The sequence below is a fragment of the Stenotrophomonas sp. JAG2 genome (assembly GCF_041080745.1).
GTDB lineage: Bacteria > Pseudomonadota > Gammaproteobacteria > Xanthomonadales > Xanthomonadaceae > Stenotrophomonas > Stenotrophomonas maltophilia_AA.
In genome coordinates this window covers 1-110901 of sequence record NZ_JBEUMH010000012.1, presented here as the reverse complement: position 1 = coordinate 110901, position 110901 = coordinate 1, and the positions used below count along the sequence as shown (strand labels likewise).

The following is a 110901-nucleotide window of genomic DNA, read 5'->3' as shown; positions in this document are numbered from 1 at the left end:
GTCGCTGCCGAGATTCGGTACGTTGGGGGGGGGGGCAGCAGGGCGCAAGCTGCTGGTTCGATCTCGGCCACGCCCACGCACTGCCAGCCGAGGGGTGCCCAGGCAAGGTGCGCGGCCTCCATGCCGGAGAAGAGCGAGATCTCAATGCACCGCTCCAGAGCGGCCGAGCGGTCTATTGCAGTTTTGCTGGCTGTGAACCAATATCGGGCCTGCAAAATTACGACTTAGTACCCAATGCCACTCTCCTTCTTCTGCCCCCAAGCTGCTCAATGGGGCGTTGTTGCAGACTACATTAACGGCGCAATTGCTTTGGGCGTCGGCGTGGCCGTATATAGGCTCGGCACTAAGACTCAAGACACCAGTGATCAGGTTGCCTCTATGGAGCGGAAAGCACGCGGTCGAGAAGATGCCTTGCATCAAAGAGAAGGGGAAGGAATTCTTCTCTACACCTATCCTGACATCTTGCTCGCCGAACGCTCTTTGCAGGACATTCGAAACAAGCTGACCGGCGTGATCTTCGAGGCAGTATACAAAGGGGATAGAGCATTCCGCGAGCGAATCGCTAAGCAAGCAGATGAAATCGAGGTTCCCCTTCTTGCTGAGGTGATACATCGAGTCCATGTTTTGGATGATGACGCTGCGGGAAATGCATTGATGCTCTTGGGCGGTCTGCGTGGACTCAAGTACACGTCGCATCTTGCTGGGCAGATAAGCGATGGCGATTTGCGCATCGATGAGTGCTTTAAAACTATTGTCGAAACGCTGGATCAGCTCATTAATTGCGGCAACATGCTTCAATCGCTTGGAGATGCTGTAATGGAAAGGCTTAGCGCGAGCAAGTCTCTCGCATAGGTTTGAGTTTCCAGTTGCAAAGTTTTTGATGCCATTGCGGCGGTTGGTGTTGGCTTCAAGAGTGGAGGGCGGTCGAGTATTTAGACCGTCGGCTGAGAGATGAATGTTCTCAACCATTGCTGCATTCCTTGATTTCGGCGACGGGTCGCACGGTAGTGCGCTGGTTGCGCAGGGGCTGGACGTTGGCCAAGGTTACTTGCGCACGGGCCGCCGACAGCAGATCCGCATAGACGCCTTGCTTGTCGACGCGGTCGCCGATCATTTCGTAATCTGGCCAGCCGGCATCGAGCATCCGCTCCGTCGATATATTCGGCAGACCGTGCTCAGCGGCAACTTCTTCGAAATGGTGGTCTCCGCCGGATTCTCGGCTACCTCGACTACGCGCGGTTCGATACACCGATCACCGGATGAGCAACAGATTCAGGCCACTTGGTCGAGCAGGTTGGCGTGGTTGCACTTTGGGGCATTTTACTGTGCAGCTAGCGCGGCGGTTTTTCAATGGCTGGGGCCTCAATGGCGGCGGGCGAGCTGCAATTACAGCTCTTAGCCAGATGGCAGTGAGCCGGGTGCCTGTTCGCACCCGGCTATTCTCCGGCACCACCTAGAATCAGTGGCACTAATACCCATCAACTCGAACGTCTGTTATGCAGCCGTGCAGGCTTTAAACCATTTGTGATCAAGTGCCTGAAGCGTATCGTCATCAAAAATACTATCTCTGCGTGCTTGTTGAATCCAGTCATTCCAATCATCTTTCAGGTTCCGCTCGCCCTCTGGAACCAATCTGGATATGGGTAGAAATTGCTCCGCATAAGTAAAGAAGGCAGTGAAAGGATGAGCTACAAGCTCCGTTCTGCGGGCAATCGCTCTCGCGTGCAGTAATGCAGCCTTGCCCTCTTGAAAACGTTCTATTGCATTTCGGGGTTGACTAACTCCCAAGGACACCGCTTGCGCCATGCATACCCGTCCAAGTGTAGTATATGGGAAAGCATGATTTTCCCTGGACACTGCCTCTTTAGCATAGGAGTAAGCCTTGGGGTGGTCGTTGGCCTGACTCTCCAACAGCGCTCTTTGCTCCCAGAATCTAGAGTTGTGTCCGAATGCTGTCTCAACATCGCTGTAAACCTGGCGGGCGCTATGCACATCTCCGACAGCGTCAAGAACTGCGCCGCGTCGCGTTATTGCTCGACAAACGAGATGAGTGTAAGTTTTGGCTCGAATTGCTGAAGTTGTAACAAGGGGGGCAAGTGATGAAATAAGTTCAACTAACACACTTTGCCGTAACGAATAGTCTTTTCTTTGATCGAAAAAGTGAGATGCCAGAACTCGGTGTCTGAATGCCAAGCCCTTTGGATTTATGGTGAATATATCCGAAAGCTCACCGCTGTCACTGCAGAGTTCGCCTAACGTGACGGGGTCAATTCTTGAGGCGATACTCGCATTTCTAACGGGCAAAGGGTATCCCCACCTGTGGGAAAGGCTCACTGCGTGTGCAAGCAGTAGTATATTCTCAGAATTTATAGAGTTATTGACAAATTCATTTAGTCTTTGCTCGAATCCTCGTCCAGTCCCACCCTCTAGTGCTGCCATCGCTGAGAAAACGTTGCCATCATGCATATTGACAACAAATTTTCTGAATGCGCTCTCGGTGGATTCGGTGAACGAGCCAAGGCGGTGCTTCGCCTTCCTTCTCTGATAGAGCGATCCTGCGTCGTTGCTTGAGAATCTGGAGGCATCTGTCGTGTGAGGAATTGTTCTTCGCAGATCATTTCTCATCGCTCTGCTACGAGTTGAGCGATCAACTGCAACTATTGCAAATTTTGACTCTCTCTTTATCAGTTCTGTTGCAAGCTCCCCGATTTCAAAGGAATAGTCTGCCGCCATATCAAAGCCGAGCACAATCTTTGAGGTGGTAGGCATGCATCTGGCAATAGCCCCAACATCAATGCCCTCATCATTTCTAAAAATATACGTTAAATCAGAAAAGGAAGAGCACTCCCGCAGCACTCGCAGTAGGCTGGTTGACTTTCCGCATCCTGCGGCACCGGTAATTATCACTACCGGGATTTGACCATCAGACCAGCATCGTTCGATGTAGCTTACAGTCCTCTTGGAATTTTGAGTATATGCATCCAAGTTGTTTTGGATGTCTTCCCATTTTGGCTCGTCCCCGGCATAAAAGTCGTGGCGTTGCATCCTTGATTTGGGTGGTGAGCGCTGATTCGTGAGAAGCTGAAATTGCGCACCCAGTATTCTGGCATCGTTGAGTGACGCGCCTGGCGCAATCGAAGGTGGATTCTTCTCGAGGTACTCGTCTACATCGACCTTTAAAGCGGCGAAGAACGTTTCGCCCGGACAGTCTATAGGGATGAGGCCAAGCCTATCTCTGAAACGCTCCTTCGCAGCTTCGTCCGCTCTATATACGACGGCCAAGGAAGGCATGTCTCTTGAGATTCGGGATTGATTGCCAGAGCGGATCGCTCTTGACAGATCGACTTCTCCGACCGCCGACGCGCCGCAAAGGATGAATGGTTGATCGCTAAATTCCGCGAAAAATGCTTCGTGCCAAGATCCTGGGCTGCGAGTTGCCTCCACGTACTCCGGCAGCGAAAAAACTAGCTGCTCATTGGAGGGCTTGCCGCCATGGGTTAGTCGGCCGTGAAGGTAAACTACGTGGATTTCGTTTTCTAGGTGGGGTACTGGCTGATACCCATCCTTGAAGTGGAAGCTCTTGAGCTTTTTCGACGCATCCCGCCAAATGGACTGAGGCAAGTCGTCGATATTGAGTGTCCATAATCTTCTCCACGCGAATGCGGCGACACTCTGATGCCAGGTGGGCTGAAGGCCTGTAAGCACACTTCTTAGGTATGCATAGACTTTGGTTGCGTCTTTTACTTTGAAAACGGCATCCTCATAGGCGCTTGGTAGGTCCGCTGCGGACTGCGGTATCATCGTTAATGAGAATTGCTTTGCCAGCAGCTTTGCCAGTTCCAGGGATGTCGGTGCGGTTTCCTGTCCGGGATGGCTACACTGCGAACCTAGAGAGAAGCCGGCTCCGGTCAGCAAGGAATACTTGCCTTCCGCCACGCCCCTAACGATTTTCGCCGCATCTTCAACCGACACGCCCAGCTTGCAAATTTCCATTTTTTAAGCATCCTCAAGTTAGGCTGCCTAGGCGGGTGGCCATGGCAGTCAGTAGGCGATAGTGCAACGTGATACATGTCGGCGCAATGGCGACAGAACTGACAGGAGCTTGGCTTGTGAAGGGCGGCGGAATGGTCAGCATCTCGCTAGACGTATCTCGTGCACGGATGTCGTGTAGTTGGCGGAGCGCATGTGCTGCCGCATTCCCCATTCGGCCTTTTCCTTCCACCCAGAAGCCCCCAGCACGGCGACGCCGCGGCCGAACTTGCGGTTGATCTGGTCGAGAGTGTCCATGAGCCTCTGGTCGCCGGCGACCGCTGGCGCAAACAGTTCCTGCTGAACGTCCTCCGGTCGCGCTGGATCAAGCAGGGCCACGCCCGTCTTCTTGTAACCGATGCCCTCCTGCAGCAGGCCGCGCAGGAGGCGACGAACGACGCCCGGCACCAGCATGGTATCGCTGGTCGCCGCCGGCAGTGCCATCGTCCGGTTGGCGGCGTGCTGTGGCAGCTCCGGGCTTAAGGAGTCGGAGTGCGCGAAGATCCACAGGCCGGAGGCGACCAAGGCGCGAGCGCGCAGCTTTTCGCAGGTACGCACGGCGAAGGTCGCCAGCGCCTGGGCCACGGCCTCGTGGTCGTGCACCCGGTCAGCGAAGGAGCGGCTCACCATGATCTGCTGCCGATCCGGCTCTGCTTCCTCCAGGGACATGCACGGATGGCCTTGGAGCTCGCGCTGGGTGCGCGCCAAGGTCACCGCGAACTTGGCGAGGATGTCGTCCGCTGGCGCACCACGTAGGTCCGCGGCGGTGCGGACGCCCATTGCCACCAGCTTCGGCGCCAGGCGCCGGCCGACACCCCACAGGTCCTCCACTGGGAACTGGCCAGCAGCACATCACGGGCCGCCCGGTTTCCGAGATCCACTACGCCCGTGCCGGTCTTCGCCGCTTTGTTGGCGAGCTTGGCCAGCGTCTTTGTCGGCCCGATGCCGATGCAGTTTGGTCTGGCCGTCCAGCGCCGGGCGCGCAGTTCCTGCGCGAAGGCCTCATGGCGGCGCACCCCTGTCAGGTCGATGAAGTTCTCATCGATGCTGTACACCTCCACGCGCGGAGCTGCCTCCCGCAGGATGGAAACGACCCTGGCGCTCATGTCGCCGTAGAGGCCAAAGTTCGCCGATCGCATCTAGAGGCCGTGTCGCCGAACCAGATGCTTCAGCTCGTGCGCCGGCTGGCCCATCTTGATGCCCAGCGCCTTTGCTTCGGCCGAGCGAGCGATCGCGCACCCGTCGTTGTTGCTCAGCACTACCAGGTACGCCGCGCCGCGCTGGCTGGAAGACGCGTTCGCAGCTGGCGTAGAAATTGTTGCCGTCAGCGAGGCCGAACATGGCCGCGCCTCCGCTGAATCTGGCGCACCACGCCCACCACCGCGAAGACCTCCACCTCCGTGCCCTGGCCCAGGTCGTCGGGGCCGTTGCGATCTTGGCGGCAGTGGCCGGAATGAATTTTGGGTGGACTCTTTTTCGGCGGGAACGCAGGAGCGCATAGCCTCCTACTCGAACCGGCCGAAAGCAACGCCCGTGGGAGAATCTCCACTCTCCAACGCGGTGGCGACTCGCGGGTGATGGCGAGTCGACGCACTACCGCAGATCACCTTCGAAGAGAGGCTGCGCGCTTCAATGCGATCGCCAACCGACTGCAGCCCGTTGACTACGCTCAGGCGGCTTGAGCAACTGACCCCAAAAAAACGTCCCCCCTATGGCGAGGCCAGGGGACGCCCCCGCCGAGTCGCACCAGGCGAGCACCCCATCACGCGCTTGTAGGCCCGACTGAAAGCAGCCTGCGACGCGTACCCAAGACGCTCTGCCACTACCTCTATCGATAGGTTTTGGTGGCTCAGCCATTCGCTGGCCAACTGCATTCGCAGCTCAGTCACGTACCGCAGGGGCGCGGTTCCAATGATGGTCTGGAACCGGTCTGCGAAGACAGACCGTGATATGTTGGATTCCGCAGCCAGTGCTTCGACGGTCCAGTCACGCCCAGGGTCTCTGTGCAGGGCAAGCAACGACAGCGATAGACGAGGGTCGCGCATCGCAACGACTAGGCCTGATGCGCCGTCGCAACCGCGCTCGACCCAGTCACGAACGATCATCGCGGCGACTGCATCCGCCAGCCGGGCGAGTATGCCTGCATAGCCAATGCGTCCGGAGCACACCTCGCGCTTCATCGCGTCGACCATCGGCAACAGCCCAGTGAACGGAGTGGCGTTGCCATCGGCCAACATCACCGCCGGCATCACCTTGCTCAACCCTTGCATGCCACCCAGATCGAACACCATGCATCCGTGGAAAAGCACAGCGCTTGGCACGGCATGTGTGCTGGGGCATGTGTCTATCCCGCTCACCGCGTCGCCCAGTGGGGCGGCGTCTATCGTTTCCAGACACTGGACGGGATGGTCCTCGCCCGACAGCAACGCGTGGCCGTCTCCGCGGGGAAGCAGCACGACATCCCCGGCGGAGAGAAGGTGTTGGCTGCCGTCCGCGCCACGAAGAATCGCATTGCCCACTGCCAGATAATGGAAGTAGGCATGGCCTGGCTTCGGCGGAAATCCAAGCCCAAAGGTCGGCCCGGTCTGGATGCGTCGGTATTGAACGCCATGCAGCCGCATCCCGGTCAACAGCTCGCTGATCAGGTCGGAGGACTGGGACGGGTATGGAGCATGGCTCACTGAGGCGGCCCGGGGTTTCGATCAAAAATACAGGTTGGACAATCATAGATCATCCGGGCCTGGCTCCCTAGACTCTCGGCTGCACGAATGCACTGGGATCTGTGATGAGCAATAACGTAGTTGATGCCGCGAACGCGCCTGATGCTGTGGACAGCGGTCGGGAAGAGCCGTCTTCATCGGCATGGGTGGCCGTGTTTTCGCTGGCCATGGGTGTCTTTGGGCTGCTCACGGCGGAGTATCTGCCTGCCAGCCTGTTGACGCCGATGGCGGCGGACCTGGGGGTGTCGGAGGCGCTGGCCGGTCAAGCAGTGACGGTCACGGCTGTTGTGGCCCTCTTCGCTGGCCTGCTTGTCCCTCGGCTGACCCGTTCGATGGACAGGCGCGTGGTTCTGTTGAGTTTCACGGCGCTGATGATTCTCTCCAACGCTTTGGTGGCGTTGTCGTCGAGCATGGGCGTGCTGCTGGTGATGCGCGTCCTTCTGGGCATCGCGCTGGGCGGTTTCTGGAGCATGGCGGCGGCCGTGGCCATGCGGTTGGTGCCGCCCCAACGCGTGCCCCGCGCGCTGTCCATCATCTTCAGCGGGATTGCAGTCGGCACGGTGGTGTCCGTTCCGTTGGGGAGCTACCTCGGCGGGCTGCTGGGCTGGCGCAGTGCGTTCTGGGCGGCGACGGCGGTGGGTGGACTCACGTTTGCGTTCCAGTGGTTCACGCTGCCCCGAATGGCCCCGCGCAGGGCGGCGCTCCCGGAGTCGGTGGTGGGTCTCTTGCGCCGGCCGGGGGTTGCGGTCGGAATGCTCGGCTGCGTTCTGGCGCACACCGGTCAGTACTCGCTCTTCACTTACATCCGCCCCACGTTGGAGAGCCTGGGGCAGATGAGCGCTGATGGCCTGGCGCTGATCCTGCTTGGATTCGGCGTGGCGAACTTTGTCGGCACACTCCTGGCCGGCTGGCTCATGGAGCGCAGTTTGAAAGTCACGTTGGTGCTCATGCCTGCCTTGGTGGGGGTGGCGGCGCTCGGCATGGTTCTGTTGCCGGTGGGCGTTGGCGGGCTGTCGATCCTGGTCGCGCTGTGGGGTCTGGCCTTCGGTGGCGTGCCCGTTGCCTGGTCGAGCTGGGTCGCGCGTGCGGTGCCGGACCAGGCCGAGAGTGCCGGCGGGATGGTGGTCGCTGCCGTCCAGTCCTCCATCGCAGCGGGGGCCGCCTTGGGCGGTCTGGTGTTCGGGCTGGGGGGCATCGTTGCCGTCCTCACCGTGGCTGCGGTGGTGATGCTCCTCGCCAGCCTGCTCATCGCGTTCCGGGTCAGGGTGAGCCCGCCGACGTTCTCGGCAGGTCCGGCGTTGCATATTTAGGCGGCCACACCAGGAATGCACATCGGGAGTGAAGGACTGTCGATCTAGTCGGCGTCCTGTCTCCGCTTCCGCTAAAGTGCTCGGCCCTGTTTTAACTGGCGCTCGCTCCCGGGCGTGCACGTGAAGGACGTTGTTGTTGATGGTGGTGAAAGGTCTGGTGGTATTGCTTTTGGTTTCTGCGTCGGTTCCTGGTGTGGCAGCAGAGCTGGTCGGCCGCGCGACGGTCACGGACGGAGACACCCTCACCGTGGCGAAGCAGCGCATCCGCCTCTGGGGCATCGACGCTCCGGAAAGCGCGCAGCAATGCACCGCCCAAGATGGGCGCACTTGGCCCTGTGGGCGTCGGTCAGCCGCCGCGCTGGACGGCTATCTGCTGGAAAAAACCGTTCGTTGCCAGCCCAAGGACACCGACCGCTACGGCCGGGTGGTGGCGGAGTGCTTTGTTAAAGGTACGTCGGTCAATCGGTGGATGGTGCGCTCCGGTTGGGCGGTCGCGTATCGCCAGTACGCCACGGCATTCATCGCAGACGAGGCCGACGCGCGGCAGCACCAGCTGAACCTCTGGCAGGGGCCGTTTCAGATGCCAGCTGACTACCGTCGCAGCAAGCGTGAGCAGACGGCACGACACGCCCCGGTAGCCGCGCAGACGGCGCCGGGCGGATGCCGCATCAAGGGCAACATCTCCCGCCAAGGCAAGAAGATCTATCACGTGCCCGGCCAGCGGGATTACGAGCGCACGAGCATCGACACGAACCACGGCGAGCGTATGTTCTGCAGCCCTGCGGATGCACTGCGAGCAGGGTGGCAGCCGGCGAAGCGCTGAGGTTCTCAAGGCCTCCCATGCAGGCGGCGGCGGCGCAGCGCCCCGGCTGCCGCCGCGATGGCCATCGCAGGCACCGACAGCACCAGTGCGTATACCAGTCCGGCCAGCAACAACGGGCCAACGCCCGACATCACGGCCACCACCGGCACCTGCAGCGCCATGAGCAACAGTCCCCATAGCCACGCCTTGCGGGGAAAGCAGGCGCCTAGAACGGCGGCGATACCCAGTGCGATGGGATAGACGACGGTCCAGAACGCAGGCGCGTCCCAGGGCTCGCCGCCTGGTGTCCGCCAGGCCACCAGCACCCAGAACACCACGCCGATCTTCAGCGTGACAGCGCTGGCTGCAAGAAGATTTCCCGTCATCCGCATCGTTGCTCTCCTGCACGAAGATCCAGCATGCCATCGTTCGACGGGTGAGCGCTTCTACTTCATTGCTTCCATCGGCACCAGCGACGCCCACACCAGCAGCAGTGCCAGCCACAGCCAGCGCCAGCGACCCATGCCGTACCACGCCGCGCGCCAGGGGCCGGGCAGTTTGTCCTGACTCATGTCTGCCGCCTTTTAGCTGCTGATCGCAGCGAATCCACTGTGCGAAGTCCGTAGAGATACACGCCGGTGAAGCACAGCCCTGTCACCAGCGTGCCGGCCAGCAACCACAGCAGCCGGAAGGGCCACCCACCGAAGCTGCCGAAGTGCAGGGGATCGGCCATTTCGGCGATGCGCTGATGGACCCCCAGCGTACGGCCGTCATGCATGCCGATTACGTGCCCGGTGCGCAGGTCCACGGCAATGTTGTTCGCCCGCTCCCGCACCAGCCAGGCGTCGGCCTCGCCCATGAACAGGATGCTGCCGCCGTCGCGTGCGGGGATGGCGCCAAGAATCCGAAGACTGGGCCATTGCTGGCGGACGGTCCGAACGGCAGCGTCGACGGCGACCGGGTCTACGGCGGCAACGCGTTCATCGCCCTTGGCCAATTGCATGGTTGGCGCGGCCGGTGCATCGCCGCCGAGGGATTCGATCAGATACCACGCCCCGGTCAACCCGATCAGCAGCAGAAACCAGAGTGACCACACCCCGGCCAACCGATGCACATCCCCCCACAGGCGGCGCGGTCGCGAGGCGTCAGGACGTTTGAAGAAACCGCGCCACCACTTCTTGTAGATGTACAGGCTGCTCAACAGCGACAACAGCAACGGGATGGACAGCGCCGCCACCAGTGGCACGCCCCAGGCCACCGGCAGCATCAGGTGGCGATGGGTGTTGCGCAGCAGCCGTTGCGTATTGAACCAGCCCGTGTCGCCGGTCACCTGCGCGGTGTAAGCGTTGATCCAGACAAAGCGTCGCTTGCCGTCGGGTCGGCGCATCTGCGCACGCGCGGCGAACAGGCGCGTGTGGCCGGCGGAGATGCCCTCCAGCTCCCAGTCCGGATGCGCCGTCTGCGCGGCCTGGATGACCGCCCCCCAGCCGGCTTGTTCACCACCATCGGCGACGCGGATGGGGGAATGCAGCAGCCAGTCGATCTCCTGCGAGAATACCGCCAGCGTGCCGGTGAGGCAGACAAAGCCCATGAACAGGCAGAGTTTCAGGCCGAGCCAGCTGTGCAGGTCGAACCACAGCCGCCGTCCACTTCCGCCGCGCGCAGGACGGTTGGGGGGCGTTGGCGCAGGCGGGCGCATGGGCAGGCTCAGAAGGAGTACGCAGCTTGCACGTAGACGCGGCGTGGTTCACCCGGGAAGTGGCCGGTGCGCTCGGTGAAGCCACTGGCCGCATAGACCTTGTCGAACAGGTTTTTGACGTTGGCCTGGAACTGCCACTGCTGCCACTGCGTCTTCCAGCTCATGTCGAACACGGTGTACGGCTTTACCCGTTGGCCATCCAGGCTGACGCGCTCATCCACGTAATCGGCGCCGAAGCCGATGGCGGAATGGATCGCCGGCAGGTCGTAGCGCGTCCACAGGCCGAGCTTGTTCTGCGGCGCATTGGCGAAGCGGTCACCGGAGGCATTGGTGATGCCGTTGCTGCCGGCATCCTTCACCCGCGCATCGTTGTAGGCGTAGGTCAGGTTGAGTACCCAGCGTTCGGTGACATCGGCCAGCAGATCCAGCTCCATGCCGGTACTGCGCACCAGGCCCAGGGCGGCCAGTTGGTTGACGCCGTCCACGATCTCGCCGGTGGCCTGCACGATATTGCTGCGGTCGATCCGGTACGCGGCCAGGTTCAGGGTCACACGCTCGGCCAGCAGGGATTTCAACCCGACTTCCCATTGTCTGCTGCGTTCCGCATCGAACGGGCCGCCCGACTCGGCGCTCTGGTTGGCCGCGCTCTGGGGCATGAAGCCGCTGGCGATGTTGGCGTAGACATTGACGCCTTCCCGCACGGTATACGTGCTGCCCAGCCGCCAGCTGATGTCATTGCCGTCCACGCGGGTGCCGGCAGTGCGGTCATCGTCCTTGAACCCATCCCAGCGCAGTCCGGCCAGCACATGCCAGCGCGGGGTCAGCGTCAGTTCGTCCTGCAGGTAGCCGCCATAGCGCTTGCTGCGCGTGCTCGTGCTGCGCCAGGGCAGGGTGGCCAGGTTGTAGTCGCGCCACGAACTTGCGCCATATACCGGGTTGAACAGGTCAATGCCTGGCACCGGGCCGGCACCCCGTGCCAGGTCGGCGCTGTTGGCCGTCTGCGCGGTGAAGTCGGCATCCTGCTGGTACACATCGGCGCCGAACAGCACCTTGTGCTCGATGTTGCCGGTGCTGACGCGCCACACCGCGTTGCCGTTGGCGGTAAATGCATCGTTGTCGCGGATCTGGTTGCGCAGCTGGCGGGTCATCCATTCGGGCACGCCGTCGCGGTTGCGGTCGATCAGGCCCATCGGCTCGTGGTAGATCTGGTGTTCGTTGTTCTCGAACCAGCGTGCACCCACATCCACATCGAGGTTGCTGCTGGGCGAGAAGCGATACTGCGCCAACGCGACCTTGGCCCGCATGTCGAGAAAGTCGGTGGCTTCGTTGTGGTTCCAGCGACGGTCGGTCAGGAAACTGCCGTTGTCGTCCACCGGCACGCCGCGCAGTCGGTTTCCGCCCAGGTTCTGGGTGATGTCGGTGAACTGCAGGGTCAACTCGCCGGTGTCGCCCACGTCGAAGGTGAGCGACGCATCACCGATCACGCTTTCGCTGTCCGCGTTCCAGCGCACGCCCTGTTCGGTGTCGCCGTACAGCCCGGCGCGGTAGCGCACGCTGCCAGCGGTGTTCATCGGCCCAGTGGCCTCGATCGACGCAGCCCGGAAATCGTTGTTGCCGGCCTGCAGTTCAATGCGGTGCTCGGGGGTGGCTTTGGGCTTGCGCGTCACGTAGTTGATGACGCCTCCTGCATCGCCGCCGCCATACAGGGCACCGGCCGGACCCTTCAGGACTTCCACGCGCTCGATGTTGAACAGCTGCGGCACCGAAAAGCCGGCATAGGGGTCGCCGCGCAGGCCGTCATACAGGACGTTTTCCTGCCGGAAGCCGCGCAGGGTCACGCCCGCATAGCTGAAAAAACTGATGCCGCTGATGCTGCGGTACAGGTCAGTGATCTGGCGTGCCGCCTGGTCTTCAATCAGCTCACGCGGCACCACCTGGATGGACTGCGGCACCAGCGCCAACGGCGTGTCCGTACGCGTGCCCACCGTGGCGTCGTCCACGCGGTAGAGGGTCTGGGCCCGCCCGAGCACCTGCACGGCGTCCAGCTGGCGTACATCGGGCGAGGAGGGCGGGGCCGAATGGGCCGAAGCGCAGGCCAAGGTCAGGGCCAGGCCCAGGGCAGAGAGACGAAGCGATGGGCGGGTCATCGGGCGCGGGGAGGGGTCAGGTGCGAATGAGAAATATTAACATGTAGGGTGAGTGAGTGACGGTTGCTCGGCAGCGCCGCTGATCCTGCGGCAGCCTACTTGACCTGCTTTCCGTACATCTCCGCCAGCATCGCCTTGTACGCGTCCAACGGCTGCAACCCAACCGCCCGCCGCCGTGCATCCAAGGTTGTCAGATCCTCGGTAGGCCGAAGCTCCATGACCCCATGCCCGGCGTCCGCGAACTGGGTCCCGTAGCGCTGCGGCTTGCCCTGCGCCAGCAACACCCGATCGGTCAGCAGTGCCATGTCCGCAGGGTCGGCATCATCAGCCTCGCTGGCCTTCTGCATCAACGCCAACGCCTGCGCCTGGAACGCGGGGTCATGGTCGGCATGCTGCACGATCAGCCACGCCGCCTTGGCGCCATCGCGGCCGACGCGCGCCATGCCGGGCCAGCCCTTCTCGGCGATCACGGCTTTCAGCCACGTTGCATTGGCTTCGCTCACCGGAGTTGTTTGCCGCCATGCATCGCCGCCGCCTGCCGCGATGGCGGCATGTTGCGCCGCCTGATCCTTCGCCTCGCGTGCGAGCAACGCCTGTCGCAGTGGCGCATCGCGCAGCGCATCGTGTTTTTTCTCTTCGGCCATCACCCGCTTCAGCACCGCCGGCCACGCGGGATCGGCACGCAGCGCATCCAGGCCGGGGCGTTCTTTCGTGCGCAGATCGTCCAGCGGCAGGCGACCGCTGGCGAGCAGCACATCGATGTATGCGAAAGCCGCTGCATGATCGCCCGCTGCCGCCGTGCACTCGACCAACAACAGTTCGCCGCCCTCGGGGAACTGGATGCCCTGCCGGTGCAGGTCACTCAAGGTGCTGCTGCATGCGGCATAGTCGTTGTTTCCATACTGGTCAAGCGCCGTGAAGAAGCTGGGCGGCTCAGCTGCGACGGTGCCCGCTGCAAGGAGGGCGAAGGTGAGTGTTGCCGCACGGGCCACAGGGTGGGGGCGTATCAACCTTGAACGCATCGCAGTTCTTCCATGAAGGGCGTGCAGGAAACGTAGCTGCTACCTGCCAGGGAATTCAAGCCCTCGTCCCGCCGCTTGGGTCATGCGTCCGGTTGCATGAGGTCTGGGTCACGCGCGCCAAAGCGATTTGATCCCGGCGTAGGGGGAAGCAGCATCAGCGGGAAGAACACGAACACGCCCAACGGCACGAGGACGAGAAGCGCCAGCCAACCGGATTCGTCGATATCGTGAAGCCGCCGGATCGTGACGGCGATCAGGGGGATCACCAGGACGGGGGCCAGCAGCGCCGCCAGCACCATGCCCGTGATGACCCATCCGGCACTGTAGGTCCACATCATCAGGGCGTAGCAACCGCCAAGCACGCCGAAGGCAAGCAGCGCGAACGCCCAGAACTCCCTGCGGCTGGCGCGCCCGTAGAACGTGCTGTAGCGCCTCAGCGGGAGAAGTGCCAGTGCGATGCCGCGGGTCATGCCCGGCCGGCGGAGAGGTGCGGTGGAAAAGGTCGATGTCATGCGGGCTTCATCCAAATGGCCTGTCGGCGACACGGCATCGCGCAGATACGTGCTGCCGCTTGCCTTGGGGACGGGTTGTGCGACGCCCAAGGCGGTGCTTGCCCGGTTGTATAGCATGGTGAATTCCAGTGCCTGCTGAACTACCCAGCGGCGGTAGGGGCGCCTCGGTGTTCGGCTCGACGGCCCGCTGTGATGCATGGGCTCACACGCTGTACGCGCGGCGTTGATCCCGCCTCACGCACTCTGGCGCATTCGTCACTCTGCGAGATCGCAGGACAGCGCCATGGCCGATCTGGCTCCTGATCGTTTGGATGTGATCATCATCGGCGGCAGCTACGCCGGCATGTCCGCAGCGCTGCAGCTGGTCCGCGCCCGGCGCAAGGTGTTGATCATCGACGGGGGAAAACCGCGCAACCGGAATGCGCGCGTCGCCCATGGGTTCCTCGGCAGGGAAGGCCTGCCGCCGGCGGACATTGCCTCCCAGGCCCGCGACGAACTGCTGCGCTATCCCACCCTGACGTGGCTCACCGATACAGCGGTGTCGGCACAGGTGATCGATGACGGCGGGAGCTTCCAGGTCACGGTCGAAGAGGGCCAGACCTTCGTGGCGGATCGAGTGATCCTGGCCCACGGGGTGACCGACGACCTGCCCGACATCGACGGCATCGGCGAACGCTGGGGCCGGAGCGTTTTTCATTGCCCGTACTGCCACGGCTACGAGGTGTTCGAAGGGCGCATCGGTGTGATTGGCTGCGCGAAGGATGGTGGCGCGGCCCAGGCCCTGTTGCTCTGCGACTGGGGTCGGATCACGCTGTTCTGCAGCGAGGCATCCGCCAGGATCGATGCGGAGCAGCATGCACGGCTGGAGGAGTGCGGCGTCGTGATCGAATCGGCGCGGGTGACGCGCGTGGAAGACACCGCCACGGTGGTGCTCGCCGATGGGCGGCGGGTGGAGGTGGATGCGCTCTTCATCTCGCCGCATTCGCGGCTGTCCACGGATCTGGCCGGGCAGCTGGGCTGCGAATTGAAGGATGGCGGCTGCATCACCACCGATTCGGCCAAACAGACCACGGTGCCGGGCGTGTTTGCCTGCGGCGATGCAGCCCGGATGGCGGGCAGCATCGCGTTGGCAGTGGGCGAGGGCGCGCTGGCAGGTGTGGCGGTGCACCACTCGCTGATGGGGTTGCTGGAGTAGCCGGTGCTCGAACCCGCTCAGCTGGCGGGGGGAATCAGCTCGGCGGGGAGCAGGACCTGCACGGGGAGACGCTGCGTGTTTCCAGGTGCAGGCGTGTAGCGCTCCACGAAGAAGCCACGCGCAACGATCGGTGCTACGGGATCATTCTCCGCGCAATCCGTGCACTCCGCGCTGATGACGGTGCCCGTGCTGTCGATCCGGACAGCGTAGGTCTTGTTCCAGGGAACGGCCCGCCTGTTCATTTCAGGCGGCACGATGATGTCCATGCCGGCGGCTTCGGCGAGGGGAAGGGACGTCGCGTGGTCATAGATCCAGTAGTCGCGGAGCTCCTTCGTGCCCTTCAGAACGGGACCGTCGCTGGCCGCGGCGGCAGGTACGAGGGCGGCGCCCACGAGCAATAGCAGGATGTGTCGATTCATTTCAGGCGCTCCTTATCTGACTGCCGGTCCGCCGTGACGGCAATGACAGTGCCGTCCTGGCGGGCATTACTCGCTTCGAGTGTGTTGATCCTACTGAAGGCACACCGGTCCAAAATGTCAGAAAAGTCTGAAATCACGATTTGAATGTAACAGCGGATGTTACATTTAAGACCCCAAGGTCTGGTGGTCGCATGTCCTTCTCTGATCCCGATGCCGTCGCCCAATACGCCGACAATCTGGTTCGCCAGGTGCCCGGCGTTCACGCGCTGCACCAGATGACCCACGTCCTGCTGGCCGAACACGTGCCAGCGCAGGGTCGCGTATTGGTCCTGGGGGCGGGCGGTGGCATGGAGCTGAGGGCATTCGCAGAAGCGAGTCCCAGCTGGTGCTTCACCGGCGTGGATCCCTCCGCCGAGATGCTAGGGCTGGCGAAGCGCACGCTGGGAGTCGAGCTGTCCGCCCACGTGGACCTCATCGAAGGCTATATCGACAGCGCGCCGGATATCGCGTTCGATGGCGCCACCTGCTTGCTGACGCTGCATTTCCTGTCAGCGGAAGAGCGTCTGCAGACGCTGTGCGCACTGAAGCGTCGCCTCAAGCCAGGTGCACCGTTGATCATCGCGCACCACAGCGTGCCGAGCGATCCGTTGGAGAAACACAGGTGGTTCCAGCGCTGGGCTGCGTTCGTGGCGGCACGCGGCCTGGTGGGAGAGACAGCAGCTGCACGTGCCGACAGCATCGCCAATCGGCTGCCCACGTTGTCGCCGCAGCAGGAGGTAGCGATGCTGAAGGAGGCGGGATTCAAGCGGCCTGATCTGTTCTATGCCGCGCTGTCATTCCGAGGTTGGGTGGCGTACGCCGGCGGTGCACACGGCTAGCCTCCCACTGCTCTCTGCCCGGGTCGGGTCAGAGAGCGGTGGGGTCAAGACTCAGCGGCGAGCGTCGTCCCGCGCCTTGCCCACGTCGCTTTGGACTTCGCCAACACCTTTCTGGATCTTGCCTTCCACTTCCTTCGTCTTGTCGCCGGTGACCTTGCCCACGACTTCCTTTACGGTGCCCTTGACCTGGTTCTTGGCGCCTTCAGTGCGATTCTTGTCCATGGTTGACTCCACGATTGGTTAGAGAGAGGGCCCGTGTTGCTGGGCATCTCCACCCTGACGGGAAGGCGGTGGCGCGAAGGTGAAATCCGCCGCGCGCGCGGAATCTGTTCAAGCGCCGGAAAGGTTGATGCTCACGCGCGCTGCACGTCATTCATCCGCATCGTGCTCGTCCCCTCCATCGTCTTCCCACTCCTGCGCCTCGGCGGTTCCGGCTGCGGCATCGGGATCGACAGGTTCCAGCAGCGTGTAATCGTCACGCGCTGGATCGCGGAAGGCACGGCTCACCGGATACGCCTCCAAGGCCGGCCTGGACGCTCGGGCACTCAACGCCGCAGGCGTCTTGAAAGCACCGCTGAGCCAGTCAAGCGCCGTATCCGCATCGAGGAAGATCGGTCCATCCGGGGTCAGTGGCGCAGGGATCGCGGTGTTGGGACCGGTCAACACGGTGAAGCTGTCCAGCTGCTGGCCGTCGTCGCCTTCCCAGTGCTCCCAGAGACCTGCCGCCAGCAGGGCCAGGCCATCGCTGCGCTGCACGAACAGCGGCCACGGCGGTCGGCGCTGCCGGTCCCATTTGTAATAGCCGCTCAGGGGCAGCACGCACGGGCGCTGCGCCCACGCCTGCGCGTAGATGCGGCTGCGGGGCGCGCGATCCAGGCGGGCGGTGACGGTCGTGTAGGGCGTGGCCGGTTCCTTGGACCAGCGCGGCACCAGGCCCCACACCATGTCGGCCACCGCGATCGAACCATCGTGGTCACGCGCGAGCACGGTCGCGATGCCGCCCTTGCCGATGTTGTAGTGGTCCGGCGCGGTCGCCACCGCGCGTGCCAATGCGGCGGGAAGCCCGTCGGGCAGGGAGGCGGTATCGGCGATGGCTTGGGCGAATCGACGCATGCGTGGTGCAGTGTCCAGTGTGCTCAGCTGTCGGGATGCGGCTCCCCGAGCGCCGCACGTCGTGCCTGGAACACCTCCGGCGTCTGTGGCTTGACGAACAACGCCACCAGCTCGGGGTACTCGGCCTTCACCGCCTTCTCGATCCGCGTGATGCACGCCTCGATCTGCGGCGTGGTGCGATCATCTTCGAATTCCGCACTCAGCATCGCCACGACCTGGTCCGGGCCCATCTGCATCGTGGTCACGCCATTGGCGCGGCGCAGATCGGCATCGGAGCTGGCCACGGCGAGGATGCGCTTGGCGACGCTCGGGTGCGCCGGCTCACCCACCAGCAGGCCTTTGGTTTCGCGGGCGAGCAGGAAGGCGGTGACGGCGAGCACGCCTGCGATGCACAGCGACGCCACGCCATCCAGGATCGGCATCTCCAGCAGCTGCGCGGCGAGCAGGCCGACCAGCGCGAAGCCCAGGCCGAGCAGGGCGGCGCTGTCTTCCAGCAGCACGGTGAACGTGGAGGGATCCTTGCTGCGGCGGAAGGCTTCGAAGTAGCCCAGCGAACCCTTGGTGGCGCGGAACTCGCGCAGCGCGATCCACCACGAGGTGCCCTCGAACACGATCGAGACGCCGAGCACGATGTAGCTGATCAGATGGTTGGTGGCCGGCTCGGGATTGCGGATGTGCTGGATGCCTTCGTACGCCGATACACCGGCGCCGGCCGCGAACACCAGCAGCGCCACGATGAAGCTCCAGAAGTACAACTCGCGCCCGTAGCCGAAGGGATGCAGGGTGTCCGGCTTCTGCTCCGCGCGGCGCAGGCCATACAACAGCAGCAGCTCGTTGATGGTGTCCACCAGGGAGTGGACGCCCTCGCTGAGCATGGCCGAACTGCCGGAGATGCCGGCAGCGACGAACTTGGCGATGGCGATGGCGAGGTTGCCGGCGAGGGCGGCATAGATGACGAGACGGGAGCCAGTCGGCTTGGCCATGGCGGTCGGCGGGAGCGGGGAGGGTGCGCGCATCATCGCCAACGGCGCGTCCCGGGCGCGTGCACGACGCCAGGAGCAGCGGGCGACCGCGCCCGCTGCGCTCACAGCAGCGACCGCACCGAACTCACCAGCTGCTTGAGCGTGAAGGGCTTGCGCAGCAGTTTGATGTCGTCGCCGCGGAAATCGGGACGGGCACCCGCAGCCCCAGCGTAGCCGGTCACCAGCAGGATGGGCATGGCCGGGTGCAGCGTGGTGGCAATGGTGGCCAGGTCGCGGCCATCCATCCCCGGCAGGCCCACATCGGACACCAGCAGGTCGAACGGGCCGTCGCGCTTGAGGCACCCCAGCGCGGTCTCGGCGTCGGCGACGTCGAGGACATCGAAGCCGTCGTCGCTGAGGATGTCCTTGGTCATCTCCCGGATCGGTGCGTCGTCTTCAACCAGCAGGACGCGGCATCGCGGGTGGGTACGGGCAGCACTCATTGCGGGTGGAGATCCTCGTGGCGTGCAGCCACCTGTGCGGATCTCCACCTTAGCGCCCGTGCGTGTTAGCCGGCCGTGCATCGCACGCCTGCCCGGCGTCATGACGGCCGGGAGCGCCTGTCAGGGTTCCCGCCTGGCTCGGGGCCTCAGTTCAACGCGGCACCGCTGTGGGCGGCGCTTTCATCCTGCAGCGAGGTGCGGATGGAGCGCGCCAGGTCGCTGCGGGTGAACGGTTTGGCCAGCAGGGCGATGCTGCGGCCGACCGTGCCGCTGGCGTCGATATCGCGCGGATACCCCGAGGTGAACAGCACCCGCAGGCCGGGCTTGCGGGCCAGCGCTTCCTTGGCCAGCGCCCAGCCGGACATGCCCGGCATCACGATGTCGGAGAACAGCAGGTCCACGCGCACGTCGGTCCGGTCCAGCAAGCGCAGCGCGGACGGACCGTCATGGGCTTCGAGCACGCGATAGCCCAGCTGGCGCAGGGTATCCACGGTATAGGCACGGACATCATCGTTGTCCTCGGCGACCAGGACCGTCGTTTCCTCCTCGACCTCGAAGGCGTCCAGCGCCTGGGCGTCGGCCATGCGGGTACTGGGCAGGGCGGCCGCAGAACGCGGGAACAGCAGCGTGATCGTGGTACCGGTGCCCTCGGCGGAATCCAGCAGGACGTGCCCGCCCGATTGCTTGGCGAAGCCGTACACCATCGACAGGCCCAACCCGGTGCCGCGGCCGACTTCCTTGGTGGTGAAGAACGGCTCGAACACGCGCGCCATCACCTCCGGCGACATGCCCTGGCCGGTGTCGCGCACGCGGATCATCGCGTACTGGCCGGGGGGAACATCGGGATGCTGTGCCGCGTAATCCTTGTCCAGGTGGATGTTGTCGACCTCGATCGTCAGGCGACCGCCCTCGGGCATGGCATCGCGTGCGTTGACCGCGAGGTTGAGGATCGAGGCCTCGAGCTGGCTCGGATCGATCTCCACGCACCAGATGTCCGGGCTGTGCAGCATGTCGATCTGCACCAGTTCGCCCAGCGACCGCTTGAGCATGTCCTGCATGCCGCGCATCTCTTCGTTCAGATCCACCGGCATGTTCTTCAGCGGCTGGCGGCGCGAGAACGCGAGCAGGCGCTGGGTGACGTTGGCCGCGCGCATGACGCCCTTCATGGCGTTGTCGAGCGCGCGCGAGGAGTTGCCCGCCGTGTCGCCGAGCCGGTCGGTCAGCATCTTGGCGTATTCGATGTTGCCGGCGATCACGGTCAGGATGTTGTTGAAGTCATGCGCGATGCCGCCCGTCAGCTGGCCTACCGCCTCGATCTTCTGGCTGTGCCGGAGCGCTTCCTCGGCCTGACGGCGCGCGGTGGTTTCGACGGCCTCGGAGACGACGGCGGTGATCCGCGCCTGATGATCGAACAGGGGCCGGAACGAGAAGTCGAACGTACGTTTGCCGGTCGGCAGGCGCAGCTCCAGCTCATGGCGGGAGGCGGTGCCGGCCGCGGCCTCGAGGATGGCGGTGCAGACCACGCCCGGCACGCCGGGGGTATCGGCGAACCACGCCGATTCGCAGTACAGGTTGCCGCGCACATCCTGCTTGTCGGCCAGGATGGCGGCGAGCGAGGCGGAATTGGTGTCGATGATGTAGCCATCCAGCGTCAGCAGGTTCTGGTGCTGGAAGCTGGATTCGAACAGGGCCTGCAACCGGCTTTCGCTGCGGTGCAGGGCCGAGGTCCGCTCATCCACCTGGCGCTCCAGCGATTCGTTGCTGGCCTTCAACAAGGCCTGCGCCTGCTTGAGCTCGCTGATGTCGCGGGCCATGGCGTAGTAACCCACCACCGACCCGTCGGGGCCCAGCTCGGGCACGCAGTCCACCTGCGCATGACGGGGGGTGCCGTTGCTGCGCAGCGACAACATGTCGAAACTCACCTTCTCGCCAGCCAGTACGCGATCCAGGTGCTGCTGGATGCCGTTGAAGGCGTCCTCACCGATGACCTCGCGCGTATGCCGGCCGACCACGGTGTCCGGGGTCAGCCCGTGCCACTCGAAGTAGGCATTGTTGGCGAAGCGGTAGCGGTGGTCGTGGCCGAAGTAGGCGATCAGTGCCGGCAGCGAATCGGTGATCAGTTTCAGCCGCTGGTGGCTGTCACGCAGCTCGGCTTCCACGCGCAGCAGCCGGCGGCGCTCCTGCGCCTCCTGGATGGCCCGGACGACCGCATCGGGGAGCCGCTGCAGGCGCGACTTGACCACGTAATCGCGCGCGCCGCGCTTGAGCGCCTGCACCGCCAGCTCTTCGGTGAGCGTGCCGGAGACGAAGATGAAGGGCGTCTCGGGCGCGATCTCGCTGGCAAGCGTGAGGGCCGCGTCGCCATCGAAGCCCGGCAGCACGTGGTCGGCCAGGATCACATCGAAGGAGGCCGTGGCCAGGGCGTCGAGCATGCCCTGGTGCGACCAGGTGCGCTCGGCCGTGAACGGCAGGCCGGCGCGCCGCAGCTGCGCGCTGATCAGCTCTGCATCCAGTGCGCTGTCTTCGACCATCAGGATGCTGATGGTCCCTGTTGTGGCAGCCTCAGCCATCGTGTCTGCTCTTCCCGCCGAACAGCGTGCCGTTCGGCGGCGGCTGGTTGGTGATGCCCCAGAACATGCCCAGCCCCTGGATCGCCTCCAGGAATTCCTTGAAATCCACCGGTTTGACCACGAAGGCGTTGACGCCCAGTTCGTAGCTGCGGATCAGGTCCTGCTCTTCCCGCGAGGAGGTCAGCATCACCACCGGGGTGCTGCTCAGGGCGCGGTCGGTGCGGATTTCCTTCAGCACTTCCAGGCCGTTGAGCTTGGGCAGCTTGAGGTCCAGCAGCACGACCACGGGCCCGCCGTGCATGGCCCCTTCGTAACGTCCCTGGCAGCGCAGATACTCCAGCGCTTCCACGCCGTCGCGCACATGGGTCACGTCGTTGAGCAGCTGGCAGCGCGCAAGCGCCGCCATCGTCAGTTCGGCGTCTTTCGGGTTGTCTTCTACGAGCAGGATCGGTCGCAGATCTCTCATAGGTGGTCTCCAGCAGCAAAGGGAATGGTGAAAAAGAAGGTCGCGCCGGCGCCGACCTGGCCCTGGGCCCAGGTGCGGCCGCCATGGCGGGTGATGATGCGGTGGACGTTGGCCAGGCCGATGCCGGTGCCTTCGTACTCATCGACGTGGTGCAGCCGCTGGAACACGCCGAACAGCTTGTCCACGTAGCGCATGTCGAAACCGCAGCCGTTGTCCTTCACGAAGAAGACATCCTCGGTGTCCGTGCGTTCGTGTCCGATCTCGATGCGGGGCTCGGGCGTGTCGCGGGTGAACTTGATCGCGTTGGCCAGCAGGTTCTGCCAGACCAGCCGCAGCATGCCGGGGTCGGCCAGCACCTTGGGCAGGGGGGCGATCTGCCAGTCGATGGCGCGGCCGGTGTATTCCATGTCCAGCTTGTGGCGCACGTCATCCACCAGGGCCGTCATCTCCATCGCGATCTGGCCCATGGTCGAGCGGCCCATCTGCGAAAAGCTGAGCAGGTCATCCACCAGCGTTCCGGCCGATTTTGCCGACTCCACGATGGTCTCGAGGAATCTCTTTTCTGAATCGTTCAATCGCTCGCCGGCCGAGGACCACAGCAGTTCCGAGTAGCCCACGATGTGGCGGAACGGCGCGCGCAGGTCATGGCTGACCGAATAGGAGAACGCCTCGAGCTCCTTGTTGCTGCGCAGCAGCTGCTCGTTCAAGGCGGCCATTTCCTCGGCCTTGCGCAGCACGATGTCCACGATCGCGGCGCGCAGCTCCAGCGAGGCATCGCGGTCCACTTCGTTCCAGGGCAGCGACTGCTCGCGCACGGTCTGCTTCCAGCCCTCAAAGGAGGTCCGCGGCGACAGGGGCTGACCTGTCTCTTCCTTGCGCGGATCGCCGCCCCAGCGCACGGTGCGGACCACCTCCGGCCGGAACCAGATCACGAAACTGTCGTGGAGCTGCGAGATGGAGATGGCCAGCACGCCACTGGCGACGCCGGCGAAGGCCTCTGCCTCTTTCCATCGCTGCGGCAGCGTGTCGGTGCAGAAGATATCGCCCTCGATCTGCTGCGCCGTCAGCCACTGGACCAGCTGCATCACCTGGCGCTCGCTCGGGCAGTCGCCGTGCAGGATGCATTCCCCACGGTGCACGATCGCCGCGCCCGTGGATTGGGTCAGCGCGAGCAGGCTGTGCTGGTCGCGCCCGAGCGCGGCCATGAAGTCGGTATCGCCGGCCATCCGCCCGAGCAGCCGGACCTGGATCGCCCGGCGCGTGATCCGCTCTTCGATCAGCATCGCGCGCTGCTTCAGCGCTATCTGCAGCGACAGGATCTGGCCGATGAACTCGCAGGCCGTGCGCACGTGGTAGGGCACCCGGCGCGCGACCTGGTTGTGGCAGGAGATCAGGCCCCACAGCTCGCCCTCGCACAGCACCGAGACCGACATCGATGCACCGGTTCCCATGTTGCGCATGTACTGCAGGTGCACCGGCGAGACGCTGCGCAGCATCGCCGGGCCCAGGTCCGTGGGCGGCGCGTCGGCGCTGGCCGGCAGGCGCACCAGCGGCACGGGGGTGTAGTGGCTGTCGGCGATGAGCCGGACCCGGTTCTGCCGGTACAACTCGCGTGCCTGCGCGGGGATGTCCGATTCCGGGAAGCGCAGGTCGAGGTAGGAGGGCAGTACGGTATTGCGATCTTCGGCCACCACCGCGCCGTTCCAGTCCGGGTCGAACTGGTAGAGCATCGTGCGATCGAAACCGGTCAAGGCGCGGATGTGCTCGGCGGCGAGCTCGCACAGCGCCTGGGTGGTGGGCGCACGCTCGATGGCGGCCATGAAGCGGCGGATCGAGGGGTACAGGTCTTCCAGCGAGCCCGGCTCACCCGGTACCGGCGCTTCCAGTTCGATGATGATCTCATCGCCGATCCGGTGCGCCACGGTGTGGTGATGGCCCGCGGTGCCCACCGGGTGCGTTCCCAGGAAATGCGAAGCGCCTTGCTCCAGCGCTTCCAGCAGCGGCCTGCAGTGGGCCAGGGTACCGCCGAGCACCGTATCCAGAGAGTGGCCCAAGGGGTCGCCGAGCGCCTCGATCAGGTCCGGTTGCGCGACTGCGCGGGCGTTGACCGTCAATGTCAGGTGATCGAGGACCAGGATCAATCCGTAAGGCTGGATCGCGCCGGGGGTACGGATCGGCTCACGCGCGCAGCTGGACAGCTCCAAGGCACTTGCGCCGGAATTCCTCGAGGACATTCATTGACTCCTGCTCGTTGCCAGTGGTGACCACCGCCCGAATGGCACGGCGTCGCCTGGTCGTCAGGAGCTCACACCGTCCACTGCGACGCGGTGTGCCACAGTTCCCTTATTTTTGCATAGGCGTTGATCCCGATCTGTGAGGATGCGACGGCGTTCCTTGCCTTGTCGCGCGCTCAGTCCCAGCGGTAGCGCACGGTCGCCGACCACAGCCCGCCGGAGCCGTCGATCGGGCCGCCATTGGCGTAACGGTAGTACTCGTTCGCCGCCAGCAGCGGCGCCGGCACTTTCGTGACCTTGCGGTCGAACACGTTGTTGGCATTCAAGGCCACGTCCCAGCCGCCGGGGAGGGTGGCACCGAGCTGCAGATCGGTGATCCACAGCCCGCCGATGTCGTAGGCGATCTCGGCCTGGCCCGCATACGGACCGCTGGTGGCGACCGACGTGGGCGAGCCATAGCGCTGGATGTCGCCATACCGGCTCTGGCGCACGCCCACCCGGTAGCGGCTGAGGGACCAGTCCAGGCCAAGCACCTGGCGGGACTTCGGTGCCTTGTACAGCAGTTCGTTCTGCGAGCCGGTACTGAAGACGGGCACGTTGAAGGCCGCCAGCACCGCGGGCGTGGGCGCCAGACCGGTGATTTCCGCGCGGGTATGGCTGCTGGCCAGGGTCCAGCGCAGCGCACCGGCGCTGCCGAGATCCCAGCGGCCTTCCAGCGTTGCCTCGACGCCTTCGGTGCGGGTATCTGCGGCATTGATGAAGTAACGCACCCCATCCTGGGCACCGAGCCCGACCGAGGTGACCAGCGCGCCAGAGCCCGGGTACAGCCCTTCGCGGAACGTGGTGGACAGCGCGATGCGGTCGTCCACATCGATGCGATAGGCATCCACCGTGAGCGAGGCGCCTGCCCAGGGCTCGGCGACGATGCCCAGGCTCAGGCTGCGCGATGTTTCCGGGCGCAGCGGCTGCGCACCCAGGGCGATGGCCTGCGGCGAGCCCGCCTGCAGGATGTGGTCCGTGTAGAAATTGCCGTTGGAGGTGTTGCGGTAGGCCTGTGCGGCCAGTGACGGTGCCTGGAAGCCGTTGCTGATCGTCCCGCGCAGGGCGAATCGGGGGTGCAGCGCGAACCGGGTGGACAGGCGGCCGGTGGTCTCGCTGCCGAAATCCGAATAGCGTTCGTGGCGACCCGCCAGATCGACGCGCCAGCGCGACCCCAGGTCGGCGGCGACGCCGACGTACACCGCGCCGCTGTTGCGGCTGACATCGACCGCGTCCTCGGGCCGATAGCCCGGCAGGGCCTGCGATCCACCCAGGCCGATGCCCAGCACGGTACCCGCGTAAGGTCCGTCCAGGACACGTTGGCCCCCATGCGTGTAGGACTGCACATCGCCGGCGCCGATCCGGTAACGCTCGTCGCGGTACTCCGCGCCCGCGCTGAGCTCCAGGGGCGCACTCAGCCAGCCGGTCTGCAGCAGGCGGCGCACGTCCAGGTTGTGCGTCCAGGCGCTGTAGCGCAGGTCGCCGATGTAGAAATCGGTCTGGCTGTCCAGTCCGTAGGTCGGGTTGATGCTGTCATGCAGGTTGATGTCCATCGCATCGCGGCCGTAGCCACTGCTCAGGTCCCAGTCCCAGTCACCGAGCTGGCCGCGGACGCCAAGGGTCAGTGCGCCATCCTTCTCGTCGATGTGCTCGGTCGGTGCGAAGCCATCCGGATCGATGGCGCGCACCACTTCGTTGCGCAGCGGCTGGCGGAAGTTCTGCGGTGCCCATGCGTCGCGCTGGGCGAGGGTCAGCAGTCCGTAGGCGTCCACCGTCGCAGCCAGGGGAAGGCTGGCATTGGCGGTGGCGGCCTGGGTCCGGAAGGCGCGGATGCCGCGGTTGCGCCAGGCGTTGTTGTCGCGGGTGGCCTCGCGCGGATCCGGCGTGGCACCGGGCGGCAGGGTCGGGTTGCTGGCCTGGTTGCCGCCGGGCCGGATCGCGTTGCCGGCGGCATCGCGCGGGAAGTAGTACAGGAAGGTGTCGCGGGCCGGACTGGTGTAGTCGGTGGCTTCCTGGTCGTCCAGCTGCGCGGCCAGGTGCAGGAACCCGCCGTCACCGATGCCGAACCCGGCATCGGCCTGCACCACGCGCGAACGGCCATCCCCGGCGAAATAGGTGCCATCGCGGTAGGACACGTTGCCGCCGCGCGCGCCTTTGTGGGTCACGATGTTGATCACGCCGGCGATCGCGTCCGAGCCGTAGATCGCCGAGGCGCCGTCGCGCAGCACCTCGATGCGCTCGATCGCGCCGGTGGGGATCAGCGCGAGATCGGCGGGCGCGGCGCCACCGAAGCCCCCGGCGCCCAGCAGTGCGGTGGCATGGCGGCGCTTGCCGTCCACCAGTACCAGCACGTGGCTGGAGTTCAGTCCCCGCAGCTGCCCGGCGCGCACCATGCTGTTGAGGTCGCCGGTTTCCAGCGGCAGGTTGAAACTCGGCACGGTGGTGTTGAGCACGTCCAGCAGGCTGGTGGCGTTGGCGGCGCGGATGTCCTCGGCCGACAGCACATCGATCGGCGCGGCGCTTTCGCGCACGGTGCGGCCCTGTGCACGGGTGCCGGTCACCGTGACGGTATCCAGGGTGGCGGTGCTGGTACTGGCGGTGGCGTCCGCCTCGGGCGCGCCGCGCGCGGCGACAGGCAGGAAGAGCGCGGACAGGACGGCGACAACCAACGGCAGGCGATGGTGCGTGGACAGCATGGAGGATCCCCGGAGATAGGTGGGCCGATGCGGCAGGGCATGCGGCGGACAGGCAGGCGGCGGCCGCAGGGCCGCCTCAGCAGGTGCGTTGGCGCAACGGACCCGGACAACAGCGCTCCGCCGCGGCGGCCGTGCAGCGGGTGCGGATCACGGCGCTACACCCGCCGCAGCCGCCCAGCGGGTGAGATCGGCGGGGTGCAGGGGGCCGTTGTGGACCTGCAGCACCGTGCCGTGTGCATCGATCAACACGGAAAACGGCAGCGTGCCGATCCGGTTGCCGAAGCCGGCTGCGGTGCCGGGCGGGCCGTCACTCTCCACCAGCTGCGGGTAGGTGAGATCAAGCTGGTCGCGCAGGGCCCTGGCGGCCTCGATGTCGTCCAGCGCGACGCCGACCACGTGCACGCCGTTCGGCAGGACGGCCTGCGCCTGCGAGAAGCGCTGCAGGTCAGGCAGTTCCTTCAGGCACGGCCCGCACCAGCTGGCCCAGTAGTTGAGCAGGACGGGACGGCCGCGCCATTGCGCGAGGGTGGCCTGGCCGCCGTCGAGGTCGTTCCACTGCAGTGCGGGGGCGGGCTTGCCGGCGGGTGGCTCGATGGGCAGCGGCGCGGCGTTGCACGGGAGTGCCAGGGCAGCCAGCAGCGCGAAGGCGATCAAGGTGACGAACCGGAGGTGGGGAGAGGTCATGGCGGGGTAGCCGTCGAGGACGCCGTTCGGGACGCGAAGCGATCGTCGGTGAGGGAGTGCAGGAACTGCTCGATGTCGTCGATCTCCGCTTCGGTCAGGTGCAGCGGGTCGCGCAGCTGCGCGTCGCGGCCGATCGAGTCGGGGATCACCTTGGCGGGATCGTCGTAGTAGACGATCACCTCGCGCAGCGTCTTGAACATGCCGTTGTGCATGTAGGGGGCGGTCAGGGCCACGTTGCGCAGGCCAGGTACCTTGAATTCGCCTTTCTGCGCGGGATCGCCGGTGATGCCCCCGCGCCCCTCGTCGTTGAACGTACGGCCGTTGTAGATGCCGATGTTCTTGAAGCGGTCCGAGGTGAAGTCTTCGCCGGCGTGGCAGCTCACGCACTGGGCCTTGGTGATGAACAGCAGGCGGCCGCGCTTCGCCGCATCGCTGATCGCATCCTCCTGGCCGAGGGCATAGCGGTCATAAGGGCTGTCCACGGTGTTGAGGGTCTTCTGGTAGGCGCCCAGTGCCCGGCCCAGCGTGCGCGGGCTGGGGGGCGCGTTGTAGGCGTCCTGGAAGCGGGCGACCCAGGCCGGGTCGGCGAGCAGGCGGCTGATCGCCTCATCCACCGGCAGGTCCATCTCCAGCGGATTGGCGATCGGCGCGAGCGCCTGTTCTTCCAGGGTTTCGCTGCGCCCATCCCAGAAGAAACGCGTCCGCCCGGCGCTGTTCATGACGCTGGGGGTGTTGCGCGTGCCCAGCCGGCCCTCCACCCCGAGGCTGAGCGCGCGGTCATCGGCGAACGCGCGCGCCGGCTGGTGGCAGCTGGCGCACGACACCGTGCGGTCGCGCGACAGGATGGGATCGAAGAACAGCTGGCGGCCGAGCTGGGCGCGCGGGTTGTCGCTGAGATCACCGTCATAGGTCGGTGCATCGGCGGAAAACACCGGCGCCAGTGCGGCACTGCCGATCAGCGCGGCCAGCAGCGGGAGGGAGCGGACAGGGCGGGGCATGGCGATGCCGCGCTCAACGCGCGGCGATCTCCTGCTGGACCAGCTCGCACAGCCCGCTTTCCTCGAAGCACACCTGCGCGCGCAGGGTGCCGCTCACGGGGGTGCTGCCTGCGGCGATGGGCAGGCGCAGCTGCCCGCGCTGGCTGAAGTAGGTATACCGATAGTCGCCGGCGAAGCTGCGGCCGTGGCCTTCGCGGGCGTCGACCGAACGCAGTGCACCCTCCGCGTGTGTCCCATCCGCCAGCGTGATCCGCGCCACGCGCGGGCCGATCTGCGGCTGCTCGAAATCCGAGGCATACAGGATCCAGCCGGGCGCGATGCGTGCATCGATGACCAGCTCGCGGGTACCGTTGGCACGTGCTTCCAGCCGGGGATCGAGCACCACCTTCGGTGTGTCGGCGGCAACGGCGCTGACGCTGGTCAGCAGCAACGCCGTTGCGATGGCGAGGAGGCTGCGATTCACTCCTTGGCCCCCTGTGCCTCGGTGGTGATGCGCAGCTGCACTTCGTCGGCGATGTTGGGCAGGAAGGCGTCCAGGCCGAACTCGCTGCGGCGGATGACCGCGGTGGCATTGAAGCCGATCGTGGGCACCTTGCGGCTGGGATGCTCGCCGACCTTGTTGAGGGTGGCATCGAGCACGACCGGGCGGGTGACCCCGTGCAGGGTCAGCTCGCCGCTGATCTTCAGCCGACCGGTGCCCTGCGCGGCGACGGAGGTGCTCCGGAAGCTGGCCTGCGGGAACTTCGCGACGTCGAACAGCTTGTCACTCTTGACGATCTCGTCGAGCTTCGGGACGTGGGTGACCAGCTCGGCCAGGGGCAGTTCCACCTGCACCTGCGATGCCGTGGGCTTTGCCGCGTCGTAGATGAGGGTGCCGCTGCTGATTGCCGCGCGGCCGGTCGGGAAGGAGAAGCCGTTGTGGTTCCAGGTGAACAGCACATCGGTGTGGGTCGGGTCGAGCTGGTAGGTCACCGGCGCGGCAATCGCCACAGCGGGCGCGGTGGCGGCGGTGAGCAGGGTCAACAGCAGGGCAGTACGCATGGGCGGTTCTCTGGGAAGTGGCGCGCAGTCGCCCGCGGCGTCGCGAAGAGGCCGTGCGGGACGTGCATCGCAGGGAGGGGGGCGGCGACCCGGCGTGCTGGCCGCCGCCGGGAATTACGGGGCGACGGCCACTGACGCTGTCGTCGCCGGAGCAGCGGGTGCGGCCGCGCTGGCTGCATACGGATCCGGTTCGGCGATCAGCCCATCGAGCAGGCTGTTGAAGCGGGTCACGTAGTCCTGGTGATACTCGCCCGTGACCGTGCCGGTGTAGCCGGTATAGATTTCGCGGACCTTGCCGTCGCGGCCGATGATGATGGTGGTGGGGAAGGCGGCCATGTAGTTCAGGCCCTTCAGCTTCTCGGTCGCGACCTTCTTGTCGGCGATGCCGCCGAACACGATGTCGTAGCGGATGTCGAAGTAGTCCTTGAACGTGGTCAGGGTCTTCTTGAAGTAGTCGTAGTTGTCTTCCTGCTCGAAGGCCACTGCCACCGCCTCCACGCCGCGGTGCTGGTTCTGCTTGAACCACGGTGCCAGGAAGTAGGTCTGGTCGGTGCAGTTCGGGCACCAGGTGCCGATCACTTCGACGATCACCACCTTGCCGCGGTACTTGTCGTCCTGCAGCGAGACCTGTCTGCCCTGCAGATCAGGGAAGCTGAAATCAATGCGGTCCTGGCCATCCTTGAGGAAGGTGAGCTTGTACGGATCGGGCAGCTCCACCTTGTCGCTCTTCTCGGCCTCGAACTTGACCACGTTGTAGATGCCGCTGCCGAACGCGCCCTGGATATTGCCGTCTTCATCGATCGTGCCGCGGATCAGCAGCGGGCTGGGCCCACTGAAACCGGACAGGTAGAAGCGGTTGCCCTGCACGGTGCCTTCCAGCTCGCGGGTATCGCCGACCACGGTCATGAACACGCCGGAGAGGCGGTTGCCCTCCTGCTTGAGCAGCGCCACCTGATTGCGCTTGTCCTGGCGGGCGGCCTTGTCGATGGTCCGCACGGCCCACTTGCCGCTGAGGTCCGCCGCCGGTGCCTCGTCCTGGCCGGGTTTGACGAAGCGCCACGCCGCGCCCTGTTCGGCGGTGAAGGCGAGGTTGCGCGCACCGTTGCGGCTGGGCACCAGGTCCTTGTACTGACCGACGAGGTGCTTTCCATCCGCGGAGACCTTGCCTTCCAGCACGGCGTCGTAGGTATTCATCCGCACCGAGAACGTCCCGTCATCGCGCGGGGTGACCTTGAACCTGTCCGTGCGCGAGCCGTTGAGCAGGGTGAAGGTCGCGTCCTGCGCACGCTTGCCCTTTACTTCGAAGTTGAAGGGAATGGGATCGCCATCGATATTGAATTCGCCGCGCCACACGCCTTCGGCAGGAAACGGCCCCTTGGCCGCGGCAGGCGCGGAACCGGCGAAAGACAGGCTTGAGGCGAGGAACAGGGCCGCGACGACGCGACCGGATAATGCCAGTGTCATGAGTGTGCTTCCAGATAATCCCCTTGGTCGCGCCAAGTCGCCGGCGATGCAGCCCCCGTTCCACTGCATCCGCTGATGGCCATCCCTGGCCGGTCCTGAGCCATCCATGGCGTGACAGGATTATTGCCACGTGAATGTCGTAAAAGTTCAGCGCGGCTTGGAACACCTTCTCATCACCATATTCTGCGGCGCGACGATGGCAGGCTGATAACCGTTTTGATATCAGCGCCGGTTTGCCGCTGGCGCCGACATCGGAGACCATGGGGCAGGAAGCGCCCACTCACCGGGCGCATGGACGCGTGCACGCCGCTTATTGCTGGCGCTGAGCGCCGATGGAGGAGGGAACCCGATATGAAACCCCTGCAGGGAATCCAGGTCTCGGTCTATACCCGCTGGCATCAATTGGCTGTGCCATTGGCCTTCGCACTGGCCGCCGGCAGTTTCATGTTCATCGTGCTCAATCGGGGACCGGTCGGCGTCGCGATCGTGGTCGCCCTGCTGTGCCTGGTGATTCCGCCCTTGCTCGCCTTCCAGGGATTTCCCACCCGCAACGAGGTGATGGTGATGCCCGACGGCCTGATGTTCTCCCGGCGCGACGCCGTGCCCTTTGCCGAGTTGTCCCGCTGGGGAACCGACGACTACCTCACCCTGGTGCGGCCGGGCAGAGCGACACTGATGGTGAGCGCGGCGGACCTGCAGAGTCGCGACCGGCTGCTGCGCGAGTTCCAGTACGCACTGGACACCTGGCATCGACAGCAGCCAGCGCTGACGGAGCCGATCCGGCGCACCTGGTTTTATGGGTCCGTCCGTGCCCGCGCCATCGGTGGCTTGATCGTCGCGCTGGCAGCAATGTGCATTGTCATGGCGCTGCGATTGCGTGAGCCGTCCATCCCGCTGGCCATTGTCGGGGCCCTGGGCGGAGTGTTCGGGGTTTTCATGCTGTTGGGCCGTCGCGTCTGAGCAGCGGGTGGGTGCCGCGATGATGCCATCACGTCCACACCGTCTTGTTTTCAGCGTCTCGCGTATTTCACGACCGCAAGTGCAGCCTGCCGATGCGAGCTGCGTCCGCAGCGCATGAAAAGGAGTGCCATACGCTATGAATACCCGAGGCGATTACGCCCACCCGGAGCCCGTCGCTGCCGCGACCGTGGCCGTGGTCACCCCACCGCCGGTGGTGGATCTTCCGCGCGACAGCGCTGTGTCATGGGGTGCCATCCTGGCCGGTGCGATCGCCGCTGCGGCGCTCTCGCTGATTCTGGTGATACTCGGTGTAGGCCTGGGCCTTTCATCGGTGTCGCCGTGGTCGTTCGAGGGTGTGACGGCCGAGACGTTCGGCTGGTCCAGCATCGCCTGGTTGACCTTTACCGCCATCGCCGCCTCCGGTCTGGGTGGCTATCTGGCGGGCCGCCTGCGCACGAAGTGGAGCAACATCCACGGCGATGAGACGTACTTCCGCGACACCGCGCATGGTTTCGTCTCGTGGGCGGTGGCCACGCTGCTCACTGCCGCGCTGCTGACCTCGGCCATCGGCGGCATCCTCGGCGCGGGTGCCAAGGTTGCCGGTGCCACTGCTGGTGCCGCCGCCTCGACGGCAGGCGGTATCGCCGCAGCCGGTGCAGGTTCGGCGGCGATGGGCAACGACCAGGGGGATGTGCAGTACTGGGTGGATTCGCTGTTCCGTGCCAGCCCGACCGCTGCGCAGTCCGCGCCGCCGGCGGGTCCGGTCGATCCGGCGGCACCGCCCGCACCGCCCGCGAACGGCGCAGTGCCGCCGCCGCGCCCGATGCCCGGTGCAGACCGTCGCCCGGACAGCCGTGAGGTCCGCACCGAGGTCAACCGCATCATCGTCAACAGCCTGAAGTCCGACACCATGGATCCGGCCGACACGCAGTACCTGGGCCAACTGGTGGCGGCGCAGACCGGCATGAGCCAGGCCGAGGCACAGGCCCGCGTGACCGATGTCCAGACCCGCCTGCGCGCTGCGCTGGATAGCGCCAAGGAGCAGGCCAAGCAGGCCGCAGACGATGCCCGCAAGGCCACCGCCTACGCCGCGCTGTGGTTGTTCATCACGCTGCTGATCGGTGCCTTCATCGCCAGCCTGAGTGCCACCTGGGGCGGCCGTCGCCGCGACCTGTGATCCTGACCACCTCAAGGGAGGAAACACCATGAAGTACATTCTGCTGTGGATGCTCGGCATTCCGATTCCGCTGCTGCTCCTGTTCGCGCTGCTGCGCTGACCGCTTCACCATCAGGCCGCCTTCGGGCGGCCTGATGCGTTGTGGCGGCGTGCCGTTGCGAAGCTGCTGCGCGCGCGCCGAAAGGCCGTTATCTGAACGAGTCAGAGAGGTGCAGAGAACCTTCACGCTGCAGGCATCCGTCGTCATGCCCAATCTTCCTGAATTCATTTAAGCTTTGACGATTGCGACCCCCATTCATATCGGTGATGGGTCGCAGGCCCACCCGCGGGTTTTCCCCTTTTTCAGGACCTTTTCCATGGCGGCTTTGCAGCAGCGCACGATCGATCTCATCCGCAGCCACCAGGAGCCCCTGCTTGCCGCATGGGCCGGCAATCTGGCCGGTTCCAGCCAGGCACAGGACGGCCGCCTTTCCTCGCGCGAGCTGGACAGCCAGGTCCGCGAGTTCTGGCGCCTGTTCCTGGACGCACTGTCGGCCACGGACGTCAGCTCCGTCGCGCGGGTAGAGTGGCAGGACATCCGCCGTTTCCTGGAGGAGCTGTCGCGCGAGCGCGTGCTGAAGGGATTCAATTCCTCGGAAACCGCCAGCTTCATCTTCTCGCTGAAGCGCCCGCTGTTCGAGGTGATCCAGCAGGGGTACGCGAATGATCCGGCACTGCTGGGCGACCAGCTGTGGGCGATCTCCGAACTGATCGATCAGCTCGGGCTGCACACGGTCAGCGTGTTCCAGAAGACGCGCGAAGATGTGATCCAGCGCCAGCAGGAAGAAATGCTCGAGCTGTCCACGCCGGTGGTGAAGCTGTGGGAGGGCGTGCTGGCGCTGCCGATGATCGGCACGCTGGATTCCCAGCGCACCCAGGTGGTGATGGAATCGCTGCTGCAGCGCATCGTGGATACCGGGTCTGAAATCGCCATCATCGACATCACCGGCGTCCCCACCGTGGACACGCTGGTGGCCCAGCATCTGCTGAAGACCGTCACCGCCATCCGCCTGATGGGCGCCGATGCGATCATCAGCGGCGTGCGCCCGCAGATCGCCCAGACCATCGTGCATCTGGGCCTGGACCTCAATGGCATCGTGACCAAGGCCAATCTGGCCGACGCACTGGCGCTGGCGCTCAAGCGCACCGGCCAGACCGTCACCCGGACCGCCCGCTGAGATGGAGCGTATTCCGATCCTGCAGATGGGCGATCTGCTGCTGGTGACCATCCAGGTGGACATGCATGACCAGCTTGCGCTGACCCTGCAGGACGACCTCACCGAAAAGATCCGCAGCACCTCCGCGCGCGGTGTGCTGATCGACATTTCCGCACTGGATATCGTCGATTCGTTCATCGGTCGCATGATCGCCACCATTTCGTCGCTGGCCCGGATCATGGACGCCACCACGGTGGTGGTCGGCATGCAGCCGGCCGTGGCGATCACGCTGGTGGAGCTGGGGCTCACGCTCAGTGGCGTGCGCACCGCGCTCAATGTTGAGCGGGGCATGAAGCTGCTGCAGCGCACCGACGACGACGAAGCCAGCTCATGACGGCGTCCAGTGGTTCGCTGCCGATCCGCATCGAGCAGGATGTGGTGCTGGCCCGCCAGGCCGCACGTCAGATCTGCGTGGCGTGCAAGCTGCGCTTGATCGACCAGACCAAGCTGGTGACGGCCGCCAGTGAACTGGCCCGCAATGCCGTCATCTACGGTGGCGGCGGGACCATGGACTGGGACGTGGTCGAGAAGGGACTGCGCAAGGGCGTACGGCTGGTCTTCGCCGACAACGGCCCGGGCATTCCGGATGTCGCACAGGCCCTGACCGACGGCTGGTCGTCCGGCTCCGGCATGGGCCTGGGCCTGTCCGGTTCGCGCCGGCTGGTGGATGAGTTCGAACTGGAGAGTGCACCGGGGCAGGGCACCCGTATCACGATCACCAAATGGAGCTGAACTTCGGCGGCCGGGTGACGCGGATGGTGGTGGTCGAGGAAACCTCACAGGTCGGGCAGGCCCGGCGCGAAGCGCTGGCGCTGGCCGATCTGATCGGCCTGGATGAAATGGATGCCGGCCGCGCGGCGTTGGTGGCCACGGAGATGGCGACCAATGTGCTCAAGCATGGGCGCGGTGGACGCATGTACCTGTCCGAGGTCTGTGGCCGCGGCGGCAAGGGTGTGGAGCTGTGCACCGTGGACACCGGTCCGGGCTTTTCCCTGGCCGAGTGTCTGCCGGACGGCTACTCGACCGGCGGCACGCAAGGGCTGGGGCTGGGGGCGATCCAGCGCCAGGCCACCGTGCTGGATGCCTGGTCCGATGCCAAGGGCGCGGTGGTCGTGGCGCGGATCTACGCCAGCCGTGCGCCCCGCGATATCGACGTGGCCTACGGTGCGCTGCGCATTCCGATGCGGCACGAGCTGGCCTGCGGCGATGCGTGGCATATCCGTGCGGACGGACAGACCGTGGCGGTCACCGTGATCGATGGGCTGGGGCATGGATTGCCCGCCGCCGATGCAGCGCAGGCCGGTGTGAATGCCGTCGCAGAATCGTCTGCTGTTGGCGCGCCGGCGTTGATCGGCGTCCTGCATTCAAGCATGTCGGGCACCCGCGGCGGTGCGGCAGCGGTCGCCTGCGTGGACGTGGCGAGTGCCCAGGTGGAGTTCGCCGGCATCGGCAACATCGCCGCCAGTCTGTGCGAGCCCACTGGCTCACGCGGGTTGGCATCGCACCCGGGTATCGTCGGGGTGCAGTACCGCAAGGCACAACCATTCCATTTTCACGCGGCGGCAGGCACGCTGCTGGTCATGCACAGTGATGGACTGCAGGCGCGCTGGAGCCTGCGCGACTACCCCGGCCTGTTCCACCGCCACCCGGCCTTGATCGTGGCGGTGCTGCACCGTGATTTCGATCGTGGCCGGGATGACGCCGGCATCGTTGCCCTGCGTCTTGGAGACCTGCATTGAGCGCCCCCCCCCACGATCAGGAGCTGCAACGGCTGCGCCTGGAAGCCGATGCGCTGCGCGCTGAATTGGATGAAACCAACCAGGGTGTGCTGGCGCTCTATGCCGAGCTGGACGAGCAGGCCGAGCAGCTGCGCGAGGTGTCCGAGCTGAAGAGCCGGTTCCTGTCCTACATGAGCCATGAGTTCCGCACGCCGTTGGGCTCGATCCTGAGCATGACGCGGCTGTTGGAGGACGGCATGGACGGGCCGCTGACCGAGGAGCAGCGCCGGCAGGTGCGCTTCATCAGCACCTCGACCAGTGAACTGCGCGAGATGGTGGACGACCTGCTCGACCTGGCCAAGATCGAGGCGGGGCGGATCACCATTTCGCCGGCCTGGTTCGACCTGATGGACCTGTTCTCGGCGCTGCGCGGCATGTTCCGTCCCTTGGTGGAAGGCAACCAGGTGGACCTGCTGTTCGAGGATCCGCCGGTGATGCCGATGCTGTACACCGATGACAAGAAGCTGGCGCAGATCCTGCGCAACTTCATTTCGAATGCGCTGAAGTTCACGCCCAGCGGCCAGGTGATCGTATCGACACAGCTGGAGGGTGAGAACGCGGTGCGCTTCAGTGTCCGCGATACCGGCATCGGCATCCCGGCGGAGCTGCAGTCGACCCTGTTCGAGGATTTCGTGCAGGTCGATACCCCGCTGCAGAAGCGCCTGCGCGGGACCGGCCTCGGTCTGTCGCTGTGCAAACGCTTCGCCGAGCTGCTCGGTGGCCATGTCGGCGTCGAGAGCGAGATCGGGACAGGCTCGAATTTCTACGTGGTGCTGCCGCTGACCCTTGCCACGGAGGCCGTGAATGCCGATTCCTGATCGCATCCTTGTCGTGGATGACAACGTGGCGACCCGTTACGCGGTGCGCCGCGTGCTGGAGCACCACGGGTTCCATGTCGAGGAAGCCGGGACCGGCGGTGAGGGCCTGGCGCGGCTGGCCGAGCATGATTTCGGCGCGCTGGTGCTGGATGTGAACCTGCCGGACATGAGCGGCTTCGATGTGGTGCGGCAGCTGCGCGAAGACCCCCGGCTGCAGTTGCTGCCCGTAGTGCATGTCTCCGCGGCGTCGATCGCCACCGGCGACATGATCACCGGCCTCAACGCCGGTGCGGATGGCTATCTGATCCATCCGGTCGATCCGGATGTGCTGCTGGCGACGCTGCGCAGCCTGCTGCGCGCCCGCCGCGCTGAAGAGGCGTTGCGCGAGACCGAAGCGCGCTTCCGGGAGATCTACCGTCACATCAATGCCCCGATCGCGGTATTGGATGCGTCGCTCAACGCCCACGATGCCAACGATGCCTTCACCCGCCTGCTGGGCCAGCAGGCAGGACCTGGTCAACTCGAGCAGCTGCTGCAGGATCAGGTCGCTCCCCTCAGTGCGTTGAAAGTGGCGTTGGCCGAAGGTGAGCGCTGGCAGGGAACCTTCAGCCTTCGCGTCGGCGGTACGATCCGCATGACCGAATGGCGGGTGACGCCTTACCAGGCCGCCGGGCAGGGCCTCGTCCACATCGAGGACACCACCGAGCAGCATGCGCGTGCGAACGAGCAGCGGCAGGAACTGGAGAGTGCGACCTCCGAGCTCGCTTTCCAGATCGCCGAGCGCGAGCGCACCGAAATCGAATTGATGCAGGCGCAGAAAATGGATGCGCTGGGCCAGCTCACCGGCGGCATCGCGCACGATTTCAACAATCTGCTGACCACGATCATCTCCGGGCTGGACATGATCGAGATCGCCGCGTCCAGCGGCAAATGGGACAAGGCTTCCCGCTATGTCGAGATCGCCACGGGCTCGGCGCACCGTGCGGCCGCGCTGACCCAGCGCATGCTGGCGTTTGCCCGCAAGCAGCCGCTCGATCCGCAGACCTTCGATGTCGTGTCGCGGGTGCGTTCGCTGGAAGACATGCTGCAGCGATCGATCGGTGAGAACATCGAACTCGAGCTGGAGCTGGGTCTTGAGCCGCTGATCGCGGTTGCCGATCCGAACCAGTTCGAGAACGTGATCCTCAACCTGGTGATCAATGCCCGCGATGCGCTGGCCGGCCAAGGGCTGATCCGCATCCGCGCCGGGCGTGTCCAGATCGAGCGGGACCATGAGCTGGCGCCGGGTCACTACGTTACGGTGACCGTGCTCGACAACGGCGTGGGCATACCCGCAGAGCTGCTGACCAAGGTGTTCGAGCCGTTCTTCACCACCAAGCCGCAGGGCGAGGGAACCGGGCTGGGGCTGTCGATGACCTACGGGTTCGCACGCCAGTCCGGCGGCAGTGCGCGCATCGCCAGCGAGCGTGGCGAAGGGACCGAGATCGAACTCCTGCTGCCCGAGGGGCATCTCCAGCCTGCGGAGCAGGCACCTGTCACGCAGGGGCAGCTGCCCCGTGGCAGCGCCGAGCGCATCCTGCTGGTCGACGATACCGACTCGGTGCGCATGATGGTGCGCGAGATGCTGGTCGAGGCCGGGTATCAGGTCGTCGAAGCCATCAACGCACAGCAGGCCCTGTTGGAGCTGCATTCGGACCGCGAGCTGGACCTGCTGCTGTCCGATGTGGGCCTGCCGGGCATGAACGGCCGCGAGCTCGCCGATGCGGCACGCGTGCTGCGGCCCCATCTGCCGGTGCTGTTCGTGACCGGCTATACGGAGAGCGCAGCCGTCCGCAATGAGTTCCTGGGGCAGGGCATGTCATTGCTGCCCAAACCGTTCAGCGTGAACGAGCTGCTTCGGGGCGTGCGGCAGATGTTCAACCCGGCCTGAGCCGGCGGCCCGCCGGCATGGGTACAATCCCCCGACGCCTCCGGGGGAAACCGCCATGTCGCCACCCGCCATCGGCCCTGCCGCCCGCGCACTGGCAGACCGTGAGTGCCGGGCCATCGCCGATGCGCTGGCGCTCCAGGCGGATGTCCACGACGCCGTGCATCGTGCACGCAAGACGATACGCCGCCTTCGCGCGCTGCTCGCGGTGCTGGCGAGCAGCCAACTTGAGACCGCCCGGACTGACGCGGCCCTGCGCCGGCTGGGGCAGGGATTGTCGGCATTGCGCGATGCCCATGTGGTGGTGGAGACCTGCCAGCACCTCGCCGCGCAGCATCCCGCCCGGCCGTGGAAGGACGTGTGCAGTCGGCTGACGGCGCGGCGCGACGTACTTCTCGCCCGGGCGCTGGCGCGGGACCCGGCGTTCGCACGCCGTCAGGCGGCACTGGTGCGTATCGCGGGTGACCTCCAGGCGCAGCCCTGGGAGGCGCTGAGAGCGCGTGATCTCCGCAAGGGTCTGGCGCGCAGCGAACGTCGTACCGCCAAGGCGGAGAAGCGCGCCGCCCGTACCGGGGATCCGGAGGACCTGCATCGCTGGCGCCGCAGAGTGCGTCGCCTGCGGATGCAGTTGGAGGCGTTGCCCGCGCTGGACAATGGGCTTGCGGCCTCGATCAAACGGAAAGGACCGGGTCACCAGGCGCGCGCCCTGCATGCGCTGGGCGATCAGCTTGGCAGGCAGCAGGACCAGCGGATGGTCCGCAATCTGGTGCGGGTGATGCCGGGTGTGCCGGAACGGCGTGCCTTGCTTGCGCAGATCGATGCCGCACTGGCCGCTTCACCCGGCTGAGCGGCGCAGGCGCAGCGCTCAGGCCCCCGCGACCGTACGCAATCCGGCTTGGTCGGCTGTCCTGGGCGGTTTGTACTCGCAGCGCGGATACCCCGAGCACGACTGGAACGCACCATACGGGCCGCTGCGCGCCACGATCACGCCCACCCTGCAGGCCGGGCATGCCTGCTCGTGGATCGTCTCACCGGCCATCGAGGTCACCCGCACCGCACCGTCATTGACCAGCTCGGTCAGGAAGGCGGAGCGGCGGCCCTGCACGGTGAACATCGCCACCGAGCGGCGCGCACGCGTCAGCGCGACATAGAACAGGCGGCGCTCCTCGCCGAGCGGATAGGGATCGCTGTCCGGCATCGCCAGGGTCAGGACCGGGTCATCGGCGCGGGTATTGGGGAAGCGGCGATCCAGCATGCCGGGCAGGATCACGTAGTCCGCCTCGGCCCCCTTGGAGCGGTGCGCGGTGAGGAAGCTGACCTCCATGAGCTGCCCATGGCGTGCGCGCCACGTGGCCGGCAGCAGGGCGCGGTCGGCGTTGTAGCGGCCGAGCACGAAGACGCTGACCTTGCCATCGCGGCCCGGCGGTACCTGGCCGCTCAGCAACTGCTGGTGCAGCTGCTGCAGATACTGCTCGACCGCGCCGGCCAGCCGGTCGCGCGAGGCCACCTGGAAGGCCTGCAGCACCGCGCCATACGCGGGCGTGACCGAGTGGACGTCCTTGGGGATCTGCGCCGGATTGCGTGACACGAAGGCACTGGAGACATCACACAGCGCCTGCGGGCAGCGGAAGGTCTGCTCGAGCTTGAGCACCTGGCCCTGTCCGAACCATGCCACGAAACCCGTCATGACCGACACGTCCGCACCGGCGAACCGGTTGATCGACTGCCAGTCATCGCCGACCGCGAACAGATGCCTGCCCGGTGCCTGTACCAGCGCACGGCACAGCCGCGCGCGGGCCCGCGAGGCATCCTGGAATTCGTCGGCCATCACCAGGTCGAACGGGGCCACGTAACGCCCCTGTTCCAGATGTTCGGCGGCCTGGTTGAGCATGTCCTCGAAGTCGATGCCGCCTTCGGCGACCAGCGCATCGTCCCAGCCCTCCAGGATCGGCAGGATCAGTTCGAGGAAGAGACGGTAACGGTGCTTGAAGTGATCGTCGGGCAGGCGGCGCAGGCGCTCGACCATGTCCTGCACGCGCAGCCCGTTGCTCTTGGCATGGCTGATGAAGGTGCGCACCAGGCCGATAAGTTCCGTATCCGGCATCGGCGTCGCACCGCCTTCGGGCAGCACGCGGTCAGGATTCGGATCGAGCACGACACCACGCCGTGACAGCGCCTCGCCCAGCCGCACGAACAGTTCGCCGGTACGCAGCTGGTGGGAGGTGGTTTCGATCCGCTCGGTGCCGTGACGGGCGCCTTGGCGGCCCTCGTGATGCGCCGGCGCACGGCCGTGAACGTCCGGGGCGAGGTGATCGTGATGCAGCGCAATGCCTGGATAGTGGAAATCCGGGCGGTACTGGCGATACTCGTCCGTCCCGGCATCGAATGTGTCGCGTCGTGCATAAACGTACTCCACGCCGCTGTAGAACAGCCAGTCGGCGATCACGCACTCCTCGATGCTGCGCGCGCGCTCGCCGCGCAGCGTCCGCACGTACCCCTGGCCGTCCTTGTCCCATTCCTCGGCGTCCAGCGCACCGCCGATGACGGGCAGATCGCGGCCGAACACCAACCGGAACATGTCCCACTGCGTGCGGAAATGCAGGGAGCGGTCTTTCAGCGCATCGATGACCTCGGCCAGCCGATGGAAGCCCTGCGTCGCGTCGACCGCCCAGTCCGGCACCTGCGGCATCCGCCCGGTTGCCTGGGCGATGATGTGCCGGCCCAGCGCATGGAACGTGCGCGCTTCCACCCGCACCCCGTCCAGGCCGACGCGCGCGAAGGCCCGGTCGGCACGCGCCAGCAGTTCGGCCGCGGCGTCCTTGTTGAAGGCGAGCATGACGATCCGTTCGGGTGCGACCAGACCGCGTTCGATGGCGTAGGCCGCCTTGGCGACCATGGTCGAGGTCTTGCCCGAGCCGGCCGCGGCCACCACCTGGACGCGGTTGTCGAAGCAGATCACCGCGCGGGCCTGCTCATCGGTGAGGGGGCGGCTTTCGACACGGTCCAGCAGCGGGCGGCTGGCGATCCGCTCGCGCGCCTGATGCGCTTCATTGCGACGCGCCCACATCGCTGGCCAATCGGCCAGCCACAGCATCAGCGCTTCCTCGATGGCCGAGGGGTCGCCATCCAGTTCGCTGCGCAAGCCGGCGTCATCGAACACCGCCCACAGCGCTTCTTCATCGAGCGGCAGGGTGGGGCGCGCCTGCAGCAGGGCCTGCTGCTGCTCGTGGGTCAGCCACAACGACTCGTCGTCGGCCAGATCGGTGGCGGTCTGCACCTGCGTGAGCCAGTGCTGGATCGCGGCGTGGGCCTGTCCGAACAAGGCGACATGGTCACGCTGGCGCTGGGTTCCACGTCGCGCGTCCAGTGCCGCCACCAAGCCGCGGGCGGACGCCGCTGACAGGCCGCCGAGCGTCAACGGGGCGTGGCCCTCGCGATGCAGGGTGAGGTGCGCCCAGGGCAGGCGCGGGTGCACCTGCAGCGCGTCCAGCGGCGCGTGATAGAGCTGACCGTCGACGGTCAGAACCAGCTGTTCGTCTGCCAGGCGCAGCTGCCAGTGCGGCGATCGCGTCAGGCGTTGACCCCAGTGGCTCGGGGCCCATTCGTACGTCATCGGAGCTTCCAGGTGCGGCCCTCGTGGCGGCCGTGGCCGTGACAGCACGAGTGGCGCGGTGTGAGCGGACACCCATGATAGGGGAAATAAAAAAAATCCCCGCGCGCTTACTGCTGCAGCACCGGCGCGCTGCGCGAGCGGCGGTCCACCAGCATCGCCACGCCCCACAGCAGCAGGCCACCCAGCGCGGTCGCCGCACCGACGTAGCCGGTCACGGCAGGGCTGAAGCCGGCGCCGATGGCCATGCCACCGAACCACGGGCCGAGCGCATTGGCGGTATTGAAGGCCGCATGGTTGGAGGCCGCGGCCAGCGTCTGCGCTTCACCGGCGACATCCATCAGGCGGGTCTGCAATACGGCCGCCAGCGCACCCATGGTGCCGACCGCGATGATCATCGGGAACACGCTCCACACCGACTGCGCGGCGATCGGGAAGGCCAGCAGCACGATGATCGACCAGACCAGCACCACGGCCGCCGCGCGGAACTGGAAGCGGTCCACCAGCCAGCCGCCGGCCACGTTGCCGATGATCGCGCCGATGCCGAAGATGCCCACGGCCAGTGGCATCCACGATTCGGCCAGGCCGGTGACCTGCACCAGGGTCGGGGCGAGGTAGGTGAACACGCAGAACATGCCGGCAAAGCCGACCGAGCCGATCGCCAGTGCCAGCCACACCTGGGTGCGGTTGAAGGCGCGCAGCTCGCGCATCGGCGAGGTCCGGACTTCATCCGGATCGGGCAGCAGGAAGCGCGCGATCATCGCCACGGTGGCGATCGCCAGCACGCTGACCAGGGCGAACGCGGTGCGCCAGCTGACCTGCTGGCCGAGCCAGGTGGTCAGCGGATTGCCGACGAGGATCGCGACCGACAGGCCGAGCAGCACCTTCGATACCGCCGCGCCGCGCTGGGCGGGCGGACTGATCGCGGCGGCCACCAGCATCGCCACGCCGAAGTAGGCGCCATGCGGCAGGCCGGCGACGAAGCGCGCGAGCAGCATCGTGCCGTAGTTCGGCGCCAGTGCGCTGGCCAGGTTGCCGATCGCGTAGAAGCCCATCAGGGCGAGCAGCAGGCTGCGCCGGGCGAAACCGGCACCGGCGAAGGCCAGCACCGGCGCACCAACCACCACGCCGATGGCGTAGGCGCTGATCAGGTGGCCGACCTGGGTCTCGCTGATCGACAGCCCACGGCTGATCTCCAGCATCAGTCCCATGCTGGCGAACTCGCTGGTACCGATGGCAAAGCCGCCCAGCGACAAGGCCAGCAGGATCAGGGTGCGCTCGCGCGGCGAGAGCCGGGCGGCCAGGGAAACGGGGGAGGAGCTCATGCGGCAGGACGTGACCAGAAGGCGGCCGCCTATTGTACTGCTGCGGCGCAACATACTGCCGACCCCTGCGCTGGGATGCTGTGGTGCGTGAAGGCCGTGATCTCCCGCAGGCCCTGTCGGCGCAGCCCCATGATGCAGGGTAGCCCTGACATATCCGCCCGTGTACAGTCCGGGCGATGGGTCCGGCTACGCCGTGTTCACGTCCGAACGGCAAGGATCACCCCCCGCTGCTGTCGCTGGAAACAGGGGCGCAGCGAAGGGTCGTTGTTGTGGGGACGCGACGACGGGACGCGTACGCAGGACGATGTGAAAGAAACGCGTACGGTGCGACCCAGGCGCCGGCGCAGGCCGTAGCGCCCTGTGGGGCGCGTCATGGAGGATAGGGTTTGTCCACGCAGAAGATTGTTGTTCCCGCCGTCGTCATCGTGTTGACCGTGATTGCCGGCTACTGCCTTGCCGGGTATCTCACCTTGTTGTTGCTGGGCCTGGATACCGGGCTGTTCAAGTGGAACACCTATCTGCAGTACCTGCAGGCATTGGATCAGCCGGCCGTGGCGCCGTACGTCACCAAGATCAAGCTGGCCGGCGTGGTCGGTTTCGGGCTGCCGCTGCTGCTGTCCCTGGTCGCGATGTTCCTGATGTTCCGGTCGAAAAAGACCTCGCTGCACGGTGACGCGCGCTTTGCCCAGGCTGCCGACCTGGCCAGGCACGGGCTGTTCAAGAAGACCGGCAACGGCATCGTGGTAGGCAGCTTCGGCGGCAAGCTGGTGCGCCTGAGTGGCCAGCAGTTCGTGATCCTGGCCGCCCCGACCCGCTCGGGCAAGGGCGTGGGCGTGGTCATCCCCAACCTGCTCGAGTACGACGAGTCGGTGGTCGTGCTGGACATCAAGCAGGAGAACTTCGACCTGACCAGCGGCTGGCGGGCCAGCCAGGGCCAAGAAGTCTTCCTGTTCAATCCTTTCGCTGAAGACCGCCGTACCCATCGCTGGAACCCGCTCAGCTATGTTTCCGACGACCCGGCCTTCCGCGTCTCCGAGCTGATGAGCATCGCCGCGATGCTGTACCCGGACGGATCGGACGATCAGAAATTCTGGGTCAGCCAGGCGCGCAACGCGTTCATGGCCTTCAGCCTGTACCTGTTCGAGAACCGCGACGATGCGCGCAGCAACGGCTTCCCCGGCGAGGCGCAGGACATGCCCACCCTGGGCGCGCTGTTCCGCCTGTCCACCGGCGATGGCAGCGACCTCCGGAAGTACCTGCAACGCCTGGCCAGCCAGACCTACCTGAGTGGCAACGCCAAGTCGGCGTTCGCCAACCTGCTGTCCCAGGCCGATGAGACGTTCGCTTCGATCATGGGCACCTTCAAGGAGCCACTCAACGCCTGGATCAACCCGGTGCTGGACAAGGCCACCAGCGGCAACGACTTCCTGCTGACCGACCTGCGCAAGAAGAAGATGACCATCTATATCGGCATCCAGCCCAACAAGCTGGCCGAAAGCCGCCTGATCATCAACCTGTTCTTCAGCCAGATCATCAACCTCAACACCAAGGAACTGCCCAAGTCCAACCCGGACCTGAAGTACCAGTGCCTGCTGTTGATGGACGAATTCACTGCGATCGGCAAGGTCGACATCATTGCCTCGGCGGTGTCCTACATGGCCGGCTACAACGTGCGTCTGCTGCCGATCATCCAGAGCATGGCCCAGCTCGATGCCACCTATGGCCGGGATGTGTCGCGCACCATCATCACCAACCATGCCCTGCAGATCCTGTACGCGCCGCGGGAGCAGCAGGATGCCAACGACTACTCGGAGATGCTCGGCTACACGACCATCCGCAGGAAGAACGTCACCCACGCCCGCGAGAAGACCCACAGCTTCACCGAGGAGCGGCGCGCGCTGATGCTGCCGCAGGAGCTCAAGGCAATGGGCAACGATCACGAGGTGTTCCTGTACGAGGGCATCCCGCACCCTGTGAAATGCGACAAGATCAAGTACTACAAGGATCGCTATTTCACCTCGCGCCTGCTGCCGAAGACTTCCGTCCCGAGCCTCGATATTTGATCAGCTTGGCATCAATTATGTGATGCACGTCAAAGAAATGATGTTTGAAAACGTTTTTTTGCTCGAGATTTGACGCGGAATTGACTGTCGCTTATGGCATCTTGTTCATGATGGTGAGCTGCTTTCGTCGTCGACTTCTGTCTGGCATGCGACGCGGAGGCAGTGCATCGAATCATTGCAGGGACGTCATGGACGGCATTGTTGAAGGGATGTGGATGTGGGGCGATGGGGCCGGGCGATACGCCCGGGGCGCCTGCACATCGGTACATGCAACCATGGGCTGCACAAGCGGGCGGGGGCCGATCGCAGTAGTCCAGGATGTTTCACCACTCCATCTGCCATAGCCAACTGCCTCCGGGTCCTCATCCGCCCGGTGTAGTGAGTTGCTGCCAGTCAATCGAATCAAGCCGCATTACGTACGTCATAGGGAAGTCCGTATGAAGCAAGCGTATCTGTCACAGGGATTCATCGCCGTCGCCGCCGCACTGATGCTGGCCGGCTGTGCCACCAAGCCGGCCCCGGATATCGGCGGCCGCTGGAAGCCGGTCAACCGCTTCGCCAGCACCACCATGGAAATTCCGCTGTACACCAGTTACGTGTACCAGGCCACGCCGATGGACGGCACGCTGAAGACCATGCTGGAACGCTGGGCCAAGGATTCGGGCATGACCCTGGATTACCGGATCAGCTCGGACTACACGCTCTACGGTGCCGTCTCCGGCATCGGGACCACCAATCCACAGCAGGCGATGGTCGACCTCAGCTCCGCCTATGCGGCGCAGGGCGTGTCGGTGTCCATCGTCGGCAACCAGATTGTCGTGCAGGCCGCTGCGTCGCCCACCGTTTCGGCGGCTGCGGCCGACGCGACCAGCGGCAGCTGACGCGGGTCCAGTATCGGTAAACGTGATGCTCCCCGCGTACCGCGCAGGGGTGCCGCGCCCATTGACGTTCCAGTAGTACGGATGAACCCATGTTCCGAAAGAAGGAAACAGGCAGCAGCCAGAAGGTCGACCAGGCGGTCGCCAAAGCGGTGAGCTACGAGCTGACCGTGGCCGACATGGCACGCCGCAGCGAGCGCCGCGCATGGTGGGTGGCCACGGCCTCGCTGGTGATGTCGCTGGCCCTGGCCGGCGGCTATTACTACATGCTGCCGCTGAAGGAGAAGGTACCGTTCCTGGTGATGGCCGATGCCTATACCGGTACGGCGACCGTGGCGCGGCTCACCGGAAACTTCGAGAACCAATCCATCACCGCCAGCGATGCGATCAACCGCAGCAACGTGGCGCAGTACGTGATGGCGCGTGAGTCCTATGACTTCGCGGTGATGGGGTTGCGCGACTGGCAGTTGGTCTTCGTGATGTCTGATGACCTGGTCAGCGGTTCGTTGAGGGCGCGTTACGCCAACAACAACCCGCAGAGCCCGTTCAACATGTACGGCAAGGAGCGCGCGATCCGGGTCAAGATCCTCAGCATCACACCGCTGGAGGTGCAGGCCAATGGCGGCTTCCGCGGCGCTTCGGTGCGTATCCAGCGCAGCCTCTACGACAAGACCAAGGCGACCACCACCTATCTGGACAACCAGTTGGTGACGCTGCGCTTCCGCTATGTGCCGAACCTGGCCCTGAACGAACAGGAGCGCATCCTGAATCCGCTCAGCTTCCAGGTGTTCGAGTATCGCGTGGACAACGATTACTCACGCGGCGTGCCCGGCCCGGACCAGGCCGCATTGCAGCAGCAGGCCGCCCAGGCCCAGCAGATCGCCCAGCAGGGCGTGTACGACCCGAACAACCCGGCGGCAGCGACCATGGTGATCGACCCGACCACCGGGCAGCCGATGGTGGTGCCGACACCCGGCGCTCCAGGGCAGGCCTATCCGGGCCAACCCGTGCCGGGCCAACCGGTGCAGGGCGTGCCGCCGGTTCCGGGGCAGCAGATCCAGGGCCAGGGGATGCCTGGCCAGGCAATGCCGGGGCAGGCAGTGCCCGGACAGCCGGCAATGACGCCGGCGCAGAACAATTCCACCGGAAGTGCTGATGGAGCAAGCAACCGATGAGTAGTCGAAAAGTCAGAGGGCGCGCATGGGCGTTGGTGTCGATGCTGTCATTGTTGTTCTCCGCGTCCGCGTTCGCGCAGGCAGTGGACTATTACGAGTATGAAAAGGACCGCATCTACCCGGTGCGTACCGGCCTGGGCCTGACCACCCAGATCGAATTGAGCCCGGACGAGAAGATCCTCGACTACAGCACTGGCTTCAGCAGCGGCTGGGAGCTGACCCGTCGCGAGAACGTCTTCTATCTCAAGCCCAAGAACGTCGACGTCGACACCAACATGATGGTGCGCACCGAGACCCATTCCTACATCTTCGAGCTGAAGGTGGTGGCCACCGATTGGCGCCAGCTGGAACAGGCCCGTCGAGCCGGTGTGCAGTACAAGATCGCCTTCAATTATCCGGCCGATACCGAATTCGGCATTGCGCAGGAGGCCGTGAAGGAGGAAGCCAAGCCGCTGCTCAGCACCGAGCTGGCCAAGGATCGGCAGTACAACTTCGATTATTCCTATTCGACCCGGCGGGCCAAGAAGATGGGTTGGCTGGTTCCGGTCAATGCGTATGACGATGGTCGTTTCACCTACCTGCGTCTGCCCAATTCGCCTGAGTTCAAGACCGGCATCTTCCCGGCGGTGTTCGGACGGGATACCGAATACGGTGAAGACTTCGTGGTCAATACGACCGTGGAAGGCAACAACCTGATCGTCCACGGGACCTACCCGTACCTGGTCATCCGCCACGGCGAGTTCGTCGTCGGCCTGCGAAGGAACGTCAAGAAATGAGCCAGAACAACACTCCCGGAAACGATCCGAACGACGGACGCGACGAGAGCCAGGGCCATCACGGCGCAGGCAATGGGGCGCCCGATTCACCCTCCAATCCATACTTCGGGCAGGCGCAGGCCCAGCCGGCTCCCGATCTGGATGCCAGCGCACCGACGCTGCGTTCGGCCGAAGAGCAGCGCCTGAACCGCAAGGCCCTGGTGTTCATGGGCGGCATCCTGCTGCTGCTGATCGGCGTGGGTTACATGGTGTTCCACAAGTCGCGCAATGACGAGGGGCCGGCTGCGGTGCGCGAAACAGCGCGTGCGGCCACTCCGGAACTGCCCAGCTTTGGTCCGGCCGCGCAGCCGCAGGTCCAGACTCAGGCCGACCCGATCCCGATGCTGCCAGCCCTGCCGCCGGACCAGGATCAGACCCGGCTGATACCGATCGCCCCGCCGGAACCGGTGATGCCGCGCGGCCCGACGCTGCTGGATCGGCGCATCGCCGGTTCAGAGGATGCGGCTTCGGCCGCTGGCAACCGCCAGGCGCCGCAGCGCAGTGCGCTTGACGAAGCTACGCGGCAGGCATTGTTGTCCAACATGCCGGGCATGCAGTCCAGCGAGGCGGGCAAAGTGCGGCGTGGCCCGGATGTCGAGGACGTTTCCAATGCAAGTTTCATCCGCAGCCCGGATGCCTTGCTGGTGCGCGGCACCTATCTGCGCTGCGTACTGGAAACCCGCATCATCACCGACTACGCCGGCTACACGTCGTGCCTGCTGACCGAGCCGGTGTACTCGATCAACGGTCGCAGCCTGCTGCTGCCGAAGGGCTCCAAGATCTATGGCAGCTACGGCGGCCGCCCGACCGGCAAGCGTGTGGAGGTGATCTGGGATCGCATCACCACGCCCAATGGCCTGGACGTGGCCATGTCCAGCCCGGGTATCGATGGGCTGGGCAGTGCGGGCCATCCGGGCCAGTACGACGCCCATTGGGGCGCGCGCATTGGCTCGGCGCTGATGATCAGCCTGATTGCCGACGCCTTCAAGTACGCCGCCGCCGAGAACGGCCCGGAAACCACCACAGTCACCGGCAGCGGTCTGGCGGTACAGTCGCCGTATGAGAGCGCCACGGCGCGGACCATGGAGCGGCTGGCTGGCGAGGCGCTCAGCGAGCGCAGTCCGCCGACCGTGACCATCAACCAGGGTACCGTGCTTGCCGTGTATGTCGCCAAGGATGTCGACTTCGCCGATGTGCTGGCACCGCGACGTTGATCGAGTGAACTGAATCATGGATGCCGAAGTGGCCCCCCTAGCTCTGGTTTCAAGCGATTTCCTGCGCTATCAGTACGAAGTGCTGGGCATCGCCGAGTACATGAATTCGCCGGAGGTGACGGAAATCTGCATCAACCGTCCCGGCGAGCTGTACCTGGAAACCCGGGCAGGGTGGCAGTGGGTGGAGGTGCCGGGACTGACCTTCGAGCGGGCCCGGCAGTTCTGCACCGCGGTGGTGAACGAAAGCAATACCGGCCAGCGCATCACCGATGCCGACCCGGTCGTGTCGTTGACTTTTCCGACCGGTCAGCGCGCCCAGTTCGTGATTCCGCCAGCGTGTGATGCCGGCAAGGTGTCGATCACCATCCGTTTGCCGTCCAAGCACACCAAGACGCTCAGCCAGTACAACGAGGACGGTTTCTTCAACCAGATCCTCGAGCAGGACGGCAGCATCAGCGAGCATGACCGTGAGCTGCTGGAGCTGCGCCAGTCGCGCGACTACGCCGAGTTCTTCCGGCGTGCGGTGATATACCGCAAGAACATCGTGGTGTCCGGTGCCACCGGCAGCGGCAAGACCACCTTCATGAAGGCACTGGTCAACCACATCCCCGATGAAGAGCGCCTGGTCACCATCGAGGATGCGCGCGAGCTGTTCATCAGCCAGCCCAACGTCGTGCATCTGCTGTACTCCAAGGGCGGGCAGAGCGCCAGCAACGTCACCGCCAAGAGTTGCATGGAAGCGTGCCTGCGCATGAAGCCCGAACGCATCATCCTGGCCGAGCTGCGTGGCGACGAGGCGTTCTACTTCATCCGCAACTGCGCCTCCGGCCATCCCGGTTCGATCACCAGCTGCCACGCCGGCAGCCCGGAACAGACCTGGGACCAGCTGGCGCTGATGGTGAAGGCATCCAGCGAAGGCTCCGGGCTGGAGTTCGCGGTGATCAAGCGGCTGCTGATGATGACCATCGATATCGTCGTGCATATCAAGGCGCACGTTGGGTCGCGCTACATCACCGGCATTGATTTCAATCCCGGCCGTGCGCAGGGACAGGAGGGCTGAACGATGAACGACATGACGACCGGACATGGCTGTGTCCACCCCACCTCGAGGGCGCGCTGATGCTGCCTGGCATGGAAGTGCTTGCGTGCCCGGAGATGGCCGTCTCGATGGACGTGATGAAGCACGTCATCAATGTCGAATCTTCCCGCAATCCCTACGCCATCGGTGTGGTGGGAGGGGCCCTGGTGCGCCAGCCCACGCAGCTGGAAGAAGCCCTGTCCACCGTGCGCATGCTGGAGGAGAAGGGCTACAACTTCTCCATCGGGCTGGCCCAGGTCAACCGCTACAACCTGGCCAAGTACGGCTTGGATTCCTATGAGAAGGCATTCCAGCAATGCCCGAACCTGGTAGCCGGCTCGCGGATTCTCGCCGAATGCTACAAGCGGTCCGGCGGCGACTGGGGCAAGTCGTTCAGCTGCTACTACTCGGGCAACTTCACCACCGGCTTCCGCCACGGTTACGTGCAGAAGGTGTTCGACTCGATCCAGCGCGGGCAACAGCTGGCCTCGGCCGGCGGCGTCGCGCCGATCGACGTGGTCAGCCGCGGCAGCCGGCGTACGGTCAAGGTCGAGCATCACCCGCGGGAGGTCTCGGCGGCACAGTCTCGCATCGTTGCCCAGGCCGATGGGCCACTGTATGCGCCCCAGCCGCCGGTCGACCCGGCGCGGGCGTATGTGGTGTATCCCTCGACCAGCGCCATGGCACGTGGCGCGTTGGTCAATCTTGCCGACCAGGCGCTGTCGCGGGTGGTATTGGGCGCGGTGGACCGCGCCGGTACGGCAGCCCCTGTCCAGCAGGGCGCTTCACCGTATGCGCAGTACCCGCAGGACGTGCAGGAGGCGTTGAGCCAGGCCGGTGCACCGCCGATACCGCAGGCGCCTGCGGGGAGCGCCGCGCAGCAGGCTGGCCAGCCGGTAATGCTGCGGCCATGGAATGAACGCAGCACGCCGGCTGCCTTGCCCAGCCAGAACGGTGAAGCAATCAGGCAGCCGGAGCAACAGATTCCCGCAGGGGATGCGGCCTTCGTTTTCTGACGAAGTCGTGGCGTGGCCAGGCCCTCGACTGGTCAATTGAGTTATGTACGTTCAACTACAAGGAAACCCACCCATGAAGCGTTCCAATCTCGACCTCATCCACGCCCAGCGTCTGCTCAAGTCCGCGTCAATGGCCGTGCTGTTCGTCGGCGCGGTGTTCGTGCCGGAAGTACTGGCCCAGGGCACGCCCAACTTCGGCGGCACCGATGACAAGGTGTGCGGCTTCTTCAGTAATATCAATGGTCTGCTGAACATCGCGTCGATCGCCGTGGTCACCATCGCGGTCATCTTCGCCGGCTACCAGATCGCGTTCGCCCACAAGCGCATTGCCGACGTTGCTCCGATCCTGATCGGTGGCCTGCTGATCGGTGCGGCCGGCCAGATCGCCAAGATGCTGCTGGGCGACAGCTCCAGCAGCAGCTGCGGCGGCACCACCACCGTGATGATCGACCAGGCGCTGCTGTACTACAGTGCATAAGAACGTCGTCTTCCGGGGTTGTACGCGCCCAGCGATGTTTCTGGGCGTGCCCTACATGCCGTTTTTCGTTGTGATCGGTGGTTTGTTCCTGTTGAGCGTCTACACGAACTTCTGGTACCTGCTGTCCATTCCGGTCGCGATCTTCATCATGCGGAACATGGCCAAGCGCGATGAGATGATTTTCCGGCTGCTTGGTCTGCGCCTGCACTTCAAGCTGAAGGCGCGCAACGTGCAGGACCACGATGGCATGTGGGTGTTCAGCCCCAATCACTACCGTACCAAGCCGGCCCCCAAGGATTGAGGCGCCGGATCATCCCGGGCAGGCAGCCGCCTGCCCGGGTTGTCCTGGAAATGTCGCAGTACCCTCTACGGAAGCAGTCCCATGTTCAGCCCCGATACCTCCATCGCAGAGTTCATCCCGCTGTCATCGCACGTCTCGGCGAACGTGGTCAAAACCACGGGCGGTGATTACCTGTTGACCTGGCATCTGGAAGGCCTGCCCTTTGTCGGGCGCGAAGAGTGGGAGCTGGAGCACAAGCACAACACCTTCAACCGCCTGCTGCAGACACTGCGCGCACCGGATTTCGTCAATGTGGCCTTCTGGGTCCACGACCTGCGCCGCCGTCGCACGTTGAAGGATCGCAGCTCGTTCAAGCAGACGTTCAACCAGGACGTGTCCGACCAGTACATGGGAATGCTGTCCTCGCAGCGGATCATGCAGAACGAGCTGTACCTGACCATGATCTACCGGCCGGTAGTGGGGGGGAAGCGTCTCGTCGAAAAGTCCGCCAATGTATCCAAACTACAAGCGGAGCAGGACCAGGCCGTCGACAAGCTGATGGAACTGGCCGGCAACGTCGAAGCCGTGATCCGTGACTACGCACCGTATCGCCTCGGCATGTATGAAGCCAAGAATGGCATCGTATTCTCCGAGACCCTGGAATTCTTCGGTTATCTGATCAACCGCATCGACGAGCCGGTACCCGTGCTCTCTGCTCCGATCAAGGATTACCTCCCGGTCAGCCGACACATGTTCTCGGCCAAGACCGGCGATTTCGTGATCGCCACGCCCCACGGTGTCAATCACTTCGGTGCCATCCTCAATATCAAGGAATACGCTGAAGGAACCTATCCGGGCATCCTCAATGGCCTGAAGTATCTTGATTTCGAGTATGTGATCACCCATTCGTTCAGCCCGATGGGCCGCCAGGACGCGCTCAAGGTGCTGGACCGCACCAAGGGCATGATGATCTCTTCCGGTGACAAGGCGGTCAGTCAGATCATTGAGCTGGACCAGGCCATGGACCAATTGTCCTCGGGCAACTTCGTGCTGGGCGAGTACCACTACACCCTCGCCGTGTACGGCGACAGCCAGGCCAAGCTCTCCCAGAACGTGGCTGCCACGCGTGCAGAACTCTCCAACGCAGGGTTCATCTCGGTCAAGGAAGACTTGGCCGTCACCTCGTCGTTCTATGCGCAGATTCCCGGCAACTGGCGCTATCGCACCCGCTTGGCCAACCTGAGTTCACTGAACTTCCTGGGCCTGTCGCCGCTGCACAACTTTGCCACCGGCAAACAGCACAACAACCCGTGGGGCGACTGCGTGACCACCCTGCAGACCACCAACGGGCAGCCGTACTATTTCAATTTCCACGCCACCCACCCCTCGGAAAACTCGCTGGGTGAGAAGGCGATCGCCAACACCATGGTGATCGGCAAGTCCGGCACCGGTAAAACCGCGTTGATCAACTTCCTGCTCAGCCAGGTGCAGAAGTACGACCCATCGCCGACCATCTTCTTCTTCGACAAGGACCGCGGCGCGGAAATCTTCGTGCGTGCCTGCGGGGGCAACTATCTGGCGCTGGAGAATGGCGCGGCGACCGGCTTCAACCCGTTCCAGTGCGAACGCAACGAAGCAAACGTGCAGTTCCTGTCCGACCTGATCAAGGTACTGGCCGGAAAGCGCGAGTACAGCTCGCGCGAGGAAGAGGACATCTTCCGCGGCGTGGAGAACATGCTCGACACCCCGATGCACCTGCGCAGCATGTCCAACTTCCAGAAGAGCCTGCCCAACATGGGCGACGACGGCCTATATGCGCGGATGCGCCGCTGGACCTCGGGCAACTCGCTGGGCTGGGTGTTCGACAACCCGGTCGATACCATCGACCTGAGCCGGGCCAACATCATCGGCTTCGACTACACCGACATCATCGACAACCCCGAGGTGCGGGTGCCGGTGATCAACTACCTGCTGCACAAGCTGGAATCGCTGATCGACGGGCGGCGTCTGATCTATGTGATGGACGAGTTCTGGAAAATCCTGGACGGCGAGGGTGGCCTGAAAGAGTTCGCCAAGAACAAGCAGAAGACCATCCGTAAACAGAACGGCATGGGCATTTTCGCCACCCAGAGCCCGGAAGACGCGCTCAAGAGCGACATCTCCGCCGCGCTGATCGAGCAGACCGCCACCCTGATCCTGCTGCCCAATCCCAACGCCAGCAAGAGCGACTACATGGATGGGCTGAAGCTGACAGAGGCCGAGTTCCGCGTGGTGACCGCGCTGGACGAACGCTCGCGCTGCTTCCTGGTCAAGCAGGGGCATGCATCTAGCGTGTGCCAGCTCAACCTGCGTGGCATGGACGACATCCTGTCGGTGATTTCGGCATCCACCGATAACATTGACATCATGCACCGCGTGCTGTCCGATGCGGCCGCCCGTGAAAAAGTGCTTGAGTCCGAACTGACGCCGGAGCAGTGGTTGAGTGAGTTCTATCGAAAGCGAAAAGGCTCGGGAAAGCCGGCATCCAACAGCCAGGAGGCCGTTGCATGAACAGCATCGTGAATCCGCCGACAAGACACCAGTCAAAATTGATGGAGAAGAACATGGACAACGTGACCCGCCAGAAGAAGAGCCGTTCCGCCACCACCCGTTTCCGTTCGACAGTGATGGCGATGTCGCTGGGCGGCATGCTCGTCATGCCGGTGCAGGCCTACACGCTGCCGGTGGTTGAGATCGGTATGAACCTGTTCAACAGCACGTTGACCGAAGTGAACACCCTGGCAACCCAGGCCCAGGCGGTTATCGAGTATGGCGAGCAGGCCTATCGCTACGCCGAAACGGTGTCCAACTGGGCACAGAAACTGGCCAGGTTCCAGCAGATCATCGCGTCGCCCATCATGCCGACCGGCGTGAAGCTCACCACGGTCCCGGCTGATTTCAATGTCGAGGCGCGCTGTGGTACTGGGTCCATTTTGAGCGTATCCGGGCTGATGGGTGCGCTGAACCTGAATCCGGGCGGAGATATCGCGGCGCAGCAACGCAACATCTGTGCTGCGATCCAGATGCTCGAGAACCGGAAGTACAACGAAACGGTCGAAGTCGTGCAGAAGACCATGCCTGACATGCGCAAGGTGCTCGACCGGATCAAAGAAATCCGCATGTTGTTCAACACAGAAGGTGCCATGAGCGAGACGATGGCCAACGTCGCCGTCTCCAATGCCTACATGGAGAGGGACTTCAGCACGTGGGACAAGCAGATCGAAATGTACGACAAGCAGATCAAGGCGCTTACCAGCCAGCAGCAGATCCTGACCCGGATGACGCTCAAGGGAGCGCCAAGCCCGCTCGGCACCGTGGTGAAGACCGCGACGCTCAAAGCAGCGTTGTCGCTGTAACACGGATTCGGATCGGGACGGATCCCTCTTAATTATCAGGTGATGTTATGAGTCTAGGGATGGTGGACGGCATGTTCGGGCAAGGGGCGCTGCATTTCCTGCAGAACCTGCACGTGCAATCGTCGATTGGCGACTTCGTGTTCTTCCGGTTGATCCTCGATTACCTGCACAAGGAAATCGCGGAGTTCGGCGTGGAGCTGCTCGGGAGGATGATGAAGTGGGTCGGTGCCATCGCCTTGACGCTGATGACGCTCTGGGTGCTCGTACAGGGCTTCCGCATCGTCACCGGTCGCAGCCGCGACTCGTTGATGGCGCTGGTCACCGACATGGCCAAGGCGGCGCTGATCGTGTCGGTGGCCACTACCATGGCCATGTTCGGCAGCGACCTGCATTCCTTCCTCAACAAGGATGTCAAGAACGAGATCACCTACGTCATTACCGGCGAGAAGGAATCGCCGGAAGACATGATCGACAAGAATCTGGGCTACATGCAGCTGGCGTTGTCGTCCATCGATGCACTGGATGCAATGGGGGATGTCACCCTGGACAGCGCCAAGACCCGCGCGATGTGGTTTGTGGGCCTGGGCACCGGTGGGCCGGCGGTCACGGCCGGCTCGATGCTGTTGTTGTACGAGGTGGCGCTGGCGCTGTTCATCGGCCTTGGCCCTCTGTTCATCCTGTGTCTGCTATTTGATCAGACCAAGCAGCTGTTCCAGAAATGGCTCCTATACGGGATAGGCACGATGTTCTCGATGGCGGTGCTGGCAGCGATGACAACCATTGCGATGGAGATGGTGGCCAAGGTAGCGGGCGCCTTCTGGGGCAGTGCGTTGCTGGGCAAGCTGTTGGGAGAGAACTTCACTGAAGGCATGTCGAGCATCGCGATGCAGCAGGGCGGCATGGGGTTGATCCTGACCACGCTGATCCTGACCGCCCCGCCGATGGCGGCGATGTTCTTCCAGGGCACGCTGGGCAGCTTCATGGCGTATTCGCAGATTGGTGGCTCGGGCGTTGGAGCACAGCCGGGCCCGCAGGGGCAGCCGCCGGGTGCGGCGGGGTCTTATACGCCACCGAGGCCGGCCTCTGAGAACCAAGTGAGTCACGCAAACGAGACGCTTGTTACGCCTCGGGTAAATGCAGGTCAGCCAACAGCGGATCTGCGCGGTCAGCGCGGCAATGCGAACGCTAACGACTAGATAGAGAGATATCGATGAAGTTCTGTCTCCAAAGTACAGCAATGATCGTCCTCTTATTGCTTGGAAATACGGCGCTCGCCGAGGGCAACTGTCCTCCAGGATATTTCCCCATCGGGGGCCAGGGTGTTCAAGGTTGTGCGCCCATTGGCGGTTCATCGGGTCAGGGTTCGGCCGGTCTGCCGCCACCTCCACCGAGTCCCACCGGGGAGTGGATCAAAACCTGGGGAGCACTGGCTAAATCCCGCGATTCAGACCTTGTGGGCGCTTCAAATGGCGAAAAAACAAAAGCTCTCGCTGAACAGGTAGCAGTGGAGCGATGTTCAGCGGAGGGGGCGTCCGATTGCAGGGTTAATTTCACATATATGAACCAATGTATGGCTTACGCCATCCCGGTTTCAGGCAGGGGCATGGCAATGCTCTCCAAGGGTCCTTCTCGGAAGGATGCACATGCGGAGGCGCTGAAATATTGCAGGGACGACAGTGGAGCAAAGTGCGATATCACCTATTCTGCTTGCTCAGAGCCGATTTTTAGAAAGTTCTGATGCCAAGATCTACCGGCGCGAGGTCATAGCTGCGCTTTAGGTAACGTCCTCGATGGGGCTGGTTACCAACGTGGTCGCGCGGCGCTGATCGTGTCGGTGGCCACTACCATGGCCATGTTCGGCAGCGACCTGCATTCCTTCCTCAACAAGGATGTCAAGAACGAGATCACCTACGTCATTACCGGCGAGAAGGAATCGCCGGAAGACATGATCGACAAGAATCTGGGCTACATGCAGCTGGCGTTGTCGTCCATCGATGCACTGGATGCAATGGGGGATGTCACCCTGGACAGCGCCAAGACCCGCGCGATGTGGTTTGTGGGCCTGGGCACCGGTGGGCCGGCGGTCACGGCCGGCTCGATGCTGTTGTTGTACGAGGTGGCGCTGGCGCTGTTCATCGGCCTTGGCCCTCTGTTCATCCTGTGTCTGCTATTTGATCAGACCAAGCAGCTGTTCCAGAAATGGCTCCTATACGGGATAGGCACGATGTTCTCGATGGCGGTGCTGGCAGCGATGACAACCATTGCGATGGAGATGGTGGCCAAGGTAGCGGGCGCCTTCTGGGGCAGTGCGTTGCTGGGCAAGCTGTTGGGAGAGAACTTCACTGAAGGCATGTCGAGCATCGCGATGCAGCAGGGCGGCATGGGGTTGATCCTGACCACGCTGATCCTGACCGCCCCGCCGATGGCGGCGATGTTCTTCCAGGGCACGCTGGGCAGCTTCATGGCGTATTCGCAGATTGGTGGCTCGGGCGTTGGAGCACAGCCGGGCCCGCAGGGGCAGCCGCCGGGTGCGGCGGGGTCTTATACGCCGCCGCAGACCACAAATTCTAGTAGGGCAGAGTCTGATGCTCCGGCTGCAACGGGGCAGGCGAGTATGCCTACGAACATTGGTTCTGCTGATAGCAGTCCCGTTACCGGAAAGATGGGCAACGCAAACCGAGATTGAGTTACAGCCCCTGAAAGGGTCTGATCGGTTCATGAGGAATAGACGGATGAAAAAGTGGATCCTGCTTGTCCTTCTAGGGCTTCAGTCAGGAGCGGTTTTGGCTGAGGGAAACTGCCCTCCAGGTTTCTACCCTATCGGCGGGAAGGGCGTCCAAGGTTGTGCGCCGATTCCTCAATCTGGTGCAGGTAGCCAGCAGACTGCACCTGCAGCTCCAGTGCCAACCGGTGAATGGGAGACGCGCTGGGGGGCCATTGCCGAAGACAGCGGGAGTATGACCACCGGCGTTTCTACATCGCGGAAGTCGAAGGAGGAGGCTGTTTCGGCTGCCGTGGGGCAATGCACCAAGATGGGTGGGAAGTCATGCAAGCTTAGAATCGCCTATTTCAATCAGTGCGTCGCCATCGCAGACCCAAAGATGGACAGTGCCATCAAAAGAAGTGTGGGGCGATCTTCGGCCAATTCCGCAGCCACAGAGAAGATCGCAAAACAGGATGCTCTGAAGCGATGCTCAGAGTTTGAGGGAGGGCAGAGTTGCGATATCGTCTACTCGGCTTGTAGCCTCTCCGAGTTCCGACCGTACCGCTAACGATAGATCGACCTGTTGATTGGACTAGCGCTTGGAGATTCATACGGTTGCATCGTGCAACTACTGATGCCACCAGCAGCTAGGTGGCACGAACTCCTGGCATGGGTCTGATCCTGACACGCTGATCCTGACCGCCCCGCCGATGGCGGCGATGTTCTTCCAGGGCACGCTGGGCAGCTTCATGGCGTATTCGCAGATTGGTGGCTCGGGCGTTGGAGCACAGCCGGGCCCGCAGGGGCAGCCGCCGGGTGCGGCGGGGTCTTATACTCCGCCAGCGCCACAGAATACCAATAGTCGTGAAGTAGAGTCCTTTGCGGCACCTCGGAAGTCTGGTGGCAACTCGCAAGTTTCATCCCAAGGGTCGGGCTCTCGCGGCCTGGGTGCATCTGAATGATCGGATGGCTGAATAGTGAAGACCGATTTTTCTAACAGTTGCGTTTCAGGAGGTTGGAACATGTACCGCATTCTTTCTGCAATGTTCTTGCTGGCCCTATCAATGGTATTGCCAGCGAACCTCCGAGCGGAAGGTGCGTGCCCACCGGGCTTCTATCCGATTGGGGGGCAGGGTGTGCAGGGCTGTGCGCCTATTCCCGGCTCATCTTCTTCTAGTCAAGGCTCTGCCAGCATTCCAACTCCCCCCAGTCCAACCGGACGCTGGCATGATGCCTGGGGGGCAGTTGCAGGTTCAGATTCGACATCATGGGTTGGGTCGGCGACTGATCAAGCCTCGAAGACGCGGGCGGAGAAGATTGCGCTTGAAAAATGTGCGGAAGAAGGTGCAACGGATTGTTCGGTTTTGATGTCTTACTACAATCAATGTTTTGTTTGGGTGGTTCCGCGCACAAAGGCTAGAGGAGCTCGAAGTGGGATGGGGACCGGCCAGACGTTGAAGATTGCGACTCAAGCTGCAAACAGGAAATGCGCTGATCCAGCTGGCGGCGCATGCGAGGTCTTCTATTCAGATTGCGCCGAACCGACATTCGAGAAGTTCTGAGCTGTAGGGTCGGCGATGCAGGTGAAGTAATAGCTGCGTTTGCGCAATCGGCAAAAGCGGAAGCATCGATGATGCTATCGATCAAGAACATGGCCCGCATCACGCCGCGCTGATCGTGTCGGTGGCCACTACCATGGCCATGTTCGGCAGCGACCTGCATTCCTTCCTCAACAAGGATGTCAAGAACGAGATCACCTACGTCATTACCGGCGAGAAGGAATCGCCGGAAGACATGATCGACAAGAATCTGGGCTACATGCAGCTGGCGTTGTCGTCCATCGATGCACTGGATGCAATGGGGGATGTCACCCTGGACAGCGCCAAGACCCGCGCGATGTGGTTTGTGGGCCTGGGCACCGGTGGGCCGGCGGTCACGGCCGGCTCGATGTTGTTGTTGTACGAGGTGGCGCTGGCGCTGTTCATCGGCCTTGGCCCTCCCGCAGGGGCAGCCGCCGGGTGCGACGGGCATTACACCCTGACGATTTCACATCTTCCCGTCATGGCGATGGATGTTGCGGTCATGCCGTGCCTTAGCCTCACCCCATCATGGTGCGGCTGCTGCTCTGGACCTGTTCCTGGTTGCGCTCCTGTTGCTGGCGCTGGCTGCTGGCCTGTTCTTCCACCTTGCGGCTGCTCTGTTCCAGGGGCGTGTTCATGGCCAGCATGGTGTCGACGGTAACGCGCAGGTGGGCCGGGTCGTTCTGGTTGCCCTGCACGGCGAAGGTGCTGGCCGCGTCGTTGCTCATCACCACCGTGTCGATGCGCTTGCCGCCTGCGGCGTGCATCTGCGCAGCGAGGCTGCCGGCGAGCTGGTCGCTGGACTGATCCGGAGTGCGGCCCACGCGGGTGTCCTGTGCGTAGACGCCACGCTGTGCGTCGTTGAACAGGGGATTGCCCGGATGGCCGGCATCGTCCATGCGCAGGCTGGTGTGGCTGCTCTGGTGTTTCTCGGCCTCGCGCCGGGCCGGTTCACCGGCCGGCAGCGGGCCGCGCAGGGTGTCGATCAGGTCTACCGCGCCACCGACCGTACCGCGCGAGATCACGGTGGTCGCGGCGCGGCGTTCTCCGATGTCGTCGCGATATTCGTCGATCATTCGGGCATTGGTGTTGGCCAGGGTCTTGGCCTGCTCCGAGCCCAGTACCGAGCCGCTGTCGAGAAAGTTGCCCAGCTTGTGCGAGCCCAGCGATGCGGCGGCGGCGATCACGGGGCGATCGGGAATCAGGGCGTTGTACCTGCTGTTGCTGAAGCCGGAGGCCTCCAGGGTCTTGATTTCCTGGGGGCTGGCGTAGATGCGGACCTGGCCGTAATGCGGCGATGCGGCGCTGACGGGATCGGCGGCCATGACGTGGTTGACCATGCTGTTGCCACCTTCGGGAATCCGGTAGTTCAAGCTGGCCGCGCCGAAGGCATTGAAGGTTTCGCCTTTGAGATCGAAGTGGTGCGCACTGATCTGGGCCAGGGTGCCGCCCAGCGAGTGGCCGGTGACGGTTACTTCCGGGGCGTGCCCAACGTCTTTGCCCAGTTTGATCGCATATTCCATGGCCCTCTCGGTCAGTGCGATCGCGTCCTTGGCCTGCAGATTGGTGCGCCCGGTGACCATCGTGCCATCGGTGAGCACGGCATCGAGCAGGATCTGCTCGGTGCCGCGGTGCGATACCACGATCTCATTGGTGTCTACACGCTGGTAGACCGTGCCCTGATAGCCGTTGCGGGTGTTGTTGACATGTTCAAGCACCACGTACCGGTGGCCGTTGAGCGTGACCGGCTCTTCCTCGCCAGGTGCGCGACGTCCTACCGCTCGATCCTTGTACGCGTCATCGGAGATCGCCGCGTAATCCTGGCTGGGAATAGTCATTGTTTGGCCTCTTTGGCGGACAACGAGATCGAGAACAACGCGTCACGCAGTTCCGGCACGAATACGGTGGGATCTTCATTGCCCCTGGCCGGATAGTCTTCGATCGAGGTGATGCCCGATGGACCTTCCACGGGCGAGGCGCGCGGATAGTCCCTGGCCGGGTAGTGACGGGTCAGCGTATCGCCCGCAGTGAACCGGTCGGCGTCGATGAAGGTGAGGAAGCGGGTTTCCTCATGCGCGCCGGTGGCCTTGAGCAGGGCACCCGTACCGCTGAATTTCCACTGGCATACGCCGCGCCCGTAGTAGTCCTCGTCCAGCATCCGGTCGAGGTAAACGGTTCCGTGGTACTCATCGTCGGCGACGCGCTTGAGGGCGAGCGGCTCCTGGCTGGTGATGCGCCCGGCGGTGCCGGTTTCCGGGTTGATGCGACCGCACTCTGCTTCGTTGGTGACGTCGTACTGCGCGACGCCTTCGATGCGTTCGAACGGGCCCGGGGCGTTGTGCAGTTTGAGGACCACGTCATAGGCCTGGCGCGGCTGTGGATTGAGCTTGGCGAGACCGCGTCCGCCGTTTTCGACATCGGCCTCAGCGGCGGCGGTGGAAAGGTCTTGGCTCATGGTGTTCTCCGTACGGCTGCAGGCGGTGATCAGAAGGGTGACAAGGCAGATCTTGAGGACACGGTGCAAGGCCGGTCTCCGTTTGACAGGGGGGAATTCAGGTGGGGCGGTGCGGGGATGCCGCACAGAGCAGGCGGCAACGCGCAGGGAGCCGTTGTGCCAGCGTCGGGGGAATCCGTCTGTTCGGCGATGCCCGCGTACAGGGGGGCGGTTCGCATGGCGACATGCGACGCCGCCGCCGGGGCCGTGCGGATGATCAGGCCGGGCGTGTCGGGAGTCTGCAGGGAGCAGGGGGACATCAAGTCTCCGTTCCATGGTGACGAGGCCCGAGTATAGGGGGGGAGCGAGGGTGTATTTGTTCAAAATGCGCGAAATGCGTCGAGAATTTGACGGCCTTGTTCGCAAGGCCGGCATCACCCCGCACGGCAGCCCATCAACGCCAGCAGCAGACGGCGGACCCTTACGGATACGGCCCGACCCTGAACGGCTGGGGTTCGGGGGACGCCGGCGGCAGGCGATCGCCGTGGACGCGGCTGAGAATCTCGTTGGTCCGCCGTTGTTCGGCCACGATCTGCTTGAGCAGACCCTTGATCCCGAAGATGGCAAAGGGGACGAAAATCCACAGCAGTCCGAGCAGCGCCCAGAGGATCCCGACCAACACTGAAAAACCCTGACCCGTTGATCCCATGAAGTACGTTCCTTGTTCTTGGCAGAGGGTGCATCCTGGCCCGTCGCATCAGCGAATCGATCACGGCGAGCGGCGTCCGAATGATAGCCGCTGCCGCTGTGGGCGCTTTCCGGCGGGCGGAAGCAGCGTCCGCTCACGGCCAGTCTCGCTCATTCGTGCGACAATTTCGCTTCAAAGCCACCACCTGTCGATGGCTGCGCCAAGCCGAATAGGGGTTGTGATGTCTACCAGTACGGGCTTTCCAGCGCTCATCGGCTTTGATCTGCCCGGTCTCCCGGTCGGATCGGCGCCTTCGCGGGCGATCGTGACCGCATTTCTCGATGAAACGCCGCCCAGCGACTGGATGCGCATCCTGCACCGCCAGGCGTGGCCCTCCCTCCGTGTGGACCATGGCGTGGAGCAGATCCGCCTGGTCGGGCAGGGCATCCATTTCGTGGGCATCATCAAGGACGCGCGCGCGTTGTCGGCGGCCGTGCGCGGCCTCTTCAACGAGGTCAACGCCAAGGCTCTGGACCGCCGCCTGGCGGCCATGGAGAACCCGCAGGAGGACGGCGGTCCGGGTTCCGCGCCGGTGGTGGAACCGACGGTCTCGACGGATCCACGCCTGGACGATATCGCGGCGCTGCTGGCGATGCCGGCCGTGCCGGGCATCCTGGAGCTGGCCAGTGCGATGACCGGCATGCGCTTCGTCGCGGTGGCGCGGGTGACCGCGGATCGCTGGACTGCCTGTGCCGTGCATGATCGCCTGGATTTCGGCCTGCGGCCGGGCGACGACCTCGTGCTGGAAACCACCATCTGCGATGAGATCCGCGAGCATCGCCATCTGGTCCAGTTCGACCAGGCCAGCACCCACCCGGTGTTCTCCCGCCATCCCACGCCTGCGCTGTACGGATTCGAGAGTTACATCTCGGTGCCGATGTTCCGCCGCGACGGTGGCTTCCGCGGCACCCTGTGCGCGCTGGACCCGCAACCATCCAAGCTCGACGCAGCCACGGTGAAAGCGTTCGAAGTCCTGGCGGGCGTCATCGGCGCGCATCTGGAGGTGCCGGAGGCTGCCGTGGACGCTGGGCAGGACGTGGTCAGCGTGAGCGAGGCGCTGTCGCTGCTGTCGGGCCAGGTCGATGCCCTGGAGGCGGCGAGGCTGCCGGAGCCGTTCCGCGCGGTGACCGCACGCCTGCGTGCACTGGTCGACGCGCGACAGACTGCGGCGAGCTGATCCGCCGCAGCCGCGATGGGCGCCGCTGTCGCCGCTCAGCCGCTCATTCGACACGCGCAAAGCGCGCCCGCCACTGGCCCTCCACCTCCACCTGCGCGACGAACATCTCGAACGGGCGGACCCACAGTCCAATGTCCGCGTCCAGCGGCCGGTACAGCACCATCGGTGCCAGCGTTTCGCTGTGGCGCACGACGCCGATCACCTCGTAGTTGCCGCCCTTGAAGTGGCGGTAGTGGCCGGGCGGCAGGGTGGGCAACGGGGCGAGATCGGACATGGTCGGCAGTGACTGGGGCGGGCCGGGCATTATCGCCCGTGCTGCAGACTGCGTGGCGGCGTCGCAGCGTCAGCCCGCATCCGGCAGCGGACCGGCGCGGCAGGCACTGACCAGCTGCAGCACCGCGTCGGGATGCATCGGGCGGGCGAGGTGATAGCCCTGCGCTTCATCGCAGCCCCACAGACGCAGCAGGGACAGTTCGGCCTCGTTCTCCACGCCTTCGGCGACCGTGCGGTACCCCAGCTGCCGGGACAGCTTGATGATGGCCTCGACCTTCAGCCGCGCGGTACGCGAACGCGCCAGTCCGGTGACCAGCGTCTGGTCGATCTTGATATGGCTGATCGGCACCTCGCTGAGGTAGCCGAAGTTGCTGTAGCCGCTGCCGAAATCATCGATGGCGATGCGCACGCCGGCGGCGGCCATTGCCCGCAGCTGGGGCAGCGCCGCGGGATGGTGGTTGAGCCACTGCCCCTCGGTGATTTCGATCTCGACCAGGCCGGGCGGCAGCCCATGCGCGTCCAAACGTTCGGACAGCACGCTCCACACACACTGGTCGTCGAAGTCGCGCGGCGAGAGATTGAGCGACAGGCTGAACCCCGGCACGCTCTGCTGCCATTGCGCGGCTTGGGCCAGGGCGTGATCGATGACCCAGCGGCTGATTGCGGGCATCAGCGCGGTCCGCTCCAGGACCGGAATGAATTCGCCCGGACTGACCGGACCGAGCATCGGGTGGGTCCAGCGCAGCAGGGCTTCGGCCGAGACCGGCAGCCCGTCGATCAGATTGAATCGAGGCTGGTAGACCAGGCTGAACTGGTGCTGGGCCAGGCCGCGCCCGGCGTCCGAGGCCAATCGGTAGCGACGGCGCAGTGCATCGTCGCGTTCCTGCGAGTACCAGCACAGGCAGGCGTCGGTCTGCAGGGCGTGATGCATGGCGACCAGACACTTGCGGATCAGATCGGCCGTCTGTTCCGGAACGGCGCGGAAGTCGCAGACCCCGGCGTGGAACTGCGGGGACATCGGAATGCTGCCGGCCATCAGCGGCCGGCGCATGCGCACGCGCAGGCGATCAAGCAGGGCCTCGGTCTGGTCATGCGATTGCTCCGGCAGCAGGAAAGCAAACCGGGTCACGCCTACGTGATACACCTGCGCGATATCGCGCAGCACGTCCTGCACGCGCAGCGCCGCCTGGCGGAGCAGGGTTTCCACCGGCTTCATGCCCAGCGCCTGGCCGGCATCGTTGGCGCTCTGCAGATCGAACACATCCAGCAGCACCGCCGTGAACGCGCGCGCCTCGCCGCCACGGGACAGGGCGTTGAGGTCGGCCTGGAACTGCTGCCGGTTGGGCAGGCCGCTGACCTGCTCGCGGCGGCCCAGCGACATCTTCAGTTCCATCTGCGCGATCACCACGCGTGACAGCGTCTGCAGCTGCAGCTGCTCTTCCGCGGACAGCCGGCGCGGCTCGCGGCCCATGATGCACAGCGTGCCGAGCGTGATCCCGGCCTTGGTGATCAGTGGGGCGCCCGCGTAGAAACGCAGTTGTTCGGGGCCGGTCACCAGCGCGTTGTCGGCAAAGCGCGGGTCCAGGCGCAGGTCGGCCACCTGGACCACGTCGGGGCCACCCAACGCCAGCGCGCAGATCGAGGAATGCCGTTCGTGGCGGGTCAGCGCCAGACCGACGCGCGAGATGATGTGCTGGTGGACGGCATCGAAGATGGACACCAGCGCGATCGGAACGCCGAAGGTAAAAGCCACCAGTTCGGTGATCGGGTCCAGCGCCGTCCCCAACGCAGGGTCCATCACGTTGAGTGCTTCGATCAACGCGATCCGATCCAGATCCTCAGCTCTGTCCTGCATGTACCGCACCCTCTCCCGACTTCACCCTCACTATCCGGGGTGGAATGCAGCACCGATGTGAAGCAGGGGCGCCGCGGATGAAGCGTTCACGCTGGGGGCGGTGCGCCGGCTCAGCAGGGCGCGACGGGGGACTGCAGCAACGTCACCAGCTGGCGCAGGCGATACGGCTTGGGCAGGAATTCGACATGCTCGGGCAGCGGCGGCAGCTGCGAGCGTGCGTAACCGGAGGCCAGGATGATGCGCGCCTTGGGCAGCACGTCGGCCACATGTTCGCTCAGCTCCACGCCGCTCATGCCGTTGGGCATGCTGATGTCGCTGAACACCACATCGAACCCGCCGGGATCCTGCATCAGGCGCAGCGCGGCCGGGCCGTCGTCGGCGGTGTGGATTTCGATGCCGAAGTCCTGCAGCGCCTGGCCGATCAGTTCACGCAGGTCCTGCTGGTCTTCGACCATCAATACGCGTAGGGGCTCAGACATGCTCGACTTCCTCAATGACAGGTAACAACAGGCGGACGGTGGTACCCCGGCCGGGGGCGGTTTGTACGTCGACGAAGCCGTCGCACTGGGAAACGAAGCCGAAGACCTGGCTCAGGCCCAGCCCGCTGCCCTTGCCGATTTCCTTGGTGGTGAAGAACGGCTCGCTGGCGCGCGCGGCGATGTCCGGGGGCATGCCATTGCCCTGGTCGGTCACCGCGATGGCGACATAGTGGCGGCGCATGGGTTGGGACAGATCCGGTGCCAGTCGCTGTTCGACCTCGGCCGTGATCGTGACCGTGCCGCCCTGGGGCATCGCTTCGCCACTATTGAGCACCAGATTCAACACGGCGCTATGCAACTGTACGCCATCGGTGACGATCGGGGGCAGATCCGGGGTCACGTCCAGGTGGACCTCGATGCCGGCCGGGCAGGCGCGGCGCAGCACGGGCAGGGCATCGCGCAGGAAATCCTGCACCACCACCGGTTCGCGGACCAGGGTCTGATCCGCGGAGAATGCGAGCAGCTGGCGGGTCAGCAGCGAGCCGCGGTCGGCAGCGGCCTGGGCGAGGTCCACCAGCTCCTGGGTGCGCCCGTCGGCGCCGGGGCGCAGGGCGATCAGGTCCAGCGCGTTGCCGATGGTGGTCAGCAGGTTGTTGAATTCATGGGCCAGGCCCCGGGTCAGCCGGCCGACATTGTCCAGCTGGCGCTGCTGCACGTGCGCGCGCTGCGCATCCTGCAGCAGGCGCTGGGCCTGGTAGCGCTCGGTGACATCCTGGGTGACCTTGACGAAGCCGAGCAGACAGCCGTCCTCGCGGACCGGCTCGATCACTTCGCCGGCCCGGAACCGCTCGCCGTTGCGGCGCACGCGCCAGCCTTCGCCGACGAAGCGGCCATGGTCGCGGGCGTATTCCAGCGCCTGCTGGGGCACGCCCAGCTGCTGGTCTTCGGGGGTATAGAACAGGCCGACGTACTTGCCGATCACCGCTTCGGCGTCATAGCCCTTGACCCGTTCACAGCCGCGGTTCCAGCTGCAGATGCTGCCCTGCGTATCCAGCAGATAGATGGCGTGATCGCTCACGTTGTCGATCAACAGCTTCAGCTGCCGGCTTTCGTCGGCGAGCGGTGCAACGCTGGATACGGCCTGGACCACGACGGCTATCGACTCCCCCGATAAGGGACCGAACCGTAGGGGCCATGGTGTGAAGAAAGTGTCAAGAACGTGCGTCAAACGCGCTGACTTCTGGCGCTTAACACCCGTTTACCGCTCAGGTACCATCAGCCCCCTTTTTAGCTGAGCTGGAACACGGCATGAATTCTGCGCCTACCGCCCGTGACCGTTGGATCTGGCTTGCGTCGGCCGCCTTGATGGCGGCCACGCTGGGCACGGAGATGGTGGTGCCGCTGGGCTATGCGGTCTGGCTGACCTACTTCATGGCGGTCGGCATCACGCTGTTCCAGCGCCGCATGGAAGTGCCCCTGCTGGTGGCGATCGGGTCCTGCATCCTGTTGGCGGTCGGCTACAACGTTGCGCCGGCCAGCAGCAATTCGGCGTTTTCCTTCGTCAACCGCAGCATCGGCGGCGTCGCCTTCCTGATGATGGCGCTGACCGTGATGAAGGCCATCGGCGCCCGCCGTGAAGCGGCCGACGCGCTGTGGCTGCAGGCCGGCGAGAACGTGGTCGGCACCAGCCTGCAAGGGGATCCCACTCCGCGTGAACTGGCCGAAGCAGCCATGCGCGCGCTGTGCGCGCAGCTCAATGCCGATGTCGGCGCGATGTACCGCCTGCAGGGCGAGCGGCTGGTGCTGGTCGGTGGCGCCGCGCTGCCGTCGCAGCTGCCGGAGACTCTGCCGGCGAATGCCGGGCAATGGGGCGAGATCATCCGTGAGGGCCGTGCCCGCCGGCTGGAGGACAGCGACAGCCCGCTGGATATCGACACACCGCTGGGCCGCACTACCGTGCACCAGCGCCTGCTGGGACCGATCACCGCCGATGGCGTGGTGATCGGCGTGATCGAGCTGGGCCGTGCCGGCGTATCGCCCGCACGCGGCCTGGAGATGGCGCTGCTGCTGCAATGTGCCGAGCCGATCGGCATCGCGCTGCGCGCGTCGCTGCTCAATGCCCAGCTGGTGGAACTGCTGGAGGAAACCCAGCGCCAGAGCGAAGAGCTGCAGACCCAGCAGGAAGAGCTGCGCGTGGCCAACGAGGAGCTGGAGGAGCAGAGCCGCAGCCTGCTGCATTCCCAGGCCAACCTGGAGCAGCAGCAGGCCGAGCTGGAGCAGACCAATGTGCAGCTTGAAGAGCGCACCCACGAGCTGGAGTCGCGCCAGCAGGCCCTGCTGCTGGCGCAGGCGCAGCTGGTGCAGAACAGTAACGAGCTGGAGGCCAGCTCGCGCTACAAGTCCGAATTCCTGGCCAACATGTCCCACGAGCTGCGTACGCCGCTCAACAGCGCGCTGATCCTGGCCAAGCTGCTGGCCGACAACAAGGACGGCACGCTGACCGCCGAGCAGGTCAAGTACGCCCAGGCGATCCACTCCTCCAACAACGACCTGCTGGCGCTCATCAACGACATCCTGGACCTGTCGCGGATCGAAGCCGGCCATGTCGAGCTGGTCGAAGAGAACCTGGCCGTTTCCAGCGTGCTGCAGCGGTTGAAGGAAACCTTCGAGCCGATGGCGGTGCAGAAGGGCCTGAGCCTGGAGATCAGCGCCGCGCCGGATGCGCCGACCCAGCTGCTGGCCGACAGCCAGCGCCTGCAGCAGATCCTGAAGAACCTGTTGGCCAATGCGGTCAAGTTCACCGAGCACGGCAGCGTGTCGCTGAAGGTCCGCAGTGCCGGGGCAGGGCGGATCCAGTTCGCCGTGTCCGATACCGGCATCGGCATTCCCGAAGAGCAGACCGCAGTGATCTTCGAAGCGTTCCGCCAGGCCGATGGCAGTACCCGCCGCCGTTATGGTGGCACCGGGCTGGGCCTGTCGATCTCGCGCGATCTGGCCGCCCGGATGGGGGGCAGCATCTCCGTCTCCAGCGAGCCGGGCCGCGGCAGCTGCTTCACCCTCGAACTGCCGCTGCTGGCTGGCGGCGGCACCGGCAGTGCCCAGCACGTCGTGCATGACGTCCGCCCTGCCGCCGTCGCGGCGCCGGCGCTGCCCGCCGCCGCGCCGCTCGGCCGTGCGCATGCCGGGTCGACGCCGGCCCCGACGCCGGCGGCAAAGGTGATCGATGACCGCGGCCGTCGCAGCCGCGCGGGCCGGATGATCCTGGTGGTCGAAGACGATGCGACCTTCGCCAGCGCGCTGGTGTCGATGGCGCATGAACTGGACTTCGACTGTGTGGTCGCCGGCACCGCCGAGGAGGCGCTGGCCCTGGCCACCGAACTGCGGCCCAACGGCATCCTGCTCGATATCGGCCTGCCCGACGTTTCCGGGCTCAGCGTGCTGGAGCGCCTCAAGCGCGACCCGGCCACGCGCCACATCCCCGTGCACGTGGTGTCCGGGCTGGAGCGCTCGCAGGTGGCGATGGAGCTGGGCGCGATCGGCTATGTGATCAAGCCGGCCACGCGTGAGCGCCTGGTCGGGGCGATCCAGCAGCTGGAGGCCACCAGCCAGCGCGACATGCGCCGCCTGCTGATCGTCGAGGACGACAGTGAGCTGCGCTCCAACCTGCAGTTGCTGCTCGGCCGCGACCAGCTCGAGATCACGGCGGTGGGCACCATCACCGAGGCGATGGCGGAGCTGGCCGGATCGACCTTCGACTGCATGGTCACCGACCTGGCGCTGCCCGACGGCACCGGCTACGACCTGCTCGAGCGCATGGCCGGCAACGAGGCCGTGGCGTTCCCGCCGGTGATCGTCTACACCGGCCGCGCGCTGACCCGCGATGAAGAGCAGCGCCTGCGCCGCTATTCCAAGAGCATCATCATCAAGGGCGCGCGCTCGCCCGAGCGCCTGCTCGATGAAGTGACCCTGTTCCTGCACAGTGTCGAGGCCTCGCTGCCGACCGACCAGCAGCGCCTGCTGCGCGAGGCACGCCGCCGCGATGCGGTGCTCGATGGCCGCACCGTGCTGCTGGCCGAGGACGACGTGCGCAACATCTTCGCGCTGTCCAGTGTGCTCGAGCCGCTCGGCGTCACCCTGGACATCGCCCGCAACGGCCGCGAGGCGCTGGAGAAGCTGCGCCCGGAGATCGACCTGGTGCTGATGGACATCATGATGCCGGAGATGGACGGGCTGACCGCCATGCGCGAGATCCGCGCGGACAACCGCTGGCGCGACCTGCCGATCATCGCGCTGACCGCCAAGGCGATGCCCGATGACCGCGAGCACTGCCTGCAGGCCGGTGCCAACGACTACATCGCCAAGCCGATCGACGTGGACAAGCTGGTCTCGCTGTGCCGCGTGTGGTGCTCGCGCCGATGAATGAAACGGAGTTGTTCGACCTGGAGCTGAAGCTGTTGCTCGAGGCGGTCTACCAGCGCTACCACTACGACTTCCGTGACTACGCGCTGGCGTCGCTGCGGCGGCGGATGCGGCATGCCATGGCGCGCTTCGACTGCCCGACCATGGGCGCGCTGCAGCACCGGCTGCTGCACGAGCCGGACACGTTCGCCCAGGCGATGCAGTACTTCACCGTGCAGGTCTCGGAGATGTTCCGCGACCCGCCGTATTTCCGGGTGCTGCGCGAGCATGCGGTACCGGTGCTGCGCACGTATCCATCGATCAAACTGTGGATCGCCGGCTGCAGTACCGGCGAAGAGGTCTGGTCGCTGGCGATCCTGCTGCATGAGGAAGGCCTGCTCGACCGCGCGATCATCTACGCCACCGACATCAATCCCGAAGCGCTGCAGGCGGCCGAGTCCGGCGCCTTCGCGCTGGACCGGCTGGCACAGTTCAGCCGCAACTACCTCGCCGCCGGCGGCACCGGATCGCTCTCGGATTACTACAGCAGCGGCTACGGCAGCGTGGTGTTCGACCGTCGCCTGAAGCGCAACATCGTGTTCGCCGACCACAGCCTGGCGACCGATACCGTGTTCTCGGAAGTGCACCTGGTGTCCTGCCGCAACGTGCTCATCTATTTCCAGCGGCCGCTGCAGGACCGTGCCATCGGCCTGTTCCATGAGGCGCTGGTGCACCGGGGCTTCCTCGGCCTGGGCAGCAAGGAGTCGCTGCAGTTCGGCGCGCACGCGGACCTGTTCGAAGCCTGTGCGCGCGAACAGCGCCTCTACCGGAAGCTGGCCTGATGATCGCGGCATCGCAACGCAGCCGGTTCGACCTGGTGGTCGTCGGTGCATCGGCCGGCGGCGTCAGTGCGCTGCAGGCCCTGCTGTCATCGCTGCCGTCGGCGCTGGCGCTGCCGGTGCTGGTGGTGCTGCATCTGCCGCGCGACCGCCCCAGCCGCATCGCCGACCTGCTCGACGCCGGCTGCCCGCTGCCGGTGCGCGAAGCGGAGGACAAACAACCCCTGCAGCCCGGCACGGTGACGTTCGCGCCGCCGGACTACCATCTGCTGGTCGAGGACCGCGCCACGCTGGCGCTGTCGGTCGATCCGCCGGTGCTGTTCTCCCGCCCCGCGATCGATCCCCTGTTCGAAAGCGCCGCCGATGTGTTCGGCGATGGCGTGCTGGCGATCCTGCTGACCGGTGCCAGTACCGACGGCAGTGACGGTGTTGCCGCCGTGCGCCACGCCGGCGGCGAAGCCTGGATCCAATGCCCTGAGGAGGCCTATTCCTCGATGATGCCCGCTTCGGCCCTGGCGCACGCCGGTGCCGATGCGGTACTCCCGCTCACCTCCATCTGCACGCGTATGAAAGGTCTTACCCGATGAACCTGATCGAGCCCGCCGGGTCGACTGCCACCACCGATTGCGTGAAGCTGCTGATTGTCGATGACATTCCGCAGAACCTGGTCGCGATGGAAGCGCTGCTGCGTCGCCCGGGCCTGGAGATCCTGTGTGCCCCCTCCGGTGCCGAGGCGCTGGAACTGCTGCTCGAGCATGAGGTCGCGCTGGCGCTGCTGGACGTGCACATGCCGGAGATCGACGGCTTTTCGCTCGCCGAACTGATGCGCGGATCACAGCGCAGCCGCGACGTGCCGATCATCTTCCTGACCGCCTCACCGAACGACCCCGTGCGCGCGTTCAAGGGCTACGAGACCGGGGCGGTCGATTTCCTGCACAAGCCGATCGAGCCGCAGGTGATCATGAGCAAGGTCAATGTGTTCATCGAGCTCTACCAGCAGAAGCAGCTGCTCAAGACGCGCAACGAGGCGCTGGAGCATGCGCTCACGCTCAATGAAACGATGATGGCGGTGCTCACGCACGACCTGCGCACGCCGCTGGCCTCGATCCTGCTGTGCGCCGACAAGCTGGCGCTCGACCTGCCCGACGACAGCCAGGTCCAGCGCACGCTCGGTCACCTGGAGAACAGCGCCCAGCGCATGGCCCGGATGGTGGAGCAGCTGCTGGATTTCTCGAAGATCCGTACCGGCGGGTTGCGCCTGTACAGCACCGAATGCGATCTGGCCGACGTGGCCGCAACGGTCGTGGCCGAGATCGGGCGTGCGCATCCGCAGGCGCGCATCGAGCTGCAGGTCCAGGGCGATGCCCACCTGCAGGGCGATCCGGATCGGCTGGCGCAGTTGTTGTCCAACCTGATCGGGAATGCAGTGCTGCATGGCGGCGATGCGCCGGTGCTGGTTCGCCTGGAGGGTGAGCGCAGCGCGCCGCTGCGCCTGCAGGTGCGCAATGCCGGGCAGATTCCCGAGGCGTTGCTGCCGCGTCTGTTCGAACCGTTCAAGGCCAGTTTCCACGACAGCCGCGGGCTGGGGCTGGGATTGTTCATCGCCAGCGAGTTCGCGCGCGCGCATGGCGGCACGCTGGTGGCCGCGAACCAGGACGGCACGGTCCTGTTTGAAACCCTGCTGCAGCGACGGCCGCGCTGATCGCGGCGGAACCATCCCGGCACTGTGCCGGGATGGTCGAGTGCTTGTTTACAGCGGATCGCAGCAGAGGTGCACGCCGTGCCCGCCATACGTGCAGTTCGGCTGCTCGGCACATCCCGCCAATGGCGTGGGCTGGCTGGAGGTGGCCAGCGCTTGGCTGGAGGCGAACGCCAATGCGCAGACAACGGCGATACCACCAAAGACCGAGACGAGTTTCTTCGACTTCATGGTGCTTCTCCTTGAGTGGATGGGACGGATGCAGCGGGTGGTGCGCGAAGCGGTTTACCGGGCCGGCGGATCCGTAAGCGGGCAGCAGGTGCCGTCCGGATTGGCGCCGTAGTCGCAGTGCGGCGCGGCCTTGCAGCCCGACAGCGTGGCGGGCGAGGCGGAGGTCGCGAAGGCCTGGGCGGAAGCGAAGGCGAGCATGCCGGCGACGGCGAGGCCGCCAAGCAGGGACAGCGTGTGTTTCGAGGTCATCGTTCAACTCCTGGATGGGAAGGAAAACCGATGCAACTGCCGATCCGCGCCCACGGACGGGTGCGGAGAGACCTGGGTGCGGCGCGCACGGGTGGCGCCTGGGGGGTCAGCCTGCCGGCGCCGGCGCCGGCACCGCACTGCGCGCGGCGTTCACCACGAAGGCGCCGGTGATGGCATTGACCGAGCTGTCCTTGAGCTGGCCCACGTACCGATAGATCACTTTGCCGTCCTGGATCACCACCACCATCGGCACCATCGTGGCGCTATAGCGCTGTGTGATCCGGTCATCGGTATCGTTCACCACCGGGAAGTCGAAGCCATGCTGGCGTGCGTAGTCCGCGGCGGTTTCATGGGGCGGCAGGCTGACGCCGACCATTTCGAAGGCGCGGTTGCCGTTGTTCCGGCCGGCGGCGTCCAGCGCCTGGATCTGCGGTACCGAGGCGAGGCAGAACCTGCAGGCAGGGGAGAAGAAATACAGGACCTGACGGCCGCTGGCCGGGCCAGCCAAGGTCAGTGCCTGGCCGTCGAGTGCGGTGGCGTCGAATGCTTCCGGCCGGGCGCCTTCGGGCAGGCCGTGCACGGCTTTGGAAATCTGTTCGATCTTGCTCACCAGCACGGCCTGCTGCTGGCGGAGCTGGCGGTTCTGCACGGCCAGCGCGGTCATCAACGCGGCGAGGACGACGATCAGAGCGAGGGGGCCGTACTTCCGTAGTGCGGATGCGTCCATGCTGCTCCTTGGCCTTCGGCCGGGTCCATGGCTGAGTAGGTGGGGTATATATCCGGCAACAAAAATCATTTGTCAAACACTAGGCGCCGTGAATAAGACAGTCGCCGGACAGCCCCGGCCAGTCGCAAACCCCCGTGAGGTAAACTGTCCGGGCGCCGCAGCCCTTCGCCACCGGCCATTGCTGGAGCCACCATGCCGTCGTCGAGCCGTAAAGCCACCACGCCCCTGATCGATGCCCAGGTGCACGTCGAGGGCTTCGTGCAGGTGCGCGAGGCGCGCCGGTCCGAGCTGGTCGAGGATTATGTGGAGCTGATCGCGGACCTGATCGCCGATGGCCGTGAGGCCCGCCAGGTGGACATCGCCAGCCGACTCGGGGTGGCGCAGCCGACGGTCGCCAAGGCGCTCAAGCGACTGGTCAAGGAGGGCTGGGCGATCCAGCGACCGTACCGTGGGGTGTTCCTGACCCCGGCCGGCGAGCAGCTGGCGGTGGAGATGCGTGCCCGCCACCAGACCGTGGAGCAGTTCCTGCTGGCACTGGGCGTGGACGCCGACTCGGCGCGCCGCGACGCCGAAGGCATCGAGCACCACGTCAGCGAGGCCACCCTGGCCGCGTTCGAGGCATTCGTGCGCAAGGCCAACGGCCATGGTTGAGCGCCTCGCGCCGCCGCCCCCGCTGGGCGTGCCGGTGCACGACCAGGACGAGCGCTGGATGCGCCATGCACTGGGCCTGGCCGAGCGTGCCGAGCGTGAGTTCAACGAGATTCCGGTCGGCGCGGTGCTGGTCGGTGCCGACGGCGCCGTGCTCGGTGAAGGCTGGAACCTCAATATCGCCGACCACGACCCCAGCGCGCACGCCGAGATCGTGGCGATGCGGCAGGCGGGCAGGGCGCTGGCCAACCACCGGCTGGTCGGCAGCACGCTGTACGTCACCCTGGAGCCGTGTGCGATGTGCGCCATGGCGATCGTGCACGCACGCGTGGCACGGCTGGTGTATGCGGCGACCGACCCCAAGACCGGTGCCTGCGGCAGCGTGTTCGACCTGATCGGCGACCCGCGGCACAACCACCGTGTCGAGCTCCACGGCGGCGTGCTGGCCAAGGATGCCAGCACCCGCTTGACCAACTACTTCCGCGCCAAGCGTGGCAAGCCGCCGCTGCTGCTGGAGTAAGGGTGCGGCAGCGACAGGGGCGTGACGGGTTGGCGGTATCATGTGGGCCTTATCCATTCCCGGTCGCGGCGCAGGCAGCGACCCAGCACAAGGCGAACACATGGCGGACAACGGCGCAGAAGGCGAGCGACTGATCTGGATCGATCTGGAAATGACCGGTCTGGACACCGACAACGATGCCATCATCGAGATCGCCACGGTGGTCACCGATGCGCAGTTGAACGTGCTGGCCGAAGGTCCGGAGTTCGCGATCCATCATCCGGTGGAGCGGCTGGAGGCCATGGACGAATGGAACCGCAACCAGCACCGCCGATCCGGGCTGTGGCAGCGTGTGGTCGACAGCAGCGTGACGCTGGGCCAGGCCGAGGCGCAGACCATCGCGTTCCTGCAGCAGTGGATCAAGGCGGGGGCTTCGCCGATGTGCGGCAATTCGATCTGCCAGGACCGTCGCTTCCTGCACCGCGAAATGCCGCGCCTGGAGAAGTACTTCCACTACCGGAACCTGGACGTGTCCACGATCAAGGAACTGGCCAAGCGCTGGGCCCCGGGCGTCGCCGCCGGCGTCGGCAAGACCGCCAGCCATACCGCGCTGAGCGACGTCCACGATTCCATCGCGGAGCTGCGCCATTACCGGCAGTTCATGGGCGCGCTGTCGGGCCTGCCGGCCTGAGCCCACCGGGGCATTCAGCCACCGGCAGGCGAGGCAACAAGCGGTAGACATCGGCGGCGCTATGATCGCGGCCATGAACGCCATCACCTCGCCGCAACCGCCGCCGCTGTCGTCCTCGATCCTGCCGACCTCGCAGGATTGGCGCGACCTGCAGCGTGCGGTGGACCTGCTTGAATCGCCCACGCTGACCGCCAAGATGGCGAACCTGATCGGCTCGCCGTTGGAGTTCGCGGTCAAGCGGCTGCCTGATTCGGTATCGCGCCGCATCCATGGTGCGGTCGAGGCGGCATTGTTCAAATCCGCCCAGGCCGCGTTGTGGACGATGGACAATACGCCCGGCAAGGCGGCCTCCACCCGTTGGCACAAACTGGCCGCGGCCACCTCCGGTGCGGTCGGCGGCGCGTTCGGGTTCACCACGCTGTTCATCGAACTGCCGGTGTCGACCACGATCATGATGCGCTCGGTGGCCGACGTCGCCCGCAGCGAGGGCTTCGACCTGCGTGACATGAGCACCCGGCACGCCTGCCTGGAGGTGTTCGCGCTGGGCGGCAATTCGGGCAAGGACGACGCCAGCGAGACCGGCTACTACATCACCCGTGGCTTCACCGCCGAAGTGATGCGCCACTTGTCCGCCGAGCTGGCCGGGCGCGCGGTCGGCGGCAGCCCGGTGATGATCGGGCTGACCCCGAAGGAGGCCGGCAAGTGGCTGGCCAAGCTCGTGGAGAAGGTCGCCGCGCGCTTCGGCGTGGTGGTCACCGAGAAGTTCGCCGCGCAGGCGGTGCCGATCGTGGGGGCGGTGGCCGGTGCAACGCTCAACACCATGTTCACCGACTACTACCAGGACGTGGCGCGCGGGCACTTCATTGTGCGCCGGCTGGAACGTACCTACGGCTACGAGACCGTGCGGGCCGCCTACTCGATGCTGGCGGCCGAGCGTACCTGATCGATCGTTGCACGGGCGGCACAACTGTTTTGCCGCCGCAGGGCTGTTGAGCGGGCGGCGCGGTCCCCATCCTTGTCGGCATCACCGCTTCGGCGGCGCCCCCCCCGATCAAGGATTCCCATGCTGTTCTCCCCCTACACCCGTGGCGCGCTGACGCTGCCCAACCGTATCGTGATGCCGCCGATGACCCGATCGCGGGCCGGTGAGGGCAACGTTGCCACGCCGTTGATGGCCGAGTACTACGCCCAGCGCGCCTCGGCCGGCCTGATCGTCAGCGAAGGTACCCAGATCAGCCAGCAGGGCCAGGGCTACGCCTGGACCCCGGGCATCCATGACGAGGCCCAGATCGCCGGCTGGCGCGGCGTCACCGACGCGGTCCACGCTGCGGGTGGCCGGATCGTCGCCCAGATCTGGCATGTCGGCCGCGTCTCGCATGTGGCCCTGCAGCCAGGGGGTGCCGCACCGGTATCCTCCTCGGCGCTGCTGGCCGAGGGCGTCAAGGTGTTTGTCGATCCGGAAGGCCGCGGCCCGCAGAGCGGCGTCGGCGAGATGGTGCAGCACTCGATGCCGCGGGCACTCGCCATCGATGAGATCGCCGGGATCGTGCGCGACTACGCGGCGGCCGCGCGCAATGCGATCGCGGCAGGCTTCGATGGCATCGAACTGCATGGCGCCAACGGCTACCTGATCAACCAGTTCATCGACTCCCAGGCCAACCAGCGCACGGATGGCTACGGTGGCTCGCTGCAGAACCGCCTGCGCTTCCTGCGCGAGGTGACCGAAGCGGTGGCTGCGGAGATCGGTGCCGAGCGCGTCGGCGTGCGTCTGGCCCCGCTGACCACGCTGCAGGGCGCGGTGGACGACACCCCGCAGGCCACCTACCTGGCCGCCGCGCACCTGCTGGACCAGATCGGCGTGGGCTACCTGCATATCGCCGAAGCCGACTGGGAGGACGCGCCGGTGATGCCGGTGGCCTTCAAGGAGGCGCTGCGCATGATCTACCGGGGTACGCTGATCTACGCGGGCAAGTACACGGTCGCGCGTGCGGAGGAAGCGCTGGCCAAGGGCTGGGCCGACCTGATCGCGTTCGGCCGGCCGTTCATCGCCAACCCGGACCTGCCGGAGCGCCTGCAGCAGGGCCTGCCGTTGAACCCGTCGGACAAGGCGACGTTCTTCGGGGGCGGGGCGGAAGGGTTCACCGATTACCCGGTGGCCGAGGTGGCCGAGACCGCCGAAGCCTGACGGTAGTGCCACGCCATGCGTGGCAACGCGGTCCATTCGGCATCCAGACCCCCGACGAAAGGCGGCCACGCATGGCGTGGCTCTACGCGCAAAAACAAAACCCCGCCTGAGCGGGGTTTTGTCCTTCATCTCATTGCCGAAGGGATCAACCCTTGGCTTTGAGCTTCGCCAGGCGCAGCCAGGTATCCACCACGGTGTCCGGGTTCAGCGACACCGATTCGATGCCTTCCTGCATCAGCCATTCGGCCAGGTCCGGGTGATCGGACGGGCCCTGGCCGCAGATGCCGACGTACTTGCCCTTGGCGCGCGCGGACTTGATCGCCATCGACAGCAGCTTCTTCACCGCCGGGTTCCGCTCGTCGAACAGGTGCGCGACGATCGAGGAATCGCGGTCCAGGCCCAGGGTCAGCTGGGTCAGGTCGTTGGAGCCGATCGAGAAGCCGTCGAAGATCTCCAGGAACTCATCGGCGAGCAGTGCGTTGGACGGCACTTCGCACATCATGATGATCTTCAGGCCGTTTTCGCCCTGCTTGAGGCCATTCTGTTCCAGCACCTCGACGACCTTGCGGCCTTCTTCCAGCGTGCGCACGAACGGGATCATGACCCACAGGTTGTCCAGGCCCATCTCGTTGCGCACGCGCAGCACGGCCTGGCATTCCAGGGCGAAGGCAGCCGAGAAGCTCGGGTCGACGTAACGGCTGGCGCCGCGGAAGCCGATCATCGGGTTCTCTTCGTGCGGCTCGTAGTTGCTGCCGCCGATCAGGTTGGCGTACTCGTTGGACTTGAAGTCCGACAGGCGCACGATCACCGGGTTCGGGGCGACCGACGCGGTCAGGGTGGCGATGCCTTCGGCCAGGCGACCGACGTAGAAGCTGACCGGATCGGCGTAACCGGCGATCTTCTCGTCGATCTTCTTCTTTGTCGCCGCGTCCTGGCGGTCGTACTCCAGCAGCGCGTTCGGGTGGATGCCGATGTGGCTGGCGATGATCATTTCCAGACGGGCCAGGCCGATGCCGGCGTTCGGCAGCTGGCCGAAGTCGAAGGCACGTTCCGGGTTGGCCACGTTCATCATGATCTTCAGCGGCGCCGGCGGCATGTTGCCCAGGTCCGTGGTGGTGCGCTCGAATTCGAGGATGCCGTCGTAGATGAAGCCGGTGTCGCCCTCGGCGCAGCTGACGGTCACTTCCTGGCCATCCTGGATCAGCTGGGTCGCGTTGCCCGAGCCGACCACGGCCGGCACGCCCAGCTCACGCGCGATGATCGCCGCGTGGCAGGTACGGCCGCCACGGTTGGTCACGATGGCCGAGGCGCGCTTCATCACCGGCTCCCAATCGGGATCGGTCATGTCGGCGATCAGCACGTCGCCGGGCTGCACGCGGGCCATGTCGTCCAGGGTGCGCACCACGCGGGCGGTACCGGCACCGATCTTGGCACCGACGGCGCGGCCTTCGGCCAGTACCTTGCCGTCCTTCTGGTTCAGCGCGAAACGCTCGATCTGGGTGGCATGGCCGCGCGACTTCACGGTCTCCGGGCGCGCCTGCACGATGAACAGCTTGCCGCTGACGCCGTCCTTGGCCCACTCGATATCCATCGGGCGGCCGTAATGCTTTTCGATCACCAGCGCCTGCTTGGACAGTTCCTGCACGTCCTCATCGCTGATCGAGAAGGTGTTGCGCAGGTCGGCCGGGGTGTCTTCGATGCGCACGCGCTCACCGGGCACATCCGAATACACCATGCGGATCGCCTTGCTGCCGAGCGAGCGGCGCAGGATCGCCGGCTTGCCCGCGCTCAGGGTGGGCTTGTAGACGTAGAACTCGTCCGGGTTGACCGCACCCTGCACGACCATTTCGCCCAGGCCGAACGAGGAGGTGACGAACACCACGTCGCGGAAGCCGGACTCGGTGTCCAGGGTGAACAACACGCCGGACGAACCGACGCCCGAGCGCACCATCAGCTGCACGCCGGCGGACAGGAACACGTCCTCGTGCTTGAAGCCGTGGTGGACGCGGTAGGCGATCGCGCGGTCGTTGTAGAGCGAGGCGAACACTTCCTTGACCTTGAGCACGACATCGTCGGCGCCGGTCACGTTGAGGAAGGTCTCCTGCTGGCCGGCGAAGGACGCATCGGGCAGATCTTCGGCGGTGGCCGAGGAACGCACCGCGACCGCGACGTCGCCGCCGCCGTTTTCGCTGCACAGCTTGGCGTAGGCGGTGCGGATGTCCTGGTCCAGCGCCGGGTGGAGCGGGGCATCGATCACCCAGCCGCGGATTTCCTTGCCGGCGATCGTCAGGGCACCGACATCTTCCACGTCCAGCGTGGCCAGCTTGTCGAAGATGCGCTTGGACAGATCGTTATGGGCGATGAAGTCCTTGAAGGCTTCAGAGGTGGTTGCGTAACCGCCGGGGACAGACACCCCCAGACCGGCCAGATTGCCGATCATTTCGCCAAGCGACGAATTCTTGCCGCCTACGCGGGCCAGATCGGCCAGGCGCAGTTCGTGCAACCACAGGATGTTCTCGTTCAAGCGCGATGCTCCGTTTGGCCATCGCCCGAGGCGGGCTGGATGGCCACGTCCGTAGGAAGAAGCCGATATGATGCCGGGCAGACCGCTGTCGGCACAAGCTTGTATCGACAGCCTTTTTAAGCTTCGGAGGGGGTAAAAGCCGTATGTCGACGATCCGTCCGGTGTTCTACGTGTCCGATGGAACCGGTATCACCGCTGAAACCATTGGGCATAGCCTCCTGACCCAGTTCTCCGGGTTCAGCTTCATCACCGACCGAATGTCGTTCATCGATGATCCGGAAAAAGCGCGGGAAGCCTGTGAAAGGATCCGTGCAGCGGGGGAGCGGTACCAGGTTCGGCCCATCGTGGTCAGTTCCTGCGTGGACAGCGGGCTGAGCATCATCCTGGCCGAAAGCGGCGGGTTGATGCTGGACGTGTTCGCCCCCTTCATCGAGCCGCTGGAGCGCGAACTGGCGGTCAACCGGCATTCCCGGGTCGGCCAGGCGCACGGCATGGTCGACTTCGAGACCTACCACCGCCGCATCAACGCGATGAACTTCGCGCTGACCCATGACGACGGCATCGCCATCAATTACGACGATGCCGACGTGATCCTGGTGGCCGTGTCGCGGGCCGGCAAGACCCCCACCTGCATCTACCTGGCCCTGCATTACGGGGTCCGTGCGGCCAACTACCCGCTGACCGACGAGGATCTGGAGCAGGACCGGCTGCCGCCCCGGCTGCGTCCGTACCGCAAGAAGCTGTTCGGCCTGACCATCGACCCGGACCGCCTGCAGCAGATCCGCCAGGAGCGCCGCCCCAATTCGCGCTACGCCAACCTGGAGACCTGCCGCCGCGAGGTCGCCGCGGCCGAGACCATGTTCCGGATGGAGCGTATTCCGACGCTGAGCACCACCCACACCTCGATCGAGGAGATTTCGAGCAAGGTGCTGGGCACGCTGGGGCTGCAGCGCGAGATGTATTGACCTTCGTGCCTTGGGCCGCGCGCCACGATCAACGGTCGTGGCCTACCCGGGATGGGGCGCGGCCGACCGCGTAGGTATCGACCGTTGGTCAATACGCCAAAGGATGGGGCGCGGCCGACCGCGGTAGGTATCGACCGTTGGTCGATACGCGAAGAACCGGCCCCTTTGGCCGGGCTGCCGCCGCCCCCACGTTGGGAGATCAACGTGTAGGATCGACCCATGGCCCAGGCATCGCCCCGTATCGAACGCATTCCCCGGCTCAGCCGCCTGAGCTGGCTGATGGGTCTGTACGCCGAGAACTACCAGCACTTGGTGCGCCTGTTCGCGCCCGCCGAGCTCGTCCCCGGCAGCTACGTTTCCTCGATCGGCGATGGGCTGGATGTGCGCCTGGACGTGATCGAGTGCCACCGCTACACGGTCGAGCTGCGGCTGACCTACGACTTCGCCGACCCGGTCACCGGGCAGCCGGATCCGTCGGCCTATGTGCGCCTGTACCGTGATGCCCGCCAGGCCGAGACCACCCATTGCTACGTGGGCCGCCGCTGGCAGGACGTGATGGGCATGTACCCGCCGCCGGCCGAGCTGATCAGCCACCGCATGCGGATGAACACTTTCCTTGGCAAGTGGCTGGAATATCTGGCCGAACGCGGCCACGGCGTGGCGACCCTGCGCCGCGATGGCGCGGTGGCGGCACCGGCGGATGCACGCCGCACCACCCTGGTGCCCTGAGCCGGCCCCTGGCGGATCACGCATAATCGGGGGTCTGTGTTCCCCCGAGCCTGTGCGAAATGCCCTATACCCCCATCGTGGCCACCCTGGGCTACGTGCTGTCCGCCGACGGCAAGCAAGTGCTGATGATCCACCGCAACGCCCGCCCCGGTGACCTGCACCTGGGCAAGTACAACGGGCTGGGCGGCAAGATGGAGCGCGATGAAGACGCCGCCGCCTGCATGCGCCGCGAGATCCGCGAAGAAGCCGGGATCGAGTGCGGGACCATGCGCCTGCGCGGCACGATCAGCTGGCCGGGCTTCGGCAAGAACGGCGAGGACTGGTTCGGTTTCGTGTTCGTCATCGATGACTTCACCGGCACGCCGCTGACCTCCAATCCGGAGGGCACCCTGGAATGGGTGGACGTAGACAGGATCGACAGCCTGCCGCTGTGGGAAGGCGATCGCAGCTTCCTGCCGCTGGTGTTCGACGACGAGCCCCGCGCCTTCCATGGCGTGATGCCGTACCGCGATGGCGCCATGCAGTCCTGGAGCTACACCCGGCTGTAATGCCGGCAGCGGCCGTCACTACCTGCGGGCGAGCAGCAGGTGGAAATGCTTGCTGACCTCGCGCCCGTCGTTGCTGCGCCCGGTTTCGTGATGGGCGCGCCAGCCCTGTACGGTTAATCCAGCGCTGCGCAGGGCCTGCTCGACCTCGGCCAGTTCGTGCAGGTGGAAGCCATGCGCGGTGAACGGCAGCGTGCGCATGAAGGCGGCATCGCCGAAGGCCAGGCAGAGCCGGCCACCGGGCCGCAGCACGCGGGCCAGTTCGGCGAACGGGAATTTCAGTTCGTCCCAGAAGTACAGGGTGTTCACTGCCAGCGCCGCATCGATGCAGGCCGCGTCCAGGGGCAGGGCCTGGGCATCGCCGAGCCGGACCTCGGCGCGATCCTGCAGCCCGTGTGCGGCCAGCACTGTGTTGCCCGCGTCGACCATCGCCGCCGAGACATCCAGCCCCAGGTAGAGGCTGCCCGAGGCACGCAGCAGATCGGGCGCGAAGGCCGCATTGCCCGGGCCGATCTCCAGCACCTGTTCGCCCGCGGTGACCGCCAGCAGGGCGATCGCGGCGCGGTTGAGGTCGCCGTTGCTGCGGTTCATCGATTCGGCCACGAGGAGCGCGTGCTCACCGTGCGGGTGGCGCAACTGGGCGGCCAGATGGTCGGGGGAAAGCACGCGCAAGACTCCTGTCGGTGGGCGGCAGGACCTGGCGGCGGCGGAGTCCATCCACCAGCTTAGCCCACGCGCGGCCCCGATGGGCGCACCTGTGAAGCGCGATCGGCCCGTCACGATGAAGATCGGTGATCAACAAATCACCAAGGTCGCGTCTATTGAGACTGAGTTGTCCACAGGGGGTGTGGATGACTCGTGGGCAAGTTTGTGGATAAGCGCCTCCGGCCCCCGCTGGCGCTCGCTGTCAAGATGGGTGGTCAAAAATTCACCGCAGGTCGTCTCCGCGTGAACGGCGCGGCAAGGCCGGGTACGGTGGCGTAGGGTGGGCTGTCCGGGCGCGGGCCGCTCGCGGTACTCTCTTGGGATTGCCGCCACCCGATCTTCCATGAAACGTCATTTCTCGATGTTGCGCGAGTTCCACCTGGCCGACTGGTTCACCCTGGCCAACGCGTTCTGCGGCACCGGCGCGGTCTTCGCCGCCATGCGCTACCTGCAGGACGGCGAGCGCAGCTATCTGCTGTTCGGCATGGCGCTGATCCCGCTGGCCTTCATTTTCGACGCACTGGACGGGCGCATCGCCCGCTGGCGCAAGTCCAGTTCCACGCTGGGCCGCGAGCTGGATTCGCTGTCGGACATCATTTCCTTCGGCGTGGCCCCGGCGGCGCTGGCCTACGCCTGCGGCATGCAGGGCGGCTGGGACTGGCTGGTGCTGAGCTATTTCGTCTGCTGCGGCGTCAGCCGCCTGGCGCGCTACAACGTGACCGCCGAGGCGCTGGCCGGCGAAGGCGACAAGGTGCCGTACTTCGAGGGCACCCCGATTCCGACCAGCCTGGCGCTGGTGGTGGTGCTGGCCGTGGCGGCGAGCGTCGGCGCGACCGGCGCGGACCTGTGGCTGGGCCAGTGGCAGCTTGGCCCGTGGCAGCTGCACCCGCTGGTGCTGCTGTTCGCGCTGTCCGGCTCGCTGATGATCAGCAAGACCCTGCGCATCCCCAAGCCGTGAGGCAGCGCGGCGAGCCATTGCTATCATCGTTTCCCGAGACGGGAGGACGGTCATGACCACGGCGGGCAGCGGCAGCGGCGCAGGCGATGTAGAGGCCTTGGCGCGGCAGTATTTCAGTGCCTGGGGCGATGCCCTGCGGCACGCTGCGGCACCACCGGGCCATGCGGGTGGCCCCGAGGGCCAGGGCAACTGGCAGCAGGCGATCGACGGGTGGGCGCAGATGATGCCCAACGCCGCCAGCGGCCCGGCCGACGAGGCCGTGCATCGCTTCCGTGAGCAGGCCGGTGGCTGGTACGGCACCATGCAGCAGGTGGCCGCGCAGTTCGCCGGTCGCGACACCACCAGCGCCGACGTCGCGCAGGCCTGGCGAAAAGCCGTCCTGGGGCAGGGCAACGGACTGCTGCAGTGGATGCTGCAGGGCGCACGCGGACACACGCATGCCGAGGGTCCGGACCTTCTTCAGTTGCTGGAGACCTTGCAGCGCCAGCTTGGCCCGTGGCTGCAGAGTCCCGCCTTCGGTCCCGGTCGCGAGCATCAGGCCCGCTGGCAGGCGCTGCTGCGCGCGCAGCAGGAGTATCAGGCGCACTCGCGCGATTACGTGGATCAGATCAAGCAGGCGCTGGACGATGCGTTCACCCTGTTCGAGCAGCGCCTGGCCGAGCACGAACAGCCGGGCAACCAGCTCACCAGTGCGCGGGCGATGTTCGATCTGTGGATCGACGCGGCCGAGGAAGCGTATGCCAAGGTCGCGCTGTCCGAGCCGTTCCAGACGGTCTATGCCTCGCTGGGCAATGCCCAGATGCGGCTGCGCGCGGCCACCCAGCAGGAAATCGAACGGCTGACCGAGAGCTTCGGGCTGCCGACGCGCACCGAGATGGATGCGGCGCATCGCCGTATCGCCGAGCTGGAGCGGCTGGTGCGGCGCATGGCCGGCGGCGCGGGTACGGCGGGCCCCAATAAGGCAACATCCGGCAAGGCAGCACCGAAGCGGGGCAAGGCGTCTGCGGCAGCGCGTCCGGCTGCGGCACCTGCCAGTAAGGCCAAGGCGAGCAGGCCTGCAGCAAAGCCAGCTGCCGCGAGCAAACGCGCAGGCAACGTTTCCACGCCGGCCAAGGACACCAAGCCTGCCACCAAGCCCACCACCAAGCCCCGGAAGCGCAGCGCATGAAAGGCCCCTTGGGCTTCAACGCCGAAGACCTGCTGCAGGAGACCCTGGCCATGCAGCGCAAGCTGATGGATGGCCTGAAGCTGCTGCCTTCGGTGGACGATGTCGATTACGGCGTGACCACCCGCGAAGAGATCTGGCGCGACGGCAAGGTCACGCTGTACCGCTTCGTCGGTACCGAGCCGCCGGTGCACCGCACGCCGCTGCTGATCGTCTATGCGCTGGTCAACCGGCCGTACATGGTCGACCTGCAGACCGACCGCTCGCTGGTGCAGAAACTGCTGGCGCTGGGCCACGATGTCTATGTGCTGGACTGGGGCTACCCGGACCGTTCCGAGCGCTACCAGACGCTGGAGGATTACCTGCTGCGCTTCGTGGATGGCGCGGTGGATCACCTGCAGGCGCGCAGCGGTGGCGAGCCGATCAACATGCTGGGCATCTGCCAGGGCGGCGTGTTCGCGCTTTGCTATGCCGCGCTGCGCCAGGCCAAGCTGGCGAACCTGATCACCATGGTCACCCCCGTCGATTTCCACACCCCGGACAACATGCTCTCGCACTGGGCGCGGCAGGTGGATGTGGACCTGCTGGTGGACACGCTGGGCAACATCCCGGCCGACCTGATGAATGCCAGTTACCTGATGCTCAAGCCGTTCCGGCTCAACGTACAGAAGTACGTGGGCCTGCTCGACATCCTCGACGACAAGGACGCGCTGGAAGATTTCCTGCGCATGGAGAAGTGGATTTTCGACTCGCCCGATCTTGCTGGCGAGGCGTTCCGTGACTTCATCAAGCAGTTCTACCAGGGCAATGGCCTGATGCACGACGGCGTGCGCATCGGCGAAGAACAGGTCGACCTCCAGCAGGTCACGTTGCCGGTACTGAACATTTACGCCGAACAGGACCATCTGGTCCCGCCGGATGCATCGCGCGCGCTGCGCGGTCGAATCGGCAGCACGGACTACACCGAGAGCAGTTTCCGCGGTGGCCATATCGGCATCTACGTTTCCGGGCGCGCGCAGCGCGAGGTTCCGGCGACCATCACCGATTGGTTGAACGAGCGCGCGCAATGAACATTCGCCCCCTTCTCTGGCTGGCCGTGGGTCTGTCGGGCATCGGTACCGCCCAGGCCGCGCCCAGCGAGGCCGCCCGCCGCGAGATCGCCGGCCTGATCGGTGCGCTGGATGGCTCCAGCTGCCGCTTCCAGCGCAACGGCAGCTGGCATGATGCGCCCGAGGCGCGGGCCCACCTGCAGCGCAAGTACGACTACCTGCTCAAGAAGGACAAGGTGGACACCGCCGAGCAGTTCATCGAGCGGGCCGCCAGCCAGAGCAGCATGAGCGGCAAGCCGTACCGGATCGCCTGCCCGGGCCAGTCGGAGCAGGCTGCCGCGGTCTGGTTCGGGGCGCGACTCAAGGCCCTGCGCCAACGCACCCCGTAGACACGGTTCGCGCTAGAGTCGGCACCTACCGGCCCGAGACCCCGTGCATGAACACACCGCCGCGCCCGCTGTCCCGTTCGCTCAACGACCGCATGATCGCCGGGGTGATGGGCGGCATCGCGCATCGCTACGGCTGGAACGTCACCCTGGTGCGGGTGCTGTTCGTGCTGATCTCGATCGGCTCGGCCGCCTTCCCGGGCATCCTGGTCTACCTGATCCTGTGGCTGTTGATCCCCAACGAGGCCGATTGAGCCTGTCGCTGCTGCTGCTGCGCGCCCTGCAGGGGCTGGGCGCGCTGTGGACGTCACCCAACACCCTGATCGGCCTGGCCGCCGGCACCGCCGGGATGCTGGCCGGTGCGCGGCCGTCGTGGAACGCGCGCGACTGCGCGATCGTGTTCCGCGAGTTTCCGTGGGGGCCGGGTGGGGCGATCACGCTGGGCAATGTCATCCTGCATACCGGACCGGTGCTGGACGTCCCGTGCCGCACCTACGCGCACCAGGCGGGCCACGCCAGCGAGCCGGTGATCGGCCTGCACGACCACGAGCGCGCGCATGTCTACCAGTATCTGGTGCTGGGGCCGCTGTATCTGCCGGTGTATCTGCTCTGCGGTGGCGTGAGCGCACGCAATCCGTTCGAACGGGCGGCCGATGTGTATGCGCTGCAGGGGCGAGGCTGGTGGCCCCGTTATTTCCGCGTTAAATCCATGTAAGAAAAATGTCGACAACGCGACGTCATCTGCATGCAAAAAAACGTTATTAGCCTGCATGACGAAACAGTCAGGTTTGCCGGGGTAAACTTGCGGCGCTGTATCAGCAACAACGTTTTTCTGGAGGAATACATCACATGGCAATCGTTCTTTATGTCGGTGGTAGCAAGGATGGCGACAAGGGCTTGGTGCCCCATGGCTTCAGCAAGTCCCAGGCCGATACCGAGCTGGGCCCGGAGATCTACACCGAGCGGTTCATGGAGCTGCAGGGTGTGGGCAGGGTGCGGGTGATGGCGTTGGAGTCGATGCGCGACGATATCGTCCATCAGCGTGCTGCGGTGCATTACCGGTAAGCCCGTCACACCGCGGAGGCGCCCGGTTGTAGCGGGCGCCCGCGCCGGCATCCCAGCCCCACGCAGGATGCCGGCGTGAACGCAGGATCCCCCGTGTGGTGAGCGCCACGGGGCGACAGGTTCGGCCCGGCCTGTCAACGGCTTTCCCCCGCCGCCCGGCATCGCCAGAATGGGTTCTTTCCGCAAAGCGGCTCCGGCCGGAAGCAATGCCTGACATCAAGCTCGCGCAGCAGATCGCCCAGACCATCGCCGATGAGATCGGTGCCCAGACCGCCCAGGCCCTCGCCGCCATCGCCCTGTTGGACGAAGGCGCCAGCGTTCCGTTCATCGCCCGCTACCGCAAGGAAGTCACCGGCGGCCTGGACGATACCCAGCTGCGCAACCTCGAAACGCGCCTGACCTACCTGCGCGAACTGGAAGACCGCCGCGCCGCGGTGCTGTCCAGCATCGACGAACAAGGCAAGCTCAGCGACGAGCTGCGCAACGAGATCCTCGGCGCGGACACCAAGTCGCGCCTGGAAGATCTGTACCTGCCCTACAAGCCCAAGCGCCGCACCCGTGCGCAGATCGCGCGCGAAGCCGGCCTGGAGCCGCTCGCCGATGGGCTGCTGGCCGATCCCGGCCTGGACCCGCAGATGTTCGGCGCGGGCTTTGTCGATGGCGACAAGGGCGTGGCCGACGTCAAGGCGGCCCTGGAGGGCGCCCGTGCGATCCTGATGGAGCGCTGGGGCGAAGATGCCGCGCTGGTCGGCGAACTGCGCACCTGGCTGGGCGAGAACGGCGTGATCCGCGCACGTGTCGCCGAGGGCAAGGAAGAGCAGGGCGCCAAGTACCGCGATTACTTCGAGCATTCGGAGTCGCTGGCAAAGATTCCGTCGCACCGGCTGCTGGCGCTGTTCCGTGCGCGGCGCGAGGAAATCCTGTTCCTGGAACTGGACCCGGGCAGCGATGCGGAGGCCGGCAATCTGTACGCCGAGGGCCGTGTCGCGCACAACGCCGGCATCCGCGACGCCGGCCGCCCCGGCGACCGCTGGTTGCTGGACGCCTGCCGCCTGACCTGGCGCGCCAAGCTGCACATGCACCTGCTGCTGGACCTGTTCAACCAGGCCCGCGAGAAGGCCGAGGCCGAGGCGATCGCGGTGTTCGGCGACAACCTCAAGGACCTGCTGCTGTCCGCCCCGGCCGGCCCCAAGGCCGTGCTCGGCCTGGACCCGGGCATCCGCACCGGCTGCAAGATCGCCGTGGTCGATGCCACCGGCAAGCTGGTGGCCACCGACACCATCTACCCGCACGAACCGCGCCGCCAGTGGGACCAGTCGCTGCACGCGATCAAGCAGTTGTGCGTGCAGCACAACGTGGACCTGATCGCGATCGGCAACGGCACCGCCAGCCGCGAAACCGACAAGCTGGCCGGTGAGGTGATCAAGGCACTGGGTGATACGAAGCTGCAGAAGATCGTGGTCAGCGAGGCCGGTGCATCGGTGTACTCGGCCTCGGAGTTCGCGGCCAAGGAATTCCCGAACCTGGACGTGTCCATCCGTGGCGCGGTGTCGATCGCCCGCCGCCTGCAGGACCCGCTCGCCGAACTGGTCAAGATCGATCCGAAGGCGATCGGCGTGGGCCAGTACCAGCACGACGTGGACCAGTACCGGCTGGCGCGCGCGCTGGATGCGCGCGTGGAGGACTGCGTCAATGCGGTCGGCGTGCACGTCAACACCGCCTCGGCCGCGCTGCTCTCGCGCGTGTCGGGGCTGTCGTCCACCGTCGCCGAGAACATCGTGCGCCACCGCGACGACAACGGTCCGTTCAAGCGCCGCAAGGACCTGCTCAAGGTGCCGCGCCTGGGCGAGAAGACCTTCGAGCAGTGCGCCGGCTTCCTGCGCATCGCCGATGGCGACCAGCCGCTGGATGCCTCCTCGGTGCACCCGGAAGCCTACCCGGTGGTGGAGCGCATCGTGGCCGCCACCGCACGCCCGATCAAGGCGCTCATCGGCGACGGCAGCTTCCTGCGTGGGCTCAAAGCCGAGCAGTTCACCGACGAAACCTTCGGTGTGCCGACGGTGCGCGACATCCTCAAGGAACTGGAAAAGCCCGGCCGCGATCCGCGCCCCGAGTTCAAGGCCGCGCGTTTCGCTGACGGCGTCGAAGAACTGAAAGACCTCAAGGTCGGGATGATCCTGGAGGGCGTGGTCAGCAACGTGGCCGCGTTCGGTGCCTTCGTGGACATCGGCGTCCACCAGGACGGCCTGATCCACATCTCCGCTTTGTCGGACACCTACGTCAAGGACCCACGCGACGTGGTCAAGGCCGGTGACATCGTCAAGGTGAAGGTGCTGGAGGTCGACGTGGCGCGCAAGCGCATCGCGCTGACCCGGCGCCTGGACGACACCCCGGCCCCGGCCAAGGCACCCGGCGAGCGCGATGCGCGCCCGGCCGGTGGCGGTCGCCGGGAGGGCGGGGCAGGCAACGGCCCGCGCAATGGCGGCCGTGGCACCCCCTCCGGGCCGCGCCCGGGCAGTGCTGCGCCGCCGGCCAACAATGCACTGGCCGACGCCTTCGCCCGGGCCAAGCGCGGCGGCTGAGCGCCTCTCCGCTGCCCGCCAGGGGCCGCCTTCGGGCGGCCCTTGGCGTTTCTGGTCCCTGCCGATGGGCGGAGGCACTTCTGGTTTCGCCCGGGTTTACGCACACTTCGCGTTCAATGCCCGTAGGGTAGGTGGACGGCGGGGAGCCCAGATGACAGACGACCAGGCAGGACCGGGCGACCGGGCGGGCCGCAGCGCCGATGACCGCGCTGGCGCCGCGCTGCGCGAGATGGCCGAACAGCGCCACCGACTGGAAATGATCATCGAAGGCACCGCGGCGGGCACCTGGGACTGGGACATCCCCGGCAACCAGATGCGGGTCAACGAACGCTGGGCGGAGATCGTGGGCTACACCCGCGAAGAACTCGCGCCGATCACGCCGGACACCTTCTTCCGGCTGGTGCATCCCGACGACCTGGCCCAGTCCAACGCGTTGCTCGAGGAGCACCTGGCGGGCCGCTCGCCGCGCTACGACAGCCTGTGCCGGATGCGGCACAAGCAGGGCCACTGGATATGGGTGCAGGACCGGGGCCGCGTCTACGAACGCGATGCACAGGGCCGGCCGCTATGGATGGCCGGCGCGCATGCCGACGTCACCGAGCTGCAGGAGGCGCGGCAGGATGCGGCGAACATGCGCCAGCGCCTGCAGGCGGTCGTCGATGCCTCCGACGAGGTGGCGGTGATCGCCACCGACATCGACGGGGTGGTCAATCTGTTCAACACCGGTGCGCAGAAACTGCTCGGCTACCGCCCCGATGAAGTGATCGGACGGGTCAACCCGGGCCTCTTCCACGATCCGGAGGAGATGCGTGCCTACCTGCAGCCCCAGATGGGGGCGGACGGGCGTCTGCCGACCGTGTTCGAGGCGTTGAGCGCGCGGGCCGCGCAGGGCACCTGGTCGCATCAGTGGACGTTCCTGCGCAAGGACGGCGAGCGCCGCCAGGTGCGCCTGTCGATCAGTCCGCTGGACTGCGCCGGCGGCAACCGGATCGGCTACGTCGGCATGGCGGTCGACCTGACCCCGCTGCTGCAGGTCCGCGAACAGGCGTTCCTGGCCTCGGAGAAATTCGCCGGGGCGTTCTCGTCGGCGGCGCTGGGCATGGCCCTGGTGTCGCTGGAAGGGCGCTGGCTGGACGTCAACGATTCGCTGTGCGGCATCCTCGGCTATACCCGTGCCGAACTGCTGCTGATCGATTTCCAGACGCTGACACATCCGGACGACCTGCATACCGACCTCGCCCTGCTTGGCGATCTGCTGGCCGGCCGCCGCGAGCATTACCACATGGAGAAGCGCTACCTGGGCAAGGCGGGGAACCTGGTCTGGGGGCGGCTGTCGGTCTCGCTGGTCCGCACGGAAAATGGCGAGCCGCTGCATTTCGTCTCCCAGATCCAGGACGTGACCGCCCAACGGCTCAGCGGCCAGCAGCTGCGCGAATCCGAGCAGCGCACCCGGGTCACGCTGGATGCGGTGGCCGACATGGTGCTGACCCTGGACCTGCACGGTGGCATCCAGTACGCCAACGCAGCGGCCACCCGCGCACTGGCGGGTGACGGCGCCGAGGCACTGGCCGGCAGCCAGCTGCAGGAGGTGATGGAGCTCACCACCGAGTACGCGCCGCGCTCGCCGTTGGACGTGGCGGTCCTGCTCGACCCGGACAGCAATGCGGTCGACCTGCATTCGGACCTGCTGCTGGCGGTGGGAACCCACCTGCTGCCGGTCGACCTGACCCGTGCCTGGCTGCGCGATGAGGACGGCCTGACCAGCGGCGCGGTCTGGGTGATCCGTGACGTCACCCAGCAACGCGCGCGCCAGCGCGAGGCCCGCCACCTGGCCGAGATCGACCCGTTGACCGAGCTGAGCAACCGGCGCGGCTTCGAGGCACACCTGCAGCAGGCCATCACCCGCGTCGCCCGGACCGGCCAGTCGGCCTCGTTGATGTACATCGACCTGGACCACTTCAAGCCGGTCAACGACACCCATGGCCATCTCGCCGGCGATGCGGTGCTGTGGGCCGTGGCCAGCGTATTGCGGCACGGGGTGCGTGATTCGGACATCGTGGCGCGGCTGGGCGGCGATGAGTTCGCGGTGATCCTGGCCGGCTGTTCGCTCAAGCGTGCCCGCCGCATCGCCATCGACCTGCTCGAGGCGATGCGTGGGTTGTCCATCCCCTGGGACCAGCGCCGGCTGAGCGTGGGCGCGAGCATCGGCATCGCGCCCCTGTTCGGCGGCATGAGCGTGGATGACGCCGTGGCGGCGGCGGATGCGCAGTGTTACCGGGCCAAGGCGCTGGGGCGCGACAACGTGCAGGTGGAAGCCCAGGCGCTCGGCGCGATCGACCCGCTGGACGCGCTCGATGCCAGCGAAAGCGGCGAGTAGGCGCGGCCCGCCGTGCGCCACGGCGCAACGATGATGGCCCTAAAGCTTTCAGAAGACGCGCCGTTATATGACTCGCAGTTGCTGCCTGTCTGCTCACGTGGATACCTGGCCGTACATCTTTTTTAATGGTTCATGTTCACCGGCCTGCCCGGTGTTTGAAGTCCATCGAAGCAACGTCATCCCCACTGGCGATCTTCGTGAGTCCCAGCCAACGGAATACCGCCACCGGGCCACCGCCCGGCGCTGACCTATTCGCTAACCGGACACCGAGGTCTAAAGATGATTACTTCAGGCTTGCACACGCATGTGCCAGGTCGTGACAGCGACGCCGATGCAGGCTCGTTGTGGCGTTCGCTCACCGCATTGTTCGTTTCCCGTCGCGCCGCCCATGGCGCCGCGGCATCTGCCGCGCTGCAGCGGCAGGCCGAGCTGGAAGACCAGGTCAAGGCGCTGCACCGGGTGCAGGCGGTGATCGAGTTCCATCTCGACGGCACCATCGTGCACGCCAACGACAATTTACTGCAGACACTGGGCTATACCCTGGAGGAAATCCAGGGCAAGCATCACGCCATGTTCGTCGATGCCGAATATGCGCAGAGCAGGGAATACCGGGACTTCTGGGCCAACCTGGGCCGCGGTGAGTTCGAGGCGGGCCAGTATCGGCGGCTGGGGAAGGGCGGCCGCGAAATCTGGATCCAGGCATCCTACAACCCGGTCTTCGACAGCCACGGGCGGCCCTACAAGGTGGTGAAGTTCGCCACCGACATCACCGCGCAGAAATTCCAGGCCGCCGATTTCGCCGGCCAGCTGGCGGCGATCAACAAATCGCAGGCCGTGATCGAGTTCGATCTGGAGGGGCGCATCCTGGGCGCCAACGAGAATTTTCTCGCCGCGATGGGATACGCCCTGGACGAGGTGCGCGGGCAGCATCATGCGATGTTCGCCGAGCCCGACTATCGGCAGAGTGCGGAGTACCGTGCGTTCTGGGCCAAGCTCGGCCGCGGCGAGTACGATGCCGGCCAGTACAAGCGGCTGGGCAAAGGTGGGCGCGAGGTCTGGATCCAGGCCTCGTACAACCCGATCTACGACATGAACGGACGCCCGTTCAAAGTCGTCAAGTACGCCACCGACATCACCGCGCAGGTGCGTGACACCCTGGCGCTGCAGCAGGCCGTCGCGCAGACGCGCGAGGTCGTCGCCGCGGCGCAGGCCGGCGACCTGACCGGCCATATCGCCACCGAAGACAAGTCCGGCCCGATCGCCGAGCTGTGCCAGGGCATCAATGCGCTGGTGGAGGCGATGGCCGGGATCATCGCCCAGATCAAGCTGGCCGCCGACACCATCGCGGTCGGTGCCAGCGAGATCGCCGAGGGCAACAGCGACCTGTCCGTGCGCACCGAGCAGCAGGCCGCCTCGCTGGAGGAAACGGCGGTCTCGATGAAAGGCCTGACCGCCACGGTGCGTCGCACCGCCGACAATGCCCGCCAGGCCAATCAACTGGCCGGCGGCGCGGTGGAAGTGGCCGCGCAGGGTGGGCAGGTGGTGCACGAGGTGGTCTCGACCATGTCGCTGATCAACGATTCCTCGCGCCGCATCGTCGACATCATCGGGGTGATCGACGGCATCGCGTTCCAGACCAATATCCTGGCCCTCAACGCGGCGGTGGAGGCGGCCCGCGCGGGTGAGCATGGGCGCGGTTTTGCCGTGGTCGCCTCGGAAATCCGCTCGCTGTCGCAGCGTTCGGCCGAGGCCGCCAAGGAGATCAAGCAGCTGATCGGCGACTCGGTCGAGAAGGTCGGGGCAGGCACGCGCCAGGTCGAGAGCGCGGGGCGCACCATGGACGAGATCGTGGTCAGCGTGAAGCGTGTCAGCGATCTCATGGCCGACATCAGCGCCGCGGCCCAGCAGCAGAGCGAAGGCATCGAGCAGATCAACCAGGTGGTCGAGCATATCGACGAGAGCACCCAGCAGAATGCCGCGCTGGTCGAAGAGGCCTCGGCGGCCGCACGCAGCATGGAAGAGCAGTCGACCCAGCTGCTGCAGACGGTGGCGGCGTTCCGGGTGACGGGGGCGGCGGGTGCGGCGCGGCCGGCTGCGGTGAATACGCTCAATGGTGCACACCCGACGCTTCGGCTGGTCTGAGCGGGTCTTACTGCACCTGATGTCAGAAGGCCGGACCGGAGCGGTCCGGCCTTCGTCACCGCTTAGAGTCCGACGAGACTTTCCACCGGAATACCCAGATTCCGGTGCAGGTTGCGGATCATGTTCAACGTCAACGCGCGCTTGCCGTTGAGCACCTCGTAAACCCGATTGGGCTGGCCGATGCTGGGCACCAGATCCTTGGCGGTCAATCCGGATTGCTCCATGCGGAACTTGATCGCCTCGATCGGGTCGGGAGGGGCAATCGCGTGGTGCTTGCTCTCGTAGGACTCGATCAGGGTGATGAGTACGTCGAACTCATCGCCTTCGGCGGTGCCGACCTCGGGAGGGCGGTCGAAGTAGTGCGACACAGCCTTGAGAGCGAGCTGATAGTCGTCTTCATTGCGGATGGGACGGATGTTCATGGGGTGCACTCCACCGTAGTCACATCGATTGCATCGTGTTGGGCATGCGTGCCGATGAATTTGATGTAGACCGCCTGGTATTGATAGGCGATTGCCACCACGAGGCGGTAGTCATTGCCTTTGATGTTGAAGACGACGCGATTGTTCGCCACGAAACTGGCCGTCGCATAGTGATTCCGGATGTCCTGCGGCGTACGCCACTCAGCGTTCTTCGCCTCGTCGTACCAGGCTTTGAGAGATTGCTCCGCTGCAGGGTGCTTGGCCCAGAATCGCTCAAGTACAGGCTTTGCCAGGATTCGCATCTGCGCAGCTTAGTCCCATTTTGGGACTTGGGCAAGCAGGCCAGCAGGCAGGCGAAGCCGCTGCTCACAAAAAAACGCCCCGGATCCGTCGATCCGGGGCGTTCTGGTTTTCCATGGTGCCGAAGGTGGGACTCGAAAGCAGATGCGCCATTTCTTTCAAGCTATTGATTGTACAGGGAAGAAGTGGGGGTGTGGTGCCGAGTTGGCACAGTTGAATGGCACACGTTTCCAGTACGCCGCAACCTGCTCAGGGAGCCAGCAGCCCGCGCGCCCTTAGTCGCGAGAGCATCCTGTTGAAGGACTTCTTCGACCAAGGGCGCTTCCGTTGAGTGAAGTGGCCGTTGGCATTTAGCCAGGCCCGCCAAAGAGCTTTGTCGTTGCCATCAGCGGCATGGTCGATTTCACCGTCCCGTATCGCAGTCAGCAGCGCGTGGTAGACCGCTTTGGCGTGCTCATCTGCATTCGACTGCAGCTTATGGGTGGCAGCGGTCGTGTCCGTATAGCGGACCGCCATAAAATTTGGATTTCCTCCGGGTCTGGCCATGACTCCTCTATTTGCGAAATGTCCCCCTTCGAGAAGATACCTGTGAGAGCACAAACGCACAACGCTCTTGAAGGAATAGGCAATGGACGACGCAAGGTGTTCAAGGACGGAATTTCAACGACAGGCTGCAGACTGGCTCATAAGCGCCGGGCATAACGCTATGGTGACGCTCACCTTCAGCGGGGACGCGGGAGTCAGCTATAAGCTTGCAGAAAAGGCATTTGGAAGCTTTGCCCACAAGCTGAAATGCCACCTGTTCGGTGCAAAATCCAAGAAGCGAATACCCATGTGTCCGATAGTTGAGGATTTTGGCGGTGAAATGATGTGGAGTACATCAGCAGCCGGAGCTCGACAGGGAACGCACATCCACTGCCTCATGCGCTTACCCGGCTGTCCGATGACCTACAAGGAAGTAATTCAAAAGCTGTGGAAGACTTCAGGAAGGCTGTGCGGAGACCCAAAAGTGAACTGTCCGGATAGGGATGATTGGTTCATCGAGCTGGACGACGCCCACAAAAAGAACGAGATGACTAACTACGTTCTGAAGAGGTGCGACGACAACTTCGATGGAGTGCTTGTTATGTTTATGCCCATTCGACCTGCGACTTAAGAACTGGATTCACTTCGCGGGAGGCGTCTTGCCTCAGGCATATCGCTGTCAAGTAGCTCAGGGGAGTCAGCTCTCCCCTGATTTATCTATTCCGTGAATAACTTGCTAAATCGTGTAACTATTGCCGCTACCTTAGTTGTTGCACATCACGCGCGGTAGGTCCAAAGAATGAGAATCCGAGAGTCAGCGAAATGCGCGTCCCTGTTGCTGGCAACTCTACATCGTTCGGCATCGACTTAGCATCAAAATAGCAGCGTATTCCTTTGCTATCCAATTCGACAAATCCATAGGAGTCATGCCGCACGGCTACCACGCCATTGAATCGCCTATTTTCTCCCTTCTCGTCCCTGACCATCTCTTTCACGGAGTTCTTGGTGGCGAACGGCACGGCCGCATTCTTTAAATGTTCGTAAAGCGCCCTTGCCTCGGCATGCCGCCCTGCCAATGTAAGCTCCCTTGCATAGAGCAACTGTGCACGGTAATTCTTATCGCCCTTGGTGAACGAACGTTGGTAGTAGCTGAGCAGCCTGTCCGCGTCAGTGACGTCAACAGCGGGGTCCTCAAGGCGAAGTAGCTGCGCGAAATCAAAATTCAAATCCTGATTTCCCGGATTGTGCTCAAGCGCTTGACGAATGACCTCCTTAGCTTCCTGAATCTTACCTCTGGCCTTTAGCACCAGTGCATACCGCTTGGCGATAAGCTGACTACGCCGATTCGACTCAAAAGCACGCCGAAGAGCACGCTCGGCCCGCTCATCATTCTCAAGAAGTTGCGCTAAGCTCGCTTCTTCCGAGAGTAGATGGGAGTCACCAGGGTACCGCTGCAACCCAGCACGAATAGTCCCTTCCACCGCTTTGATGGCCTCACTCACTAGGTCCACAGACAGCGGGGCGTCGCTTTCGGACTCTATTGCATCCGACAAGGCGAGAAGCTCAGCTTTCGCAATAGTGTGAAACGCGTGCGAGCCATTGGCCGATGACAGCAGGGACCGGGCCCTCGCTATTGCGTCGTTTCTCCATGCGACTCTCTCTATCGAGTCAGCGGTCAACTTCGAGCGGGACAGCGCAAGCTCGGCCAATGAATGTTTGATTGTGCGGTCGGTCGGAGCCAATTCGAGCGCTGTCAGGAGAGCAGTTTCAGCGTGCTTCAGCGCACCGATGTCGCCTGCGAGCCTCTTTAGATACAGCCCCTTCTGATGATATATGTGCGGCTCTTCACCAAGTACGTCCAGGGCTTTCTCGTAGATTGCCTCACCCATACGTGTATCAGGGAAAGAATCAGCCAGCTTGTTGCCCCGCAGCAAATCCCCAATTATCCGTCGGTCGTACGAATAGCCGGGGTTCAGGCGTGATATTAGCTTGATGTGGTTATCAAACCGCTCGTCGCTCGTTTTAAAAACCTCAGCATAAAGAATCTCCGCGATGTACGGATGCCTTGTCCGGTATATCCAGTCACCACTCCTATCATCCTTTTCGAGCGAGACGACTTGCTCAAGTGGCTTGAAGAACTTCTCATTGAATTGCTCAAAGCCAATGCCATGTACGCGAGAAATAAGCCCCGCACGAACTGGTGAGCCGAAGCGGTGTAGTGCGCAAATATCTGCATACAACAGCTGGGCTTCAGGGGGCGAGACTTTTTGGTACTCATCGCTAATGATGTCGCGAAAATGAGCATTTCTCGTAGCTTCATGTAGCGCGACAAGCAGTTGCCTGCCGTAGATTTCGCTTAACTGCTTGACCCGCTGCTCTTCCTTCAAGTGCTTAAGTTCGCCAAGGCAATCGTTGAGCTCAAGCCTTACCAGTAGGTCATCAATTTCGCGACGACTCAGGTACTGAAGCTCGTACTCCGCACTAACAACATTTTCAAGTGACTGAGAACGAATATTCCATTCATTAAACCTCGCACCACCAATTACAACAAGGTGACTCTTTTCTCGCTTCGCTGCCGCTATCAGATTTGCAACATCATCGGCCACAAGGGTGATGTCCTCAATGATAAGGAACAGCGGTTCCTTAGCGAGCGCCATCAGCTCCTGAATTGCTTGGACATTGATGTAGCCAGTGCTGCGCACGAAGAGGACTAGCTTTGAAAGCCGCCGCGCTGCATCCCAGGCGATGCGTCTCAGCGCGACACTCTTGCCGGCTCCCGCATGAGCCTTCAATACAATTAGTCGTTGACTAGCCGAATCGTTCGCGACCGCAATTTGCTCTTCTAGGATGGACTTCGCGAGCGGTCGGTCGAAGTCGAGGTCTTGCTCAATTGGGTACCAGCCCAAATCAAAACCGTTGAAGAACTTCTGTGGTGTCTCAACGGGAGAGGTCGTTTCGGTAGAGACGTGCTCCGCCCCTCCGTCCAAGTAGTTCAGCAGCGCCGCGCTCTCCCGCCGAGTCCCTGCGATAAACTTCGTTAAGCTAGTTGCAGTCTCGCTCTTTACAGTATTGAGCTTTCGAAACGATGTTGGGATTGACGAATCAAGCTCGCCGAGTAACGCTTCGAACGTGCTGTCAATCAAAGTGAATCGACGTTCTGACCAATAACGCTCCTCAAACTCAAGGACTCCCTTCTTGACAATGTAGTGTCGTGGCCGGGAGTCGCCATCACGCACGATTTCATCGACAAGCAATCTTAAGTCGGCATCGCGAAGGCTGTATCCAGCAAAGACGAGCGTCTTTTCTTTCGCCCACTCCAAAAGCTGACTGAATTGAGCAGCCCTGCCTTCTCTATGCCGAAGGATTCGCTCAGTGCTATACACCATTCCCGGAGCAACTTGCTCATAGGCGGTAATGCATCCATGCAACTTCAGATAGAGGACGTCGCCTTTACCCAGTGTATCCATAAAACCAGCGGTATCATGGACAAGTGGCTTCAGCTCTTGGAGTCTCTCTGAAGTTCTCTCATAAGCGCGCTCAACTAGTAAGTCGAAATTGGTCGTAGCCAGTCCGGCCCAATGAAGCTTCGGAATCGTTTTATGAAAATCTGCCGGCTGGAACGGTTCCAATGTGTCGCGGATGAAACGCTGCAACTCGCGCCCGCTTTTGGCAGTCGCGGCGTAATCACACGTTTGCACGAAATCCAAGTCCGTATACGACGAGCCTAGGAACTTCTCACAAATCTTCCCCCCCAGTTCGGCGGTACCTGGAATTAGAATTCCCGTCGAGTCCTTTGCCCCTAAGGAAGCTCCTGCCCCAAGAAATAATACTGCTCGACCAGCTTTCACTTCTTCTATCAGATTAGCGTCGATTGGCATAGGGAATTCGGATGGGTGACATGAACAGCATCTTACTCATTCGCCGCCCTTTTTACCGCCATCCGGTTCAAGCCAACCCGAAGTGCCGTACGACCATGCCAAGAAGGCTCAGCCTTGCTGCCGACCTACGGTAGGTTGCGTAACCTTGCCGAAATCCTCTGCATCGCTGGCTCCGTCCTGCCAAAGCGCCCTTGGAAATCGCTAAATGTATACAACTTGGGATGCCTCTCGGCATGTTCCAAATTACATTCCAAAATGGTATTCTCAAAACCTATAGAGCTTTGGAGACGCCTTGAAATGGAAATCATTGGCTACGCACGTGTCAGCTCGGCCGGTCAATCTCTAGATGTCCAACTGGACAAGCTGACCAAGGCGGGCTGCGGGAAGGTCTACCAAGAGAAGCGCTCTGGCCGTCAGGCAGAGAACCGTCCTGAGCTTCAAGCAGCTCTTGAGTACGTGCGGGATGGTGATGTGCTTGTGGTCTCCCGTTTGGACCGTGTTGCCAGGTCCGTCCTGGACTTGGCCAAGATTGCAGACAGGCTCAAGCGCAAGAACGTCAGTCTTCGCGTACTGGACCAGGGTTTGGACACCACGACATCAGAGGGGAAGCTGATGTTCAACTTACTGGGAGCTTTCGCTGAGTTCGAGGCAGATATTCGGGCTGAGCGCCAGCGTGACGGGATTGCGCTTGCTCAGCAGAAGGGAACCAAATTTGGCCGAAAAAAGGCTTTGACAGAGGTACAGGAAGAGCGTATCCGCAGGATGCGTGCTGAAGACGGCTTCAGCATCGAGCAGCTGGCCGAACGCTTCTCCATCAGTCGCAGTAGCGTATATCGAGCACTACAGACCTAGCGGATGATTTTGGCCTCACGCACGAACTCAGCCATCTCCAACATCTGTCTGAACTCATCCTCTATCCCGCAGTCCACCTCTCTGGTGAGCTCCGCGCGTAGCATCTCAACCAGATGCTGCACCTCAGCAACCGCTGCTTCCCGCCATTGGGTGTTGGCCACGGTGTTGTCATATCGTGCGACTTGCCCTTCGCCCCCCAAGCCAGGGAAGAATGTCTCCCACATGTCGAGGGAATACCTGAGATTGACAGATAGCTGGTCAAAGCGAGCGGAGAGGGCATTGTAGGGCTCTCTGTCGTCCGAGTAGTCAGCCCTGTCGGCAAGGGAGCGAATGCCGTGGCGGAGCCCTCGGACCTCTCGATATAGCGTCAGCGGTTCGGCCTGACTCTTCCCCAGGAAGATGTGCGCCTTGAGAGCGCACTCAGCAGCTAACAGCACGTCCACAAAATTCTTCACCCGCCCGGATTTGGTGAAATCCTCTGGCCGCAATAGTCCATAGCGGCGAAGGAACTCCCGAGCATCATTGTGGTAGTGCCATGCCAAGCTATGTCTGACGTGATGGACCACTTGTCACTCGCGCTTCGGTCTAATGGGGCTGCGTACGGCATCGCCAGACAGCTCTGATGCCAACTTCCGCTGCTCGGATGGTGATAGGGAGGCTGCGCTCAGAATTATCTGGGCCATTGCATCATTGTCAGCCAGCAGATAGGCCAGCGGAACGCCAAGTTCCTTGGCTAGCCTATCTGCCGTAGCGAAGTCGGGTTCCGAAGTTCCCAACTCGTACCTAGTCACCCTGCTGGACACGACTTCCTCCGAGAGGCCAATTCGCCTTCCAAGCTCTCGTTGAGAGATGCCCATAGCCAAGCGCGCCTCTTTCAGGCGCTTGGTGAACATGCTGCGGAGTTTGGGAAGCGCCATGAGCCGTGAGAAAAGCAGTCCTGTAGCGCCCTACAGGATGGCTTTCCCGGCCAGTCCCGTATGCTACATTATTTGTAGCCTTACCCCGCGCTGAGACTTTTCTGTTCCGTCGGCAGGGTGCAGCAAGCAATGCCCCAAAACCATTGATGCATAGGGGCTTCGAGGTAGAGCCCGTCGCCTAGGGTGTAAGTGATTTAGTCACGTACACCTACAGCGCGGACTAGCCATGCATGGGTCGTACCGTCATCAGTTCTCTCATACCTAAAAGGAGTGTCATGAGCGCCACTCGCTCTCTTTTCATTGCGTGCCTTCTTCCTCTTGCCGGTTGCAACCAGCTTGCCGCCGTCAATGGGCCGAAGGAACTGGTCTCGTTCGGACACGTTCGTCCCGTCTCCTGTGAAAGAAAGGCGGCCATCAGCTACAACTGCGTCATGAAGAACCACTCGGATGCCTTGCGTAGCGTGAGCATGGAGTGCGCCAGCTTCGATGGGCAGGGCAGGGCGATAGGCAAGCCCAGGCAGGTGTATGCCTTAAGGGGTGTGACGTTCTCTCCTGGGGAGGAGCGCATTGCACCCTTCTTCTACGATGATGGGGCGGCAGCCATCGTCTGTATGGACATTGAGGGCAACATCCCTCCATACGGCGAAATCCAGGCACTTCTGGACGACCCAAAGCTCAAGCAATTCACGACGGTTCTCTCCCTCTAACCAATCCAAGAATGAAGGTGCATCGAAATGGCAACGTATGAAGTGAAAATGGGTCGTCCAGGCGGGGGAAGTGGCACGTTCGTAGTGACGGTCCATGCCGGAACCCCAGACCAGGCCCGAAGCACAGCTGAAGCACAGAACCCTGGCTACAAGGCACAATCCGTCTATCGGCTTCCCTACTCAAACTGACCGAATCAAGGACGAACAGATGATGAAGCGAATCACATTGGTCTCGGCTCTTGCACTTGTACCCTTTGCGTCTCAAGCACAGGCCCTACTTAACGTCAGCGGCCAGTGGGAGTACCGCGACGCGTCGAAGATGGAGACGGACGAGGGGTTGAATCTCTGCTTCCAGCTGGACTCAGCCTCCATCGCGCGGAGTCCGCAGCTTCGCCAGCACGGCGGTGCCCTGTGCGCGAGCAACGCCTCTGCTGGTGCAAAGTTGCTCGGCCTTCCTCAAAGAGTTGCAAAGGCTGGATGCAGATACGATGCAACGGGGGTGGCATCTGTCGGACTGACCGGACTGACGTTGCTTCCGGAGGACGAGATGTATGACGAGCGCCTGCAGGCGCGTCTGGTATCGGTGAAGGACAACCGAACAGTGTCGCCGCTGACCATGGACTGCGGGACCACTGCGGACGCATCATCCAGCTTCAAGAACATCCATGACGCCATAGCTGCGCTAAAGACACATCCTGACTTCGCAACCTTGAGTGCATCGGACTTTGCTCGCATAGATGCGGTTACCGGACTGGCTGAGTTAGATGCGGCTACACAGATGTTCTTGCCCTCTGGCTCCACCGACACGCTGGTTACCTACTACGATGGCAATTCCGGCATCCATGAGCTGACCGCCTACCGCTACGCTGAAGGAAAGTGGCGCAATGTCAGCCGAGAAGTCCTCCCGGGGTATCAGGAAGATGTCGCTCGATTCCGGGGAACCAACTTCTACCTGGATGGCGGCAGTAGCTCGCCCAAAGTCCGCGCCCTTCCGGACAAGAAGGCATGGCGATACATTGGCAGTCGCTTTGTGCAGGAAGGCTAGCGGGAGCCCTTACAAGTTTGGCTTTATTGCGAGTCGCGCGGGGAAGGTACCATCTCTCGGGGGCGGTAAGCCCCCAGAGATGGCGTGCAACGTCATCAAGCCTTGTATCCAAGTGATTTGGTAAGGTCCTTGGTGATTGACCAATCGACCTCGTAATCCAGTAGCGTGAGGAGCTCAGCCAACTCATTGGGCTCGAACTGGCGGCCATATGTGTTCACTTGAGTGCTTGCTTTGGTGCCAGCAGGCAAGAACAATTCGTGACCCGTGAACTGGTGCGCCTTGTACGCCTTCGTTCCATCTTCGAAGAACTTCTGAATGACAGAATGACGAAGGCTGTGGAACGATTTCTTGGCTGTCTTTACAGCTAGCTTTTTAAGAAGAACATCATTGAACCACTTCGTCATCGCTGTGTGCCGCTTATGGACCACGGCGTAGTTTTCGACCTCTGGGAATAGCAGGGCGTTGCTACTTTGGCGTCTTCTGGCGCTGACGAATGACATGAAGCCAAGCTCTATCAGGGTCGGGTGTACCGGGACCAGCCTCTTGCTTGCGCTGGTCTTGAGGCGAGCAGCTCCCGACTGGTTGGAGTTTTGGTCAGTTATTGCGATGACTTCAGTGCCGTCGATATAGGTGTAGACGTTTTCGACTGTAAGCAGGGCAATTTCTTGCGCTCGCGCACCTGTGAAAAGGCCGATTAGGGGTCCCCAGATGGCTATCTGCTTCTTCTCTCTGTCAATGTACTTTGAGATGAGGTCGATGCCGGCCTGTCCAAATATTCTTTGGATGTCGTCATTGCTGAAGGGATGTCGGGCTTCCTTTCCATCCTGCTTCTTGGTGGATGGGGCAAGTCCACCGGCTACGTTTTTAACGACGTACCCCTTGCTCTCAAGATAAGCGAAGAATCGACTGACCCACTCGGCTTTGTTGGCGGCCGTGCTTCTGCTGAAAGTTGCTACGCCTGACTTCTCTGTGTTCGCGATGACTTGTTTGATGCTCATGCCCTGGTACTTCTGGCGGCGAGAGAAGTAGTCGGAAGGCAATTTCTGGTGAAAAGCTGCGAACTCCGCCAGCTCGAGAGGCGTGACTTCTTCTGGCGGCTTGTCACCTACTATTTGAACCAGATGACGTACTGCCGAACCGGCAGCCTCTTTGGTGGATGGTACCCAATCGGGATTTGCCAGGAGCCACTCTTCTAGCCCTCGCGATAGAGTCGTCTGGAACAAGGGTGCGAGTGAGGGCGGCGCAGCCTGCACTGGCGCTGCTAGAGCTGCTCTGGGAGGCGCTGCCTTCAGGTAGTCGAGGGCTTTTGTCGTGGTGGTGATGTCAAGCAGCATGCATGGAATTGGCTCATCCGGGACAATGAGCTGACCGTCTTGCGGGCGTGCATCGTCCGCTGGGTTCGCATGCCAGTAGAACTCCTTGATATGAAACTTATAGCTGTCGGCCGAGAGGACCTCCGCAATGTGGTCGCTGGTCAACCGGACCTCAGCGACGAAGTTGTGCACCCTCTCTGATAGCCGGTCCACCGTTTCCTGGTCATCTACCGCCTCTTGGATATAGACGTCAGCGGCGCATCGAACTGGAATGGCTAAGGGGACGCCCCGGGCATAGAGGAGGCCCACGGCCTCCTGGAGCTCCTTAATGGCCGACGTTCCCAGAAGGGACGCCAATGCGACCTTGTTAGGCGATGCTTTGCCCGCATCAGCTTCGGTAGCGTCAGTCACGTCCAGCTTCCCTCTTAGTTCATGAAGCAGGCTGTTGTAGCTGAAGGGTGGTCCTCCCGCAATGATGCGGCTCGCCAATTCCAGTGCGTGCAGCCACAGGGTAGCTGCACGCTGCAGGGCAACTGCGCGTCGATGCGTGGCGAGGCTTAGGCGAACATCAGCCGGGCAGGGCGCGAGTCTCGCTCGGCATGGCGGCGTGAGGGCCCAGCGGAAATAAAAGGTGCCATTGCGGCGGTAAAGGTGCGACGGGGACTTCATCCAACCTCCAAGGGTTGGCACAGCCGCTGGTCACTACTCGGTTCCACACAAGAAAAAACGCCCTAAGTCATTGATGACAAAGGGCGTTTTGATTCCATGGTGCCGAAGGTGGGACTCGAACCCACACGCTTTTAAGGGCGGCGGATTTTGAGTCCGCTGCGTCTACCGATTCCGCCACTTCGGCTGGCTGGCCGCGTAGTGTATACAAGATGCCGACATTTGTGCAGACCTGAATGCTTAAGTTCCTGTCAGGGTTTCACCTACGCAGGACGCTATACTCATCGCGCTGAACCATACAGGGAGTCGTCATGAGCGCGCTGCAGGATCTTCGGGTGCTGGTGGTCGAAAACGACGAAATGAGTGCGGCCCTGCTGCAGATGCAGCTGGCGCAGTCCGGCGCCGTGGTGGTGGGACTGGCGGCCTCGGTCGCCGAGGCGCTGCGCCTGCTCGCCGAAACCCAGCCACAGGTGGTCCTGCTGGATTATCGCCTGGCCAACAACGAGACCAGCGAAGCGGTGGCAGCTGCCTTGGCGGCGCGCCAGATTCCCTTCGTGCTGGCCACCGGCATGGCAACCGAGCATCTGCCCGAGGCTTTCCGATCGGGTGTCATCCTGACCAAGCCGTACCTGACGGCCGACCTGAACGCCGCGCTGGGGCGCGCCCGGGTGGGCGACTCCGTCGCCGGCTGAGCGGCGACCTCACGCTGCTTCGGCGTGTGCCAGGGCGACCGGTTCGCGGTCGTCCAGGATCCGGTACAGCGCCGCCAGATCCTGCGGGTCCGGATTCAGCCACGCATCCAGATGTTCGCGCCGGATCGGCACGATGCAGCGGTCGTGGCCGGTCCGCGCCACATCGGCAGGCGGATCGTCGGTGATCGCGGCGAACGACAGCAGGCGACCTTCCGGTCCTTCCCACTCCGACCACAGGCATGCGATCAGCAGATCGCGCGGCGGCTGCGGGCTGAACTCCAGGACGACGTTCTCGGCTTTCTCGCCGGGTGAGAGCGTGCGCTGCTCCAGTACGTGCCGCGGTACGTGCTCGTAGAACGACTGCACCACCACCACGCCATGCCGATGGCCGAACGCGGATTTCCAGTACGCCTCCAGGCTGTCCCGGCGTGCGTTGTACGTACCGGGATACAGCGCGTCGTTGCGCGCGGGCTTGTCCGGCAGCCGGCACTGGTACCGCATCGGTTTGATCACGCGCTGCCCGTGCTCGGACACGATCACCGGCGCGTAGACCCCCGGGAAAATGCGGCTGTCGCGCGGCACCAGGCCCGCGCGCTGCAGATCGGAAAGGCGCGTCTGCGCGCGCTCGATGCGGTTGCCGGCCACGCGCACCTCGGTGCGCGCCTTCTGCGTGGGGCGCGTAGCCAGTTGTTCCTCCGCCGCTTTCAAGCGCGCACCCTGCAGGCGCACTTCCTCATCCAGTGCCTGCATTTCCTCGGCATGCCATTGCTGGATCCGCGCCACGATCTCCTGGCCCTGCGCGGTGCGGGCGCCGGCAAAGCCATCGTCCATCGCCTTGGGGGTCTTCGGGCGCTGCTTGCCGGCATCGTGGGCATAGAGCTGGGCGAACTCGTCCAGCGACATCATGGCGCCGTACTCACGGACCAGCTTGGTGTAGTCGGCGCGGATCTGGGCGGAATAGCACATGGTGGGAGAGCAGGGTGGGCAGGGGGACAGGATAGGCCCATGGGTCGCACATCCTGCGAATCCGTTCGGGCATCCTGAGCGCCCATTCAGTGCTGGATCCGCGTCATGTCGCTGCCCGTCGGTGTTCACTGCATTCCGTTACCGCCCAGCGTGGAGGAGTACCGCGCGCTGCGGGTGCTGGCCGGCCTGAGCCCGAAAACGGCCGAGGCGGCGGCGCGTGGCCTGCCCAATACGGTGTTCGGCGTGAGCCTGCGCGAAGGCGACCGGCTGCTGGCCATGGGCCGGATCATCGGCGACGGTGGCTGCTTCCTGCAGGTGGTGGATATCGCGGTGGTACCGGACCGCCAGGGGCAGGGCCTGGGCAAGGCCGTGATGCAGCAGCTGGATGGCTGGCTGCGCGCGAATGCCGTCGGTGCCTACGTGAGCCTGATCGCCGATGGGGAGGCGCATCGGCTGTATGCGCAGTTCGGCTTCGCCTTGACCGCACCGCGCTCGGTGGGCATGGCGAAGGTTGTGGCGTAGGCCCATAAACAAACAGCCCCGACCGAAGTCAGGGCTGTTTGTCTGAAACTGGCGTCCCCACGGGGATTCGAACCCCGGTCGCCACCGTGAAAGGGTGATGTCCTAGGCCTCTAGACGATGGGGACGCGTTAAACCGAATTTTGGCTTCTGTCGGACGGCCTGTGTCCGGAGAAGTGGTGGAGCCAGGCGGGATCGAACCGCCGACCTCCTGCATGCCATGCAGGCGCTCTCCCAGCTGAGCTATGGCCCCACAGTTGTGCTGCGAGCCGCCTATCATAGCGGCGCTTTTGCCGGATGGGAAGGGGTTGTCAAACAAAAAGCCCCGACCGAAGTCAGGGCTGTTTGTTTGAAGCTGGCGTCCCCACGGGGATTCGAACCCCGGTCGCCACCGTGAAAGGGTGATGTCCTAGGCCTCTAGACGATGGGGACGCGTTAAACCGAATTTTGGCTTCTGTCGGACGGCCTGTGTCCGGAGAAGTGGTGGAGCCAGGCGGGATCGAACCGCCGACCTCCTGCATGCCATGCAGGCGCTCTCCCAGCTGAGCTATGGCCCCACGTTGTACCGCGAGCCGCCTAGTATATCTGCCTGTTCACGTTTGTGGAAGCCTTTCGGGATCCGCAACGCAACCGCAGTAGGCGGTGAACAAAAAGACCCGGCATGCCGGGCCTCGGTGTTCTTCTGATGAGTGGCGTCCCCACGGGGATTCGAACCCCGGTCGCCACCGTGAAAGGGTGATGTCCT

107 protein-coding genes, 5 tRNA genes and 1 pseudogene (1 of these 113 only partly in view) are annotated in these 110901 nt (G+C 64.3%); 60 read left to right on the top strand and 53 right to left on the bottom strand.

What is annotated here, in order from left to right; genetic code table 11:
• Positions 1 to 215: the beginning of a DNA cytosine methyltransferase gene (locus AB9O74_RS15525; RefSeq protein ID WP_369349853.1), read on the bottom strand. 1138 nt of this gene lie to the left of the window's left edge; 215 of the gene's 1353 nt are visible here — the first part of the coding sequence; it begins with the start codon at positions 213 to 215; its stop codon lies off the left edge, out of view.
• Between the two features lie 19 nt (positions 216 to 234).
• Here AB9O74_RS15525 and AB9O74_RS15520 point away from each other — a divergent pair, with 19 nt between their 5' ends.
• Positions 235 to 852: a hypothetical protein gene (locus AB9O74_RS15520; protein ID WP_369349852.1), complete on the top strand. Its 618-nt coding sequence runs from the start codon at positions 235 to 237 to the stop codon at positions 850 to 852.
• Positions 853 to 961: 109 nt separating this feature from the next.
• Here AB9O74_RS15520 and AB9O74_RS15515 read toward each other — a convergent pair whose 3' ends face one another.
• The 5 genes from AB9O74_RS15515 to AB9O74_RS15495 all read right to left on the bottom strand — a co-directional run bounded on the left by AB9O74_RS15515 (position 962) and on the right by AB9O74_RS15495 (position 6710).
• Complete coding sequence (locus AB9O74_RS15515; RefSeq protein WP_369349851.1) at positions 962 to 1144, bottom strand: hypothetical protein; 183 nt, start codon at positions 1142 to 1144, stop codon at positions 962 to 964.
• A gap of 350 nt (positions 1145 to 1494) precedes the next feature.
• A complete protein-coding gene (locus AB9O74_RS15510; protein ID WP_369349850.1) occupies positions 1495 to 3993 on the bottom strand; it encodes a hypothetical protein in 2499 nt (832 codons plus the stop codon).
• A gap of 135 nt (positions 3994 to 4128) precedes the next feature.
• Positions 4129 to 4809, bottom strand: a complete 681-nt coding sequence (locus AB9O74_RS15505) for a DUF4113 domain-containing protein (RefSeq protein ID WP_369349849.1) — start codon at positions 4807 to 4809, stop codon at positions 4129 to 4131.
• Positions 4740 to 5168 (bottom strand): hypothetical protein, encoded by a 429-nt coding sequence (locus tag AB9O74_RS15500; RefSeq protein ID WP_369349848.1) that lies wholly within the window; start codon positions 5166 to 5168, stop codon positions 4740 to 4742. The genes AB9O74_RS15505 and AB9O74_RS15500 overlap by 70 nt, the downstream gene beginning before the upstream one ends.
• 570 nt (positions 5169 to 5738) lie before the next feature.
• Positions 5739 to 6710 (bottom strand): AraC family transcriptional regulator, encoded by a 972-nt coding sequence (locus AB9O74_RS15495; protein ID WP_369349847.1) that lies wholly within the window; start codon positions 6708 to 6710, stop codon positions 5739 to 5741.
• 104 nt (positions 6711 to 6814) lie between these two features.
• Between AB9O74_RS15495 and AB9O74_RS15490 the strand changes: the two genes are divergently transcribed.
• Together AB9O74_RS15490 and AB9O74_RS15485 are read left to right on the top strand one after the other, a co-directional pair.
• On the top strand, positions 6815 to 8059 hold the full coding sequence (locus AB9O74_RS15490) for an MFS transporter (RefSeq protein WP_369349846.1): 1245 nt from the start codon (positions 6815 to 6817) through the stop codon (positions 8057 to 8059).
• A gap of 139 nt (positions 8060 to 8198) precedes the next feature.
• The gene (locus AB9O74_RS15485; RefSeq protein WP_369349859.1) at positions 8199 to 8882 is read left to right on the top strand and encodes a thermonuclease family protein; all 684 of its coding nucleotides are present in this window, start codon (positions 8199 to 8201) and stop codon (positions 8880 to 8882) included.
• Between the two features lie 5 nt (positions 8883 to 8887).
• Here AB9O74_RS15485 and AB9O74_RS15480 read toward each other — a convergent pair whose 3' ends face one another.
• The 6 genes from AB9O74_RS15480 to AB9O74_RS15455 form a co-directional block, all read right to left on the bottom strand.
• On the bottom strand, positions 8888 to 9253 hold the full coding sequence (locus AB9O74_RS15480; protein ID WP_369349845.1) for a hypothetical protein: 366 nt from the start codon (positions 9251 to 9253) through the stop codon (positions 8888 to 8890).
• Positions 9254 to 9307: 54 nt separating this feature from the next.
• A complete protein-coding gene (locus AB9O74_RS15475) occupies positions 9308 to 9433 on the bottom strand; it encodes a hypothetical protein (protein ID WP_369349844.1) in 126 nt (41 codons plus the stop codon).
• Complete coding sequence (locus tag AB9O74_RS15470; protein ID WP_369349843.1) at positions 9430 to 10560, bottom strand: PepSY-associated TM helix domain-containing protein; 1131 nt, start codon at positions 10558 to 10560, stop codon at positions 9430 to 9432. Before AB9O74_RS15470 ends, AB9O74_RS15475 begins: the two co-directional genes overlap by 4 nt.
• Positions 10561 to 10568: 8 nt before the next feature.
• Entirely contained in the window at positions 10569 to 12707 is a 2139-nt protein-coding gene (locus tag AB9O74_RS15465) for a TonB-dependent siderophore receptor (RefSeq protein WP_369349842.1), read from the bottom strand.
• 95 nt (positions 12708 to 12802) lie between these two features.
• A complete protein-coding gene (locus tag AB9O74_RS15460; protein WP_369349841.1) occupies positions 12803 to 13729 on the bottom strand; it encodes a DUF6624 domain-containing protein in 927 nt (308 codons plus the stop codon).
• Positions 13730 to 13809: 80 nt separating this feature from the next.
• Positions 13810 to 14358 (bottom strand): DUF805 domain-containing protein, encoded by a 549-nt coding sequence (locus tag AB9O74_RS15455; RefSeq protein ID WP_369349840.1) that lies wholly within the window; start codon positions 14356 to 14358, stop codon positions 13810 to 13812.
• A gap of 166 nt (positions 14359 to 14524) precedes the next feature.
• On the opposite strand from AB9O74_RS15455, the gene AB9O74_RS15450 reads away from it, so the two are divergent.
• The gene (locus AB9O74_RS15450) at positions 14525 to 15436 is read left to right on the top strand and encodes an NAD(P)/FAD-dependent oxidoreductase (protein ID WP_346477576.1); all 912 of its coding nucleotides are present in this window, start codon (positions 14525 to 14527) and stop codon (positions 15434 to 15436) included.
• Positions 15437 to 15453: 17 nt separating this feature from the next.
• Here the strand turns inward: AB9O74_RS15450 and AB9O74_RS15445 are convergent, their stop codons facing one another.
• Complete coding sequence (locus AB9O74_RS15445; protein WP_369349839.1) at positions 15454 to 15855, bottom strand: hypothetical protein; 402 nt, start codon at positions 15853 to 15855, stop codon at positions 15454 to 15456.
• Positions 15856 to 16046: 191 nt separating this feature from the next.
• On the opposite strand from AB9O74_RS15445, the gene AB9O74_RS15440 reads away from it, so the two are divergent.
• On the top strand, positions 16047 to 16733 hold the full coding sequence (locus AB9O74_RS15440) for a class I SAM-dependent methyltransferase (protein ID WP_369349838.1): 687 nt from the start codon (positions 16047 to 16049) through the stop codon (positions 16731 to 16733).
• 51 nt (positions 16734 to 16784) lie between these two features.
• Here AB9O74_RS15440 and AB9O74_RS15435 read toward each other — a convergent pair whose 3' ends face one another.
• From AB9O74_RS15435 to AB9O74_RS15375, 13 genes are all read right to left on the bottom strand, one after another.
• A complete protein-coding gene (locus AB9O74_RS15435; protein WP_019184192.1) occupies positions 16785 to 16955 on the bottom strand; it encodes a CsbD family protein in 171 nt (56 codons plus the stop codon).
• A gap of 147 nt (positions 16956 to 17102) precedes the next feature.
• Complete coding sequence (locus AB9O74_RS15430; RefSeq protein WP_369349837.1) at positions 17103 to 17846, bottom strand: SOS response-associated peptidase; 744 nt, start codon at positions 17844 to 17846, stop codon at positions 17103 to 17105.
• A gap of 23 nt (positions 17847 to 17869) precedes the next feature.
• The gene (locus AB9O74_RS15425; protein WP_369349836.1) at positions 17870 to 18829 is read right to left on the bottom strand and encodes a cation diffusion facilitator family transporter; all 960 of its coding nucleotides are present in this window, start codon (positions 18827 to 18829) and stop codon (positions 17870 to 17872) included.
• Between the two features lie 101 nt (positions 18830 to 18930).
• Positions 18931 to 19311, bottom strand: coding sequence for a response regulator (locus AB9O74_RS15420; protein ID WP_179458622.1), 381 nt, complete (start codon positions 19309 to 19311; stop codon positions 18931 to 18933).
• 146 nt (positions 19312 to 19457) lie between these two features.
• A complete protein-coding gene (locus AB9O74_RS15415) occupies positions 19458 to 21881 on the bottom strand; it encodes a PAS domain-containing protein (RefSeq protein WP_369349835.1) in 2424 nt (807 codons plus the stop codon).
• Complete coding sequence (locus AB9O74_RS15410) at positions 21874 to 22347, bottom strand: response regulator (RefSeq protein ID WP_176988594.1); 474 nt, start codon at positions 22345 to 22347, stop codon at positions 21874 to 21876. The genes AB9O74_RS15415 and AB9O74_RS15410 overlap by 8 nt, the downstream gene beginning before the upstream one ends.
• Complete coding sequence (locus tag AB9O74_RS15405) at positions 22344 to 24581, bottom strand: ATP-binding protein (protein WP_369349834.1); 2238 nt, start codon at positions 24579 to 24581, stop codon at positions 22344 to 22346. Before AB9O74_RS15405 ends, AB9O74_RS15410 begins: the two co-directional genes overlap by 4 nt.
• A 176-nt stretch (positions 24582 to 24757) precedes the next feature.
• Positions 24758 to 27316 (bottom strand): TonB-dependent receptor plug domain-containing protein, encoded by a 2559-nt coding sequence (locus AB9O74_RS15400; RefSeq protein ID WP_369349833.1) that lies wholly within the window; start codon positions 27314 to 27316, stop codon positions 24758 to 24760.
• A 147-nt stretch (positions 27317 to 27463) separates the two neighbouring features.
• On the bottom strand, positions 27464 to 28000 hold the full coding sequence (locus tag AB9O74_RS15395; RefSeq protein WP_346477570.1) for a TlpA disulfide reductase family protein: 537 nt from the start codon (positions 27998 to 28000) through the stop codon (positions 27464 to 27466).
• Positions 27997 to 28998, bottom strand: coding sequence for a cytochrome c peroxidase (locus tag AB9O74_RS15390; protein ID WP_346477569.1), 1002 nt, complete (start codon positions 28996 to 28998; stop codon positions 27997 to 27999). The genes AB9O74_RS15395 and AB9O74_RS15390 overlap by 4 nt, the downstream gene beginning before the upstream one ends.
• A gap of 13 nt (positions 28999 to 29011) precedes the next feature.
• The gene (locus AB9O74_RS15385; protein WP_369349832.1) at positions 29012 to 29461 is read right to left on the bottom strand and encodes a protein-disulfide reductase DsbD domain-containing protein; all 450 of its coding nucleotides are present in this window, start codon (positions 29459 to 29461) and stop codon (positions 29012 to 29014) included.
• Entirely contained in the window at positions 29458 to 30039 is a 582-nt protein-coding gene (locus tag AB9O74_RS15380) for a YceI family protein (RefSeq protein WP_346477567.1), read from the bottom strand. The genes AB9O74_RS15385 and AB9O74_RS15380 overlap by 4 nt, the downstream gene beginning before the upstream one ends.
• A 114-nt stretch (positions 30040 to 30153) precedes the next feature.
• Positions 30154 to 31503: a peroxiredoxin family protein gene (locus AB9O74_RS15375; RefSeq protein WP_369349831.1), complete on the bottom strand. Its 1350-nt coding sequence runs from the start codon at positions 31501 to 31503 to the stop codon at positions 30154 to 30156.
• 351 nt (positions 31504 to 31854) lie between these two features.
• Here AB9O74_RS15375 and AB9O74_RS15370 point away from each other — a divergent pair, with 351 nt between their 5' ends.
• The 9 genes from AB9O74_RS15370 (at position 31855) to AB9O74_RS15330 (ending at position 40266) form a co-directional block, all read left to right on the top strand.
• Positions 31855 to 32463 carry a hypothetical protein gene (locus AB9O74_RS15370; RefSeq protein ID WP_369349830.1) on the top strand — a complete coding sequence of 203 codons (609 nt, stop codon included), beginning with the start codon at positions 31855 to 31857 and terminating at the stop codon, positions 32461 to 32463.
• Between the two features lie 136 nt (positions 32464 to 32599).
• Positions 32600 to 33640 carry a hypothetical protein gene (locus tag AB9O74_RS15365; RefSeq protein WP_369349829.1) on the top strand — a complete coding sequence of 347 codons (1041 nt, stop codon included), beginning with the start codon at positions 32600 to 32602 and terminating at the stop codon, positions 33638 to 33640.
• Between the two features lie 356 nt (positions 33641 to 33996).
• Complete coding sequence (locus tag AB9O74_RS15360) at positions 33997 to 34857, top strand: STAS domain-containing protein (protein ID WP_369349828.1); 861 nt, start codon at positions 33997 to 33999, stop codon at positions 34855 to 34857.
• Between the two features lies 1 nt (position 34858).
• Positions 34859 to 35230, top strand: coding sequence for an STAS domain-containing protein (locus AB9O74_RS15355; protein ID WP_176988605.1), 372 nt, complete (start codon positions 34859 to 34861; stop codon positions 35228 to 35230).
• Positions 35227 to 35628 (top strand): anti-sigma regulatory factor, encoded by a 402-nt coding sequence (locus AB9O74_RS15350; RefSeq protein WP_176988606.1) that lies wholly within the window; start codon positions 35227 to 35229, stop codon positions 35626 to 35628. Before AB9O74_RS15355 ends, AB9O74_RS15350 begins: the two co-directional genes overlap by 4 nt.
• Positions 35619 to 36635, top strand: coding sequence for an ATP-binding protein (locus tag AB9O74_RS15345; RefSeq protein WP_369349827.1), 1017 nt, complete (start codon positions 35619 to 35621; stop codon positions 36633 to 36635). The genes AB9O74_RS15350 and AB9O74_RS15345 overlap by 10 nt, the downstream gene beginning before the upstream one ends.
• A complete protein-coding gene (locus AB9O74_RS15340; protein WP_369349826.1) occupies positions 36632 to 37492 on the top strand; it encodes a sensor histidine kinase in 861 nt (286 codons plus the stop codon). Before AB9O74_RS15345 ends, AB9O74_RS15340 begins: the two co-directional genes overlap by 4 nt.
• Positions 37479 to 39422, top strand: coding sequence for a response regulator (locus AB9O74_RS15335; RefSeq protein ID WP_369349825.1), 1944 nt, complete (start codon positions 37479 to 37481; stop codon positions 39420 to 39422). The genes AB9O74_RS15340 and AB9O74_RS15335 overlap by 14 nt, the downstream gene beginning before the upstream one ends.
• Before the next feature lie 55 nt (positions 39423 to 39477).
• Positions 39478 to 40266, top strand: coding sequence for a CHAD domain-containing protein (locus tag AB9O74_RS15330; protein ID WP_369349824.1), 789 nt, complete (start codon positions 39478 to 39480; stop codon positions 40264 to 40266).
• Positions 40267 to 40284: 18 nt separating this feature from the next.
• On the opposite strand, the gene AB9O74_RS15325 is transcribed toward AB9O74_RS15330, so the two are convergent.
• Together AB9O74_RS15325 and AB9O74_RS15320 are read right to left on the bottom strand one after the other, a co-directional pair.
• Entirely contained in the window at positions 40285 to 43032 is a 2748-nt protein-coding gene (locus AB9O74_RS15325) for a UvrD-helicase domain-containing protein (protein ID WP_369349823.1), read from the bottom strand.
• Between the two features lie 107 nt (positions 43033 to 43139).
• A complete protein-coding gene (locus AB9O74_RS15320) occupies positions 43140 to 44354 on the bottom strand; it encodes an MFS transporter (protein WP_176988612.1) in 1215 nt (404 codons plus the stop codon).
• Positions 44355 to 44740: 386 nt separating this feature from the next.
• Between AB9O74_RS15320 and AB9O74_RS15315 the strand changes: the two genes are divergently transcribed.
• The 17 genes and pseudogenes from AB9O74_RS15315 to AB9O74_RS15235 form a co-directional block, all read left to right on the top strand.
• Positions 44741 to 46417, top strand: a complete 1677-nt coding sequence (locus AB9O74_RS15315; protein WP_369349822.1) for a type IV secretory system conjugative DNA transfer family protein — start codon at positions 44741 to 44743, stop codon at positions 46415 to 46417.
• Between the two features lie 437 nt (positions 46418 to 46854).
• Positions 46855 to 47298 carry a hypothetical protein gene (locus AB9O74_RS15310; protein WP_369349821.1) on the top strand — a complete coding sequence of 148 codons (444 nt, stop codon included), beginning with the start codon at positions 46855 to 46857 and terminating at the stop codon, positions 47296 to 47298.
• Positions 47299 to 47387: 89 nt separating this feature from the next.
• The gene (locus AB9O74_RS15305; RefSeq protein ID WP_369349820.1) at positions 47388 to 48470 is read left to right on the top strand and encodes a VirB8/TrbF family protein; all 1083 of its coding nucleotides are present in this window, start codon (positions 47388 to 47390) and stop codon (positions 48468 to 48470) included.
• The gene (locus AB9O74_RS15300) at positions 48467 to 49246 is read left to right on the top strand and encodes a TrbG/VirB9 family P-type conjugative transfer protein (RefSeq protein WP_346477555.1); all 780 of its coding nucleotides are present in this window, start codon (positions 48467 to 48469) and stop codon (positions 49244 to 49246) included. The genes AB9O74_RS15305 and AB9O74_RS15300 overlap by 4 nt, the downstream gene beginning before the upstream one ends.
• Positions 49243 to 50499 (top strand): TrbI/VirB10 family protein, encoded by a 1257-nt coding sequence (locus tag AB9O74_RS15295; RefSeq protein ID WP_369349819.1) that lies wholly within the window; start codon positions 49243 to 49245, stop codon positions 50497 to 50499. The genes AB9O74_RS15300 and AB9O74_RS15295 overlap by 4 nt, the downstream gene beginning before the upstream one ends.
• Before the next feature lie 16 nt (positions 50500 to 50515).
• Entirely contained in the window at positions 50516 to 51559 is a 1044-nt protein-coding gene (gene virB11, locus AB9O74_RS15290; protein ID WP_369349818.1) for a P-type DNA transfer ATPase VirB11, read from the top strand.
• A 71-nt stretch (positions 51560 to 51630) separates the two neighbouring features.
• Complete coding sequence (locus AB9O74_RS15285) at positions 51631 to 52593, top strand: transglycosylase SLT domain-containing protein (protein WP_369349817.1); 963 nt, start codon at positions 51631 to 51633, stop codon at positions 52591 to 52593.
• A gap of 73 nt (positions 52594 to 52666) precedes the next feature.
• Positions 52667 to 53071 carry a TrbC/VirB2 family protein gene (locus AB9O74_RS15280; RefSeq protein WP_369349816.1) on the top strand — a complete coding sequence of 135 codons (405 nt, stop codon included), beginning with the start codon at positions 52667 to 52669 and terminating at the stop codon, positions 53069 to 53071.
• A complete protein-coding gene (locus tag AB9O74_RS15275) occupies positions 53064 to 53372 on the top strand; it encodes a type IV secretion system protein VirB3 (RefSeq protein WP_369349815.1) in 309 nt (102 codons plus the stop codon). The genes AB9O74_RS15280 and AB9O74_RS15275 overlap by 8 nt, the downstream gene beginning before the upstream one ends.
• A gap of 81 nt (positions 53373 to 53453) precedes the next feature.
• Positions 53454 to 55901: a VirB4 family type IV secretion/conjugal transfer ATPase gene (locus AB9O74_RS15270; protein ID WP_369349814.1), complete on the top strand. Its 2448-nt coding sequence runs from the start codon at positions 53454 to 53456 to the stop codon at positions 55899 to 55901.
• Positions 55898 to 56746 (top strand): hypothetical protein, encoded by an 849-nt coding sequence (locus tag AB9O74_RS15265; protein ID WP_369349813.1) that lies wholly within the window; start codon positions 55898 to 55900, stop codon positions 56744 to 56746. The genes AB9O74_RS15270 and AB9O74_RS15265 overlap by 4 nt, the downstream gene beginning before the upstream one ends.
• 59 nt (positions 56747 to 56805) lie before the next feature.
• Positions 56806 to 57942, top strand: a complete 1137-nt coding sequence (locus AB9O74_RS15260; RefSeq protein WP_369349812.1) for a type IV secretion system protein — start codon at positions 56806 to 56808, stop codon at positions 57940 to 57942.
• Positions 57943 to 57956: 14 nt separating this feature from the next.
• On the top strand, positions 57957 to 58484 hold the full coding sequence (locus tag AB9O74_RS15255; RefSeq protein ID WP_369349811.1) for a DUF4189 domain-containing protein: 528 nt from the start codon (positions 57957 to 57959) through the stop codon (positions 58482 to 58484).
• A 108-nt stretch (positions 58485 to 58592) separates the two neighbouring features.
• Positions 58593 to 59432 carry a type IV secretion system protein gene (locus AB9O74_RS15250; protein ID WP_369349810.1) on the top strand — a complete coding sequence of 280 codons (840 nt, stop codon included), beginning with the start codon at positions 58593 to 58595 and terminating at the stop codon, positions 59430 to 59432.
• Positions 59332 to 60018 (top strand): DUF4189 domain-containing protein, encoded by a 687-nt coding sequence (locus AB9O74_RS15245; protein WP_369349809.1) that lies wholly within the window; start codon positions 59332 to 59334, stop codon positions 60016 to 60018. Before AB9O74_RS15250 ends, AB9O74_RS15245 begins: the two co-directional genes overlap by 101 nt.
• 454 nt (positions 60019 to 60472) lie before the next feature.
• Complete coding sequence (locus AB9O74_RS15240) at positions 60473 to 61012, top strand: DUF4189 domain-containing protein (RefSeq protein ID WP_369349808.1); 540 nt, start codon at positions 60473 to 60475, stop codon at positions 61010 to 61012.
• 68 nt (positions 61013 to 61080) lie between these two features.
• Positions 61081 to 61448: pseudogene (locus tag AB9O74_RS15235) on the top strand (type VI secretion protein); the annotation flags it as partial.
• Between the two features lie 100 nt (positions 61449 to 61548).
• Here AB9O74_RS15235 and AB9O74_RS15230 read toward each other — a convergent pair.
• The 3 genes from AB9O74_RS15230 to AB9O74_RS15220 all read right to left on the bottom strand — a co-directional run bounded on the left by AB9O74_RS15230 (position 61549) and on the right by AB9O74_RS15220 (position 64173).
• The gene (locus AB9O74_RS15230; RefSeq protein WP_369349807.1) at positions 61549 to 62868 is read right to left on the bottom strand and encodes an XVIPCD domain-containing protein; all 1320 of its coding nucleotides are present in this window, start codon (positions 62866 to 62868) and stop codon (positions 61549 to 61551) included.
• Positions 62865 to 63485, bottom strand: coding sequence for a hypothetical protein (locus AB9O74_RS15225; RefSeq protein ID WP_369349806.1), 621 nt, complete (start codon positions 63483 to 63485; stop codon positions 62865 to 62867). Before AB9O74_RS15225 ends, AB9O74_RS15230 begins: the two co-directional genes overlap by 4 nt.
• Positions 63486 to 63945: 460 nt before the next feature.
• Complete coding sequence (locus tag AB9O74_RS15220) at positions 63946 to 64173, bottom strand: hypothetical protein (protein ID WP_369349805.1); 228 nt, start codon at positions 64171 to 64173, stop codon at positions 63946 to 63948.
• A gap of 304 nt (positions 64174 to 64477) precedes the next feature.
• Between AB9O74_RS15220 and AB9O74_RS15215 the strand changes: the two genes are divergently transcribed.
• Positions 64478 to 65389, top strand: coding sequence for a GAF domain-containing protein (locus AB9O74_RS15215; protein ID WP_369349804.1), 912 nt, complete (start codon positions 64478 to 64480; stop codon positions 65387 to 65389).
• Positions 65390 to 65432: 43 nt separating this feature from the next.
• Here the strand turns inward: AB9O74_RS15215 and AB9O74_RS15210 are convergent, their stop codons facing one another.
• From AB9O74_RS15210 to AB9O74_RS15195, 4 genes are all read right to left on the bottom strand, one after another.
• Entirely contained in the window at positions 65433 to 65663 is a 231-nt protein-coding gene (locus AB9O74_RS15210; protein WP_369349803.1) for a DUF1653 domain-containing protein, read from the bottom strand.
• 69 nt (positions 65664 to 65732) lie between these two features.
• Entirely contained in the window at positions 65733 to 67517 is a 1785-nt protein-coding gene (locus AB9O74_RS15205; protein ID WP_369349802.1) for a putative bifunctional diguanylate cyclase/phosphodiesterase, read from the bottom strand.
• 110 nt (positions 67518 to 67627) lie between these two features.
• Positions 67628 to 67996, bottom strand: a complete 369-nt coding sequence (locus AB9O74_RS15200; protein ID WP_319207079.1) for a response regulator — start codon at positions 67994 to 67996, stop codon at positions 67628 to 67630.
• Complete coding sequence (locus tag AB9O74_RS15195) at positions 67989 to 69146, bottom strand: nitrogen regulation protein NR(II) (protein WP_369349801.1); 1158 nt, start codon at positions 69144 to 69146, stop codon at positions 67989 to 67991. Before AB9O74_RS15195 ends, AB9O74_RS15200 begins: the two co-directional genes overlap by 8 nt.
• 158 nt (positions 69147 to 69304) lie before the next feature.
• Here AB9O74_RS15195 and AB9O74_RS15190 point away from each other — a divergent pair, with 158 nt between their 5' ends.
• Genes AB9O74_RS15190 through AB9O74_RS15175 form a run of 4 tightly spaced genes read left to right on the top strand, consistent with a single transcriptional unit; the run spans position 69305 to position 74935 of the window.
• A complete protein-coding gene (locus AB9O74_RS15190) occupies positions 69305 to 72415 on the top strand; it encodes a response regulator (protein ID WP_369349800.1) in 3111 nt (1036 codons plus the stop codon).
• Positions 72388 to 73236: a CheR family methyltransferase gene (locus tag AB9O74_RS15185; protein ID WP_176988635.1), complete on the top strand. Its 849-nt coding sequence runs from the start codon at positions 72388 to 72390 to the stop codon at positions 73234 to 73236. Before AB9O74_RS15190 ends, AB9O74_RS15185 begins: the two co-directional genes overlap by 28 nt.
• Complete coding sequence (locus tag AB9O74_RS15180) at positions 73236 to 73820, top strand: chemotaxis protein CheB (protein ID WP_176988636.1); 585 nt, start codon at positions 73236 to 73238, stop codon at positions 73818 to 73820. The genes AB9O74_RS15185 and AB9O74_RS15180 overlap by 1 nt, the downstream gene beginning before the upstream one ends.
• Positions 73817 to 74935 (top strand): hybrid sensor histidine kinase/response regulator, encoded by a 1119-nt coding sequence (locus tag AB9O74_RS15175; protein WP_346477538.1) that lies wholly within the window; start codon positions 73817 to 73819, stop codon positions 74933 to 74935. The genes AB9O74_RS15180 and AB9O74_RS15175 overlap by 4 nt, the downstream gene beginning before the upstream one ends.
• Positions 74936 to 74983: 48 nt before the next feature.
• On the opposite strand, the gene AB9O74_RS15170 is transcribed toward AB9O74_RS15175, so the two are convergent.
• The 3 genes from AB9O74_RS15170 to AB9O74_RS15160 form a co-directional block, all read right to left on the bottom strand.
• A complete protein-coding gene (locus tag AB9O74_RS15170; RefSeq protein ID WP_176988638.1) occupies positions 74984 to 75163 on the bottom strand; it encodes a hypothetical protein in 180 nt (59 codons plus the stop codon).
• Between the two features lie 54 nt (positions 75164 to 75217).
• Complete coding sequence (locus tag AB9O74_RS15165) at positions 75218 to 75412, bottom strand: hypothetical protein (RefSeq protein WP_176988639.1); 195 nt, start codon at positions 75410 to 75412, stop codon at positions 75218 to 75220.
• A 106-nt stretch (positions 75413 to 75518) separates the two neighbouring features.
• Positions 75519 to 76139, bottom strand: a complete 621-nt coding sequence (locus tag AB9O74_RS15160) for a peroxiredoxin family protein (RefSeq protein ID WP_369349799.1) — start codon at positions 76137 to 76139, stop codon at positions 75519 to 75521.
• A gap of 192 nt (positions 76140 to 76331) precedes the next feature.
• On the opposite strand from AB9O74_RS15160, the gene mntR reads away from it, so the two are divergent.
• The 5 genes from mntR (at position 76332) to AB9O74_RS15135 (ending at position 80162) form a co-directional block, all read left to right on the top strand.
• On the top strand, positions 76332 to 76790 hold the full coding sequence (gene mntR, locus AB9O74_RS15155; RefSeq protein ID WP_176988641.1) for a manganese-binding transcriptional regulator MntR: 459 nt from the start codon (positions 76332 to 76334) through the stop codon (positions 76788 to 76790).
• Positions 76783 to 77307 (top strand): tRNA adenosine(34) deaminase TadA, encoded by a 525-nt coding sequence (gene tadA, locus AB9O74_RS15150; RefSeq protein ID WP_369349798.1) that lies wholly within the window; start codon positions 76783 to 76785, stop codon positions 77305 to 77307. Before mntR ends, tadA begins: the two co-directional genes overlap by 8 nt.
• Before the next feature lie 100 nt (positions 77308 to 77407).
• Positions 77408 to 77977, top strand: a complete 570-nt coding sequence (orn, locus tag AB9O74_RS15145) for an oligoribonuclease (RefSeq protein ID WP_176988643.1) — start codon at positions 77408 to 77410, stop codon at positions 77975 to 77977.
• 73 nt (positions 77978 to 78050) lie between these two features.
• Positions 78051 to 78920 (top strand): EcsC family protein, encoded by an 870-nt coding sequence (locus AB9O74_RS15140; RefSeq protein ID WP_346477533.1) that lies wholly within the window; start codon positions 78051 to 78053, stop codon positions 78918 to 78920.
• 120 nt (positions 78921 to 79040) lie between these two features.
• Positions 79041 to 80162 (top strand): alkene reductase, encoded by a 1122-nt coding sequence (locus AB9O74_RS15135; protein ID WP_369349797.1) that lies wholly within the window; start codon positions 79041 to 79043, stop codon positions 80160 to 80162.
• A 145-nt stretch (positions 80163 to 80307) separates the two neighbouring features.
• Here the strand turns inward: AB9O74_RS15135 and ppsA are convergent, their stop codons facing one another.
• Positions 80308 to 82686 (bottom strand): phosphoenolpyruvate synthase, encoded by a 2379-nt coding sequence (gene ppsA, locus AB9O74_RS15130; RefSeq protein ID WP_176988646.1) that lies wholly within the window; start codon positions 82684 to 82686, stop codon positions 80308 to 80310.
• A 143-nt stretch (positions 82687 to 82829) separates the two neighbouring features.
• Between ppsA and AB9O74_RS15125 the strand changes: the two genes are divergently transcribed.
• From AB9O74_RS15125 to AB9O74_RS15115, 3 genes are all read left to right on the top strand, one after another.
• The gene (locus AB9O74_RS15125; protein WP_019184148.1) at positions 82830 to 83651 is read left to right on the top strand and encodes a pyruvate, water dikinase regulatory protein; all 822 of its coding nucleotides are present in this window, start codon (positions 82830 to 82832) and stop codon (positions 83649 to 83651) included.
• Positions 83652 to 83870: 219 nt separating this feature from the next.
• On the top strand, positions 83871 to 84380 hold the full coding sequence (locus tag AB9O74_RS15120) for a DUF1249 domain-containing protein (RefSeq protein ID WP_176988647.1): 510 nt from the start codon (positions 83871 to 83873) through the stop codon (positions 84378 to 84380).
• A 59-nt stretch (positions 84381 to 84439) separates the two neighbouring features.
• Positions 84440 to 84928 (top strand): NUDIX domain-containing protein, encoded by a 489-nt coding sequence (locus AB9O74_RS15115; protein ID WP_369349796.1) that lies wholly within the window; start codon positions 84440 to 84442, stop codon positions 84926 to 84928.
• 18 nt (positions 84929 to 84946) lie between these two features.
• Here the strand turns inward: AB9O74_RS15115 and AB9O74_RS15110 are convergent, their stop codons facing one another.
• The gene (locus AB9O74_RS15110; RefSeq protein WP_369349795.1) at positions 84947 to 85597 is read right to left on the bottom strand and encodes a class I SAM-dependent methyltransferase; all 651 of its coding nucleotides are present in this window, start codon (positions 85595 to 85597) and stop codon (positions 84947 to 84949) included.
• Positions 85598 to 85973: 376 nt separating this feature from the next.
• Between AB9O74_RS15110 and AB9O74_RS15105 the strand changes: the two genes are divergently transcribed.
• The 10 genes from AB9O74_RS15105 (at position 85974) to AB9O74_RS15060 (ending at position 97354) form a co-directional block, all read left to right on the top strand.
• Positions 85974 to 86588, top strand: coding sequence for a phosphatidylcholine/phosphatidylserine synthase (locus tag AB9O74_RS15105; RefSeq protein WP_070474651.1), 615 nt, complete (start codon positions 85974 to 85976; stop codon positions 86586 to 86588).
• Between the two features lie 52 nt (positions 86589 to 86640).
• Positions 86641 to 87756, top strand: a complete 1116-nt coding sequence (gene phaE, locus AB9O74_RS15100; RefSeq protein WP_369349794.1) for a class III poly(R)-hydroxyalkanoic acid synthase subunit PhaE — start codon at positions 86641 to 86643, stop codon at positions 87754 to 87756.
• Positions 87753 to 88823: a class III poly(R)-hydroxyalkanoic acid synthase subunit PhaC gene (locus AB9O74_RS15095; protein ID WP_369349793.1), complete on the top strand. Its 1071-nt coding sequence runs from the start codon at positions 87753 to 87755 to the stop codon at positions 88821 to 88823. The genes phaE and AB9O74_RS15095 overlap by 4 nt, the downstream gene beginning before the upstream one ends.
• A complete protein-coding gene (locus tag AB9O74_RS15090; protein ID WP_369349792.1) occupies positions 88820 to 89191 on the top strand; it encodes a YfeK family protein in 372 nt (123 codons plus the stop codon). Before AB9O74_RS15095 ends, AB9O74_RS15090 begins: the two co-directional genes overlap by 4 nt.
• Before the next feature lie 47 nt (positions 89192 to 89238).
• A complete protein-coding gene (locus tag AB9O74_RS15085; RefSeq protein WP_123729552.1) occupies positions 89239 to 89442 on the top strand; it encodes a PspC domain-containing protein in 204 nt (67 codons plus the stop codon).
• A gap of 8 nt (positions 89443 to 89450) precedes the next feature.
• Positions 89451 to 89903 carry a hypothetical protein gene (locus AB9O74_RS15080; protein WP_369349858.1) on the top strand — a complete coding sequence of 151 codons (453 nt, stop codon included), beginning with the start codon at positions 89451 to 89453 and terminating at the stop codon, positions 89901 to 89903.
• A 134-nt stretch (positions 89904 to 90037) separates the two neighbouring features.
• Entirely contained in the window at positions 90038 to 90253 is a 216-nt protein-coding gene (locus AB9O74_RS15075) for a hypothetical protein (RefSeq protein ID WP_176988654.1), read from the top strand.
• Positions 90254 to 90459: 206 nt separating this feature from the next.
• Positions 90460 to 92835, top strand: a complete 2376-nt coding sequence (locus tag AB9O74_RS15070; RefSeq protein WP_369349791.1) for a Tex family protein — start codon at positions 90460 to 90462, stop codon at positions 92833 to 92835.
• A gap of 229 nt (positions 92836 to 93064) precedes the next feature.
• Positions 93065 to 95212: a PAS domain S-box protein gene (locus AB9O74_RS15065; RefSeq protein ID WP_369349857.1), complete on the top strand. Its 2148-nt coding sequence runs from the start codon at positions 93065 to 93067 to the stop codon at positions 95210 to 95212.
• A 279-nt stretch (positions 95213 to 95491) separates the two neighbouring features.
• Positions 95492 to 97354, top strand: a complete 1863-nt coding sequence (locus tag AB9O74_RS15060; protein ID WP_369349790.1) for a methyl-accepting chemotaxis protein — start codon at positions 95492 to 95494, stop codon at positions 97352 to 97354.
• Positions 97355 to 97416: 62 nt separating this feature from the next.
• Here the strand turns inward: AB9O74_RS15060 and AB9O74_RS15055 are convergent, their stop codons facing one another.
• The 3 genes from AB9O74_RS15055 to AB9O74_RS15045 form a co-directional block, all read right to left on the bottom strand.
• Positions 97417 to 97776 carry a type II toxin-antitoxin system HigA family antitoxin gene (locus tag AB9O74_RS15055; RefSeq protein ID WP_369349789.1) on the bottom strand — a complete coding sequence of 120 codons (360 nt, stop codon included), beginning with the start codon at positions 97774 to 97776 and terminating at the stop codon, positions 97417 to 97419.
• Positions 97773 to 98078, bottom strand: coding sequence for a type II toxin-antitoxin system HigB family toxin (locus tag AB9O74_RS15050; RefSeq protein WP_369349788.1), 306 nt, complete (start codon positions 98076 to 98078; stop codon positions 97773 to 97775). The genes AB9O74_RS15055 and AB9O74_RS15050 overlap by 4 nt, the downstream gene beginning before the upstream one ends.
• 247 nt (positions 98079 to 98325) lie before the next feature.
• Entirely contained in the window at positions 98326 to 98622 is a 297-nt protein-coding gene (locus AB9O74_RS15045) for a hypothetical protein (RefSeq protein ID WP_369349787.1), read from the bottom strand.
• Between the two features lie 82 nt (positions 98623 to 98704).
• On the opposite strand from AB9O74_RS15045, the gene AB9O74_RS15040 reads away from it, so the two are divergent.
• The gene (locus AB9O74_RS15040) at positions 98705 to 99232 is read left to right on the top strand and encodes a hypothetical protein (protein ID WP_369349786.1); all 528 of its coding nucleotides are present in this window, start codon (positions 98705 to 98707) and stop codon (positions 99230 to 99232) included.
• Between the two features lie 127 nt (positions 99233 to 99359).
• On the opposite strand, the gene AB9O74_RS15035 is transcribed toward AB9O74_RS15040, so the two are convergent.
• Positions 99360 to 102479, bottom strand: coding sequence for an SIR2 family protein (locus AB9O74_RS15035; protein WP_369349785.1), 3120 nt, complete (start codon positions 102477 to 102479; stop codon positions 99360 to 99362).
• Positions 102480 to 102776: 297 nt separating this feature from the next.
• Between AB9O74_RS15035 and AB9O74_RS15030 the strand changes: the two genes are divergently transcribed.
• Positions 102777 to 103331 carry a recombinase family protein gene (locus AB9O74_RS15030; protein WP_019660316.1) on the top strand — a complete coding sequence of 185 codons (555 nt, stop codon included), beginning with the start codon at positions 102777 to 102779 and terminating at the stop codon, positions 103329 to 103331.
• Here AB9O74_RS15030 and AB9O74_RS15025 read toward each other — a convergent pair.
• Entirely contained in the window at positions 103328 to 103873 is a 546-nt protein-coding gene (locus tag AB9O74_RS15025; protein WP_369349784.1) for a hypothetical protein, read from the bottom strand. The two genes, AB9O74_RS15030 and AB9O74_RS15025, sit on opposite strands and share 4 nt — an antisense overlap.
• A 27-nt stretch (positions 103874 to 103900) precedes the next feature.
• Positions 103901 to 104224, bottom strand: coding sequence for a helix-turn-helix domain-containing protein (locus tag AB9O74_RS15020; RefSeq protein ID WP_369349783.1), 324 nt, complete (start codon positions 104222 to 104224; stop codon positions 103901 to 103903).
• Between the two features lie 299 nt (positions 104225 to 104523).
• Between AB9O74_RS15020 and AB9O74_RS15015 the strand changes: the two genes are divergently transcribed.
• Both AB9O74_RS15015 and AB9O74_RS15010 read left to right on the top strand, forming a co-directional pair.
• On the top strand, positions 104524 to 104955 hold the full coding sequence (locus AB9O74_RS15015; protein WP_369349782.1) for a hypothetical protein: 432 nt from the start codon (positions 104524 to 104526) through the stop codon (positions 104953 to 104955).
• Positions 104956 to 105163: 208 nt separating this feature from the next.
• A complete protein-coding gene (locus AB9O74_RS15010) occupies positions 105164 to 106000 on the top strand; it encodes a hypothetical protein (RefSeq protein ID WP_369349781.1) in 837 nt (278 codons plus the stop codon).
• Between the two features lie 95 nt (positions 106001 to 106095).
• On the opposite strand, the gene AB9O74_RS15005 is transcribed toward AB9O74_RS15010, so the two are convergent.
• Complete coding sequence (locus tag AB9O74_RS15005) at positions 106096 to 107982, bottom strand: hypothetical protein (protein ID WP_369349780.1); 1887 nt, start codon at positions 107980 to 107982, stop codon at positions 106096 to 106098.
• 97 nt (positions 107983 to 108079) lie between these two features.
• Positions 108080 to 108166, bottom strand: a tRNA-Leu gene (locus AB9O74_RS15000).
• A gap of 124 nt (positions 108167 to 108290) precedes the next feature.
• Here AB9O74_RS15000 and AB9O74_RS14995 point away from each other — a divergent pair.
• Positions 108291 to 108671, top strand: coding sequence for a response regulator (locus AB9O74_RS14995; RefSeq protein ID WP_369349779.1), 381 nt, complete (start codon positions 108291 to 108293; stop codon positions 108669 to 108671).
• 9 nt (positions 108672 to 108680) lie between these two features.
• Here AB9O74_RS14995 and AB9O74_RS14990 read toward each other — a convergent pair whose 3' ends face one another.
• Positions 108681 to 109637, bottom strand: a complete 957-nt coding sequence (locus AB9O74_RS14990; protein WP_369349778.1) for an SOS response-associated peptidase family protein — start codon at positions 109635 to 109637, stop codon at positions 108681 to 108683.
• A gap of 105 nt (positions 109638 to 109742) precedes the next feature.
• Between AB9O74_RS14990 and AB9O74_RS14985 the strand changes: the two genes are divergently transcribed.
• Entirely contained in the window at positions 109743 to 110159 is a 417-nt protein-coding gene (locus tag AB9O74_RS14985; RefSeq protein WP_176988659.1) for a GNAT family N-acetyltransferase, read from the top strand.
• A gap of 49 nt (positions 110160 to 110208) precedes the next feature.
• On the opposite strand, the gene AB9O74_RS14980 is transcribed toward AB9O74_RS14985, so the two are convergent.
• The 4 genes from AB9O74_RS14980 to AB9O74_RS14965 all read right to left on the bottom strand — a co-directional run bounded on the left by AB9O74_RS14980 (position 110209) and on the right by AB9O74_RS14965 (position 110713).
• Positions 110209 to 110284, bottom strand: a tRNA-Glu gene (locus AB9O74_RS14980).
• A 49-nt stretch (positions 110285 to 110333) separates the two neighbouring features.
• A tRNA-Ala gene (locus AB9O74_RS14975) sits at positions 110334 to 110409 on the bottom strand.
• A gap of 103 nt (positions 110410 to 110512) precedes the next feature.
• A tRNA-Glu gene (locus tag AB9O74_RS14970) sits at positions 110513 to 110588 on the bottom strand.
• A 49-nt stretch (positions 110589 to 110637) separates the two neighbouring features.
• A tRNA-Ala gene (locus AB9O74_RS14965) sits at positions 110638 to 110713 on the bottom strand.
• Positions 110714 to 110901: the final 188 nt, after the last annotated feature.

Excerpts from the sequence above, each read along its gene's own strand:
- AB9O74_RS15520 (WP_369349852.1), top strand. The coding sequence starts at position 235 with ATGCCACTCTCCTTCTTCTGCCCCCAAGCTGCTCAATGGGGCGTTGTT.
- AB9O74_RS15515 (WP_369349851.1), bottom strand. The coding sequence starts at position 1,144 with ATGCTCGATGCCGGCTGGCCAGATTACGAAATGATCGGCGACCGCGTC.
- AB9O74_RS15510 (WP_369349850.1), bottom strand. The coding sequence starts at position 3,993 with ATGGAAATTTGCAAGCTGGGCGTGTCGGTTGAAGATGCGGCGAAAATC.
- AB9O74_RS15505 (WP_369349849.1), bottom strand. The coding sequence starts at position 4,809 with ATGGGCGTCCGCACCGCCGCGGACCTACGTGGTGCGCCAGCGGACGAC.
- AB9O74_RS15500 (WP_369349848.1), bottom strand. The coding sequence starts at position 5,168 with ATGCGATCGGCGAACTTTGGCCTCTACGGCGACATGAGCGCCAGGGTC.
- AB9O74_RS15490 (WP_369349846.1), top strand. The coding sequence starts at position 6,815 with ATGAGCAATAACGTAGTTGATGCCGCGAACGCGCCTGATGCTGTGGAC.
- AB9O74_RS15485 (WP_369349859.1), top strand. The coding sequence starts at position 8,199 with ATGGTGGTGAAAGGTCTGGTGGTATTGCTTTTGGTTTCTGCGTCGGTT.
- AB9O74_RS15480 (WP_369349845.1), bottom strand. The coding sequence starts at position 9,253 with ATGCGGATGACGGGAAATCTTCTTGCAGCCAGCGCTGTCACGCTGAAG.
- AB9O74_RS15475 (WP_369349844.1), bottom strand. The coding sequence starts at position 9,433 with ATGAGTCAGGACAAACTGCCCGGCCCCTGGCGCGCGGCGTGGTACGGC.
- AB9O74_RS15470 (WP_369349843.1), bottom strand. The coding sequence starts at position 10,560 with ATGCGCCCGCCTGCGCCAACGCCCCCCAACCGTCCTGCGCGCGGCGGA.
- AB9O74_RS15465 (WP_369349842.1), bottom strand. The coding sequence starts at position 12,707 with ATGACCCGCCCATCGCTTCGTCTCTCTGCCCTGGGCCTGGCCCTGACC.
- AB9O74_RS15460 (WP_369349841.1), bottom strand. The coding sequence starts at position 13,729 with ATGCGTTCAAGGTTGATACGCCCCCACCCTGTGGCCCGTGCGGCAACA.
- AB9O74_RS15455 (WP_369349840.1), bottom strand. The coding sequence starts at position 14,358 with ATGCTATACAACCGGGCAAGCACCGCCTTGGGCGTCGCACAACCCGTC.
- AB9O74_RS15450 (WP_346477576.1), top strand. The coding sequence starts at position 14,525 with ATGGCCGATCTGGCTCCTGATCGTTTGGATGTGATCATCATCGGCGGC.
- AB9O74_RS15445 (WP_369349839.1), bottom strand. The coding sequence starts at position 15,855 with ATGAATCGACACATCCTGCTATTGCTCGTGGGCGCCGCCCTCGTACCT.
- AB9O74_RS15440 (WP_369349838.1), top strand. The coding sequence starts at position 16,047 with ATGTCCTTCTCTGATCCCGATGCCGTCGCCCAATACGCCGACAATCTG.
- AB9O74_RS15435 (WP_019184192.1), bottom strand. The coding sequence starts at position 16,955 with ATGGACAAGAATCGCACTGAAGGCGCCAAGAACCAGGTCAAGGGCACC.
- AB9O74_RS15430 (WP_369349837.1), bottom strand. The coding sequence starts at position 17,846 with ATGCGTCGATTCGCCCAAGCCATCGCCGATACCGCCTCCCTGCCCGAC.
- AB9O74_RS15425 (WP_369349836.1), bottom strand. The coding sequence starts at position 18,829 with ATGGCCAAGCCGACTGGCTCCCGTCTCGTCATCTATGCCGCCCTCGCC.
- AB9O74_RS15420 (WP_179458622.1), bottom strand. The coding sequence starts at position 19,311 with ATGAGTGCTGCCCGTACCCACCCGCGATGCCGCGTCCTGCTGGTTGAA.
- AB9O74_RS15415 (WP_369349835.1), bottom strand. The coding sequence starts at position 21,881 with ATGGCTGAGGCTGCCACAACAGGGACCATCAGCATCCTGATGGTCGAA.
- AB9O74_RS15410 (WP_176988594.1), bottom strand. The coding sequence starts at position 22,347 with ATGAGAGATCTGCGACCGATCCTGCTCGTAGAAGACAACCCGAAAGAC.
- AB9O74_RS15405 (WP_369349834.1), bottom strand. The coding sequence starts at position 24,581 with ATGTCCTCGAGGAATTCCGGCGCAAGTGCCTTGGAGCTGTCCAGCTGC.
- AB9O74_RS15400 (WP_369349833.1), bottom strand. The coding sequence starts at position 27,316 with ATGCTGTCCACGCACCATCGCCTGCCGTTGGTTGTCGCCGTCCTGTCC.
- AB9O74_RS15395 (WP_346477570.1), bottom strand. The coding sequence starts at position 28,000 with ATGACCTCTCCCCACCTCCGGTTCGTCACCTTGATCGCCTTCGCGCTG.
- AB9O74_RS15390 (WP_346477569.1), bottom strand. The coding sequence starts at position 28,998 with ATGCCCCGCCCTGTCCGCTCCCTCCCGCTGCTGGCCGCGCTGATCGGC.
- AB9O74_RS15380 (WP_346477567.1), bottom strand. The coding sequence starts at position 30,039 with ATGCGTACTGCCCTGCTGTTGACCCTGCTCACCGCCGCCACCGCGCCC.
- AB9O74_RS15375 (WP_369349831.1), bottom strand. The coding sequence starts at position 31,503 with ATGACACTGGCATTATCCGGTCGCGTCGTCGCGGCCCTGTTCCTCGCC.
- AB9O74_RS15370 (WP_369349830.1), top strand. The coding sequence starts at position 31,855 with ATGAAACCCCTGCAGGGAATCCAGGTCTCGGTCTATACCCGCTGGCAT.
- AB9O74_RS15365 (WP_369349829.1), top strand. The coding sequence starts at position 32,600 with ATGAATACCCGAGGCGATTACGCCCACCCGGAGCCCGTCGCTGCCGCG.
- AB9O74_RS15360 (WP_369349828.1), top strand. The coding sequence starts at position 33,997 with ATGGCGGCTTTGCAGCAGCGCACGATCGATCTCATCCGCAGCCACCAG.
- AB9O74_RS15355 (WP_176988605.1), top strand. The coding sequence starts at position 34,859 with ATGGAGCGTATTCCGATCCTGCAGATGGGCGATCTGCTGCTGGTGACC.
- AB9O74_RS15350 (WP_176988606.1), top strand. The coding sequence starts at position 35,227 with ATGACGGCGTCCAGTGGTTCGCTGCCGATCCGCATCGAGCAGGATGTG.
- AB9O74_RS15345 (WP_369349827.1), top strand. The coding sequence starts at position 35,619 with ATGGAGCTGAACTTCGGCGGCCGGGTGACGCGGATGGTGGTGGTCGAG.
- AB9O74_RS15335 (WP_369349825.1), top strand. The coding sequence starts at position 37,479 with ATGCCGATTCCTGATCGCATCCTTGTCGTGGATGACAACGTGGCGACC.
- AB9O74_RS15330 (WP_369349824.1), top strand. The coding sequence starts at position 39,478 with ATGTCGCCACCCGCCATCGGCCCTGCCGCCCGCGCACTGGCAGACCGT.
- AB9O74_RS15325 (WP_369349823.1), bottom strand. The coding sequence starts at position 43,032 with ATGACGTACGAATGGGCCCCGAGCCACTGGGGTCAACGCCTGACGCGA.
- AB9O74_RS15320 (WP_176988612.1), bottom strand. The coding sequence starts at position 44,354 with ATGAGCTCCTCCCCCGTTTCCCTGGCCGCCCGGCTCTCGCCGCGCGAG.
- AB9O74_RS15310 (WP_369349821.1), top strand. The coding sequence starts at position 46,855 with ATGAAGCAAGCGTATCTGTCACAGGGATTCATCGCCGTCGCCGCCGCA.
- AB9O74_RS15305 (WP_369349820.1), top strand. The coding sequence starts at position 47,388 with ATGTTCCGAAAGAAGGAAACAGGCAGCAGCCAGAAGGTCGACCAGGCG.
- AB9O74_RS15300 (WP_346477555.1), top strand. The coding sequence starts at position 48,467 with ATGAGTAGTCGAAAAGTCAGAGGGCGCGCATGGGCGTTGGTGTCGATG.
- AB9O74_RS15295 (WP_369349819.1), top strand. The coding sequence starts at position 49,243 with ATGAGCCAGAACAACACTCCCGGAAACGATCCGAACGACGGACGCGAC.
- virB11 (WP_369349818.1), top strand. The coding sequence starts at position 50,516 with ATGGATGCCGAAGTGGCCCCCCTAGCTCTGGTTTCAAGCGATTTCCTG.
- AB9O74_RS15285 (WP_369349817.1), top strand. The coding sequence starts at position 51,631 with ATGGAAGTGCTTGCGTGCCCGGAGATGGCCGTCTCGATGGACGTGATG.
- AB9O74_RS15280 (WP_369349816.1), top strand. The coding sequence starts at position 52,667 with ATGAAGCGTTCCAATCTCGACCTCATCCACGCCCAGCGTCTGCTCAAG.
- AB9O74_RS15270 (WP_369349814.1), top strand. The coding sequence starts at position 53,454 with ATGTTCAGCCCCGATACCTCCATCGCAGAGTTCATCCCGCTGTCATCG.
- AB9O74_RS15265 (WP_369349813.1), top strand. The coding sequence starts at position 55,898 with ATGAACAGCATCGTGAATCCGCCGACAAGACACCAGTCAAAATTGATG.
- AB9O74_RS15260 (WP_369349812.1), top strand. The coding sequence starts at position 56,806 with ATGGTGGACGGCATGTTCGGGCAAGGGGCGCTGCATTTCCTGCAGAAC.
- AB9O74_RS15255 (WP_369349811.1), top strand. The coding sequence starts at position 57,957 with ATGAAGTTCTGTCTCCAAAGTACAGCAATGATCGTCCTCTTATTGCTT.
- AB9O74_RS15250 (WP_369349810.1), top strand. The coding sequence starts at position 58,593 with ATGGCCATGTTCGGCAGCGACCTGCATTCCTTCCTCAACAAGGATGTC.
- AB9O74_RS15245 (WP_369349809.1), top strand. The coding sequence starts at position 59,332 with ATGCTCCGGCTGCAACGGGGCAGGCGAGTATGCCTACGAACATTGGTT.
- AB9O74_RS15240 (WP_369349808.1), top strand. The coding sequence starts at position 60,473 with ATGTACCGCATTCTTTCTGCAATGTTCTTGCTGGCCCTATCAATGGTA.
- AB9O74_RS15230 (WP_369349807.1), bottom strand. The coding sequence starts at position 62,868 with ATGACTATTCCCAGCCAGGATTACGCGGCGATCTCCGATGACGCGTAC.
- AB9O74_RS15225 (WP_369349806.1), bottom strand. The coding sequence starts at position 63,485 with ATGAGCCAAGACCTTTCCACCGCCGCCGCTGAGGCCGATGTCGAAAAC.
- AB9O74_RS15220 (WP_369349805.1), bottom strand. The coding sequence starts at position 64,173 with ATGGGATCAACGGGTCAGGGTTTTTCAGTGTTGGTCGGGATCCTCTGG.
- AB9O74_RS15210 (WP_369349803.1), bottom strand. The coding sequence starts at position 65,663 with ATGTCCGATCTCGCCCCGTTGCCCACCCTGCCGCCCGGCCACTACCGC.
- AB9O74_RS15205 (WP_369349802.1), bottom strand. The coding sequence starts at position 67,517 with ATGCAGGACAGAGCTGAGGATCTGGATCGGATCGCGTTGATCGAAGCA.
- AB9O74_RS15200 (WP_319207079.1), bottom strand. The coding sequence starts at position 67,996 with ATGTCTGAGCCCCTACGCGTATTGATGGTCGAAGACCAGCAGGACCTG.
- AB9O74_RS15190 (WP_369349800.1), top strand. The coding sequence starts at position 69,305 with ATGAATTCTGCGCCTACCGCCCGTGACCGTTGGATCTGGCTTGCGTCG.
- AB9O74_RS15180 (WP_176988636.1), top strand. The coding sequence starts at position 73,236 with ATGATCGCGGCATCGCAACGCAGCCGGTTCGACCTGGTGGTCGTCGGT.
- AB9O74_RS15175 (WP_346477538.1), top strand. The coding sequence starts at position 73,817 with ATGAACCTGATCGAGCCCGCCGGGTCGACTGCCACCACCGATTGCGTG.
- AB9O74_RS15170 (WP_176988638.1), bottom strand. The coding sequence starts at position 75,163 with ATGAAGTCGAAGAAACTCGTCTCGGTCTTTGGTGGTATCGCCGTTGTC.
- AB9O74_RS15165 (WP_176988639.1), bottom strand. The coding sequence starts at position 75,412 with ATGACCTCGAAACACACGCTGTCCCTGCTTGGCGGCCTCGCCGTCGCC.
- AB9O74_RS15160 (WP_369349799.1), bottom strand. The coding sequence starts at position 76,139 with ATGGACGCATCCGCACTACGGAAGTACGGCCCCCTCGCTCTGATCGTC.
- mntR (WP_176988641.1), top strand. The coding sequence starts at position 76,332 with ATGCCGTCGTCGAGCCGTAAAGCCACCACGCCCCTGATCGATGCCCAG.
- tadA (WP_369349798.1), top strand. The coding sequence starts at position 76,783 with ATGGTTGAGCGCCTCGCGCCGCCGCCCCCGCTGGGCGTGCCGGTGCAC.
- orn (WP_176988643.1), top strand. The coding sequence starts at position 77,408 with ATGGCGGACAACGGCGCAGAAGGCGAGCGACTGATCTGGATCGATCTG.
- AB9O74_RS15140 (WP_346477533.1), top strand. The coding sequence starts at position 78,051 with ATGAACGCCATCACCTCGCCGCAACCGCCGCCGCTGTCGTCCTCGATC.
- AB9O74_RS15135 (WP_369349797.1), top strand. The coding sequence starts at position 79,041 with ATGCTGTTCTCCCCCTACACCCGTGGCGCGCTGACGCTGCCCAACCGT.
- AB9O74_RS15125 (WP_019184148.1), top strand. The coding sequence starts at position 82,830 with ATGTCGACGATCCGTCCGGTGTTCTACGTGTCCGATGGAACCGGTATC.
- AB9O74_RS15120 (WP_176988647.1), top strand. The coding sequence starts at position 83,871 with ATGGCCCAGGCATCGCCCCGTATCGAACGCATTCCCCGGCTCAGCCGC.
- AB9O74_RS15115 (WP_369349796.1), top strand. The coding sequence starts at position 84,440 with ATGCCCTATACCCCCATCGTGGCCACCCTGGGCTACGTGCTGTCCGCC.
- AB9O74_RS15105 (WP_070474651.1), top strand. The coding sequence starts at position 85,974 with ATGAAACGTCATTTCTCGATGTTGCGCGAGTTCCACCTGGCCGACTGG.
- phaE (WP_369349794.1), top strand. The coding sequence starts at position 86,641 with ATGACCACGGCGGGCAGCGGCAGCGGCGCAGGCGATGTAGAGGCCTTG.
- AB9O74_RS15095 (WP_369349793.1), top strand. The coding sequence starts at position 87,753 with ATGAAAGGCCCCTTGGGCTTCAACGCCGAAGACCTGCTGCAGGAGACC.
- AB9O74_RS15090 (WP_369349792.1), top strand. The coding sequence starts at position 88,820 with ATGAACATTCGCCCCCTTCTCTGGCTGGCCGTGGGTCTGTCGGGCATC.
- AB9O74_RS15085 (WP_123729552.1), top strand. The coding sequence starts at position 89,239 with ATGAACACACCGCCGCGCCCGCTGTCCCGTTCGCTCAACGACCGCATG.
- AB9O74_RS15075 (WP_176988654.1), top strand. The coding sequence starts at position 90,038 with ATGGCAATCGTTCTTTATGTCGGTGGTAGCAAGGATGGCGACAAGGGC.
- AB9O74_RS15070 (WP_369349791.1), top strand. The coding sequence starts at position 90,460 with ATGCCTGACATCAAGCTCGCGCAGCAGATCGCCCAGACCATCGCCGAT.
- AB9O74_RS15065 (WP_369349857.1), top strand. The coding sequence starts at position 93,065 with ATGGCCGAACAGCGCCACCGACTGGAAATGATCATCGAAGGCACCGCG.
- AB9O74_RS15060 (WP_369349790.1), top strand. The coding sequence starts at position 95,492 with ATGATTACTTCAGGCTTGCACACGCATGTGCCAGGTCGTGACAGCGAC.
- AB9O74_RS15055 (WP_369349789.1), bottom strand. The coding sequence starts at position 97,776 with ATGAACATCCGTCCCATCCGCAATGAAGACGACTATCAGCTCGCTCTC.
- AB9O74_RS15050 (WP_369349788.1), bottom strand. The coding sequence starts at position 98,078 with ATGCGAATCCTGGCAAAGCCTGTACTTGAGCGATTCTGGGCCAAGCAC.
- AB9O74_RS15045 (WP_369349787.1), bottom strand. The coding sequence starts at position 98,622 with ATGGCCAGACCCGGAGGAAATCCAAATTTTATGGCGGTCCGCTATACG.
- AB9O74_RS15040 (WP_369349786.1), top strand. The coding sequence starts at position 98,705 with ATGGACGACGCAAGGTGTTCAAGGACGGAATTTCAACGACAGGCTGCA.
- AB9O74_RS15035 (WP_369349785.1), bottom strand. The coding sequence starts at position 102,479 with ATGCCAATCGACGCTAATCTGATAGAAGAAGTGAAAGCTGGTCGAGCA.
- AB9O74_RS15030 (WP_019660316.1), top strand. The coding sequence starts at position 102,777 with ATGGAAATCATTGGCTACGCACGTGTCAGCTCGGCCGGTCAATCTCTA.
- AB9O74_RS15020 (WP_369349783.1), bottom strand. The coding sequence starts at position 104,224 with ATGTTCACCAAGCGCCTGAAAGAGGCGCGCTTGGCTATGGGCATCTCT.
- AB9O74_RS15015 (WP_369349782.1), top strand. The coding sequence starts at position 104,524 with ATGAGCGCCACTCGCTCTCTTTTCATTGCGTGCCTTCTTCCTCTTGCC.
- AB9O74_RS15010 (WP_369349781.1), top strand. The coding sequence starts at position 105,164 with ATGATGAAGCGAATCACATTGGTCTCGGCTCTTGCACTTGTACCCTTT.
- AB9O74_RS15005 (WP_369349780.1), bottom strand. The coding sequence starts at position 107,982 with ATGAAGTCCCCGTCGCACCTTTACCGCCGCAATGGCACCTTTTATTTC.
- AB9O74_RS14995 (WP_369349779.1), top strand. The coding sequence starts at position 108,291 with ATGAGCGCGCTGCAGGATCTTCGGGTGCTGGTGGTCGAAAACGACGAA.
- AB9O74_RS14990 (WP_369349778.1), bottom strand. The coding sequence starts at position 109,637 with ATGTGCTATTCCGCCCAGATCCGCGCCGACTACACCAAGCTGGTCCGT.
- AB9O74_RS14985 (WP_176988659.1), top strand. The coding sequence starts at position 109,743 with ATGTCGCTGCCCGTCGGTGTTCACTGCATTCCGTTACCGCCCAGCGTG.